At 36.6% G+C, this 115343-nt stretch carries 112 protein-coding genes, 1 tRNA gene and 1 pseudogene (2 of these 114 running past the window's edge); 65 read left to right on the top strand and 49 right to left on the bottom strand.

The window, feature by feature from the left end; translation table 11 throughout:
- The 4 genes in view from LF20184_RS12000 to LF20184_RS11985 are tightly spaced (at most 31 nt apart) and all read left to right on the top strand, a layout consistent with a single transcriptional unit that may run on beyond the window.
- Window positions 1-483 carry the final stretch of a DgaE family pyridoxal phosphate-dependent ammonia lyase gene (locus LF20184_RS12000; protein ID WP_010018120.1) on the top strand. It extends 615 nt beyond the left edge of the window, so the window shows 483 of its 1098 coding nt (coding positions 616-1098); its start codon lies beyond the left edge, outside the window; its stop codon occupies window positions 481-483.
- Between the two features lies 1 nt (window position 484).
- A complete protein-coding gene (dagF, locus tag LF20184_RS11995) occupies window positions 485-1216 on the top strand; it encodes a 2-dehydro-3-deoxy-phosphogluconate aldolase (protein WP_010018122.1) in 732 nt (243 codons plus the stop codon).
- Window positions 1217-1227: 11 nt separating this feature from the next.
- A complete protein-coding gene (locus LF20184_RS11990) occupies window positions 1228-2220 on the top strand; it encodes a sugar kinase (protein ID WP_010018123.1) in 993 nt (330 codons plus the stop codon).
- A gap of 31 nt (window positions 2221-2251) precedes the next feature.
- The gene (locus LF20184_RS11985) at window positions 2252-2530 is read left to right on the top strand and encodes a type II toxin-antitoxin system RelB family anti-toxin (RefSeq protein WP_010018124.1); all 279 of its coding nucleotides are present in this window, start codon (window positions 2252-2254) and stop codon (window positions 2528-2530) included.
- A 97-nt stretch (window positions 2531-2627) separates the two neighbouring features.
- Here LF20184_RS11985 and LF20184_RS11980 read toward each other — a convergent pair whose 3' ends face one another.
- Complete coding sequence (locus LF20184_RS11980) at window positions 2628-4406, bottom strand: glycerophosphodiester phosphodiesterase (protein WP_010018126.1); 1779 nt, start codon at window positions 4404-4406, stop codon at window positions 2628-2630.
- 75 nt (window positions 4407-4481) lie between these two features.
- Window positions 4482-4769, bottom strand: coding sequence for a hypothetical protein (locus tag LF20184_RS11975; RefSeq protein WP_010018127.1), 288 nt, complete (start codon window positions 4767-4769; stop codon window positions 4482-4484).
- Window positions 4770-4944: 175 nt separating this feature from the next.
- On the opposite strand from LF20184_RS11975, the gene LF20184_RS11970 reads away from it, so the two are divergent.
- The 8 genes from LF20184_RS11970 (at window position 4945) to LF20184_RS11935 (ending at window position 11178) form a co-directional block, all read left to right on the top strand.
- A complete protein-coding gene (locus tag LF20184_RS11970) occupies window positions 4945-5574 on the top strand; it encodes a pentapeptide repeat-containing protein (protein ID WP_010018128.1) in 630 nt (209 codons plus the stop codon).
- A gap of 97 nt (window positions 5575-5671) precedes the next feature.
- Window positions 5672-6124 (top strand): LytTR family DNA-binding domain-containing protein, encoded by a 453-nt coding sequence (locus LF20184_RS11965; protein ID WP_010018129.1) that lies wholly within the window; start codon window positions 5672-5674, stop codon window positions 6122-6124.
- Window positions 6125-6126: 2 nt separating this feature from the next.
- Window positions 6127-6864, top strand: coding sequence for a LiaF transmembrane domain-containing protein (locus tag LF20184_RS11960; RefSeq protein ID WP_010018130.1), 738 nt, complete (start codon window positions 6127-6129; stop codon window positions 6862-6864).
- 336 nt (window positions 6865-7200) lie between these two features.
- Window positions 7201-7650: a hypothetical protein gene (locus tag LF20184_RS11955; protein ID WP_010018131.1), complete on the top strand. Its 450-nt coding sequence runs from the start codon at window positions 7201-7203 to the stop codon at window positions 7648-7650.
- A gap of 10 nt (window positions 7651-7660) precedes the next feature.
- The gene (locus tag LF20184_RS11950; RefSeq protein WP_010018132.1) at window positions 7661-8458 is read left to right on the top strand and encodes an N-formylglutamate amidohydrolase; all 798 of its coding nucleotides are present in this window, start codon (window positions 7661-7663) and stop codon (window positions 8456-8458) included.
- A 138-nt stretch (window positions 8459-8596) separates the two neighbouring features.
- Window positions 8597-8968, top strand: a complete 372-nt coding sequence (locus LF20184_RS11945; RefSeq protein WP_010018134.1) for a cupredoxin domain-containing protein — start codon at window positions 8597-8599, stop codon at window positions 8966-8968.
- A 12-nt stretch (window positions 8969-8980) separates the two neighbouring features.
- Window positions 8981-9253, top strand: coding sequence for a cupredoxin domain-containing protein (locus LF20184_RS11940; protein WP_010018135.1), 273 nt, complete (start codon window positions 8981-8983; stop codon window positions 9251-9253).
- Window positions 9253-11178 (top strand): copper-translocating P-type ATPase, encoded by a 1926-nt coding sequence (locus LF20184_RS11935; protein WP_010018136.1) that lies wholly within the window; start codon window positions 9253-9255, stop codon window positions 11176-11178. Before LF20184_RS11940 ends, LF20184_RS11935 begins: the two co-directional genes overlap by 1 nt.
- A gap of 105 nt (window positions 11179-11283) precedes the next feature.
- Here LF20184_RS11935 and LF20184_RS13070 read toward each other — a convergent pair whose 3' ends face one another.
- From LF20184_RS13070 to LF20184_RS11925, 3 genes are all read right to left on the bottom strand, one after another.
- The gene (locus tag LF20184_RS13070; protein WP_010018137.1) at window positions 11284-11418 is read right to left on the bottom strand and encodes a hypothetical protein; all 135 of its coding nucleotides are present in this window, start codon (window positions 11416-11418) and stop codon (window positions 11284-11286) included.
- Between the two features lie 25 nt (window positions 11419-11443).
- Entirely contained in the window at window positions 11444-11944 is a 501-nt protein-coding gene (locus tag LF20184_RS11930; RefSeq protein ID WP_010018138.1) for a GtrA family protein, read from the bottom strand.
- A gap of 246 nt (window positions 11945-12190) precedes the next feature.
- Window positions 12191-13549, bottom strand: a complete 1359-nt coding sequence (locus LF20184_RS11925) for an amino acid permease (protein WP_035181780.1) — start codon at window positions 13547-13549, stop codon at window positions 12191-12193.
- Between the two features lie 156 nt (window positions 13550-13705).
- On the opposite strand from LF20184_RS11925, the gene mmuM reads away from it, so the two are divergent.
- The 3 genes from mmuM (at window position 13706) to LF20184_RS11910 (ending at window position 17304) form a co-directional block, all read left to right on the top strand.
- Window positions 13706-14650 (top strand): homocysteine S-methyltransferase, encoded by a 945-nt coding sequence (mmuM, locus tag LF20184_RS11920; protein ID WP_010018140.1) that lies wholly within the window; start codon window positions 13706-13708, stop codon window positions 14648-14650.
- A 216-nt stretch (window positions 14651-14866) separates the two neighbouring features.
- Window positions 14867-16441: a cation:proton antiporter gene (locus LF20184_RS11915; protein ID WP_010018142.1), complete on the top strand. Its 1575-nt coding sequence runs from the start codon at window positions 14867-14869 to the stop codon at window positions 16439-16441.
- A gap of 119 nt (window positions 16442-16560) precedes the next feature.
- Window positions 16561-17304 carry an SLAP domain-containing protein gene (locus LF20184_RS11910; protein WP_010018144.1) on the top strand — a complete coding sequence of 248 codons (744 nt, stop codon included), beginning with the start codon at window positions 16561-16563 and terminating at the stop codon, window positions 17302-17304.
- Between the two features lie 38 nt (window positions 17305-17342).
- On the opposite strand, the gene LF20184_RS11905 is transcribed toward LF20184_RS11910, so the two are convergent.
- Window positions 17343-17618, bottom strand: a complete 276-nt coding sequence (locus tag LF20184_RS11905; protein ID WP_010018145.1) for a hypothetical protein — start codon at window positions 17616-17618, stop codon at window positions 17343-17345.
- A 168-nt stretch (window positions 17619-17786) separates the two neighbouring features.
- Here LF20184_RS11905 and LF20184_RS11900 point away from each other — a divergent pair, with 168 nt between their 5' ends.
- Both LF20184_RS11900 and LF20184_RS11895 read left to right on the top strand, forming a co-directional pair.
- Window positions 17787-18329, top strand: a complete 543-nt coding sequence (locus LF20184_RS11900) for a 5-formyltetrahydrofolate cyclo-ligase (RefSeq protein WP_050783065.1) — start codon at window positions 17787-17789, stop codon at window positions 18327-18329.
- Window positions 18330-18356: 27 nt separating this feature from the next.
- Window positions 18357-18662 carry a hypothetical protein gene (locus LF20184_RS11895; protein ID WP_010018148.1) on the top strand — a complete coding sequence of 102 codons (306 nt, stop codon included), beginning with the start codon at window positions 18357-18359 and terminating at the stop codon, window positions 18660-18662.
- A gap of 486 nt (window positions 18663-19148) precedes the next feature.
- Here the strand turns inward: LF20184_RS11895 and LF20184_RS11890 are convergent.
- Window positions 19149-19221 (bottom strand) — tRNA-Lys (locus LF20184_RS11890).
- A 177-nt stretch (window positions 19222-19398) separates the two neighbouring features.
- Between LF20184_RS11890 and yycF the strand changes: the two genes are divergently transcribed.
- The 9 genes from yycF (at window position 19399) to rlmH (ending at window position 29270) form a co-directional block, all read left to right on the top strand.
- Entirely contained in the window at window positions 19399-20100 is a 702-nt protein-coding gene (gene yycF, locus LF20184_RS11885) for a cell wall metabolism response regulator VicR (RefSeq protein WP_010018149.1), read from the top strand.
- Window positions 20101-20204: 104 nt separating this feature from the next.
- Window positions 20205-22100 carry a cell wall metabolism sensor histidine kinase WalK gene (gene walK / locus LF20184_RS11880; RefSeq protein WP_010018150.1) on the top strand — a complete coding sequence of 632 codons (1896 nt, stop codon included), beginning with the start codon at window positions 20205-20207 and terminating at the stop codon, window positions 22098-22100.
- The gene (locus LF20184_RS11875; RefSeq protein ID WP_010018151.1) at window positions 22090-23403 is read left to right on the top strand and encodes a YycH family regulatory protein; all 1314 of its coding nucleotides are present in this window, start codon (window positions 22090-22092) and stop codon (window positions 23401-23403) included. Before walK ends, LF20184_RS11875 begins: the two co-directional genes overlap by 11 nt.
- The gene (locus LF20184_RS11870) at window positions 23404-24219 is read left to right on the top strand and encodes a two-component system regulatory protein YycI (RefSeq protein WP_010018152.1); all 816 of its coding nucleotides are present in this window, start codon (window positions 23404-23406) and stop codon (window positions 24217-24219) included. It begins immediately after the preceding gene.
- Entirely contained in the window at window positions 24209-25015 is an 807-nt protein-coding gene (locus tag LF20184_RS11865) for an MBL fold metallo-hydrolase (protein ID WP_010018153.1), read from the top strand. Before LF20184_RS11870 ends, LF20184_RS11865 begins: the two co-directional genes overlap by 11 nt.
- Window positions 25016-25104: 89 nt before the next feature.
- Complete coding sequence (locus LF20184_RS11860; RefSeq protein WP_010018154.1) at window positions 25105-26478, top strand: S1C family serine protease; 1374 nt, start codon at window positions 25105-25107, stop codon at window positions 26476-26478.
- Window positions 26479-26638: 160 nt separating this feature from the next.
- Window positions 26639-27313, top strand: a complete 675-nt coding sequence (locus tag LF20184_RS11855; RefSeq protein WP_082607452.1) for a helix-turn-helix domain-containing protein — start codon at window positions 26639-26641, stop codon at window positions 27311-27313.
- The gene (locus LF20184_RS11850) at window positions 27310-28203 is read left to right on the top strand and encodes an IS3 family transposase (RefSeq protein WP_099240376.1); all 894 of its coding nucleotides are present in this window, start codon (window positions 27310-27312) and stop codon (window positions 28201-28203) included. The genes LF20184_RS11855 and LF20184_RS11850 overlap by 4 nt, the downstream gene beginning before the upstream one ends.
- A 587-nt stretch (window positions 28204-28790) precedes the next feature.
- Entirely contained in the window at window positions 28791-29270 is a 480-nt protein-coding gene (gene rlmH / locus LF20184_RS11845; RefSeq protein ID WP_010018156.1) for a 23S rRNA (pseudouridine(1915)-N(3))-methyltransferase RlmH, read from the top strand.
- Between the two features lie 131 nt (window positions 29271-29401).
- Here the strand turns inward: rlmH and LF20184_RS11840 are convergent, their stop codons facing one another.
- On the bottom strand, window positions 29402-30277 hold the full coding sequence (locus LF20184_RS11840) for a WYL domain-containing protein (protein WP_010018158.1): 876 nt from the start codon (window positions 30275-30277) through the stop codon (window positions 29402-29404).
- A gap of 176 nt (window positions 30278-30453) precedes the next feature.
- Between LF20184_RS11840 and LF20184_RS11835 the strand changes: the two genes are divergently transcribed.
- From LF20184_RS11835 to LF20184_RS11815, 5 genes are all read left to right on the top strand, one after another.
- Entirely contained in the window at window positions 30454-31761 is a 1308-nt protein-coding gene (locus LF20184_RS11835; protein ID WP_010018159.1) for an SLAP domain-containing protein, read from the top strand.
- A gap of 206 nt (window positions 31762-31967) precedes the next feature.
- Window positions 31968-32990 (top strand): N-acetyl-gamma-glutamyl-phosphate reductase, encoded by a 1023-nt coding sequence (gene argC, locus LF20184_RS11830; RefSeq protein WP_010018160.1) that lies wholly within the window; start codon window positions 31968-31970, stop codon window positions 32988-32990.
- A gap of 17 nt (window positions 32991-33007) precedes the next feature.
- Window positions 33008-34231, top strand: coding sequence for a bifunctional glutamate N-acetyltransferase/amino-acid acetyltransferase ArgJ (argJ, locus tag LF20184_RS11825; RefSeq protein WP_010018161.1), 1224 nt, complete (start codon window positions 33008-33010; stop codon window positions 34229-34231).
- Window positions 34232-34246: 15 nt separating this feature from the next.
- Entirely contained in the window at window positions 34247-34990 is a 744-nt protein-coding gene (gene argB / locus LF20184_RS11820; RefSeq protein ID WP_010018165.1) for an acetylglutamate kinase, read from the top strand.
- Window positions 34991-35007: 17 nt separating this feature from the next.
- Window positions 35008-36135, top strand: coding sequence for an acetylornithine transaminase (locus LF20184_RS11815; RefSeq protein ID WP_010018167.1), 1128 nt, complete (start codon window positions 35008-35010; stop codon window positions 36133-36135).
- 39 nt (window positions 36136-36174) lie between these two features.
- On the opposite strand, the gene LF20184_RS11810 is transcribed toward LF20184_RS11815, so the two are convergent.
- From LF20184_RS11810 to LF20184_RS11800, 3 genes are all read right to left on the bottom strand, one after another.
- Window positions 36175-37326, bottom strand: a complete 1152-nt coding sequence (locus LF20184_RS11810) for an MFS transporter (RefSeq protein WP_010018168.1) — start codon at window positions 37324-37326, stop codon at window positions 36175-36177.
- A 131-nt stretch (window positions 37327-37457) separates the two neighbouring features.
- On the bottom strand, window positions 37458-38399 hold the full coding sequence (locus LF20184_RS11805) for a nucleoside hydrolase (RefSeq protein WP_010018169.1): 942 nt from the start codon (window positions 38397-38399) through the stop codon (window positions 37458-37460).
- Window positions 38400-38411: 12 nt separating this feature from the next.
- On the bottom strand, window positions 38412-38834 hold the full coding sequence (locus LF20184_RS11800) for a MarR family winged helix-turn-helix transcriptional regulator (RefSeq protein ID WP_010018170.1): 423 nt from the start codon (window positions 38832-38834) through the stop codon (window positions 38412-38414).
- A gap of 215 nt (window positions 38835-39049) precedes the next feature.
- Between LF20184_RS11800 and LF20184_RS11795 the strand changes: the two genes are divergently transcribed.
- The 9 genes from LF20184_RS11795 (at window position 39050) to LF20184_RS13065 (ending at window position 47488) form a co-directional block, all read left to right on the top strand.
- Window positions 39050-39694 (top strand): SDR family oxidoreductase, encoded by a 645-nt coding sequence (locus LF20184_RS11795; RefSeq protein WP_010018172.1) that lies wholly within the window; start codon window positions 39050-39052, stop codon window positions 39692-39694.
- 85 nt (window positions 39695-39779) lie between these two features.
- Complete coding sequence (locus tag LF20184_RS11790) at window positions 39780-40709, top strand: DUF7916 family protein (protein WP_010018173.1); 930 nt, start codon at window positions 39780-39782, stop codon at window positions 40707-40709.
- 283 nt (window positions 40710-40992) lie between these two features.
- Window positions 40993-42069, top strand: coding sequence for an ABC transporter substrate-binding protein (locus LF20184_RS11785; protein ID WP_010018174.1), 1077 nt, complete (start codon window positions 40993-40995; stop codon window positions 42067-42069).
- A gap of 94 nt (window positions 42070-42163) precedes the next feature.
- On the top strand, window positions 42164-42919 hold the full coding sequence (locus LF20184_RS11780; RefSeq protein ID WP_236906320.1) for an ABC transporter permease: 756 nt from the start codon (window positions 42164-42166) through the stop codon (window positions 42917-42919).
- Complete coding sequence (locus LF20184_RS11775) at window positions 42919-43701, top strand: ABC transporter permease (RefSeq protein WP_010018176.1); 783 nt, start codon at window positions 42919-42921, stop codon at window positions 43699-43701. Before LF20184_RS11780 ends, LF20184_RS11775 begins: the two co-directional genes overlap by 1 nt.
- Window positions 43702-43703: 2 nt before the next feature.
- On the top strand, window positions 43704-44717 hold the full coding sequence (locus LF20184_RS11770) for an ABC transporter ATP-binding protein (RefSeq protein WP_010018178.1): 1014 nt from the start codon (window positions 43704-43706) through the stop codon (window positions 44715-44717).
- Between the two features lie 8 nt (window positions 44718-44725).
- On the top strand, window positions 44726-45610 hold the full coding sequence (locus tag LF20184_RS11765) for a metallophosphoesterase (RefSeq protein WP_010018180.1): 885 nt from the start codon (window positions 44726-44728) through the stop codon (window positions 45608-45610).
- Between the two features lie 95 nt (window positions 45611-45705).
- Window positions 45706-47169: an MFS transporter gene (locus LF20184_RS11760; protein ID WP_010018182.1), complete on the top strand. Its 1464-nt coding sequence runs from the start codon at window positions 45706-45708 to the stop codon at window positions 47167-47169.
- A 184-nt stretch (window positions 47170-47353) separates the two neighbouring features.
- On the top strand, window positions 47354-47488 hold the full coding sequence (locus tag LF20184_RS13065) for a hypothetical protein (protein ID WP_010018183.1): 135 nt from the start codon (window positions 47354-47356) through the stop codon (window positions 47486-47488).
- 44 nt (window positions 47489-47532) lie between these two features.
- On the opposite strand, the gene LF20184_RS11755 is transcribed toward LF20184_RS13065, so the two are convergent.
- From LF20184_RS11755 to LF20184_RS11705, 11 genes and pseudogenes are all read right to left on the bottom strand, one after another.
- Complete coding sequence (locus LF20184_RS11755; RefSeq protein ID WP_010018184.1) at window positions 47533-48669, bottom strand: GGDEF domain-containing protein; 1137 nt, start codon at window positions 48667-48669, stop codon at window positions 47533-47535.
- A 120-nt stretch (window positions 48670-48789) separates the two neighbouring features.
- Window positions 48790-50162, bottom strand: a pseudogene (locus LF20184_RS11750) (DHA2 family efflux MFS transporter permease subunit).
- A gap of 67 nt (window positions 50163-50229) precedes the next feature.
- Entirely contained in the window at window positions 50230-50616 is a 387-nt protein-coding gene (locus tag LF20184_RS11745) for a YxeA family protein (RefSeq protein ID WP_010018185.1), read from the bottom strand.
- 228 nt (window positions 50617-50844) lie between these two features.
- On the bottom strand, window positions 50845-51972 hold the full coding sequence (locus LF20184_RS11740; protein WP_010018186.1) for a 5-methyltetrahydropteroyltriglutamate--homocysteine S-methyltransferase: 1128 nt from the start codon (window positions 51970-51972) through the stop codon (window positions 50845-50847).
- A gap of 569 nt (window positions 51973-52541) precedes the next feature.
- Entirely contained in the window at window positions 52542-55007 is a 2466-nt protein-coding gene (locus LF20184_RS11735) for a hypothetical protein (protein WP_010018187.1), read from the bottom strand.
- Between the two features lie 203 nt (window positions 55008-55210).
- Window positions 55211-56218 (bottom strand): D-2-hydroxyacid dehydrogenase, encoded by a 1008-nt coding sequence (locus LF20184_RS11730; RefSeq protein WP_029606427.1) that lies wholly within the window; start codon window positions 56216-56218, stop codon window positions 55211-55213.
- A gap of 106 nt (window positions 56219-56324) precedes the next feature.
- A complete protein-coding gene (locus tag LF20184_RS11725) occupies window positions 56325-57332 on the bottom strand; it encodes a D-2-hydroxyacid dehydrogenase (protein WP_010018189.1) in 1008 nt (335 codons plus the stop codon).
- A 114-nt stretch (window positions 57333-57446) separates the two neighbouring features.
- On the bottom strand, window positions 57447-58439 hold the full coding sequence (locus LF20184_RS11720; protein ID WP_010018191.1) for a ketopantoate reductase family protein: 993 nt from the start codon (window positions 58437-58439) through the stop codon (window positions 57447-57449).
- A gap of 383 nt (window positions 58440-58822) precedes the next feature.
- Entirely contained in the window at window positions 58823-59740 is a 918-nt protein-coding gene (locus LF20184_RS11715; protein ID WP_010018193.1) for a DMT family transporter, read from the bottom strand.
- Between the two features lie 183 nt (window positions 59741-59923).
- Window positions 59924-60394: a transcription elongation factor GreA gene (gene greA / locus LF20184_RS11710; RefSeq protein ID WP_010018195.1), complete on the bottom strand. Its 471-nt coding sequence runs from the start codon at window positions 60392-60394 to the stop codon at window positions 59924-59926.
- Between the two features lie 83 nt (window positions 60395-60477).
- Entirely contained in the window at window positions 60478-61914 is a 1437-nt protein-coding gene (locus LF20184_RS11705) for a C69 family dipeptidase (protein WP_010018196.1), read from the bottom strand.
- A gap of 124 nt (window positions 61915-62038) precedes the next feature.
- On the opposite strand from LF20184_RS11705, the gene LF20184_RS11700 reads away from it, so the two are divergent.
- From LF20184_RS11700 to LF20184_RS11690, 3 genes are all read left to right on the top strand, one after another.
- Entirely contained in the window at window positions 62039-63331 is a 1293-nt protein-coding gene (locus LF20184_RS11700) for a nucleobase:cation symporter-2 family protein (protein WP_010018198.1), read from the top strand.
- A 350-nt stretch (window positions 63332-63681) separates the two neighbouring features.
- Window positions 63682-64458, top strand: coding sequence for a thiamine biosynthesis membrane-associated lipoprotein (locus tag LF20184_RS11695; RefSeq protein ID WP_010018200.1), 777 nt, complete (start codon window positions 63682-63684; stop codon window positions 64456-64458).
- A gap of 135 nt (window positions 64459-64593) precedes the next feature.
- Entirely contained in the window at window positions 64594-65382 is a 789-nt protein-coding gene (locus LF20184_RS11690) for an FAD:protein FMN transferase (RefSeq protein ID WP_010018201.1), read from the top strand.
- Window positions 65383-65463: 81 nt separating this feature from the next.
- Here the strand turns inward: LF20184_RS11690 and LF20184_RS11685 are convergent, their stop codons facing one another.
- Window positions 65464-66348, bottom strand: a complete 885-nt coding sequence (locus LF20184_RS11685) for an aldo/keto reductase (RefSeq protein WP_010018202.1) — start codon at window positions 66346-66348, stop codon at window positions 65464-65466.
- Between the two features lie 141 nt (window positions 66349-66489).
- On the opposite strand from LF20184_RS11685, the gene LF20184_RS11680 reads away from it, so the two are divergent.
- A complete protein-coding gene (locus tag LF20184_RS11680) occupies window positions 66490-68361 on the top strand; it encodes a fructose-bisphosphatase class III (RefSeq protein ID WP_010018203.1) in 1872 nt (623 codons plus the stop codon).
- Window positions 68362-68420: 59 nt separating this feature from the next.
- On the opposite strand, the gene LF20184_RS11675 is transcribed toward LF20184_RS11680, so the two are convergent.
- Complete coding sequence (locus LF20184_RS11675) at window positions 68421-69770, bottom strand: solute carrier family 23 protein (protein WP_050783066.1); 1350 nt, start codon at window positions 69768-69770, stop codon at window positions 68421-68423.
- Between the two features lie 204 nt (window positions 69771-69974).
- Between LF20184_RS11675 and LF20184_RS11670 the strand changes: the two genes are divergently transcribed.
- The 3 genes from LF20184_RS11670 (at window position 69975) to LF20184_RS11660 (ending at window position 72491) form a co-directional block, all read left to right on the top strand.
- Window positions 69975-70583: a histidine phosphatase family protein gene (locus LF20184_RS11670; protein WP_010018205.1), complete on the top strand. Its 609-nt coding sequence runs from the start codon at window positions 69975-69977 to the stop codon at window positions 70581-70583.
- 10 nt (window positions 70584-70593) lie between these two features.
- On the top strand, window positions 70594-71298 hold the full coding sequence (ubiE, locus tag LF20184_RS11665; RefSeq protein WP_010018206.1) for a bifunctional demethylmenaquinone methyltransferase/2-methoxy-6-polyprenyl-1,4-benzoquinol methylase UbiE: 705 nt from the start codon (window positions 70594-70596) through the stop codon (window positions 71296-71298).
- A gap of 239 nt (window positions 71299-71537) precedes the next feature.
- Window positions 71538-72491, top strand: coding sequence for a LacI family DNA-binding transcriptional regulator (locus tag LF20184_RS11660; RefSeq protein WP_010018208.1), 954 nt, complete (start codon window positions 71538-71540; stop codon window positions 72489-72491).
- 649 nt (window positions 72492-73140) lie between these two features.
- On the opposite strand, the gene LF20184_RS11655 is transcribed toward LF20184_RS11660, so the two are convergent.
- Window positions 73141-73578 carry an Hsp20/alpha crystallin family protein gene (locus LF20184_RS11655; RefSeq protein ID WP_010018210.1) on the bottom strand — a complete coding sequence of 146 codons (438 nt, stop codon included), beginning with the start codon at window positions 73576-73578 and terminating at the stop codon, window positions 73141-73143.
- Window positions 73579-73747: 169 nt separating this feature from the next.
- On the opposite strand from LF20184_RS11655, the gene LF20184_RS11650 reads away from it, so the two are divergent.
- From LF20184_RS11650 to LF20184_RS11635, 4 genes are all read left to right on the top strand, one after another.
- Window positions 73748-74107, top strand: a complete 360-nt coding sequence (locus LF20184_RS11650) for a DUF488 domain-containing protein (RefSeq protein ID WP_010018211.1) — start codon at window positions 73748-73750, stop codon at window positions 74105-74107.
- A gap of 27 nt (window positions 74108-74134) precedes the next feature.
- Window positions 74135-74977, top strand: a complete 843-nt coding sequence (locus LF20184_RS11645) for a helix-turn-helix transcriptional regulator (protein WP_081454065.1) — start codon at window positions 74135-74137, stop codon at window positions 74975-74977.
- Between the two features lie 130 nt (window positions 74978-75107).
- Entirely contained in the window at window positions 75108-76514 is a 1407-nt protein-coding gene (locus LF20184_RS11640; protein ID WP_010018213.1) for an APC family permease, read from the top strand.
- Window positions 76515-76667: 153 nt separating this feature from the next.
- Entirely contained in the window at window positions 76668-78071 is a 1404-nt protein-coding gene (locus LF20184_RS11635) for an APC family permease (RefSeq protein ID WP_010018214.1), read from the top strand.
- Between the two features lie 14 nt (window positions 78072-78085).
- Here LF20184_RS11635 and LF20184_RS11630 read toward each other — a convergent pair whose 3' ends face one another.
- The 3 genes from LF20184_RS11630 to LF20184_RS11620 form a co-directional block, all read right to left on the bottom strand.
- Window positions 78086-78838 carry a MeeY/MeeF family manganese export membrane protein gene (locus tag LF20184_RS11630; RefSeq protein WP_035181790.1) on the bottom strand — a complete coding sequence of 251 codons (753 nt, stop codon included), beginning with the start codon at window positions 78836-78838 and terminating at the stop codon, window positions 78086-78088.
- 281 nt (window positions 78839-79119) lie between these two features.
- Window positions 79120-79266, bottom strand: a complete 147-nt coding sequence (locus LF20184_RS11625) for a hypothetical protein (protein WP_010018216.1) — start codon at window positions 79264-79266, stop codon at window positions 79120-79122.
- Between the two features lie 95 nt (window positions 79267-79361).
- The gene (locus LF20184_RS11620) at window positions 79362-80726 is read right to left on the bottom strand and encodes an Nramp family divalent metal transporter (protein ID WP_010018218.1); all 1365 of its coding nucleotides are present in this window, start codon (window positions 80724-80726) and stop codon (window positions 79362-79364) included.
- A 319-nt stretch (window positions 80727-81045) separates the two neighbouring features.
- Here LF20184_RS11620 and LF20184_RS11615 point away from each other — a divergent pair, with 319 nt between their 5' ends.
- The gene (locus LF20184_RS11615) at window positions 81046-81513 is read left to right on the top strand and encodes a hypothetical protein (RefSeq protein ID WP_010018220.1); all 468 of its coding nucleotides are present in this window, start codon (window positions 81046-81048) and stop codon (window positions 81511-81513) included.
- 58 nt (window positions 81514-81571) lie between these two features.
- Here the strand turns inward: LF20184_RS11615 and LF20184_RS11610 are convergent, their stop codons facing one another.
- The 6 genes from LF20184_RS11610 to LF20184_RS11575 all read right to left on the bottom strand — a co-directional run bounded on the left by LF20184_RS11610 (window position 81572) and on the right by LF20184_RS11575 (window position 86084).
- On the bottom strand, window positions 81572-81907 hold the full coding sequence (locus LF20184_RS11610; protein WP_056945161.1) for a hypothetical protein: 336 nt from the start codon (window positions 81905-81907) through the stop codon (window positions 81572-81574).
- Between the two features lie 20 nt (window positions 81908-81927).
- On the bottom strand, window positions 81928-82221 hold the full coding sequence (locus LF20184_RS11605) for a hypothetical protein (protein WP_010018222.1): 294 nt from the start codon (window positions 82219-82221) through the stop codon (window positions 81928-81930).
- A 175-nt stretch (window positions 82222-82396) separates the two neighbouring features.
- Window positions 82397-83152 carry a response regulator transcription factor gene (locus tag LF20184_RS11600; RefSeq protein WP_010018223.1) on the bottom strand — a complete coding sequence of 252 codons (756 nt, stop codon included), beginning with the start codon at window positions 83150-83152 and terminating at the stop codon, window positions 82397-82399.
- 9 nt (window positions 83153-83161) lie between these two features.
- The gene (locus tag LF20184_RS12805; protein ID WP_157769895.1) at window positions 83162-83965 is read right to left on the bottom strand and encodes a GHKL domain-containing protein; all 804 of its coding nucleotides are present in this window, start codon (window positions 83963-83965) and stop codon (window positions 83162-83164) included.
- Window positions 83966-85389: 1424 nt separating this feature from the next.
- Window positions 85390-85674: a hypothetical protein gene (locus tag LF20184_RS11580; protein WP_010018228.1), complete on the bottom strand. Its 285-nt coding sequence runs from the start codon at window positions 85672-85674 to the stop codon at window positions 85390-85392.
- Window positions 85675-85790: 116 nt separating this feature from the next.
- On the bottom strand, window positions 85791-86084 hold the full coding sequence (locus tag LF20184_RS11575; RefSeq protein WP_010018230.1) for a bacteriocin immunity protein: 294 nt from the start codon (window positions 86082-86084) through the stop codon (window positions 85791-85793).
- Between the two features lie 172 nt (window positions 86085-86256).
- On the opposite strand from LF20184_RS11575, the gene LF20184_RS11570 reads away from it, so the two are divergent.
- The 4 genes from LF20184_RS11570 to LF20184_RS11555 all read left to right on the top strand — a co-directional run bounded on the left by LF20184_RS11570 (window position 86257) and on the right by LF20184_RS11555 (window position 87682).
- Entirely contained in the window at window positions 86257-86592 is a 336-nt protein-coding gene (locus LF20184_RS11570; protein ID WP_010018232.1) for a bacteriocin immunity family protein, read from the top strand.
- A gap of 20 nt (window positions 86593-86612) precedes the next feature.
- Window positions 86613-86954, top strand: coding sequence for a bacteriocin immunity protein (locus LF20184_RS11565; RefSeq protein ID WP_010018233.1), 342 nt, complete (start codon window positions 86613-86615; stop codon window positions 86952-86954).
- A 28-nt stretch (window positions 86955-86982) separates the two neighbouring features.
- Window positions 86983-87252, top strand: a complete 270-nt coding sequence (locus LF20184_RS11560; RefSeq protein WP_010018234.1) for a bacteriocin immunity family protein — start codon at window positions 86983-86985, stop codon at window positions 87250-87252.
- 103 nt (window positions 87253-87355) lie between these two features.
- Window positions 87356-87682 (top strand): hypothetical protein, encoded by a 327-nt coding sequence (locus LF20184_RS11555; RefSeq protein WP_010018236.1) that lies wholly within the window; start codon window positions 87356-87358, stop codon window positions 87680-87682.
- A gap of 295 nt (window positions 87683-87977) precedes the next feature.
- Here LF20184_RS11555 and LF20184_RS11550 read toward each other — a convergent pair whose 3' ends face one another.
- The gene (locus tag LF20184_RS11550) at window positions 87978-89429 is read right to left on the bottom strand and encodes an APC family permease (protein ID WP_010018239.1); all 1452 of its coding nucleotides are present in this window, start codon (window positions 89427-89429) and stop codon (window positions 87978-87980) included.
- Window positions 89430-89679: 250 nt separating this feature from the next.
- On the opposite strand from LF20184_RS11550, the gene LF20184_RS11545 reads away from it, so the two are divergent.
- Together LF20184_RS11545 and LF20184_RS11540 are read left to right on the top strand one after the other, a co-directional pair.
- Window positions 89680-91773 (top strand): putative ornithine decarboxylase, encoded by a 2094-nt coding sequence (locus tag LF20184_RS11545; protein ID WP_010018240.1) that lies wholly within the window; start codon window positions 89680-89682, stop codon window positions 91771-91773.
- A gap of 11 nt (window positions 91774-91784) precedes the next feature.
- A complete protein-coding gene (locus LF20184_RS11540; protein ID WP_010018241.1) occupies window positions 91785-93047 on the top strand; it encodes a methionine gamma-lyase family protein in 1263 nt (420 codons plus the stop codon).
- A gap of 51 nt (window positions 93048-93098) precedes the next feature.
- On the opposite strand, the gene LF20184_RS11535 is transcribed toward LF20184_RS11540, so the two are convergent.
- From LF20184_RS11535 to LF20184_RS11525, 3 genes are all read right to left on the bottom strand, one after another.
- Window positions 93099-94088 carry an aldo/keto reductase gene (locus LF20184_RS11535; protein ID WP_010018243.1) on the bottom strand — a complete coding sequence of 330 codons (990 nt, stop codon included), beginning with the start codon at window positions 94086-94088 and terminating at the stop codon, window positions 93099-93101.
- Between the two features lie 65 nt (window positions 94089-94153).
- Window positions 94154-95770 (bottom strand): ABC transporter permease, encoded by a 1617-nt coding sequence (locus LF20184_RS11530; protein WP_010018244.1) that lies wholly within the window; start codon window positions 95768-95770, stop codon window positions 94154-94156.
- Window positions 95760-96680 (bottom strand): ABC transporter ATP-binding protein, encoded by a 921-nt coding sequence (locus LF20184_RS11525; RefSeq protein ID WP_010018245.1) that lies wholly within the window; start codon window positions 96678-96680, stop codon window positions 95760-95762. Before LF20184_RS11525 ends, LF20184_RS11530 begins: the two co-directional genes overlap by 11 nt.
- Before the next feature lie 194 nt (window positions 96681-96874).
- Between LF20184_RS11525 and LF20184_RS11520 the strand changes: the two genes are divergently transcribed.
- Window positions 96875-97468, top strand: coding sequence for a TetR/AcrR family transcriptional regulator (locus tag LF20184_RS11520; RefSeq protein ID WP_010018246.1), 594 nt, complete (start codon window positions 96875-96877; stop codon window positions 97466-97468).
- Here the strand turns inward: LF20184_RS11520 and LF20184_RS11515 are convergent.
- Window positions 97439-98089, bottom strand: coding sequence for an endonuclease III domain-containing protein (locus LF20184_RS11515; RefSeq protein ID WP_010018247.1), 651 nt, complete (start codon window positions 98087-98089; stop codon window positions 97439-97441). The two genes, LF20184_RS11520 and LF20184_RS11515, sit on opposite strands and share 30 nt — an antisense overlap.
- Before the next feature lie 152 nt (window positions 98090-98241).
- Between LF20184_RS11515 and LF20184_RS11510 the strand changes: the two genes are divergently transcribed.
- Window positions 98242-98505: a hypothetical protein gene (locus LF20184_RS11510; protein WP_010018248.1), complete on the top strand. Its 264-nt coding sequence runs from the start codon at window positions 98242-98244 to the stop codon at window positions 98503-98505.
- Window positions 98506-98567: 62 nt separating this feature from the next.
- Here LF20184_RS11510 and LF20184_RS11505 read toward each other — a convergent pair whose 3' ends face one another.
- The gene (locus LF20184_RS11505; protein ID WP_010018249.1) at window positions 98568-98903 is read right to left on the bottom strand and encodes a hypothetical protein; all 336 of its coding nucleotides are present in this window, start codon (window positions 98901-98903) and stop codon (window positions 98568-98570) included.
- Window positions 98904-98971: 68 nt separating this feature from the next.
- Window positions 98972-99703 (bottom strand): sulfite exporter TauE/SafE family protein, encoded by a 732-nt coding sequence (locus tag LF20184_RS11500; RefSeq protein ID WP_010018250.1) that lies wholly within the window; start codon window positions 99701-99703, stop codon window positions 98972-98974.
- 108 nt (window positions 99704-99811) lie between these two features.
- On the opposite strand from LF20184_RS11500, the gene LF20184_RS11495 reads away from it, so the two are divergent.
- The gene (locus tag LF20184_RS11495; RefSeq protein WP_010018251.1) at window positions 99812-100588 is read left to right on the top strand and encodes a Fic family protein; all 777 of its coding nucleotides are present in this window, start codon (window positions 99812-99814) and stop codon (window positions 100586-100588) included.
- Window positions 100589-100642: 54 nt separating this feature from the next.
- On the opposite strand, the gene cls is transcribed toward LF20184_RS11495, so the two are convergent.
- The 6 genes from cls to LF20184_RS11465 form a co-directional block, all read right to left on the bottom strand.
- On the bottom strand, window positions 100643-102109 hold the full coding sequence (gene cls / locus LF20184_RS11490; protein WP_010018253.1) for a cardiolipin synthase: 1467 nt from the start codon (window positions 102107-102109) through the stop codon (window positions 100643-100645).
- A 132-nt stretch (window positions 102110-102241) separates the two neighbouring features.
- On the bottom strand, window positions 102242-102439 hold the full coding sequence (locus tag LF20184_RS13100; protein WP_010018254.1) for a hypothetical protein: 198 nt from the start codon (window positions 102437-102439) through the stop codon (window positions 102242-102244).
- A gap of 236 nt (window positions 102440-102675) precedes the next feature.
- Window positions 102676-103374 (bottom strand): zinc metallopeptidase, encoded by a 699-nt coding sequence (locus LF20184_RS11480; RefSeq protein WP_010018255.1) that lies wholly within the window; start codon window positions 103372-103374, stop codon window positions 102676-102678.
- 5 nt (window positions 103375-103379) lie between these two features.
- Entirely contained in the window at window positions 103380-103826 is a 447-nt protein-coding gene (locus LF20184_RS11475; protein WP_010018256.1) for a hypothetical protein, read from the bottom strand.
- 20 nt (window positions 103827-103846) lie between these two features.
- Window positions 103847-106606: a YhgE/Pip domain-containing protein gene (locus LF20184_RS11470; RefSeq protein ID WP_029606435.1), complete on the bottom strand. Its 2760-nt coding sequence runs from the start codon at window positions 106604-106606 to the stop codon at window positions 103847-103849.
- 41 nt (window positions 106607-106647) lie between these two features.
- Window positions 106648-107403: an alpha/beta hydrolase gene (locus tag LF20184_RS11465; protein WP_010018260.1), complete on the bottom strand. Its 756-nt coding sequence runs from the start codon at window positions 107401-107403 to the stop codon at window positions 106648-106650.
- 69 nt (window positions 107404-107472) lie between these two features.
- Here LF20184_RS11465 and LF20184_RS11460 point away from each other — a divergent pair, with 69 nt between their 5' ends.
- Entirely contained in the window at window positions 107473-108162 is a 690-nt protein-coding gene (locus tag LF20184_RS11460; RefSeq protein ID WP_010018261.1) for a ribonuclease H family protein, read from the top strand.
- Window positions 108163-108230: 68 nt separating this feature from the next.
- On the opposite strand, the gene LF20184_RS11455 is transcribed toward LF20184_RS11460, so the two are convergent.
- Together LF20184_RS11455 and LF20184_RS11450 are read right to left on the bottom strand one after the other, a co-directional pair.
- On the bottom strand, window positions 108231-110960 hold the full coding sequence (locus LF20184_RS11455; protein ID WP_010018262.1) for an HAD-IC family P-type ATPase: 2730 nt from the start codon (window positions 110958-110960) through the stop codon (window positions 108231-108233).
- A 137-nt stretch (window positions 110961-111097) separates the two neighbouring features.
- A complete protein-coding gene (locus LF20184_RS11450; RefSeq protein WP_010018263.1) occupies window positions 111098-112042 on the bottom strand; it encodes a DUF1002 domain-containing protein in 945 nt (314 codons plus the stop codon).
- A 170-nt stretch (window positions 112043-112212) separates the two neighbouring features.
- Between LF20184_RS11450 and LF20184_RS11445 the strand changes: the two genes are divergently transcribed.
- The 3 genes from LF20184_RS11445 to LF20184_RS11435 form a co-directional block, all read left to right on the top strand.
- Complete coding sequence (locus LF20184_RS11445; protein WP_010018264.1) at window positions 112213-113268, top strand: D-alanine--D-alanine ligase family protein; 1056 nt, start codon at window positions 112213-112215, stop codon at window positions 113266-113268.
- A gap of 445 nt (window positions 113269-113713) precedes the next feature.
- Complete coding sequence (locus LF20184_RS11440; protein WP_010018265.1) at window positions 113714-114625, top strand: L-lactate dehydrogenase; 912 nt, start codon at window positions 113714-113716, stop codon at window positions 114623-114625.
- Window positions 114626-114772: 147 nt separating this feature from the next.
- A protein-coding gene (locus LF20184_RS11435) for an L-lactate dehydrogenase (protein ID WP_010018266.1) crosses the window boundary here: on the top strand, window positions 114773-115343 show its 5' portion. It continues 356 nt past the right edge of the window; only the first 571 of its 927 coding nucleotides appear in the window; its start codon is at window positions 114773-114775; its stop codon lies off the right edge, out of view.

The following is a 115343-nucleotide window of genomic DNA, read 5'->3' as shown; positions in this document are numbered from 1 at the left end:
ATTTACAGTGGTGCTAAAGCAATTGAGGGACCTGCCTCTGGGGTGATTTTCGGTAAAGAAGAGTATATCAAGTGGGCTCGCATGCAAGGATTTGGAATTGGTCGAGCTATGAAGATTGGTAAAGAAAATATCATTGGTTTGACAGCCGCAATCGCTAAATACTTAAAAGAAGGCTCAGAATATGGTGAGTCAATGATTGAAAGGCTCAAACCATTCGTCGATAACTTGGATCAAATACCCAATATGGATGTCAAAATTGTTCAAGATGGTGCAGGGCGTGCAATTTATCGTGCTGAAGTAAAACCGATTGGGGATTTAACTGCTAAAGAAATTTGTGATCAATTACGAAATGGTGAAACAGCTATCTATGCTCGAGAATATCGAGTTAACGAAGGCATCATTGAATTTGATATTCGAGCTGTTAATGAAATTGAGATGTACCAAATCGTTTCACGACTAAAAGAAATTGTTGGAGGAAATTAAGATGAGTTTACAACCAAATTATTTGGAAAATGGAATCTGTTTGAATGTTTTGGCTAATTCAGTTCAAAATGCTAAGGACTGCTATGAAGCCGCTGAAGGCCACGTGGTATTAGGAGTTTTAACTAAAAATTATCCAACTGATGAAGCTGCTATTGCTGACATGAAAGAATATCAAAAGGCTATCGACAATGCAGTTTCAGTAGGTTTAGGTGCAGGTGATCCCAATCAAAGTAGTATGGTAGTCAGAGTTTCAAAGGCCATTCAACCACAACACGTCAATCAAGTATTCACCGGTGTTGGTGCTAGCCGTCAAGCTCTGGGACAAAATGAAACTATCATCAATGGTTTAGTTTCCCCAACAGGCAAAGTCGGTTTCGTCAATTTGGCAACTGGTCCTTTGAGTAGTCAAACAGCTCCAACTGAAGTAAGTATTGAAACAGCTATCGCATTGCTAAAAGATATGGGTGGCTCTTCCATCAAATTTTTCCCAATGAAAGGTTTAACTCACAAGGAAGAATATGAAGCTGTTGCAAAAGCTTGTGCAGAAAGTGATTTTGATCTTGAACCAACTGGTGGTATTGACTTAGATAACTTTGAAGAGATTGTTCAAATTGCCGTTGACGCTGGTGTAAAACGAATCATTCCCCACGTTTACAGCTCAATTATCGATGAAAATGGCGATACTAGACCAGAAGATGTTGCCAAGTTATATCAAATAATCAAAAGATTTTAGAGGATTTTCGGATGAATATTTTAGCCTTTGGCGAAGTTATGCTGCGTTATACCGTCAATGATCATAAAATGCTCGAACAAACTGACGACATGACGGTCACAACTGTGGGGACGGGCGTTAATTTGTTGAGTAGTTTGGCCCATTTTGGCTACGACACATCGATTTTAACTGTATTGCCAGATAATCCTATCGGAAAAAAGGCTGCTGCAGACCTACGAAAACTCGGTATTTCCGATCGAAAAATTATTTATCAAGGTCACAATATCGGTAGTTTCTTCGTAGAATTAGGTTTTGGACCACGACCTCAGCGAGTGACGTATCAAGACCGCCTATCCAGTGCTTTTAGTAGGAGTAAAATTGAGGATTACGATTTTGAAAAAGCTTTAACGGGTGTGGATATTGTTCATATTTGCGGCATTGCCTTGAGTCTAACTGATCAAACGCGAAAAGCCGCCAAAAAATTAGCTCAAGTAGCTCAATCGAGAAATAAAACTGTCTGTTTTGATTTTAATTATCGGATGAGCTTAAATTCAGAAATTGACCATGAGACCATGAAGAAACGATACCAGGAAATTTTGCCATACGTTGATATCGTCTTTGGTAGTAAGAGGGATTTGACTGATTTGTTGGATTACCAAATTGATGATGAGACTGAATTGTACAAAAAATTCTGTGTCGAATATCAAATCAATTTCTTTGCTGGCAGTCGTCGCAGTATTGTTGATGGTGAGAAGTATTTTGAGGGTTTCTTGTTCCATCATGACAAAATCTATCGTTCTAGTAAGCATAAATTAAATATCATCGATCGAATCGGTAGTGGAGATGCCTTTGCTAGTGGAATAATCTGTGGGCTGCTAGAAAAATGGACTTTCGAAGATATCCTAGAGTTTGCCGTCGCAAATTCAGTTTTAGCCCAAGCATCGATGAATGATACACCAATCTTTACTAAGGAAGATGTCTTTGGTTATATTGATAGTGATGGATCGAATGATTTGATTAGATAAGAAAAAACTTACTATTTAATGGAGATTGGATATGGAGAGAGAAATTAGTATTGATTCCATTTTAAAAGAGGAATTAAAAGATCCAGAATTCAGACGCGGATTTGAAATTGAAAATATTAAGTTAAAGATTGCAGTTGAAGTTTTTGGAATTCGCGAGAGATTGGGATGGACACAAAGTAAATTAGCCCAGGAAGCAGATGTCTCTAAATCGACAGTAATGGAAATAGAAAGTGGAAATAATATTAATATTGAAACATTAAGCAAACTAGCTACTGCAATGGGAAAAAAGTTGACGATAAATATTGAATAACGACATTAAAATAAGACCTTGATAGAATTCATTAACTGAGTTCTATCGAGGTCTTATTATTTGTTATGCATAGTAATTGATATAAAACTAAAAAGCACTATTCAAACGGATCTTGCATCTGCGTTACGTAAACGGTCATACGTTCAGAATAACTAGAATCTTTAAATAATGAGGCGATTTCTTCATGTAAATCACTGAGATTGTCAGTAATCACACCATCAGCACCCATAAAAATCATTCGATCCATGTTGGAAGTATCGTTAACAGTCCAAGCAAAGACTTTCTTTTGTTGAATGTGCGCTTGGTCAATGAAGGAATCATTTAGAGTCGTGTATTCCATCGTGAAAGCATTGGAATTAGTGTAAGGAACTCCGAAGAGATTAAATGGTAAGACGTAACTAGTCTGAATCTTAGGTAAAAGACGCTTGGTATCTTCGATGTATTGATAATCCAAAGAGTGTACCATCGCTTTGTTTTCTTGCAATTTCTTGCCATACTTCTTTGCAAAAAGACTGACGAAATCGGACTTGTTACCAGAAACATCCTTTAATTCGACTAATAGTTTTTGATGCAATTTTGTAGCGGTGGCTAAATACTCATCAAAACTTGCTATGCGAGTAGTTTTGCCATTTTCGTGAACTTGAATTTGAGTTAATTCATCTAAGGTCAACTGACTCGGAGTTTTGTTGATGCCAGCTAAACCTTTTAGCGTGTTGTCATGGTAAACGACAAACTTGTGATCTTTAGTTTCTTGAATATCCATTTCGATGTAATCAGGTTTTTCTTTGGCGGTGGCTTTTAGTGATTCAATAGTGTTTTGAACACCATTGCCGTTGTCAACACCTCGATGAGAAATGGTCAAAGGTGGTTCTAGTAACCAGTTGTTGAAGTAGGTAATGTCGTAAGTGACAAAACTGACGATGACAGCTGTTCCTAGGATACCCCAGAACCATTTGTGATAGCGGTGATTACGTTTAGGATAAAAGTAATTCGTATGTGTATTACTCAAGATGATCAAGATAGCCATCCCAGTAGTATAAATTCCCGTAATGTAATTAATCAGTTGAATAGCAGTCATATTGACGACAGCCATTGGAAAATCTAGAGCTTTTAAGGCACCAACATGATCAATTAAATATTGGAAGGCAATCAAGATACTTGTTGAAACAGTGATGAAGATTGCGACGACAGCTAACAAAATTAAGAAAATACCTAAATAGTAAAGTTCTTGGTGTCTAGTCTTATTCCAACTGTGACGAATTGAAGTTTTGATAGATTTATTTTCGAAAATCATCGAAGGAAGTACTAAAATCCAACGAATTCCGACATACAAAACTACTAAATAAGCCACAATCAACAACAAACCTAGTGGTAAGTGTTCTTGAAAGAGCCAATCGAGAATGAATTGAGGAATCTTGACCTTGCTTAAAAGAGTCGAAGATAACCCAAAGCTGCCGAATGGTGTGATGATCAAAAAATACAATAAAAAGAATCCGAAAGCTTTGAATGGCAATCCAAAGAGATTTTTACTGACGCTCTTGAGATAGTCCCACCAACTTAGGTTGGCGTGTGATTTGATAGCTTGAAAACTGACTAATAATAAAGTGAACTGCGCAAAAACCAGTAATAATAGTAGAAACAGGACCAATATTAGTCCGATTACCACTAGTGGCTTGTGCATGATCAACTCCAAAGCATTGGTATATGAAACGTAGTTGACGTTACCCAAAAAGTTGATGCCGTTAGCTAAAAAGCTCAAAACGGGAATCAAGATAAAATGAATAATCAACTGAATTAAGATGATAATTTGACTGTATTTCCAAAAATAACGCCAAAAGTTGCTGTTTTGACGTCGGAATTCTGCGAGTATCCCCATAATTTTCCCCCTGTTTTCTACTACTAATAATACAATAATAATTCTGAAAACGAGGGCAAAAATCAAGTTTTGTGATTAAGCCATAATTTCAGTCATCAAATGTTCCTTTAAGTAATCGAATTCGCCATAACCACTGTATAAGAAGGAGTAAGTTTTATCTGCGAATTTAAATGAAATCCGATTCCAACCATAATAAGTATCTTCTTTAACATCAGTAATTTCTTTGATTGGAATATTTTGGGTCGATGTACCTAACATCCCTTTGATTGGTCTAACTGAAAGGACTCCATTAGAAAATGAGAAATTTGAATATCCATATGAAACCTTTTCTTCTAAATCAATAATTTCAACATAAGCAAACATGATTTTCATCCACCTTTCTGATTTCAAAACCAGTATAAACTGTCGAACGCGTTTCATAGCAAGTTCTAAATGATAGTTTTGATAACTGATGAAGAGTTGAATGAAAAATATAAGAATTAACTTTAGCTTTTATTTATTTGTTATTATTCTATTATTGAATAAATTGGAGGACATTATGAACCAACCCAAAATTGATGAAGATTATTTAACGAAAGGGTCCTTTTTTGATATTTACAATGAAGAAGATTATTTTTTGAGCAACTATTTGATTAAGGATGAGTTAGTGGAGAAACAGATGATTTCCCATCCGATGATTGAACAGACTTTATTTCAACATGTGACCTTTAGTGAGTGCGATTTTGATAAGAGTGATTTGACCGATATTATTTTTAAAAATTGTGACCTCTCGAATTGTCACTTCACTGATTCCAGTTTGTTTCGAGTTAAATTCCAGAACTGTAAAATGCTGGGAACTGATTTCAACGGTTCTTACTTCAACAATATTCAATTCGATAATTGTATTTTAGATTTGGCTAATTTGAATCAGCTGAATTGCAAAGGAGTCAATTTTACAAATAGTAGTTTAAAAGATGTCAGTTTTAATGATAATAAACTAAGTAAAGTTATTTTTGATAACTGTGATCTCAATGAAATGATTGTGATGAACACCAAGTTAAAAGGTATTGACTGGAGTAATTGTCGTTTTGAAACGATTGAAGTGGACCAAAATTATTTGCGAGGATTGAAATTGAATCGTGAACAGGCTGCCTTTTTTGCTCAGAATTTTTTGGGAGTGAAGTTATAGAAAACCACTTAATGGTATATTTTGACCACTCAAGCAAATACCCTATACACTGACGATTTAAAATGGTGTAATACTTCTAACGAAAGGGTTGTTGGTCGTGAAAATAAGGTTAGATATTTCATCAGAGTATCGAGAAAAAGAAATCGTTATCCGAGCTAATAAAAAAGATGAAGAAGTGGCTGAAATATTGCGTAATCTCCAAGAAATTGATACTAAATTACACAATATCAATGGTTATTTGGATAATACGGTCTATTCTTTGTCGACACAGGATATTCTATTCTTTGAAACTAATGATCGAAATGTTTACGCTCATACTAAAGACAACGCCTTTTTGATCCATTACCGGTTGTATGAGTTAGAGGAAAATTTACCAGATAATTTTTTGCGAGTTTCTAAATCGTCAATTTTAAATGTTGATGAAGTAAAATCTCTGACTCAATCCGTTATGGGAAATCTAATTCAGTTTCGCGATAGTTATAAACAAATTTATGTTTCTCGTCGCTTTCTAAAAAAACTAAAGCTGAAATTGAATCAAAGGAAGGTCTAATTATGAGAAATAGAATCTTTTGGGGCTTGTTTTTATTGCTGAGTGCTGCGTTATTGATTGTCAGTCAGTTACATTTGATAACATATACGTTTAATTTTTGGACAATTGTCGCAACGATATTCTTGGTGTTCTTTTTGATTAAGAGTTTAGTTTACTATTCTATTTCGGGAACAGTTTTTACATTGGCGTTTTTAGCAATTTTATACGCTAAACCTTTAGGAATTGCGGCTCTATCTGCTTGGACAATTTTGGGTGCCGCTTTGTTGGTAAGTATTGGATTGTCGGTGATATTGAATCCATTTTTAGCTAAACATCGTCCATGGATGCGTTATAAAAGCCAAGTAAAGTGGGAAAAAAAGCCATTTGGTAGTTACTATGAATACAACGATGATATGAAAACCGTCGATAGTCCTGATGTAGATGTTTTTGTAAAAATGGGCAATAGTGTAAGATACGTTCGCTCTAATGATTTTCATACAGCCAACGTTCAGGCCAATTTGGGTAGTGTAAAAGTTTATTTTGACCACGTAACCGTTAATGATACAGCGACTATCAAAGTAAATGTGTCATTAGGCAATATTGAGTTATTTATCCCCCGTAACTGGAATATTGTCAAAGGAATCAATAATAATATGGGAAATATTTCAGAAGCTGGAGTGCAAAATATCTCTTCTGATAGTCCTACCGTTACAATAACGGGATTGGTTTCAATGGGAAATTTGAAAATACAATATATATAGAAATAGAGCTGCCATTTGGTAGTTCTATTTTTGTAAAATGGCAAAATATTAAAATAAGATAGAGAAAATAGAGTTCTATTTCCACAAAACGGCAAAATATTAAAATAGAACAGGGAAAATAGAGTTCTATTTTCGCAAAACGGCAAAATATTGAAATAGGACAGGAAAAACAGAGTTCTATTTTCGCAAAACGGCAAAATATTAAAATAGGATAAGGAAAATGGAGTTCTATTTCCTCAAAATGCCAAAATAATAAAATAGAATAATGAACAATATTGGTTGCGCCCTATTGAATATTTGATTAATATTTAAAGCAAGAATTCGGAGGGGATAAAAATGGGTGAAATTCACGATTTGCACTGCACTAAATGTGGTTATGGAATCAAAGCCAATACAGGAATCGGTATGTTGTACTCTCCAGAAAATGTTTTTAAAGATAAGCAATTCTTATTGGATTTAGTTGATGATACGAAGATTGCTGATCAAACAATGGATTTATTAACAAAAGGCTATGAAATAAATGAAGATTACGGTCATGCAATTTATGCTTGTCCCAATGATTTTTACTTATTTGATAAGTTTTACTTTCAGTTAAAGGGATCAAGTAAATTTGAACCACAATATCCTTGTCCATATTGTCAGACCACTTTAAAACGACTAACTTTTGCTAAAGGAAGCCCTAGAGCAACCAGATTACGATTTGTTAAAGAGCCAGAGAAGTATTGGCATTGTCCTAAATGTGGCAATGATGAATTGAACGAGATGGCTTTTGGAAACTGGGATTAGAGGAGAAGATATGGAAAATTTTACCGTCTATAATGAAAAAATCGATGAATTGCCAGTTATTATTGATTTACCACACAGTGGAACGCTTATTCCGGAAGACATCAAATCAAAAATGGTGCCAGGTTTAATTTGTCCTAATGTCGACTGGTTTCTGCCAGAGCTTTATGATTTTTTGCTGCAGAGCGGATTTACTGTACTTCAAAATAATCTTCATCGTTACATTGCTGATCCTAATCGTGATTTGTCGATGATTGATGTAAATGGTGATTATCGTTACGAAATAGTTTATAGTCAGACGACTTTTGGAAAATCAATTTATCAAACTAAGTTGACTGATGAAGAAATTAAACAACGAATTAATCAATTTTATCGACCATATCACGCTAAGTTGCAGGAACTAATTGATCATAAATTAGAAAAATTCGACAAAGTTTATTTATTCGATTTGCATAGTTTTGCTGAATATCCACATGAAGATGTAAAAACTGAAGATGTCGTTTTGGGTAATCATTTTGATACTACCTCAAGTGCAGATTTTAGAGAGTTTTTAACCAAGCAACTCAATCAAAAAGGTTATACCGTTTCAAATAATCATCCCTTTTCTGGAGGGTTCATCACGCCACATTATGGAGATAACAAGCGAGTCGAGTCGATTCAAATTGGGTTAGCTTATCATATGTATATCGAGAACCGATATTTTGGTGAGGAAGAATTATCCGGAGTAGATGTAGGAACCTTTACCACATCTAAAAACAGTTTGCAGAGTATATTTATGGAAGTTTTGAATTATATTTTGTCAGGAAAATAGCAGTATCTATTTAGAAATTTCACACTAAATGGATACTGCTTTTTAATTTCTCAGATTATCTAGTTGACAAATGTAAACTTAGAGATTAGTATAATAACCGTAGATTACAAATGTAAACAAGTGAGAGGGATAAGGATAATGACAAAAATATTAGTTTTGATTGTAGGTTTAGCAATTATTGGTTTCATTCTTTGGTGGTTCTTTGGCAATCACGAAGTTGCCAGCCAAACAGCAGATATCGCTGATAACAAACAAAGTGTTGATGTAGAGGTCAGCGGTGGTTATTCACCAGAGGTCATCACTTTGAAGAAAGGCGTTCCAGCAACGTTGAATTTCACTAGAAAAGATGCTTCCAGTTGTTTGGATCGAGTAGTCTTTTCTGATTTCGGAATTAATCAAGAACTACCACAAAATCAAAAAGAGGCTATCGACATTGATACTTCTAAACCCGGAGAATTCCAATGGGCTTGCGGTATGGATATGTTCCACGGCAAATTAATTATTAAATAGGAGATAACAATTATGGTTGAGAAGGTACAAAAAGTTAACGTTACAGTAGCAGGCGGTTATTCACCAGAAGTAGTCAATTTGAAAAAAGGTGTTCCCGCTGAAATTTCATTTACGAGAACGAACGCTCAAGGATGTTTGGATGTCGTTCACTCAAAAGATTTAGATTTTGAAAAACAACTACCACTAAATGAAACTCAAACCGTTACAGTCGATACTGATAAGAGCGGGGAATATACATTTAGTTGCGGTATGGATATGTTCAAAGGAAAGGTCGTGATTTCATAATGACAATTACAAAGAGATTTTGGATTGCATTGGTATTTTCTATTCCAATGTTGATCGGGATGATTTTGATGCCTTTTGGAATCATGGTTCCGGGCAGTGAATGGATTCAATTCGTTCTAACAACTATCGTTATGGCAGTCGCTGCTAGACCTTTCATCCAAAGTGCTTGGGCTTCATTTAAAAAGCACCATTCAAACATGGATACATTGGTAGCGATTGGTACAGCCGTAGCCTATGTTTACAGTATTTATGCTATGTTTACTGGTCAAGCAGTCTTCTTTGAAAGTGCAGCTTTTGTAATAACTTTCGTCTTGTTAGGCCAAGTATTTGAAGAAAGAATGCGTAACAATGCTTCAAATGCCATCGAAAAATTAGTCGACTTACAAGCTAAAGAAGCTGAAGTCATGTGTGATGGCAAATTAGTTAAGATTCCTTTGGACCAAGTAGTTAAGGGTGATTTGATCAGAGTTAAACCTGGTCAAAAAATTGCCGTTGATGGTGTGATCACCGAAGGTAGCTCAACAGTTGATGAGTCAATGGTTACCGGTGAAAGTATGCCTGTTACTAAGAAGATTGGTGACAAAGTTATCGGTTCAACTATTAATAGTAACGGAACTTTCATGTTCAAAGCCGAAAAAGTTGGTAGCGACACAATGCTTTCTCAGATCGTTGAGTTAGTTAAAAAAGCTCAAAATAGTCACGCCCCAATTCAAAATTTAACCGATAAAGTATCGGAAATTTTTGTACCAGCAGTTTTGATTTTATCCATTTTAACGTTCTTAGTTTGGTACGTCTTCTTAGGAGCTACGATTGCTAAAGCTTTGATTTTCGCAGTTTCTGTAGTAGTTATCGCTTGTCCTTGTGCCTTAGGTTTAGCTACACCAACAGCCTTAATGGTTGGAACTGGTCGTGGTGCTAAGATGGGTATCTTGATCAAGAATGGTGAAGTTCTTGAAGAAGTTAACGATGTAAAGACTGTCGTTATGGATAAAACTGGTACTATCACAAATGGTAAGCCAGAAGTTACTGACATTGTTGGTAACGAAAAGCAAGTCTTGACAATTGCTGCTAGTTTGGAAGAATCTTCTGAACATCCTCTAGCTACAGCCATCATGGACAAAGCTAAAACTGAAAACATTCAAGCTAATGCCGCAAGTGATTTTTCAGCGGTTGAAGGTAAGGGTGTTACAGCTTTGGTCGATGATCAAAAAGCCTTTGTTGGTAACGATAAGATGTTATCTGATGTAGAAATTGATTCAAAATTACAAGCTAAAATGATTCAACTTCAAAATGAAGCCAAGACAGTTGTCTTCGTTGGTGTTGATAATAAGATTATTGGTTTAATTGCTATCCAAGATGCTCCAAAGGCTACTTCTAAAGAAGCAATCGCCACTTTGAAAGCTCGTGGATTGAGAACTGTAATGTTGACGGGTGACAACCAACGAGTTGCTGAAGCAATCGCTAAAGAAGTGGGTATCGATGAAGTTATCGCTGACGTTTTGCCAGGTGACAAAGCTGATCACGTTCAAACACTTCAAAAGAATGGTAAAGTTGCCTTCGTTGGTGACGGAATCAATGATGCTCCTGCTTTGACAATGGCTGATGTCGGAATTGCCATGGGTTCAGGTACAGATATTGCCATTGAATCTGGTGGTATCGTCTTGATGAAGAATGACTTACGTGACGTCGCTAAAGCTCTAGAATTGAGCCGTAAGACTTTCAATCGTATCAAGTTAAATCTCTTCTGGGCCTTCATTTACAACGTCTTAGGAATTCCAGTCGCTGCAGGATTATTCTTCGCCGTAGGCTTGAGTTTGAGCCCTGAATTAGCGGGTCTAGCAATGGCCTTCAGTTCATTGTCAGTTGTAACTAGTTCTGTATTATTGAATAAGAGTAAGATTGAACCTAAAGTTGCATTGGATTAATTTTTTGATTTAGATAGTAGGTTTTAAACTTAATTTGATTACTTAGAAGATAAATAGCCCTGATAGAATTCAATAGATGAGTTCTATCAGGGCTTTATTTGTATCTCATTGGTTTTTTTCTTCGTCTTGTAAACTGGCAATTAATTCGTCAATATTTTCAAAAGTTTTTAATGTACCACTTTCAGCTTCTTGACGTGCTAAAGAATTGGTTGAATTATTTGTATTTGAGTTATAATCCATAATCTCCACCTATGCTTTTCTTGAATTAATGTCTGTTTTTAAAAATAAAGAACTTAGATAATACGTAATTTCCAACGATGGCTAAAAATTGTCCGACTAGTTTAGATCCGGTTCCGTTGGCGCTGAGGACGGAAATACCGATCCAGAGTGTAGCTGTTTCAATTAGGAAAGTTAAAATTCTAGTTGCGTAAAAGGCCAACATTTCTTGAAAAGCTGAGTTAGATTTGTGATGGAAGACGATAACACGATCGACCCAAAATCCGACTTGTACTCCTAAGAACCAAGCAATAAGATTAGCGACTTGATAGTTCATATGAATAGTATGGTACAAAATATAGAAGGTTCCAAAATTGACGACAACGGAAAGCAATCCCCACAGTAAGTATCTAACTAATTGCTTACTGTTACTTTCTAACGGTTCAGTTTCAGTTGAGAAGACTGTACCAGCATCATTAATACCTTCTTCGACATCATCAATAATCTTTTTTGTTGGAGTTTCTTGATCCAAGTTAGTTTTCTTATTCATAAATATCTTTTCTCCCAGATTGGGTTCTTTCTAAATCTCGGTTAATGTAGCTATTCCAGACTAGATAGTTGTTCTATTCTTTATCCTCTAATTATTTGAAATAAATAAAACAAAACATCATCTAGTCGGTAGTGACAGCAATTTATCACTAATTAACCTAATTTAATAAAGAACCCAAATTTTACATATACCTTTATATTAAACCTTTTTCCAGTAACTTAGACAATTTTGGTGACTATTGAAGTTTTAATTATCATTTACAACTCGACGTTTTTTTAAATATTCCTTACCATAATAAACACCGTAACAGAGAATTAAAAACGGAATCATGTAGAAGAGAGCTGATCTTTGGTTGGGGTCAAAGACAATCAAGACACAAGATAACAAACTCATGATAAAGGCAGCCCAAGGTACGACTGGATACCAAGGAGTTTTGAATTTCAGTTCACTTAATTTGTGACCATCTTTGAGAAATTGTTTGCGGAAATTGATTTCAGATAAAGCAATTGCCATCCAGACGATAACTACCGCTAGACCAGAAATTGAAACGAGGACTAAATAAACTGTAGAAGCAGCGACAACACTGGAAACTAAAGCCAAAATTCCACCAAGCATACTCAAGCAAAGAGCTAGCATCGGAACGTTTCGGGAGTTAGTTTTGGCATATTTGATGGGAATCATCCCTTCGTGAGCTAGTGACCAAAGCATTCTCGTTGAAGCATACAATCCTGAATTAGCAGCCGACAAGATTGCTGTCAAGACGACGAAATTCATCAAATCTCCAGCAAAAGGCAAGCCAATACTATTGAAAACTAGAACAAATGGACTTTGATCAACGCCAGCTTTTTGCCAGGGAATTAAAGCTGACATGACGACGATACTACCGATGAAGAAAATTACTAAACGCAATAAAGTAGTATGAATTGCTCTAGGAATGTTTTTCCCAGGGTCTTTAGTTTCACCAGCAGTAACACCAATTAGTTCCGTTCCTGAGAAGGCAAAGTTTACCGTTAGCATAGTAGTGAAAACAGCTTTAAAACCTCGAGGGAATAAGCCATCTTTGACTAGATTAGTAAATAATGGGGCATGAGTGGTCCCTTTAATGGGAATGACGCCAAAGATTGCCAAAAAGCCGACGACGATGAATAAAACAATGGCGATAACTTTGATACTAGAGAACCAAAATTCCGTTTCAGCAAAGAATTTAACTGAGAGAGCATTGGAAATAAAAATTACCGCCATAAACAATGCACTCCACAGCCAAGTGGGAGATCCGGGGAACCACTGTTGCATGATCAATCCAGCAGCGGTGAATTCAGAACCTAATGCGACCGTCCAAGTTAACCAATATAAAATTGCGACTGTAAAACCAGTTCCTGGGCCGATATATCTGTCAGCGTAAACGTGAAATGAACCAGTTTCTGGCATAGCGACTGATAATTCACCCAGACAGAGCATGACTAAATAAACGACGATAGCGCCAATTCCGTAGGCTAAAATCGTTCCGATCGGACCGGCTTCATGAATCGTATAACCAGAGCTTAAAAATAGTCCCGTTCCGATAACGCCGCCAAGAGAAATCATAAACAGGTGACGTGACTCCATGTTTCGCTTTAGTTTGATGTGGGTATCTTCTTCATTTTTCAAGAGTAATCACCTTGTATAATAGTTTAAATTAGAATAAAATTAAAAAAGTTTAATTTTTATGATAGACTAGATGATTTTCAATATCAAGTTGACAAAAGCCATGGAGGAATGAGAATGAGTGATTTAATAGCGAAAAATTTAGAACATAGAACTGGATTAGTCGTTGATGGAGCCATGGCAACAGAATTAGAAAAGCATGGTGTCAAGACTGATAGTGACTTGTGGTCAGCAACAGCAATGATTGAAAAGCCGGAAGCTATTACTGCCGTTCACAAAAGTTATTTTGAACAAGGTGCTGACTTTGCGACAACCAATACTTATCAAGCTAACGTAGGTAAATTTATGGAATTGGGTTTAAGTGAAAAAGACAGCAAGAACTTAATTACCCAAGCAGTTGATTTAGCCAAAAAAGCTCGAGACCAATATTTCGATTCATTGACTGAAGAAGAACGTGCCCAAAAAGTATATCCCTTGGTAGCTGGGAGTGTTGGTCCTTATGGAGCTTATTTAGCCGACGGAAGCGAGTATACCGGTGCCTATAATTTGACGAAGAAAGAATATCAGGATTTTCACGTCCAACGTATGGATTTGTTGGACAAAGCCGGAGTTGATCTCTTCGCTTTTGAAACTCAACCTAATTTTGATGAGACGGTAGCGTTAGTCGATTTATTGCAAACAAAATTTCCAGATCAACGAGCTTGGTTGAGCTTTAGCATTCAGGATAGCGAAACCCTTTGTGATGGAACTTCATTGTATGAAGCAGTGAAGTACTTCGAAGACGTTGATCAAGTTTCAGCAATCGGAGTTAATTGTACAAATTTGGAAAATATACAAGATGTTGTGCGTAATATTAATCAAGTAACGGATAAACCGATTATTGTATACCCTAATAATGGTGATATTTATGATCCAGAGACGAAAACTTGGCAAAAAAATCCTCAAGCTGACACCTTCACTGACTTAGTCCCAGAGTGGATTGAGGCTGGAGCAAAATTGATTGGCGGTTGTTGTCGGACTACTCCTGAAGACATCAAACAAATCGCTGATTATTTAGCATGATTTTTTGAATACCATATATAGTGATGGTTACTCATAAAAACACAAGATGTTCCATGTGAAACATTTTCATGCCAAATATCTGAAAAATAAAAAAAGATTCGTCTCATTTTGTATTGTTGATCAAAAAGAGATGAATCTTTTTTGCTATGCGTATCGAAAGGCTTTTAAAACTTATTATGCTATATTTATTTTGGAAAAATAGATAGGGGAACAATCATGGGATTAATGATATCGAGTTTCGTGCTAGTTTTGGCGGCCATTGTAAGTATTTTCTTAGGACAATTGTTCACCAAAATATCGGTGAGTTATATCAGTATGATAATTGGTGGAATTATCGCTTTTACGCCATTTATCAGTGGTCAAATTGACAACTTCAATTCGGAAATATTCATTGGTTTAGTTGTAGCACCGTTGTTATTTTTTGAGGGTCAGGCAACAAGGTTAAATTTGGTCGGAAAAGAAATTAAACACATTATTCAAACAGCAGTTATTTTGGTTGTTTTATGCTTAATAATTGCTGGATTTGGCGTCTGGGAAATTGCTGGGATTAGTTTGCCTTTAGCTTTTATTTTGGCTGCTATCAGCACGCCAACGGACGCTACGGCGATGGAATCTGTCACGAATGGCTTGAAGGTGCCGAAAAAGGAAGGCATCTTTTTGAAGATGGAGTCGTTATTCAACGATGCTTCAGGGATAATCTTATTGAATATGACGATTCTTTGGTATGTGAACGGCTATATCAACTATGGACAGACAATGATCGATTTTCTAATTTCAGCTGTTGGTGGCCTGGTTTTTGGTTTTTTGGCAGCGTGGGTTGTAGTGTTGTTTCGACAGGTTTTATTACGTTCTTCATTTAATTCCTTGAATGCTCAAAACTTACTTTATCTAATCACACCATTCGTTCTCTATTATTTAGCAGAAGAATTGCATGTTTCAGGGATTATCGCGGTCGTTTGTGCCGGGTTAGTGCATAATGCAGAAGCTCAGCGGAGTAAATTATTGAACGCACCACAAGTCCATATGGGCTTTGACTTAGTATCAATGGTTACAGAAACGCTCAACAGTGTAGTTTTTATTATCTTGGGATTTATGTTTGTCAAAATTGTCGGTCAAGAGAAATTTTCTAGCAAATCATTCATTTGGTTATTGATTGGTGTCACGATTTATATGATTGGCGTGTTGACAAGATACATTTATGGACGGCTGCGCTTGAAGTTCAACAATAGATCAGCTTGGATCTTTTCATTAGGAGGAGTTCACGGAGCTGTAACTTTGGCCTTGGCGTATACATTGGCAGAATTTCACGTTAATAAAGCTGATTTCAATTTAGTTTTGATGTCGGAAAGTGTCCTGATAATCTTGAGTTTAGTAGTGCCAACGATTGCCTTTAGATTCATTTTGGAGAAAGATGTCGACGATGAAGATATTGCTAGCGAGATGGATGAAATTAGAATCACCATGGTTCATAAAGCAATCGCCGCTGTTGATAAAATGTATCTGCCGGATAACGTTAAGAATTCAGTTATCTTTGATTTGATGGCTCAGAAGCAAAAAACAAGAACGAGAGATTTTGTTAAACAGTGGCTAGGCGTAGTGCAGCACCCAGAATTTACCGGAGCGGAAAAAGAACTCGAGATGCGTGCTTTTATGAATGCACTAGCTAAAGAACGTGAGTATTTGGATATGATCTCGCAAAGTGAAGTTAAGTATCAAGATTACGTCTTTGAATTGTACAAGGAAGTTTTACTAGCTGAAACTCTAGTGATAGGACCGACGATATCAGAATAATTATGCTGTACTAGATGGCTATTCTTAATTTGGTATCAATTCATCAATAGGTTTTATTATGTACTGATGACAGAGGTTAATTCATCTATCGAAAATGTTTTTTGATCGAGGTCTCAGTTATGAAAAAAATGAATAAGATTTTTTTATATGCATCAATGTTAATATTAACTTCAGGTATTGCGGCCGTTCCTACCGTGGCAAAAGCTGACATCAATTATGGTTTGACTAGCGTTGGGACAGCCATTGTTACGACAAAGGATAGCGCTCAATTGTACAATGATAGTGGTCAACCATTAGGCCGCTATTTACCAGCTGGTTCGGAATGGAAGACTAGTTTGGAAAATACTTTGGATAGTGGTTCTTATTATGGCGTTGGAGCTGATGAATTTCTCAAGAGTTCAGACGTTGATTTCGAATCTTTGGATGGTCAGGCTACTTATTCAGAGGGACAAACTAGTGCCGCAAATTATGATGGCATCGAGGTAACTTCAGCAGCTGGAGCTCCATTGTACGATGAGAGTGGCAATCCTTTAGGCAGAAGCTTACCCGAAGGCAGCGATTGGAAAGTTGATTTGCAAGATAATAATGCTAAAGGAACCTTCTATCGTGTTGCCACAAATGAGTATGTCAGTGCAGTAGACGTTCGTCCTTATCAAAATTCTCCAGTTTATTCTGAAAGCAAAGTCGTTACAACGCCGAGTGGCAATCCAACACGTTTGTATGATGAACATGGACAATTAATTACTGATCGTGCTTTGGCAGCCAATACTAGTTGGTATACAGATCAATTTACCGATATCGGAGGAATTGGTTTTTATCGTGTAGCAACTAATGAATATGTAATAGCTTCTGAAGTTGACTAATTTAAAATTAAAAAAGTCCTGCTAGTTTGTAGAAAAACCTACATTCTAACAGGACTTATTTTTGCTCTAGTTCCGATGGTTACTTTTTGATAATCGTTGCGGTTGATAACAAAGGTTAAAATATCATTTTCGTCAGGAATACCTTTAGATTCTAAAGCATGATAACCTCTCAATCCACCAAAGGAAATATTGTAACTATCTTTATCGTTGGGAATATGAGATAAATTGTGTAATTTAACTGAGATTTGATTATTTTGGAAGTCGATGTTTTTATTTTCGATGACGACACCGTTTATTTTGTGGGAAAAAATCATTTGGAAATCCTCCGTTTTTTCTGATTAATTAATTGTTAAAGTAATAATAACTGAATTAATTGAATATAAAACAAATTTTGTTTGAATATTTTGCGAAGAAATCATCATAATATGTTTTAGTACTAAATTGGATTACAATAATATAGCAAAAAAGTTACGGAGGGGATTATTATCGACAAGAAAGCCTTGCGCCAACAACAGATCAAAAGATTAAGTGAAAACCAAGCTCAAACAAAAACCGAGGGATTAGAACTCTTAAAGAAGTTAATTGAATTACCTGAGTGGAAAAATGCTCAATCGATTGCAACAACAGCTAGCAGTCCCATAGAAGTACCAACTGAACCAATCATTCAAGCTGCTCAAGAAGCAGGAAAGAAGGTTTATTTACCAAAAACAATGCCACACCGTCAAATGGCCTTTCTACCATTTACAAGTAGCAACGATTTGGTTGTCAGTAAATTTGGCATCCCAGAACCAGAATATAAGGAAGAGTTGGTTAACCAAGCACCGGATCTAGTTATCGTTCCGGGACTAGCTTTTGCTAAAGATTCCAATTATCGAGTTGGCTTTGGTGGCGGATATTACGATCGCTTCTTAGCAAAATACCCTGGTAAAACCGTAACCTTAGTTCCTTCAGCGATGCTTTTTGAAACAGCTGATTGGGAAATTGATGAATTTGATATTAAGATTCAAAGATTATTAACCGTTTAGATAAATTTAAATTATAGGAGGAAAAATATGTTTGCTAACTTAGTAAATGAAAGAACACAAACTTATAAGGGCGTTAAAGTCGGCTTTTCATGGACAGAAATGTTCTTTGGCTTTTGGACTCCTGTGTTTCGTGGCGATTTCAAGTGGGCAAGTGTCCTAGTTTTGGCAGAAATCATTTTTGGCTCTTTCACTTGGGGTGGTGGAGCCTTTCTAGTTACGTTTATTTTTGCCTTTTTCTACAATAGTCTTTACGTTAAAGATATGGTCGCTCAAGGGTATAAACCAGCTGATACTACTTCCTTTAATGTATTGAAGAATGCAGGTTATCTTTAAAAAGAAGTCACTTAAATCAAAAATGGCATCTGTATTGGAATAGTTTTTCTATTTCAATACAGATGCCATTTGTTTTTCCTGAGAAATAAAAGTAAAATCGTAGGATTTAGTCCGGAATAGCGAAGAAAATTGGCTCAAATGTGAAATTTCTCTTGGCAATTTATTGCCTAGTGAAAGGTCGAGCTTGAAGACTTTGCCCGCACTTGGGCTTAGCAAAGGCTCCAAGTCGTGCCCACATTGTTCCAGCCAAATTTTCTTTGCTATGGAGGACGGAATATTACATCGCTTTTTTTTCTCATAAACTAAAATTTTTGCTAAATAAGTGATAAATGTTAGAATAACCAATCAGGCTAGGAAAAGTAATTTTAACAATTTGCTTCTATTAACAAATACCACTAACATTAAATGTAGGGATTTCTTATGGAACTGAAAAAGCAGTTATATCAAGGATAACTCCTTAACATAACTGCTTAAGCGATAAATTTATGGGTGGTCGGGGGATCGAACCCCGGACCCACGGATTAAGAGTCCGTTGCTCTGCCAGCTGAGCTAACCACCCATGTGTCTTGCGTTGATTGCTTATCTCTCTCAACCAACGAGATATATAATACCATAAGCTCAAAATTAATAGCAAGTACTTTTTTAAAAAAAATTCAAAAAAGTTAAGTTGCCTTTATGGTGGCTTTGTTTTAATGAAAAATAACTAGTATAATATTCACGTCAAGGAGATAAATATATGGCTAAAAAAATTCTAGTAGTAGATGATGAAAAACCAATTTCCGATATTGTTAAATATAATTTGGAAAACGAAGGCTACGAAGTCATAACTGCTTTTGATGGACAAGAAGCATTGGACAAAGTTGAAGAGGATGATCCCGATTTGATTTTGCTTGATTTGATGCTTCCAGTTATTGACGGTCTTGAAGTAGCTAGAACTATCAGAAAAACTAAAGATACTCCAATCATTATGTTAACGGCTAAAGATACCGAAATTGATAAGGTTATTGGCCTAGAACTTGGGGCAGATGATTATGTCACTAAACCTTTCTCCAATCGAGAGTTAGTCGCTCGTGTAAAAGCTCGTTTAAGAACTCAAACACATGCACATAGCGAAGAAGCTAAGAGTAGTGAGATTAAAATTGGTGACTTGACCATTCTCCCCGATGCATATACCGTAACAAAAAATGGTAAAGAAATTGAATTAACACACCGTGAATTTGAATTGTTGCACTATTTGGCCCAACACATTGGTCAAGTAATGAAACGTGAGCATTTGCTCCAAACAGTTTGGGGCTATGACTATTTCGGTGATGTTAGAACAGTTGACGTTACCGTTAGACGTTTGCGCGAAAAAATTGAAAATAATCCTAGTCAACCAGAATGGCTCATGACTAGACGTGGTGTGGGGTACTACCTAAGAGACCCTGATGCCGAATAAAAAATTAAAAAACTGATTCGTTTTTATAAGAAGCGAGTCAGTTTTTTTGTTATCCTCATAGCTGTATAATGTAAATAAGTCTGTATTGTTTAGGTGGAAATAAATTGAAAAATAGATTTGTCTTTTTACATTCGATCAATTTTAAAATCGGATTATCGTTTATTTTAATTTTGATAGTCACAATTGAAATCATTGGGGCTTATTTTGTGCGTCAACTAGAGGATCAAAATGTTTCTAATTTTGAAAACTCCGTTGTCGTACCGGCTTATACGCTCAATCAAATTTCAGAAAATTTAACTGATAATGATCAACATACACGTGAAAATATTGGGAATGCGATTCAAGACTATACGCGTGTCAGCACTGATATTACTAATGTACAAGTGGTTGACCGTTCGGGGATCATTGTCGGGGCCAAGGATTCTGAAGGTAATAATATTATCGGAACGCAGACTTTAAAGGATAACATCAAACAAAGTATTAAGACCGATAAGAAGATTACCCAAATTTACTATGAAAAAGATACCGGAAGTTCTTATGAATCGATTGAACCGGTAACTTCGCCAGATAACAGTACAGTAGTTGGTGCAATTTACGTTCGAGCATCAATGGAGTCAGTTTATACAGGTATTAATAATATTATTTTAATTTTCCTAACAGCTTCATTAGTGGCGGGCTTGTTAGGAGCTGTGATTGCTATTTTCATTTCTCGTGCGATTACCCGTCCGATTGATGAAATGAAGCAACAGGCCGTCAGAATGGCTGAGGGAGACTATTCTGGACAAGTTCGTGTCTATTCTCCTGATGAGTTAGGACAACTGGCTATGGCGGTCAATGATTTGTCTGTCAAAGTTGAAGAAGCAACTGAAAACTCGGAGTCTGAGCGAAGGCGACTGGATAGTGTCCTCACGCAGATGTCTGATGGTGTTATTGCAACGAACCGTTTGGGAAATATAACTGTCATCAATGAAATGGCCCAGGAATTCTTGGATAAAGATGAAGATGCGGCTATCGGGCAACCGTTAGTTGAAGTTTTGGGCATTTCTGATCAGACGAGTTTTGACGACTTGTTAGAAAATCCGGATCCAATGGTTATCGAAACCAACGACAATAGTGAAGATTACGATACTGGCGATGATAATTCGTTGATCTTAAATGCTGATTTTTCTTTGATTCAAAGAAACAGTGGCTTTATCAGTGGTATGGTTTGTGTTCTACACGATGTCACTGAACAACAAAAAATCGATAGTGAACGTCGTCAATTCGTTTCTAACGTTTCACACGAGTTGAGAACGCCATTGACTAGTATCAGTAGTTACATCGATGCTTTGAACAACGGTGCTTGGAAAGATCAAAAACTTGCTCCACAATTCTTAGGCGTTACCGCTGAAGAGACCGATCGGATGATTCGAATGATCAAAGATCTGTTGAGTTTGTCGAGAATGGATCAAGGTCGTTCGAAACTTGAAAAAGAACTAGTCAACTTCAATGAATTTTTCTCATATATCTTGGATCGTTTTGATATGATGTTGAAAAAAGAAAAAGCTGATGCTAAAGAAGACGATACTAAAGTTGTCAAAAATTATCGGATCAAGCGAATCTTTACTAGCAAGGATTTGTGGGTCGAAATTGATACCGATAAAATGACGCAAGTGATCGATAATATCATGAACAATGCTATTAAGTATTCACCCGATGGTGGTGTGATCACTTGTCGTTTGTTGGAGACTAATAAGCACATCATTATTAGTATTTCCGATGAAGGATTAGGTATCCCTAGAAAAGATATTAAGAAAGTCTTCGATCGTTTCTATCGTGTTGATAAAGCACGTTCTAGAAAACAAGGTGGTACTGGATTGGGACTATCTATTTCTAAGGAAATCGTTGAGCAGCACAAAGGAAGAATTTGGGTAAATAGTGCTGAAGGTAAGGGATCTACGTTCTACATCTCCTTGCCATTTGACCCTAACGAAACAGGAGGAGAATGGGATGAAATTTAGTCGTTTAATTGTCCAAGTGTTATTAGTTATCGCCGTAATTACTAGTATTGTCCTGTCCTTCTTTATTTGGACCAATACTGCCCGCTATCAACGTGGGAGAAATATCGACGTAACTGACGCTGAGTCGAATAAAAACGAAATACCAATGAATCAAGTTATCAGTCCAACATCAGTCATGTGGCATGATGAAGACGACCAACACTTGATTTACAACAGTAATGAAAATATTTCTTTGAGTATTCAAAAGATAATGCAAGATTGGAAGATTGGTGATCCTAAACTAGTTACTAAAAAAGATGGTGCCTACTATCAAAAGGTGATTCAAGCTAAAAATACGATTCAAATGGTTTATCTAACCGCTATAACGGCTAATGTTTTGGGATATTTGTTGAATAATGACAGTCTCAAAGACGAAAATGGCAAGCAATTCAATCGAATTTTAATCAACTTGAAGGATAAAAAGGATCAAAATATTTATTTAGCCAACGATGACAATTATGCTGTTTACAAAGCTAAAGTAAGAAATGCTTCTGCAACGCCGATTACTAAATTAGTAAAGAAAGCCAATATTAATTTGAAGATAAGATTGGATATTATGAAGCACGGCGTCTTTACTTCATATACTAGTCCGATTAAATTGCAGTCGTATTCATACGTAGTCAATGGTAAAAAAGACGGTGAATATACGACTGCTCTGTTTGATTCGAATACGAGTGGCTTAGTAACGTCAGAAGATAATGGTGTTTATAGCTACAATTATGGTGAATCGAAGCGCTTAGTCTCAGATCACAACACTGACGAATTAACGTTCACTGACTTTACTGATACATCAGTGCCTAAGAATCAATTAGCTTTCTTGCAACGTGGATATCAAAAAGTTATCAATCTGCAAGATTCCATCTCTAACTTGCGTCTGTACAATGCAAATTGGAAAAATCGCGATCTAACTTTTAGAGAATACGTTGAAGGTTTCCCAATCTTTAAGAAGAGTCAATTTGGTTCGATTCAAATTAAATTCAGTCGCCAAGGTAGTACGGAACATTTTGTTAACACGGTCTTAGAAGTACCGGTTCCTTCTAATCAAGCAGCAACTAAGTTGAAGTCTACCAACGATATCTTCAAAGGTCTTCAAGATGTAGGATTTTCTCTCAATGATATTGAAGGACTAGAAGTTGGTTATCAATGGGAGACAGAGTCTGATAATGAAAAAGTCGTCGACTTGAAACCAACGTATTATGTCAAAATCGATGGTCACTGGAAGGCTTATGAAGATTGGACAAATCAAACTGCGGAGGAAGAGTAAATGGATTTTAAAAGAATTGAAGTTATATTCTTAATAGTATTTTTCTCGTTAGATATCTTTTTATTCTTGTCTTTTCGCAATAGTCAACAGTTGGTCAGCAGTACTAGAACCAATACTTCTACTGTCACTGAAATGCGTAAGCGTAATATTAGTTTTGGCAGTTTGGATTCGAAGAGTGGCTACGCCTATTATTTAGGAACGCAACCTAATGATGATTTGGAAGAAAATTCCAGTAAACTCCAAGATCAAAAAGTACAGTATGAAGAAGTTAACCACACTCTAGCTAGTACTTTAGACAGCCCTATTCCAGTTACTACAAGTAACCGTAAGAAGATTATGGATAAGTTTATCAAGAAGGAAAGCAACATTTTGTATGGCAAAAATTACAAGTATGCTCCGCAATTGTCGACTCATTCACAGATGGTTTACGTTACAACTAGTAATTTAGGGGATGTTTATGACAAAACAGCTCAGCTTATCTTTACAATTTCTGACGGTGAAGTGTTAGGTTATACTCAGACGTATGTGAGATCGATGATAATTTTGCACGAAAGACAATCGATCAAGAGTGAAAAAGATGTTATCACGAACCTTTATGCTAATTCGGAAATTCCTAACAATTCAAAGATTGCCTATGCTAATTTGGCTTATACGAAATTGTTAGAGGCCAAGGGTAGTACGATTTACATACCAGTTTGGTTCGTGACGATTAAGAATAAAGATAGTAAAGTTTCAACTACTAAGAAGGTCAATGCCTTTACTGGTAACATAATCAAGAGTTCAACAAATGGAGATAGTAGTTACAATGCCCAATGATGATAGTTTAAAAATCAGTGTTCTGGCTAGCAGCAGCTCTGGAAATGCCACTTATATAGAAACGCCCAAGCACCGCGTGTTAGTCGATGCCGGTCTGTCAGGAATCAAAATCAAGCGTGCCATGGAGAGTATTGGAAAAGATATCAATACTGTTGATTCACTGTTTGTGACCCATGAACACACTGACCATATCAAAGGCGTTGGGGTCTTAGCTAGACGCTATAATCTCAATGTTTATGCCAATCAAAAGACTTGGGAAGCAATGTTGCCTAAGATTGGCAAAATTTCTGAAGATGAGATCAATGTCTTTAATCACAACAAAGTTTTATCGTTAGATGATTTAGATGTTGAAAACTTTTCAGTTTCGCACGATGCAGTTGATCCGCAATTTTATAAGTTTTATCACAATGGTAAAGAGTTTGTTATTTTGACTGATACAGGATACGTTTCTGAGCGAGTTCAAAAGACGATCGAAAATGCCGATGGTTATTTGATGGAATGCAATCACGATGTTGAAATGTTGCGTGAAGGGATGTATCCATGGCCTTTGAAGCAACGTATCTTGAGTGAAAAAGGTCATTTATCTAATGAAGATGGCGCACATACTTTGATGGATGTTATCGGCAATAATACTAAGCAGATTTTCTTAGGCCATTTGAGCCATGAGAATAATACTAAAGCTGTTGCTCGAACAGAAGTCACCCAAGTTTTGGAGGATCATGATTTTGGCGTTGGACGTGATTTTAAGATTCACGATACTGACCCAGCCGTGGCTGATCCTCTGATTGCTTTGTAAAATAAACATTTTAGTCATAAGACGTTCATAGTTTTTTCATAATTCAACGATATATTAGAATTAATAAATGTGTGGGGAAGTGAAATTGTATGAATAACGATAATCAAGACAAACCTGAATCAAGAGTAAATGATAAGAAACGTGGGAATAACAATAATAATCAATCCCATAATTCATTGCTCAAGATGGGAATCGTTGCCTTTATTTCAGCCGCTTTAGGTGTTGTTGTTGCCTTCGCTGGTTTTACATACTTTGGTAACAACAGTTCTGATACCGCCTCAGTTGGAAATACTGCCGGCACAACGCAAGTAAGTAACACCAAGGTAAATACATCCAGTTCGATGTCTGGAGCTTATAAGAAGGTCAATGGCGCTGTTGTTTCGGTTATTAATCTTCAAAAGCAAAAGGAACAATCTAGTGACGGAGACATTTCATCAATTTTTGGTGATTTGTTTGGCGACAGTGGATCGTCTGACAGTACTCAAGGTCAAGCAGATGAGAATGGTAGTAGCGACAGTAACTCTAACTCCAATTCTGATTCTTCAAGTTCTAGTTCCAATAGCAATTTACAAGAATACAGTGAAGGTTCTGGTGTAATTTATGCTAAACAAAATGGCAAAGGCTACATCGTAACGAATAATCACGTTGTTTCTGGTTCTGACTCATTGGAAGTCATCTTGGAAGACGGAACAAAAGTTTCTGCTAAATTAGTTGGTACTGATGCTACAACCGATTTGGCCGTTTTGGAAATCGATGGAAGTAAGGTACCTGCTACAGCCTCATTTGGTAATTCCGACAACGTATCGCCAGGGGACCCAGTAATCGCCATCGGTTCTCCATTGGGTAGTGAATATGCCACAACTGTTACTCAAGGTATTATCTCTGCTACAAATAGAACCGTGACAACTCAAGACCAAAATACTGGTCAAGCTACTGGTGAAGCAACGGTCTTACAAACAGATGCCGCTATCAACCCTGGTAATTCTGGTGGTCCGTTAGTTAACGCTGCTGGTCAAATTGTCGGTATCAACTCAATGAAACTAGCTTCAAATACTGACGGTACTTCAGTTGAAGGTATGGGCTTTGCCATTCCAAGTAATGAAGTAGTTAAGATCATCAATCAATTAGTTGCTAATGGTAAAGTTGAAAGACCATCACTTGGTATTAGAGTCTTGGATCTAGATCAAATTACAGATGCATCGCAATCTAGTTTGAAGTTGCCTGACGATGTAACTAAAGGTGTTGTAGTTTATAGCACAACTTCAGGATCAGTTGCTAAAGCTGCTGGTATGAAGAAATACGACGTTATCGTTAAACTTGGCGACAAGAAGGTAACATCAGTTGCAGACTTACATACAGCCTTATATTCACATTCAGTCGGCGATACAGTTAATATTCAATACTATCGTAATGGTAAGTTGAATACAGCTAAGGTTCACTTGACGAAACAAACTAGTGAATAAAGATTATCTTTAATAAGAAACTCGACTCAAAAATGAGTTCTGTCTTAAATTAATTTGAAATCACAAATAGCATCTACTCAGATATAGTCTGCGATAATCCTTTTATGGTTGTCAGATGAAATAATATAAATTCATCTGATATTCATGAAAGGATTTTTCTATGCCTAGAAGTAAACACTCACTTCAAGAAAAGCTAGATTTAGTGCTAGGATTCAAAGAGTCAACTTATCCACTCAGAACATTTGCCAGAAAAAATAATATTGTTCATAAAACTTTTCGTAGATGGGTCCATCTCTTCGATCAATATGGAATCGACGGCCTGAAGGAAATAACAAAGCGTACAAAATATTCATATAAATTTAAATTACAAGTCGTGACAGACTATCTTGAAGGTAAAGGTTCTTTAGAAACCATTGCCTATAAATATGGTTTAAGAAATACTTTTCAAGTATCGGACTGGGTGTTCAAGTATAATAATGGAAAACTGTTGAAGGATGGCTCACCAAGAAAGAAGAATTCCATTATGAAAAAAAAGATAACCTTTGAAGAACGTATCGAAATCGTAGAGTATGTCGTTAAGGGCAAACATACTTATAAGGAAGCTGCAGAAAAGTATTCCATATCTTATCAACAAGTTCGTTCTTGGGTTTTAAAATCCAAGGACGGCGGTTATAAAGCTTTGATCGATGGCCGGGGCCATCACAAAGCAAAAGATGACTTAACAGAATTAGATAAAGCGCATTTAAAAATCAGAGAATTGGAATCCCAATTAAAAGACCAAAAATTAATTGAGGAATTCGCAAAAAAATTGCAAGAAATTCAGCACAGGGGGTGAAACAACAACATAGATTGGCTTACCAGGCAATAAAGGAAGTCAGTCAAAATAATCATGGAGCCATAACCGTTTTACTGCGCGTTGTCGGTGTTAGCCGACAAGCATATAGCAAATACTGGACTCGTACAGAAACGGAAAAGGAACTTCAAGATAAGCTATTAAAAGAACGTATTATGTACTGGTACGAATTAAATACTAAGACTATTGGTGCAGGCAAGATATTGATTAACCTATTAGCGGATAATCAAATCACATTTAAGGTTTCACTTAAACAAGTGAAACGTTTAATGAGAGAATTAGACATTAAATGTCAGTCTAGAATCAAGAAACACAATCGTTCTAAACAAAAAGAGATTTATATACAAGATAATGTACTGAATCAAAATTTCGAGGTAACGGGACCTAATCAAGTCTGGTTATGTGACTCAACAGAAATTCCTTACGGCTTAAACGGCGAATATAAAGTCCGTTTGAGTGGAGTTTTAGACCTCTACGGTCGTTATTTAATTTCAAGTAATATCAGCCTTACAGAAACTTCAGCAGCTGAAATAATTGTATTTCAACGTGCATTTACAAAAGCTGGTAATGTGTGTCCGATGGTCCATACGGACCGCGGATCAGCGTTTACGTCATTATCATTTGGAAATTTTTTAGATGAACATGGCGTTATTAGAAGTATGTCAAGACCAGGTACACCGTACGATAATTCACCAATGGAACGTTGGTGGAGTGAATTCAAATTACGTTGGATGAATCGCCATCCAATGCCTAAGACTTACAAAGAACTAGTCAAACTTGTCAACGAAGGAATTCACTATTTCAATCATATAAACAGATCACAAACAATAAATGGCCATACCCCAGCAGAACACTGGGATATGGCCATCTAAAAAAATATTCAATTTTTATATTATTTCAAATATCAACTTGACAGGTGCCAACGCAAGTCTCTTTGAGTAGATGCTATTTTGTTTAGAGATTAAAAATATAAAACCACTATCCAGTCCGGAATAGCAAAGGCTCCAAGTCGTTCCAGCCAAATTTTCTTTGCTATGGAGGACGGAATACTTGGTATCCGTTTGGCATGAAAGTTGTGAAAATCCTAAAATAGTGGTTTCACGGCTTTTTTTGAACGTTTATGAATGTTTTTGAAATTTATTTCGACTTTTCAGAAAACTAATAATATTTAGTTATCCACAAGTTACCAAAAAATGTGAATAACTATGTAAAAATCCGATTAAATCAGTATATAAAAGTTATCCACAGGGTTACCCACAGCTGTGGATAGTTTTTTAATCTAAAGTAGACACAACGTATATAATGCCTATGATACTGGGAATAATAAGTGTTACACAAAATTAGACAAACTTTTATTTTTTTGTGCACAATGTAATAGTCATGATAATTCGTTATTTTAAATAAATTTGGCAATATTAGAATATTTTCGTATCATAAGAAGTAAGGAGATTTTTTTACTATGAATATTAAAATGGTTACAGTTGGAAAGCTAAAAGAGAAGTATTTTAAGGCCGGTATTGCTGAATATGCTAAGCGTTTGGGCGCTTTTTGCAAGTTTCAAATAGTTGAGTGCCAAGATGAAAAAGCACCTGAAAGTTTGAGTGAAGCCCAAGATCTCAAAGTGAAACAAATTGAAGGAGAACGAATATTAAGTAAAATCAAGGATAAGGAATTTGTCATTTTGCTTGATTTGAGAGGTAAGGAGCTTACTTCTGAACAACTTGCCAAAAAGATCGATGATTTATCCACATATGGAACTTCTGACATTACTTTTGTCATCGGTGGATCATTAGGTGTCAGTCCAGAAGTTGTCAAAAGGGCTGATATGAGCATCTGTTTTGGTAAATTTACTTTGCCACATCAATTGATGCGTTTAGTTCTGACTGAACAAATTTACCGTTCATTCATGATTATTAATCATCGAACTTATCACAAATAGAAACTACGAAAAAACAGCCAATTTTGGCTGTTTTTTTTACTCTAAATATCTTTCGTATCCTTCACGTAAAGTGTCACGAATATCGTCTGCGATAGATTTGGGTGATAAAACTCTTAAAATTGTTGTTTCGCCTAATAACCATAACTTGATTCCATCAGAGTAGTTAACTTCATTTCCAAAACTTTAACTGAAAATGGAAAACGATTTGGTTTATCGATGGTTTTAATAACTTTACAACTAGGGAAGATATCTTGAATGTATTCCATATAGCCATAATATTCGAATTGAATACGGGTCTTTTTTCCTTGATAACCAAAGGCTTCATAGCGAGTTTCTCGGCCATGATCGTGATATTTGCTGTGCTCCATAGGTATCTTTAAATGGATTGGTTCAATTTTGTCCATCCAGTCTATTCGAAAAGTCCGGTATTCCTGCGTATCTTTAACTAGACCGATGATGAAGAAGTAAAGATTATCAAAAAAAGTGTGGATCGGTAGCATCTCGATGGTTTCAATATTGGGAATTTCAGAAGGATAGCGGTCAGTATAAACGAAACGAATTTTTTGCTTGTGATAGATGTATTGCTCCAGTTGACCCATTTTTTCGATTCGAAAACTTTCATCAGTTAAATAATTATCGGTAATGCGTTCAGTCATAACGGATTCGCTGACGACGTCACGTTCTTGTAGTGTCAACATGTCTAACATTTTGTTAGTCAATCGTGGTAATTCGGTGCTATTTAGTGAACGGCTTGCAATTAAAATTTTGATTAGAATCAACACTTGATTTTGGTCCAATAAATATTTTTGGTCGATAGAATAAGCGTGACCGATTTTTTTCAATTGAAAATATTGGTTGAGAACGACGCTTTTATCAAAAGCAACTTTAATTTCTTTGATTGCACGTTGAGCTGTTCGAATAGTGATATCTTGCTTTGCAGCAATATCTTTAGTCTGACACTTCTCGTTTGCCAGTAACTGTAAGAATACTTCGATTGATAAGTTCATAAATATCGGACCCCCTGCAAAATAGATTATCATAATTGTTCAATAATAGTACGCAATTTTTTAACACTATAAGTGTAAAGTTTTTGTAACGATTGCTTAAACTTGTTGCTATAAAAATTGATTATTCATAGAATGAAATTGTAATAAGAAGAGAGTCTAAAATGGAGATAGGGAAAATGAAAAATAGAACTAGAAAAGTTATCGCAGCTTCAGCTGTAGCTATTATGTTAGCTCCAGCAGCACTCAGCGCTCTGCCACAAAATGTTGATGCCGCAGCTGTCGGAACTGTTTCAAATACTACGCCAGTCTATGATGCTAATGGGAAAGCCACCGGACAAACTTTACCAAGTGGTAGTAGTTGGCAATTAGGTCAACAAGTAACTATCAATGGTGTCGCTCATTATCAAGTCGCAACTAATGAGTATATTCCAGCCTCCGTAGTTAAAAATGTCACTGGTTCAGCTAATTCAGTTGACAGTTCTCAATCACAAAGCCGTTGGGTAGAAGACAATCCTGATGCCGGTAAAATTGCGACAGCTAATACTACTTTAAACGTCGTTGATGCTTATGGAAATTCTACTGGTGCTACTTTGCCTGCTGGTAGTCAATGGAAGATTGGCAATATCCTACATGCTAACAAGATGATCTATTATCAAGTCAGCACCAATCAATATATCAATGCTCAAAATGTAACAGTTGCTGGACAAACTACCACAACCACAACTAACAATCCATACATCACCACTGACGCTCAATATGGTAAGACAGTAACCATCACTAATACTGCTAATATCGTGGACAGTAACGGGAATTCTACTGGTATGACTTTACCCGTCGGTAGCAAGTGGAGAATTGCCGACATGCTATTTGTTAATGGCAAAAACTATTATCAAGTGGCCACTAACGAATGGATTCAAGATACTGATTTCACTGTTTCTGGACCAGCTACTGGTGATAATGGCAGTTATATTACTGACGGATCAGGTGCTGCTGGTTCTGTTGGTATCACGACAAACAACGTTCAAGTAGTCAATGGCAGTGGAACTCCAACTGGTGCTACTTTGCCAAAGGGTACTCAATGGAAGATTGGGTCACAAACATTGCATTACGACAAGCAAACATTCTATCAAGTCGCTACTAATGAATTTGTTTCAGTCGCATATATGAATATCGTTGATCAAACTTCAACTACTCCAAATACAAATACTAATTCATCAGTTCCTACACCAAGTAACGGATTGATTGCTACAACTAATAAACAAATTAGAACTTACAATACTTCAACTAACAGTTATGATTTAACTCTACCTGCAAACTCAGCTTGGAAGATTTCTAAGTTGGTCGTTAACAAGTATGGTTCATACTGGGGTCAAGTTGCTACTAACCAATGGGTTTGGATTACTGACGTAACTTTGAACAGCAGTCTTAACTTGAAAGCAAACTCATATTACGAACCAGAATTTGCTACAAGTATTAATAAATAAGTAAAAAAATATCCTTCAATTTTTAAGAGATTGAAGGGTATTTTTTTGCCTAAATTTAGCTAATGAAAGCGTTTAACACGTATTTCCTTAAATTAGAAAAATGATAAGTTTATTAGAAAAGTACTTGTATTTTTTAATCTTCAAGAGTATTCTAGCTATTAATTTCTACCGAGTAGAAAAAACTAGATTCAGGAAGGATGATAAGTATGAATGTTGGTCTTGTCGGTGTCACCGGCTATGGCGGCAGTGTTTTGTATGAATTGTTGTTACGGCATCCCAATGTCGACAAAGTTAATTTGTATGGGCACTCCCAGAAAGTAGCACAAGCTTTAGAAGAGGTTTTACCACAACTACGACGACGAGATAGCATTTTACCTTATGATTCTGCTGATATCATGAAGAATAATGACATGGTGTTTTTCGCCACCTCAGCTGGGGTTACGACGAAGTTGGCTCAACCATTTATCGAAAACGATTTTCCGGTAATTGATTTAGCAGGTGACTTTCGACTCAAAGCTGATGTATATGAGAAGTGGTACAAAAAGCCCGCTCCTCAAAGCGATTATCTCGCCAAAGCACATTATGGATTAGCTGATTTTACTAGTTCCAAGGGTTCTAAATATGTTGCCAACCCTGGCTGCTATGCCACTGCAACGATTTTGGCCTTAGCTCCACTAGTTAAAAATCATCTGATCGATCCATCTTCAATCGTCGTGGATGCCAAATCTGGTACTTCCGGCGCCGGTAAGAAATTGAGTCAATCAACTCATTTCAGCCAAACAAATGAAAATCTGCAACTGTATAAGGTAAATCAACACCAACACATTCCAGAAATTGTTCAGGAATTACAAAAATGGGACAAAGATCTACCTTATATTCAGTTCACAACAACACTTTTACCACTGACACGTGGAATTATGGCCAGTTGCTATGCGAAGGCTAAGTCAGATGTAACTGAAGAAAAGGTTCAAGAAGCTTTTTCCCAAACTTATTCAGACGACACCTTTGTAAATGCTACTGAAGGAATTTTTCCCAATCTTAAACAAGTGATTGGAACTAACTTCTGTGACATAGGTTATCAACTAAACCCTGTTACCCATCAAATCGTAATAGTCAGTGTAATTGATAACCTCCTGAAAGGTGCAGCTGGACAAGCAATTCAAAACTTTAACCAAATGTTTGAATTTCAACCAGATGCAGGATTGGATTTAATTCCAGTTCTACCTTAAATTAGGAGGATTTTTTTATGCAATCATTTTTAGAAGAAACAAAGACTTATCAAGAAGTACCTTTTACTTGGCCTAAGGGCTATAAAGCTGATGGCGTTCACGTGGGATTGCGGAAGAATCCTAACAAAAAAGATATGGGCTGGTTGTATTCAGAAGTTCCTGCTCAAGCTGCTGGTACTTATACGACTAACCAATTCCAAGCTGCTCCTACTAAATTAACGAAGCAAACTATCAATCAAGATCATCTCTTACAAGGAATGGTCATGAATACAGCCGTTGCCAATTCTGTTACTGGTGAACAAGGGATGATCGATGCTAAAAAGATGCAAAAATTAGCAGCTGACAAAATGGGAATTGATGCAAATCTTGTCGGAGTAGCCTCAACTGGTGTGATTGGTGAAAATTTACCAATGGATTTGATTCAAAAAGGAGTCTCACAATTAGAGTTACTCGACAACGATTTAGTTACCGAAGCAATTTTGACAACTGATACGCATCCCAAAACTATTTCCACCCAAATTGAAATTGATGGCAAGACTGTTACGATCAGTGGTTTTTGTAAAGGTTCAGGGATGATTCATCCGAAAATGGCCACGATGCTAGGTTTTGTCGTTACTGATGCTAAGATTGCTGACGGTCAACTCCAACCGATGCTCAGCCAACAAGTTGATAAAACTTTTAACCAAATTACCGTCGATGGCGATACTTCAACTAATGACATGGTCGTCACGCTTGCTAACGGAATGGCTGACAACACGTCGATTTCTATCGATGATGGTGATAATTTTGAAAAATTCACGGATGCTTATAACGCCGTTTTAACTAAATTGGCTCAAGATATTGCTGAAGATGGTGAAGGTTCAACTAAGCTAGTTGAGGTCAATGTTGAAAATGCAGCTACTCACGCTGATGCTCAAAAAGTTGCTAAAGCTATCGTCGGTTCCAATTTGGTCAAAGCTGCCATCTTTGGTGAAGATGCTAACTGGGGGCGTATTATTGCGGCTATTGGTCAAACCGATGCTGTAGTCGATATTGATCACACCAGTGTCTGGTTGAATGATTTACCTTTAGTCGATAACAGTCACAGTGCTGATTTTGATGAAACGGTAATGAAAGAAGCTCTAACTGATAAAAAGATTACCGTGCTAGTTGATTTAAATTCTGGAACTGCTACAGGGCAGGCTTGGGGCTGTGATTTGACTTACAATTACGTCCGCATTAATGCCACATACAGAAGCTAATATGGGGTGAAGATGATGAAAGAGACGATAGTTGTAAAAATAGGTGGCAATGCCAGTGAAAATTTACCGTCGACCTTCTTTGAACAAATTAAAACCTGGTGGTCGATGGGTAAACGAGTCTTAATCATTCACGGCGGTGGTCCACAAATCTCTGAATGGAGCGAAAAACTACATCTGAATGTTGAGAAAATAAACGGCGTTCGGGTGACTGATTCGGAAACCTTGGATGTTACCAAAGCTGTTTTATTGGGATTAGTTCAACCCAAACTTTGTCAATTCTTGGCTAATTCAGGTTTGCCAGTAATTGGACTTAATTCTAGCGACAATCACTTGTTGGAAGGTAAGTATTTAAATCAAGCTCAATACGGTGAAGTTGGACAAGTGACTCACATCAACAGTGAATGGCTTTCACAAGAATTAGAGAATCAAATTGGCGTGTTGGCACCATTAGCGCAGACTAAAGATGGCCACTGGCTCAATGTCAATGCCGATACCGCTGCAGCTAAGATAGCTAGTCAGTTGCAAGCCGAGGAGTTAGTCTTGTTGACCGACGTTCCGGGAGTTTTGAACTCTGGCAAAGTCGTGCCACAATTAACAGAAACTTTTGCCAATGAATTATTCCAGCAACACGTTATTAAATCGGGGATGATGCCCAAAATCAAAGCTTCATTTGCGGCTTTGAAAAATGGAGTTCATCAAACCTTTATTACTAATGATCTAGGACGACCAGGAACACAGTTCCAATACGTCGAAAAATAACTATGGAGGAAAGATTTATGGAACACGTATTCCCAACTTATGCACGTTTTCCTTTTGATTTGGTAGAAGGAAAAGATATTTATTTAACTGATAATAATGGCAAAACTTATTTGGACTTCACTAGTGGCATCGGAGTTTGCAGCTTTGGCTATAGTAACGAAATCATTCAAAAAAATGTTCAAGCGCAATTACAAAAGGTTTGGCACATTTCTAATTTGTATGAGAGCCAAATTCAAGACGATGTAGCGAACCTTTTGTGTAACGATGATCAATTAGCTTTCTTCTGTAACTCTGGGACTGAAGCTAACGAAGCCGCCTTTAAATTGGCACGTAAGTATACTGGTAAATCAACCGTTTTAGCTTTCAATAATGGCTTTCACGGTCGAACTTATGGCTCAATGTCGTTGACTGGTAACCCAGATATTAGAAAGGGTTTTGATCCATTGGTGCCAGACGTAAAATTTGCTGACTATAACGATAACAAAGCGCTAGAATTGATTGACAATAATTTGGCAGCAGTCATTTTGGAAGTTATTCAAGGTGAGGGCGGCGTTTTCGTAGCTGATAAGAAGTGGTTGACCGATATTCAACAAGCTTGTCATGATAACGGCGTTTTGTTGATTATTGATGAAGTTCAAACCGGAATTGGCCGGACAGGCTCTAAATTTGCCTTTGAACAATTTGGATTAAAGCCTGATATTATTACTTCTGCCAAAGCTCTAGGTAACGGAATGCCAATTGGAGCGATGATTGGTAATAAGAAGTTAGCAACTGCTTTTGGACCGGGTAGTCATGGAACTACTTTTGGTGGTAATAAAATGTCTATGGCCTCTGCTAAAGGGGTTCTAACGCAACTAACACCAGAATTTTTGGCTTCAGTTCAGAAGAAATCAGAACATCTTTGGGCTAAATTGAATTCTGAAATCAAGCCTTTGGACAAGGTAACTGATGTAACTGGATTGGGTTTCATGATTGGTATTCATTTGGATGAAAGTTTGCCAGTCACTGATGCCATTACAAAATTGCACGAAAAAGGTTTATTGACACTTTCAGCTAAGCACAATACCTTGAGATTGTTGCCACCACTAGTGATGAGTGAAGAAAAATTAGATGAAGGACTTGAAACCATTAAGTCCATATTATAGAAAAAACTCTAGTAATCATTTAACGGTTACTAGAGTTTTTTAGGCTAATAAATTTCGATTCATCCAATAGACAATCACAATCAAAGGTAAGGTAATCATCATCATTGGGTAGAACCACGAAATTGGCAAGAAATTACTGATCAGACCACCAGTAATTGGACCTAGTGACATTCCTAAGTCGACGCCGATGTAAAAAGTACTGTTGGCAATCCCGTGTTCGTGAGGTGAAACGACCATCAAAGCTTTAGCTTGGCAAATTGAAAACATTAAGCCATAGCCGACAGCTAAGCCTAGGGTACTGATGATAAGGAAGAACCAATTAGTTAAATGTGTTAGGCCTAACAGTCCAACTAAATTTCCAATCAAACTGATTTTGATAAAGGTTTTGAAAGGAACTCTATCAAAGAGGTCACGCATTGATAATCGTAAAACTAACAAAATAATTGCGTAAATTGGAAAGAATATCCCTGCCGAGACAGAGAAATGTCTTTGGGCAATGTAACTAACTAGGTAAGTTTGGGTGGCAAAATATGGTAATGAAAATAATAACAAGATTATTGCAATTGGAACAACTTTAGGCTGAACAATCTGTAAATGACGTTTGGTTGTAGGCTTAGTAGATTTTGTTGGTAAACCACGATTGCTGACGAATTGAATAATTATTATCAGCAATAGACTACAGAAGGCAGCTAACCAAAATGAGGATTGGTGACTGACGTGTTTGTATAAGGAAATACTAATAGCAGGACCGCAGGCCATTCCTAAAGCGTTGGCTAAACCGTAGATTCCCATACCAGCACCGACACGATTAGGTGGCAGTAAATCAGCAATCCAAGTCGACATACAAACGGAACAAAGCGTGTAACCTAGACCGTTGATGATTCTTAAGGCAGTAATGATAACTAAATTGGTAGTTAAACCGTAGCCAAGATTAGCTAGTAGTAAAAAAGAGGCACCAATCATAGTTAGTTTGTATTTGGAAATTCGATCAGTTAGATTACCAGCAATTGGCCGTAATAACAATGAAGTAATATTCATAATACCGGCAATCAATCCAGCAATAGCACTAGTGGCACCAATATTTTGGGTGAATTCCGCAATGATTGGCGTAATAAGCATCGAAGACATCATATAGAAGAAACTAGCAATTAAAACTAGAGTGACATTCGGGGTGTACAATTTTGTTTTCATAAAAATCCGTCGCTTTCAAAATAAATAACCTATAAACTATACAACCATGAATCACTTTTTGTAAAATTGAGTTTAATTTTCAGAAATTAAAAACCTCACTAGAAATCATCCAGTGAGGTTAATTGCTTTATTTATTTTTTGTCGTAACTAGCGATTGAATCGAAGATGAACTTAACAAAGGCTTCACGGTCAACATCTTCAAGAACTTTGATACTGTTCTTCTTTTCTGAGTCAACACGACGGTCTGGGTAAGTCATACCACGATATTGGTCGTTTGTTAGAGAAACGTCCATTGAATAGTTAGTGCTCTTTGTAAATAGCTCTGGAGCAATCAAACTGATAACAGCACAAGCATCGTGGATTGGAATCTTAGTCATACCGATTGAACTTTCGTGGCCAGCATAAATATCAAGAATGGCACTGGCCATAACGCCGACATGTCCAAGGTCTTTGATCTTAGAAATTTCATCCATTGTCACATAAGCCTTGTTTTCAGTTAGGTTCAAGCCAGATAGAGTAATTGGCAAACCAGAATTGAAGACGATGTCCATAGCTTCAGGATCAACGTAAGCATTGAATTCAGCAGCTAAAGTGATGTTACCTTGAAGTGTTGAGCCACCCATGATGTAAATGTGTTCGATGTTTTCTTTAACGTCTGGGAAAGTCTTCAAAAGCAATGCTACGTTAGTCAATGGGGCTGTAGCGACAAGATTGATTTTTTCATCGCTGTTGATGATCTTGTCATACATGTATGTAACGGCGTTATGACTCTTGATAGGATAGTCAAGACTGTTTTCTGGGAAGTCATATCCATCCATGCCAGTCTTACCGTGAACGTGGCTAGCTGTTTGAATTTCCTTAACTAGTGGAGTAGCTTGACCAGCTGCAAGTTCAGCGTGAGAACCTAAGAAGGTCAATAGTTTTTGAGCATTTTGAGTAACGTAGTCTAGTTGAACGTTACCACCAACGGTAGTTACACCAATCAAATCAGCTTTTTCGGGATGTGCAAGTAAAACTGTTAGAGCAATCGCATCATCAATACCAGGATCACAATCCATAATTACTTTTGTCATTAAATCCTTACCTCACTTTTTTAATTTTTGGGGGATTTTTTTCAAGGCGTGTACGAAACTGTGTCTCTCCAAAGCACCTAAAGTCGAAAGAATCATTTGATCATTTTGATCCATGAAATTCTCGATCGAATCTTGCATAGATTTAGATTTATCGGACAAAACAATTCGTTTTAAGCGTGAGTCATTTTGGACAGTGCGGCGTAATATTAAACCATTTTTTTCCATAGTTTTTAAAATATTAGTCGCTGTCGAGCGCCGAATGTTGAATTCATGTTCGATATTCTTTTGATAAATATCATCTTGATGGTTATTAGCTAAATAATGAATTATTTGAACTTGTGTCCCAGTCAAACCGTATTTATGGGCAAAAGAGTTGATTTCACGTGAAATTTCATTCGATGCAACTTTTAACAAATGAGCCACATCACCTGTCATAAAACATCCTCCTTAGAGCATTGTGTTACGAAATAATTATAACATCATGTAACGGATTCTGAGAGTTAGCTTGTAGAATAATTCACAAAAATTTACTTATCGTCATTTTATTTTATATTTTGTAAAAATCGCTAGGATTACGAGAAACATTCTTTGTATTAATCGAAAAACTCTCCTATATTGGATTATAGAAACTAACACAGGGGGAAAAATAAATGTCTAAAGTTTTGATTTTAGGTGCTAACGGAAAAATTGCCCGTTTAGCAGAACACATTTTTGTCGACACGACTGATTCAGATTTGAAATTGTATTTGAGAAATGCAGATCGTTTAAAAGATTTTGCTGATTCTCATACTTTGGCTGAAGCTGTCGAAGGTGATGCTACCGATACTACTAACTTGGCCGATGCAATGAAAGACGTCGACTTAGTTTATGCTAATTTGGCTGGTAACAATATTGAAAGCCAAGCTCGTGCAGTCATTGAAGCAATGCATGCTGAAAATAAGACTCGTCTAGTTTGGATTTCAACACTAGGTATTTATGATGAAGTACCCGGCAAATTCGGTGAATGGAACAAGAAAGTTTTGGGTGATTACATTACTAATTATGCTGCTGCCGCTAAGGTTATCGAAGATTCAGATTTGGATTATACAATCATCCGTCCTGCTTGGTTGACTGATAAGCCAGAAGTTGATTATGAAGTTACCCAAAAGGGTGAGACATTCAAAGGAACAGAAGTTTCTAGAAGATCAATCGCCCAAATCGTCGTTGATATTGCCCAAGATCCTGACAAATACAGTCGTGAATCAATTGGTGTCAATAAACCTAACACTGATGGTGACAAACCTGCTTGGTATTAATGATTAAGAAGTTTTGTTTTAGAGCAAAGCTTCTTTTTTTATGCTAAAGTTTAATTTGAAATCGGTTGCAAGAAGGAGAAAATAAATGGTTAAGAGACTAATTAGTGCTAATTCGAGCGAAATGTTGAAAATGAACGGAAAAGAACTCAAACAAAGCATCAAAGCCAGTGAAGGGCGAGTCGTCTTGAGTGAAAATGTCGTTGTCCATGAGCCTTTGGATGGTATCACAACATCAGAAATGGCAGCAGCTTTTGGAGCAGATATGATCTTATTAAATGTCTTTGATGTCTTTAATCCGTTAGTTTTAGGACTATATGAGGGCGAAGGGACTTTAGCCACAGCAAAAGTTCATAACGATGGCAAAACGATAAAACGACTACAAGAATTAGTCGGTCGACCAATCGGTGTTAACCTTGAACCGGTTGATCCAGATGCCGAAATGTTAGAAGATCGTCTAACGATACCAGAAGGAAGAATGGCGAGTGAAAAGACTCTCCAAGAGGCCGAGAAATTAGGCTTTAACTTCGTTGTTTTGACGGGAAATCCAGGTACCGGCGTTACGAACGAACAAATTGCTAAGAACATCGTTACAGCCAAAAAAGTCTTCTCTGGTTTAGTCATTGCTGGAAAAATGCACGGCGCTGGGGTTGATGAAGCAGTTGTCAGTGAAACGGCTGTTAAGCAATTTCTCAATGCTGGAGCAGATGTGATTCTAGTTCCGGCAGTAGGGACTGTTCCCGGTTTTGATGAAACTGAACTAAAGAAAATCGTAAAATTAGTTCATCAATCAGGCGCTCTAGTAATGAGTACGATTGGAACTAGTCAAGAAGGTTCTGGTAGCAGTTTTATTGAAAATATTGCTATTAAGAATAAAATCTGTGGCGTTGATATTCAACACATCGGTGATGCCGCTTGGGGTATTCAATCACCAGTTGAAAATATTTTTGCTTTGAGTAAAGCTATCCGAGGTGAACGTCATGCTATTGTGAGAATGTCACGTTCTATTAATCGTTAAAAAGAAACGTTCGTTTTCTGAAAAACGGACGTTTTTTTATGCTCTTTTTTGATTTGTTGTTAAAAATAAAAAAATATTTGATATTTTTCTAAACAAAACTTGTACTTGGACAGATGATTTTAAAAAATCCATTAGTTAAATAAATCTGTTCATCTTTTTGAGAACAAAATTATAAAAATATTAATTGTTGCAATAAATACGCAAAATAGGTCAAAAAATATTCGAAAACCTATACAAAAAATATATAACCATTTGATAATTTTTTCCTCGGAGGGATATGAACATGAAAAACAAATTAATCGCAACGGGTCTATTAACATTATTGTCAATCACTACTTTAGCTGGGTGTACAAGTAGTCAATCTGCTTCAATTTCGAGTGATCCTAAGGTGGTCGCTAAGGAAGCCAAAAAAGAAGGTAAAGTTGTTTCACTAGGAATGCCAGATCCATGGGCTAATTGGGGAGGCTCATGGAAAGATTTGAAGACAAAATACAATATTTCACACACAGATACTGATATGAATAGTGCGGAAGCGATTCACAAATTTGAAAGTGAAGGTAAAAAAGCCAGTGCCGATATTACTGATATTGGAATGAACGTTTCACCTACAGCTCAAAAGAAAGGAATTTTGGCCAAGTACAAGGGTGAACATTGGGACCAAATCCCTAATTGGGCTAAGGATAAAGATGGTTATTGGATGAATGCCTATAAGGGAACAATTGCTTTTATCACCGATAAGAAGAATGTGTCCGAAAAGGATGTACCAAAGTCTTGGTCTGATATCAAGAAGGGTAAATACAAAGTCACAGTCGGTGCCAATCCAGCATCTGCAGCACAATCGCAATATGCCATTTTAGCAGCTGCTCATGCTTTTGGCGGAGATGAAAGTAATATCAAACCAGCTCTAAATTTCTTCAGTCAATTGCAAAAGGAAAATCGTTTATCTTCAGTTGATACAAGCGTTCAGAATTTGAAGAAAGGTGAAATTGATGTTGGGGTGCTTTGGGACTTTAATGCATTAACTGATCGTCATTTGATTGATGAGTCAAGATACGAAGTAACTATTCCACAAGATGCCAGTGTGATGAGTGGGGATTCACAGGTTATCAATAAGAATGCTAAGCATCCGTATGCCGCTAGATTTGCCCGTGATTATTTCCTTTCCGATGCCGGTCAAATTAATATTGCCAAAGGTTATGCTCGTCCAATTAGAGACGATGTGAAATTACCAGCAGATGTTAAAGCCAAGTTATTGCCAGCCAGTGCATATAAGAAAGTTTATACAATCAAAGATAACGATGTTTGGAATAAAACAACTTTGAAACTTGGCCAACAATGGCAAACAGAAGTAACTAAGTAGCGGAGGCCTAACAATGAAAGTAGGCATTAAAAATCGATTTCTCTTACTTTTTATATTACTCATCTGTCTAGTTTTAATATTCCCAATTGGAATTATGATTATTTCAAGTTTCAATTCACAAGATGGTTCTTGGGGAATAATGAATTATCAAGAAATATTCACTAATCGCTACTATCTAAATGCAATTGGGCACAGTTTTACTCTGTCTTTGTCAGCTTCATTATTCAGTGAAGTTATTGCCATACTTGGAGCTTGGGCTTTGACGAAAATGTCGAGTACGGTCAAAGAATCTCTAGTTACGATTTTTAATTTGGCATCTAGTTTTGCCGGGGTTCCACTAGCGTTCTCGTTGATTATTTTGTTGGGTAATTCGGGTGTCGTGCACGTTATTTCAAAATCGATGAATGTTAATTTCTTAAGTTCAATCAATATTTATTCATGGTTTGGTTTAGTGATTGCTTATTCTTTCTTTGAAATTCCAATGGGAATTTTGTTTCTTTATCCAACCTTTGAAGAGATTGATCACGGGTGGAAGGAAGCTTCAGAGACGCTTGGTGCTAACAATTGGTTCTTCTTAAAAAAAGTTATTTATCCAGTTTTAATTCCAGGGTTAGTTGAGACCTTAATAATTTTATTTGCTAATTCAATGGGAACTTACGAAACCGTGTTTGCTTTGACGGGGAATAATATCACTTTAATTTCAACTATTATTGGAACTTTGATTGGTGGAGAATTATCCAGCAATATTCCATTGGCTTGTGCCTTGTCCGTTATTTTTGGATTAATGATGGTGGCTTTAGTCATTTTGGGAAATTTACTAGTCAAAAAAAGACAATTGGAGAGTAAATAATGGCAAAAGAGAGTACACGACTACCGAAAGTAATTTTAACAATCATTTTCATTTATTTATTGTTGCCAATATTAGCAACATTTCTGTATTCAATAGCTACTTCGTGGGTCAACACCGTTGTTCCAGAAGGTTTGACTTTGAAATGGTATGAGCAATTAGTTTTGAATCCAGACTTCTTGAGTGTTGTAGTTAGATCTTTAATTTTATCAACTTTTACAACTATTTTAGGTTTGGTTGTATTCGTACCCGTAATTTTTTATATGAATATTTACAATCAAAATTTAAAATCCAAGATGCGTTTCATTACGATGTTGCCATTTATAATTCCGGGAATCATCTTGGTAACGGGCTTGATCCAACTGTACAAAGAGGTGCCAGTTCCTAAGATCATTATTTTAGTCATGGTATTGTCAGTCATGAGTTTACCGTTGGTTTATCAAAGTCTGACGAATGTTTTTATCTCTAAAGATTTCAAGTCTATGTATGAACAATCGCAATTATTAGGATATGGGCCAGTTAAGTCATTTTTATTAGTGATTATTCCTAATATCAAAACCGGTTTGATTGTAGCAACTTTGTTACTGTTCACTTCAGGATTTGGTGATTACGTGATGACTAATTTGTTCTTAGGTGGAAATTATGTAACTTTGAAAATTTATATGTATCGCTTAATGTCTACGAATGGAAATGCCGGTAGTGTTTTGACAATTATCTACTTTATTATGTTGAGTATTTTATCGGTCATTTTGATCAAAACAACTAGTAAAGCAAGGAAAGGTTAGTCATGAATGATTTTTTAAAAATTGAAAATTTAAATGTAACTTTTGGCAAAGATACCGTTATAAAAGATTTTAATCTGACGATTCCTGAAAATGCCATTACTGTCTTTTTGGGACCCAGTGGTAGTGGAAAAACAACTGTTTTACGTTCCATTTCAGGGTTAAATCGTTACGCTAAAGGACGTATTTTTCTAGATGGTCAAGATATTTCTGAATTGCCAGTTCATAAGAGAAATATCGGTGTTATTTTTCAGTCGTATGCACTATTTCCTAATATGACGGTTTTTGATAACGTTGCTTATGGTTTGAGAGCACAAAAATTGTCGAAAGACGAAATTTATCAAGAAGTGACAACGATGCTTCAATTGGTGAACTTAGAAAGTAAAGCCAATAATTATCCTGATGATCTTTCTGGTGGTCAAAAACAACGTGTAGCCATTGCCCGTTCAATGGTTATGAAGCCTAAACTGCTTTTGTTGGATGAACCCTTGAGTGCTTTAGATGCCAAAATTCGCGTGGAATTACGTGAACAAATCAGAGAGTATCAACAAAAATTGGGCATCACGATGATTTTTGTTACTCATGATCAAGGGGAAGCTATGGCGATTGCAGATAATGTCGTAGTAATTTCTGATGGTAAGATTCAACAACAAGGTAGTCCTTGGGATATTTATACTAAACCGGTCAATGAATTCATGGCGACTTTTATTGGTGAACACAATATTCTTTCGGGTCAGGAACTAGCAAATTTAGGAATTAATGAGTTATCAAAGGAAGAAAAATATTTAATTAGACCTGAATCGATTACTTTGAAAAAGATTTCTGAATTATCTGATCAGGAAGTAGCATGTTTAGGGAAAATTGATAGTGTAGTAAATTATGGCAATCGCGTTCAATATACTATTTCTAAGAATAATTTATCCCTTAAAATGGAAGCTTTGAATCATACTTTGCCATTAGTTCCAGAAACTGAAATAGAATTTTTTATTGATAAATCAAAAATTTTACCACTAAGTTAGGGGAAAAAATGAAATTATACGTTGAAAAAGGGCATCCTTTTAGAATCGCGCAATTGACTGATATCCATCTCGGAGATTTGCCGCTCGAAAGTGACGAACGTTCATTGGAAAATATCAATCAAGAAACTTTGTCAAAACTAGAGAAAACGTTAGATACTCATGAATTTGATTTGTTTATGATTACAGGCGACTTAGTTTGGGGTAAAGATAATGAGCACCCACGTCGTGATTTGAAACCACTATATACGTTGTTAAATAAATACGATACTCCAGTGGCAATCACTTATGGCAATCATGATACCGAAGGTCCCTTTGGTCGGGATTACATTAGAGATTATGAAAATGAATTACACCATTTAGCTAAGAAGACCAATGTTTTCATGTCCGGTGAAAAAGAGAACTATACTTTGGAAATTTTAGATCAAGCGACTGGCGAAATCGTTAATAAATTATTTGTTTGGGATAGTGGTATGTATTATCGTGATCCTCGAATCAGTCAATATGAAGCTATTGATCATGATCAAATAGATTGGTATGTCGATACATCTAAATCGTATGCTGCACCTACTTTTGATGTAGGCTTTATGCATATTCCGTTGCCGGAATATAAAAAAGTGGACTCTGAAAAAATAACAGGTAGTTTTGGTGAACCCGTTTGTTCAGCTGATATTAATTCAGGTTTATTTTATGAAATCTTGAATCAAGATAATATCAAAGCATTGGTTGCAGGACATGACCATTTCAATAATTTCAGTGGCAATTATGCTGGCATTCAGTTGAATTATGGAAATGTGACAGGATACAATTGTAAGAGCGATTTGAAACGCGGAATTACTCAATATGATTTGTATAGTGATGGCATTCAGAGAAAAAATATTTTATTTGAGGATTAATTTGTTGAAAAAAGCATAAAAATTTCAGAAAAAACTTACGAAAATAATTATTTTCTGGTATATTAACCTACTGTTGTAACTAAACGGAGGTAATTATGAGTAAAACTCAACAAATTAATACAAAACCTCTTCATCCGTTACTTGCATTGATGGGTGTTCTAATCGGTGGATTCGTAGGAATGTTCAGTGAAACTTCGCTAAATATTGCTCTTCCATCAATCATGAAAGCTTTTAATATTGAAACAGGTACAGCACAATGGTTAGTTACTGGTTACATGCTAGTAATTGCGATCGTCTTGCCACTTTCAAGTTTATTGACTAAACACTTCTCAACTAGGGGATTAGTTAGATTTGGTCTTTGGGATTTCATTATCGGTTCAATTATTTCAGCTATTGCCGTAAGTTTCCCAATGCTTTTAGTCGGTAGAATGATTCAAGGTATCGCTACTGGTATCATTTTGCCACTTATGTTCTCAATTGCTATGAGAATTTTCCCACCTAATAAATTGGGTGGGGCCCTTGGTATGGCAGCTTTAGTTATTATGTTTGCCCCAGCCATCGGACCTACAATTTCTGGTATTATTTTAGGCGCTTTGTCATGGAGATTTATTTTCTGGTCATTTATCATCTTCTTGTTAATTGGATGGGCCATTATGGAAAAGAATCTAACTAATGTCTTTGAAGTAACTAAACCAAGTGTTGACTGGTTAGCAATTATTCTTTCAACAATTAGTTTTGGTTTGATTGTCTTTGGTATTAGCTTCCTAAGTTCAAATATGGCAGTCGCTTTGATTGCTTTAGTAGTCGGTTTGATTTTCTTGGTTGTTTATATCAGACAACAACTTCATGCAAATGTTCCAACGCTAGACTTTACAGTTTTAAAGAAGCCTGAATTCGTTACTGGTTCTGTACTAGTAATGATCAACTTTGGTATCACACTTTCAGCAATGTACCTATTGCCAATGTATCTTCAAAATGGTTTAGGTGTCGCCGTTGCTTTGACAGGTATCATTATGTTGCCAGGTGGAGTTATCAACGCGGTTGTCTCATTTGGCGCTGGTCGTGCTTACGATAAGATTGGTGCTAAGATGATGTCACGTCTTGGTTTCTTGATTTCTATCGTGGGTTCAGCAATGTTCTTGTTCAGTAATCAAAGCAGTTCAATTGGTTACATTATTGCAGCTCACATTGTCTTGATGATTGGTGTTCCACTAGCTATGTCACCATCACAAACTTATGGTTTAAATTCACTAGATGCCTATCAGTCAGCTGATGGTTCAGCCATTATCAATACTTTCCAACAAGTTATTGGTGCGGTTGCTACAGGTATCGCCACAATTCTTTTGAGCACTGGTCAAAGTACTTACTTTGCAAATGGCGGACATTCTGCAAAATTAGCATTTACTAATGGCGCTCATTACGGATTTGTGTTTACATTAATATTAGCTGTCTTTGGATTCTTGTTGGCATTCCGTGTGCACAATAAGAGTAAAGAAACAGTAAGTTCCAAACAAGCAGAAACTTCTCCTGAAAAAGGTGAAAATGCTGTAACTGAATAGACTAGTCGCGAAGTTTTTCAGTAAAAAACAATTGATACAAAAAAAGACTAATCAAGATGGTAATTGATTAGTTTTTTTTATGCCATGAATGTAAATTTTAGGTTGAAAAATATAACCGATTCTCTTATAATAATAGGGTTAATAAAATAAGTTAAATGTAATAACGGGAAGGAGGGTTTTTTAGATGTCACAAAATACACATAAAGGTATGACTGGCCACCGCCGTCCTGTAAACCAAAAAAATGGTGCAGAAAAACGCGCTAACACACAAGCTGTTCTTGACTTCTTGAAGAGCCGCGACACAAAAGAATCAAAATAATTAGTAATAAATAAGAGCTGACGGAAAATCCGTTAGCTCTTTTTTTATACAGTCGTAATCGTATTGCGACCATTTCGTTTTGAATGATATAAAGCTTTGTCGACACGTGAATAAAAATCGGTTATCGAAACATCGTGAGGACTGATTTCTGAGACACCGAATGAAGCAGTGATGTGGATGTCTTTTTCTTTGAGGTGAATTGGCGTTGAATTGATAGCTGAAAAAATCCGTTTAACAATGTCAGTTGTTTCTTCGACTTGATAATTTTGGAAGATGACGTTAAACTCTTCGCCACCAGTTCGATATAATTTGATCTTTGGGTCGCTTTGTTTGAGGACATTTTGCACGATGTGAACTACTTCTTTTAGAACTTCGTCACCAGCTAAATGACCGTAAGTATCATTGATATTCTTGAAGTGATCGATATCAAACATCATCATTGTAAATTTAGCATCAGGGTGATTGTCCTCTTTGAAAATAGCTCGCAGATCGATGTCAAAGGCATCATAGTTGAAGGCTTTTGTTAATCTGTCGTGCGTGGCATCTCGGAATAAAGAAGCCCGTGATTCCAAATCGGAGAACAAGACAGCAATGTATCCGATTGTAAATAATTCCATGACGAATAGTGAAATTATTTGATGGATGAAGATAGGATTACTGATATTGAATTTGATTTTGGCAAAGAGCCAGTAGAGGAATCCAAAGATGATGCTGACTAGTAAATATTTAAAGAACGGAAACGTATTTTTGGTATGATTCTTGATGTAATTCAGAGCTTGATAAAAAATAATCAAATCAAATGATAAACACCAAGACTCCCAACTCGTCAAAGCTGAATTTAAAACCATGAATGCTAATAATATTAGAGGAAAGAAATAGTAATAGTAACGTTTGTTAGCACTGAGAATTACCGTATAGAAAATAACTGAAATCAATTCAAAGTTGATGTAGATCCAGGATTGTTGTACGTGGGTAGCTGTTATTTCCATATAAAACAGAAGCGACATGATATAAATAACTCCTAAGGCGGCTCTTAAGGAGTAGGGATCGTAATGAATAGCCATTTTATTGAGAAGAACCTTAATACCGGAGAATAGTACTTGGAAAACTAAAAAGGCTCCTAGAATATAAAACAAACTCGGTAATAATGTGGATGCATCTAAAAATGAGCTAGTTAACAAATATTTATCCCTCCTTTGTGTACATATAACAATTATAATTGTATTTAGGTAGAAAATTAACAGCTAAACTAAACAAAATATCCTATAAAGAGAAAATAATTCACTCTTTATAGGATATTTTTAATCGACAGTTTCTGGACGGTGCAATTTAAATGTCAAAACTAAAGCTACAATCAAGAATCCTAAACAAGCTAGAAATCCTGCTTGAATACCGACGGATTGATTGGTAGTGCTACCAGTAATGATTTTGTCGGCCATCGTAATAACGGCAATGATAATCGCTGTTCCAAAGGATGCGGCAATTTGTCTAAGCGTGTTGAAAGTTGCCACACCATCAGAAAGATATTTTTTGGGCAAAGCACTTAGAGCTTGAGTTTGAATAGGAATCAATATCAAAACTAATCCCAATTGACGAATCATCTGTCCTAGAGTCAGCATTAAGACTGAGGCGTTGACATCGATCACAGCTTGCATAAAGGTACCAAAGCAGTCAATCAAGACACCAGTAACGACGATACGTTTGATAGGGTATTTGTCGAATAATCTACCACTGACTGGGGACATGAAACCAGTTAAAATGGCTCCCGGTAGTAATGCCAGACCAGAAATTAGTGGACTCTTGTGTAAGATATTCTGAATCATTAATGGTAGTAAAATCGTGTTGCCGTACATGGTCAAAACAATCAACATATTGATAGTTGTGCGACTGAAAATTGTGAATGTTTAAAAATCTCAAAATTGATGATTGGACTGTCGGCTCTATTTTCCATAATTGAGAAAATAACGATTAGAATCAGACCGATAACTGTGAATCCTAAAACGTTGAAAGATAGGAATTGAGATTGACCAATGTTTGAAAAACCAGTCAACAGGAAGAGTAATCCTAAACTGATAGTAATCAAACTTGGCACGTCGAATTTAGGATTTTCACTCGTTTCAACTTGTGGCAATTGAAAAATCGACAACAAGACGACGGCAATGATGAATGGCAGAATCAAGATGAATAAGTATTGCCAAGGGAAGTACTGTAAAATTACACCTGACAAGGTTGGACCAATGATAGGGGAAAAGTTAAAGGCTAGGCCAATAATCCCCATAACGGCACCTTGTTTGTCTCTAGTCGTGTATTGCATGGCTAAGACGTTAACTAAAGGCATCATCATTCCGGTACCGATAGCTTGAATCATTCTCCCGATAATAACGAGCATAAAGGTGTTCGCAATCGCACCGAGGATTGTTCCAACTAAGAATATCGAACTAAAGGCGATAAATAAGTGGCGAAAAGAAAATTTCTTAATAAAGTAGGCACTCGTTGGAATCATAATTGCATTGACCAACGTGTAACCATTCGTCAACCACTGAACAGTAGATGAGTTGACATTGAAGACGTGCATGAAAGTAGGTAAAGCTGTGTTCATTAAAGTAGAGCACAAAACACCGAAGAAGGTCCCAAAGACCATGATGAATAGTGATTTCTTAATTTGTTTTGACATTTTGGTGCTCCTAATCTAAAAGTAGTAACTTATTTATTTTAGTTATTTAGATTAGGCTGGTCAAATGCTATTGGTTGTTTAACTTTTCATAAACATTGTGAGGAATATCTTGTTCAAAGGCTTCCTTATAAGTGATGACATAAGTTCCCTTAGTAGTTAATTTCAAGTAGTGACCTTCCTTTAATTTGCCCATACCAGTGAATTTGATAGGGTGTTTTTGGCCTTTTTGATCGTAGCTAGTTAAAGTGTAGTCATAATTGCCATAGCCATCTTCATCGACCGCTTTAGAATTATCGATTTTGACGTAACGTGGCTCTTCTTTGACCAATACGTTGAATTTGTTGAGAGCTTGTCCCATCTCGCTTGTACTATCCTTGAGACCTACGCAAGCCCCGAAATACCCGATTACTAATAGAAAAATACCTAACAAAAAAACTCTTAAAAAACTTCTCATTTGAATTACCTCCTGAAAAGTATCTTAAGAGTTTTTTGCTTTTTAAGACATTTGATTCACTTACATTACTCTTACAGATTTGTAAGCTTTACCACCAATCGAAGTTAAGGGTGTAGTCTACAATCCTGTTGAATAATTTGGCAATTAATTCCATCATAGTCAAACACCTCCAGTAACATATCTTTCTACCTATATTATAGTTGCTAATGAAAGCGTTATCAATGATTATTAACCCCAAATTTCGTCTTGAATCGATTTAACGAGTTTTAATTTGGCCCATTCTTGGTCTTCAGTCAAAACGTTGCCTTCTTCAGTTGATGCAAAGCCACATTGAGTTGATAACCAGAGGCGATCTAGTGGCAAATATTGACTAGCTTCTTTGATACGATCGATGATGTCTTGACGATCTTCTAGTTCACCAGATTTAGTAGTCAAAAGTCCTAGAACAACTTTCTTGTCGCCAGAAACTTTAGCTAGAGGTTCAAAGCCGCCAGCACGTTTTGAGTCATATTCGAGGAAGTAAGTGTCGACATTTTCTTTAGCAAAGAGTGTATCGGCAACCGGACCATAACCGCCGGAGAAAGCAAAATCTGAATGATAGTTACCACGACAAACGTGTGTGTTGATAGTCAAATCTTCAGGCAAGTTTTCGATAGCTTTGTTGTTAAGGTTCAACAAGATATCTTGAATACCGGAGTTAGCATAAGCTTGTCCGTCTGGAGTTGAAAGGAAATTATCGTCTAAGAATAGTCCCCATGAGCAGTCGTCTAATTGGATTACTCGAGCACCTTCATCGTAAAAAGCCAAGATAGCGTCGTGATAAGCTTGTTCGATGTCTGAATAAAGATCTTCAATATTAGGATAAAATTCTTTGATCTTATCATCATTAGTACCACGAATTAGTTCGATATAAAGTTGTGATGGAGCGGGAATAGTTTGTTTAGGTTCGATATCCAAGTTGTCAGTCAATGACTTCAAATAGTCGAAGTGTTTGATGAATGGGTGAGTATCTTTGTTAAATTTGATTTTTCCGGAAAGAATGGCTGTGTCGTCACGAGTTTCTTCATGGGCAAAATGATAACCTTCGCCGTAATGAATGTGGTCGATACCTTCAAAGCCCCAGAAGAAGTCGAGGTGCCAATATGAACGACGGAATTCACCATCAGTAGCGTAATCCAAGCCAACTTTTACTTCTTTATCGACTAAATCTTTGATTGCTTTATCTTCAACGGCTGTAAGTTCTGCTTGAGAAATCTTGTTGTTGCTGAAATCTTTACGTGCTTGTTTTAATTCTTCTGGTCTAAGAAAACTTCCTACGTGTTGGAATCCGATTTTATTTGTTGTTTTTACTGTCATATTGTTTTTCCTCCTGAATTTACTTATTTAATTTTTAGTTGGTGGTAGTGAAAAGAGTTGGGAGTGTAAAGAATAAGGAATACGGAAACAGAAGCTTCCCCATAACTGTCTCTAAGTGGCAAAGCCACAAGATTAAGGAATACGGAAGCAAAAGCTTCCCCATAACTGTTTCTAAGCAGCAAAGCTGCAAAGAAACAGTAAAAAAAAAATCGTCCCTACAAAACAGACCTAAATCTGAATTGTAGGGACGATTTCCCGTGATACCACCCTAATTTATATTTTGCTTACACAAAATACCTCAACGACACTAACATGTCCGGGATGATATCGCATCCTTGCGTACCTTTGGCTTGCACCTAGGTAAGACTCCAAGCTCATCTTCAGTTAAACTTTCGTTCCGCCTTTTCACCATCTAGCGGTCACTCTTCAAACTACTCGTCAACTTACTCTTCTCTTCAACGTCTAATAAAATTAAATAAGTTTTAATTATCTGATTGGTGATTAATTTACACCTTGATTTTTAGTTTGTCAAATAAGTTTTGGAAAAAATATATCGTTATAACGCCAAATTAAATATTTTCAGCAATATCACTGGCCGTCCAAGTCACGGTGGCGTGGTATTTACCAGCTTTAGAATTCCCGTTTTGTTTTAATAAAATTCCTGAATTATTGTCCCATTTTTGTGAAATGTCATCGACTTTTATTGGATCATGAAGAGTTCTGTCATCAGTAACGAAGGTAGGGGCGTCAGTTAGTGGATGCATTGAATTTTGTTGATCAATAAAAACTAATGAACCGTTGAAGGGAGTTTCGCCATCTTCTAATGGGGTGGCAGAAACGCTCAAGGACCAAGGTTCACGGAAGCTGGTTATTTCGAGAATGAAGTTTGTTTTTCGATGTAAAATTTTGTTTTTGTTAAAAATGGTAGTGTCAGAGAATTCGATATTTTTTGAGGTTCTAATTTGTAAGATCTTATTTTGTAGGACGTGAACGGTAAAGGTTTGTGTAGGGGTCTTAATACCATCTTTGTCAGTAGCAAAAACTGATACGGAAACATCGGTCTGATTGGGAAAGAGCGACCAAAAATCAATTTTTGAGGGATCGTTATCAATTAGTTCACGTAAATCAATTGTATTGGATGAAGTATCAGAATTGGAATCTGATGGTAAAGTTTTTGAAAAGGTATGATTGCCAACTTCAAAAGTGTATTTGATATTATCAGAATCATAGAAATCGTGTTTATCGCTGTAAGTTAATTGTGGGTTGATATCGAGTGTGGCATTTTCCTGTTTGTATAATAAATTTTTATCTGTCAGTGGTTTCATAGACATCGACCAATTAGGATTATATTTGATAGTAAAGCCAGGCGTTTCAGCCGAACTGATATTAGTATCACCGACGAATTTGGCTGGTTGTTTAGTAACCTCTAAATCTTTACCAGTCGTGTTGTTGACAGTTCCGTTAAAAGTGATTTTGGCGGTACTGTTATTGGAATTTAAGGGAGAGCGCAGTGTGTACGAAACATAAGTTTTGTCAGTTGCTAAGGAACTTGCAGGGATGCCTTCAATAATGCCATTAGCGTAATAGATAGTTCCAATATTATTTTGAGCATCAGGTGTTAATTTGAAGTGTTTTGGTAAATTAAAATGTGCTTTGATGTCGTTCCAATCGGCGTTTCCGGTATCGTAATTTAATTGGTAATTAAGAGATACTTTGTCACCACCCAAGACGGTTTTATCGGTTGAATCATCGGTAATAGTCTTGTTTAGATCTTGATCAAAGATTGAACTGGTGGCGTGAGCTTCTACTAGAGATGGAATGGATTCAAAGTCGACCAATTTGCTAGCTACTTTTGAATTGCTGCTATTAGAACCGGTAAAGCCCCATAAAACAGTGTGTTGGCCTGATTGCAAATTAAAGATTTTAGTGTCGACCTGAGTTGATTTGGAAATACTTTTGTTGAGGACATTTCCGCTACCGACGGGGTTTAATGTACCATCCATATCTTTGTCATTAAAATAATAAGTGGCTGTACCAATAGTGCTACCAGTCTCTGGTGGTGTCCACTTAAAGGTCAAATGGTGCCAAGGCGTAGTTTTCCCATAGGAATCAGTTCCATCGACTAAGTAAGCCGTAGTATTTTCAGTATGAAAGAGAGAGTAACTACTTTTAAAAGGGCTGAATTTGCTTGCGTTTGCTGAGGAGCTAACCATGTTGGTGTTGTAATATGAATTTGGATTGGAAGGGAACGTAAATGAAATATGGCCGAATCCACCAGTTGAAGCACCTAAGGATGTATTAGCTGGAAAACCACTAGGTACGGATACTCGAGAATCTCTGGTATCATATGAATTTAATGAATAATTCCAATTAGTATAGGCATTCAAAAATCCTGAATTGTACTGACTAAACAATGTTGGACCAGGTGAATCAGTACTAGTAGCATCATTTCTTTGAGTATCAAATTCAAGAGCTAAGCTGTTTTGTATTGCGGTACTAGCAACCTCTTGTGGACTATCAAAAGCCGTTGTAGTGGTTAAGCCCGCGGTCAATTTGACATCAGTCTTTATAGATCGATCATATCCATCAACTCCTAAGCCTTCACCGCCAGCACCCAAAGCAGCTTCTTTTCGAGAATCATTTTGTAAGACTAAAGCCATGCCTTGACCGTTGAAAGTTTCATCATTATCGCCCGAGCCAAAATAAAGCCAAGCTGAGATTGTTTGTGGATAACGTAAATCAATATAATTTTTTATACTAGCGTCTCCCCAGAGAGCACCGTAATTGCTGGGACCGTCCGCTAGATCGAGGATGTAATTGTTTTTTATTGAAGCAAAATTAACATTGAAGGGATTGTGTGCCCCGACTACAGTTGGCTTAGTAACGGGATAGAAGTATTTATCAATATCAATTCCTTCAGGAGCAGAGGCGATAGCACTGTTAGTATCTGCAAAACTAACGGAATAATTATTTGAAATATAAATAAAGCCTGTCAGAATAGTTAAGATAAAAAATAACACATACTTTCTCATCATAAATAACACTTCCTTTAAGGGATTCTTAAGAAGGCGATATATATATATATACGGTATGAGTATAGTCCATTTGTACACAAATAAACCATTTATGGGTATTATTTATACAATTTAAATATAAATAAATTATCGATAAGATATATTGTTTATAGAATTAAATTTATTGTATAAAAAAACACATCCTCCAAGATGTGTTTACAAATCTATTTATTAGTATTGACGATATTGTCGGGTTTCAAGCCTTCAATCAATGATTTATTAGAATCAAATGATGTTGTAATCATATTGTGAATAGCTGTTTCCGTGTAGAAAGCGCTGTGTGGAGTAACGATAACATTCAAACGTTTAGCTAGATTTCTGATTTTTTCGTTAGGGATATTGTCGATGCTAGACCACTTCTTACCAAAAACAGAGTTTTCATTATCGATAACATCTAGTCCAGCTCCAGCGACCTTGCCACTGTCTAAGCCCTTAATTAAAGCATCAGTATCGATCAATTCACCACGGGCACAATTAATGATGTAGACACCGTCTTTCATTTGTTCGATAGCTTTGTCATTGATCATATGTTTGTTACTGTCGAATAATGGAACGTGGAGAGTGATAATGTCAGCTTGCTTGTACAATTCTTCTAAGGTATCAACGTATAAACCTTGCTTTTCGATTTCAGGATTATGGTAAACGTCGTAAGCGACAATCTTGCAGCCAAAGCCTTTTAAAATTTGCATAGTTACGCGACCGATGTGGCCAGTACCGATGACACCGACCGTTTGTTCACGATATTCTTTACCAATTGTAGGTGCCCAAGTGAAGTTGCCGTCTTCAATTTTTTGAGCAAATTCAGGAGTACGACGGAGCAATCTTCCCATTAATAGCACTGCATGTTCGGCAATAGCATTAGGTGAGTAGACTGGTACGTTTGTCAAAGTAAAACCAAAATCATTGAGATCTTGGAAATTGAAGTTATCAAATCCAACATTACGGATAGAAATATATTTAATGCCTAAATTGTGAAGTACTTCTAGAGCTTCTCTAGTGTAATCAGAAGTTTGAAGAGTAACGACACCATCAGAACCTTCAGCCATACGAGCTGAGTCAGCCGTTAGAGTGTTGTTTGTAAAACCAACTTCGACATCTGGGTTTGCTTGTTCCCATTTTTTCAAAGATGGTTCTTCATCTTCACGAATTCCATAAGCAAATATTTTCATCAAAAAATCCTCCTTTAAACTATAAGTTTATTAAAGCAGAATTTGTAATTTGATTCAAAAAAATAGCCAATCAAAATGTTTATAACACTTTGAATGGCTATTAGTATTTTTAGTCCTCAGAAATATCGACTGGGAATTTCGGAGTTTGATTATTTAACATTTTTAGATTGTCATTTAAGGAATCGAAGACCATGTTGTGAACGGCTGTTGTTGTGTAAAAGGCCGTATGTGGTGTCATGATGACATTCTTGCGGTTAAGTAGAGCTTGGAATTGTGGGTCTTTGACGTCTTCAATCTTGTCGAATTTCTTTTGGAAGACATCATTTTCACTTTCCAAGACATCCAAACCGGCACCACCGACTTTGCCACTGTCCAAAGCTTCGATTAAGGCGTCAGTATCAACCAAGCCACCACGAGCAGCATTGATGAAGATGACACCGTCTTTCATTTTGGCAAAGGCTGCCTTGTCGATCATGTGGATATCACGTTTTGCTAGAGGTGTGTGTAGCGTTACAATATCGGCTTGTTTTAAGACTTCGTCCAAAGAATCGACGTAGATTCCTAAGTTTTCCAAGTATGGATCAGGCTTAATATCGTAAGCGACTACTTTAGCACCAAAGGCGAGCATCAATCTAGCAACAACTGAACCGATATGACCAGTTCCTACAATACCAACGGTTTTGCCATTGATTTCCTCCCCGATTGTAGGGAACCAGCGGAAGTCAGCGTTATTGAATTTCTCGTCGAATTCTGGTACTCGTCTTAACAAACGTAGCATCAAACTAGTTGTGTGTTCAGCGATAGCGTTAGGTGAGTAAACGGGAACACTCGTCAATGAAAATCCGAAGTCACGGAGATCCTTGAAATCAAAGCCGTCCAAACCAACATTACGAACTGAGATTTTACTAATGCCAAAGTCATGCAACTTTTGCAAGGCCAAGCGAGTATAGGGTTGTGTTTGCAACATTACAACGCCGTTATAACCCTTTGCCAAATCAACTGTCTCTTCAGTAACGATTTTGTCGGTATAGTCAATTTCAACATCTGGATTAGCGTTTTCCCATTCCTTTAGGTAAACTGCCTCGTCTGGTCGAACTCCGTATAGAAAAATTTTCATAGCGATCCCTCTTTCTTATGATTAGAAAATATATATTAAATTAGTAAAATTCTAATAATTTAATTGTTATTAAGTTTAACGCAATTTTTGATAAATGAAAGAGGAAATTTGGATTTATTTAGATAATTCTAAGGCTTGAACCTTTTTTTCGAGTGCTTCAACGTCAAAATCTCGTGAAAATTCAGCTAGATGAACTAAATTACGCAAGAAATCGTGAGTTTTAGCTTCGTAGTGATATTTCAAGCCTAAATCATAAATGTAGCCGTTGATGTAGTCGACTTCGGTGTTGCGACCTTTGGACATATCTTGATACATCGAAGGGTAGTGCAAAGGATTGCTGACGCTACTTACGAATTGAACGGATTCCCACTCTTCTTCACGAGTATTGAGCAAAGTAATTCCGGCGCGCTCGCAAACATCAAAAGCCTCATCGATCAACTGTCGACTGAGCTTTTCAGCAACTGGCGATTGAATGAATTCACCCATTTGAATTTCAAACATCGTACAAAGGGTATTAACGACTGAATTGAAAATAACTTTTGCCATCAAGGTTCCCATGAAGTTAGTCGTCAAGTTAGGATTGAGATTAGCTTGTGTGAACTCATCTTGAATTTTCTTAGTCATTTTGTCTGGTTTTTCAGTTTCGTTTGCCATGTTCATACTACCAGCACCTTTAGCACCGATAAAATCAACATCACCAGGGCCATTCAAAACTGTACCGATCAAAGCTGTGGCACCAATGACATTTTGTTTGTCGAAGTATTGATTCAACTTGTCGATATGTCCCATACCATTCATTGGTGAAACCACGTATTGGGATGGTTTAAAGGCATGTGCTGTCCGTTTCAAAGCATCTGCCAATTGCATTTGTTTAGTGAATACGACCCAAACATCAGGGTCACCAGTGTATTCTTCGGGGGAGTAAATATTGACGGGCACCAAGTGCTTATTCTTGTGATCACGTGAAACGAAAACACCGTTTTGTTCACGAATCTTGTCAATTTGCGGTTGCCAAATTTCGACAAAGTCGACATCGAATCCAGCTTCCTGTAGAAGAACTCCATAACGCAAACCCATAGCACCTGCACCTAATACTGCATATTTCATAAATACCGCCTCCAAAATTTTTTGTGACTGTATTATTAGGCGAATATTAGAGAATGTCAAACTAAAATTAATCATTTTTAATGAATTTGCGGTGCATTTTTTGAATGCATTATATAGTGTGTTTTATCAACAAAAATTATTAAAATAAAAAATATTATTTAAGCAATTGACAATTGATTGAACAAATATTATTCTAAATACAATTTAATTTTATTCTAATTTGAAAAGAGGCCTTCGCTATGTATACTATTTTGATTATTGTCGTCGTGATTATTTTGCATATCAACTTGGGTCAAGCGTTGCCTCTGGTGAAAAACTAAGGGACACAAAAAGGGCTGCCAAGTTGATCTATTTCGACTTGGCAGCCCTTTTTTATTCAAATATTATTCAGTATCATAGCGATTCAGTACGTAGATTGCTAATACAACAATAACTGCACCAATAATTTCGGGTAGGTTTACAGCATAGTGTAGGAAAATCACGCTTAAAACTAAAGTCGTGAATGGTTGTACAGCATCAGTGATACTAATGATTGCGGCAGTTGTGTACTTAGTACTCAAAACCATCAACAAGAATGCGGAGACAGTTCCTAACAAGATAACTGTTCCAATTCCTAGAATACTAGCAGTACTCATCTTAGGTGGATTGACCCAAATGGGGCTGAAGAAATTAGAGATAATTCCTGCAATCAACATACCCCAACCGGTAATCAAAATTCCGTGATATTTAGCGATAAGGGATTGTGGAATAACAACGTATAAAGCGGCTGTAATACCACTTCCAACTCCCCAAAGTACTGAAACAAACGGAATAGATAAGTGACCGATATCACCACGAGTAATCATCAAAACCACACCGATCAATGCCAAAACAAAGGAGATGACATCGACTCGAGAAGTTTTCTTTTTCGTGAAAAGAATCAAACCAATCATGATGAATAGAGGTGATAAATACTGCAAGATGGTTGCAGTAGAAGAATTACCAGTTTTAATGGCATGGAAGAAGGTGAACATATTAGCTAACAAACCGAAAACGGCAAATGAAACTAACGTCAAAAGATCTTTCCAATTCTTAAAAACAGCAAAGAACTCTTTGCTTGGTAAAACTATTAAGCCAACGGCTAGTAAAATAATTCCGGCTACGGTAGTTCTAGTTGCAATGAACCACATAGCTGGGATGTTCAAATTCTTAGCAACGACTTGCAAGACAGTTCCGGACACACCCCAAAGAGCAGACGCACAAAATGCTAACCAAAATCCTCGGTTAAGAGTTTTCTTGGCCAGTTTTTTCCCTTCGTCCATGAAAAAATTCCTCCTAAAAAAAGCTAATAGCAATATTATACCTGTGAATAAACGTTTTTGACTATTGTTTTTTTTATATCATGACGTTTGGCACGTAAAGGTATGGAAGAATTTGTTGCTATCAATGAATCCACTTAAAATGGTATATACCGTATTTAATTTTTAGTGGTAGCGTTGACTTAATTATTCCAATGAAATTTTGATGATTTTTACATCATATGAGCCTTCAGGAGCACTGACAGAAACTGTGTCACCGACTTTATGATTTTCCAATGCGCTGCCGATCGGTGAAGCAAAAGAAATTTTGTTTTGGGTTAGATAGGCTTCTTGTTTTCCAACTAATTGATAAGTAATTTGGTCGTGATCATCCAAAAATTCAATCGTAACGAATTTGCCGATATCTAAGAGGTCATTGTCAGCGGGCAAAACCACATTGGCATACTGTAATTGTTTATGCAAATAACGTAGACGGCTCTCAAGATGTCCTAGGTCACGTTTGGCACTGGAATACTCAGTGTTTTCAGAGCGGTCACCTAAAGCTGCAGCGGCAGCCAAAATTTTGATTTTTTCGGGACGGCTGGCTTTTAAGTCTTTTATTTCTTGTTCGATAGCCTTGTAGCCGGCCGGCGTCATCTTATTAAAAGTTGGTTCCATTTTTAAAACCTCGATTTAGTTGTTTAAATCAAATGTAACACAAAAAAGGCACCTTCCAAAGAAGATACCTTTTAGTAGACTGATTATAGATTTGCGTCCATGTTAAATGTAAGTTTTGAAAGATTGATTCCTTTAGTATAAAGTTCACCAAAGAATTTGTGAGTCTTTTCTTGCATTTGTTTAACAACTTTTTGGTTACGGTCAGTTAAGAATTCAACTAATTCATCACCAGAGTAGTTAGCAGCCAATTTATCAGTTTCAGCCACAGCTTCACGTAGTTCTTGACGAATTTCTGTTAAGTAGTCTATATCGTCTTGAATGAATTCTGTGTAGTTTGATTCAACTAGAACTGACAAAGCTTTATACATCCAATATGCATCCTTGAAGTTGAACTCAAGTGAAGCATCATTATATGAAGGATCTGTTTCGTTCATATTAGTATAGAAAGGAATGTATGGTGAGAATGTTGGGTAACCGATACATAGCCACATGATAGCAGCGTATTCTTCAGGAACGTCATTTCTGATTTGAAGAACGTGTGAGTTTTGAGTTCTGTTCAAACCGATTGGACGGTAACGGTGTTTGTCATCTTCACTAGCGTATGGGCTGAATGGATCGAATGGTGTTTCGTTGTAGTGTGAACCTAAAACGTATTCGATATCATCAACGGAAATCTTGTGATCTGTCTTCATGATGAAAGGTAATTCGCCATCTTCTGGATCTTGTTGGATTTCTGGATTGAAGTACTTTTGACCAAACCAAACACGTGGTGTGTTGTAGTGACGGTCTTTAAGGTTGTCTGTACCGAAGATATGTCTGAAGTTCCAGCCAGTTTTGTCAGTGTTCAAGTGGTTCTTTTCAACAAATTCTTGGATTCCTTCTGACCACATGAATTCGTCAGTATTATTGAAATCTACTTGTTGAATTGAAACACGGTTAGCACAAACAGCATAACTGTCATCAGGAATTCTTTGAGCTACCCAGTGGTGACCAGTAACGATTTCCATATACCAAACGTCATCTTTATCACTGAATAGAACAGAGTTACCAGCAGGTGAACCGAATTTCTTGATCAATTCACCAGTACGTTGTACAGCACCCTTGGCTGAGTCAACATAAGGTAGGACCATACGAACGATAACATCTTCGTCCATACCATCTTTAACTAGTGGATCAAAAGCTAAGGCGCGTTCGTTACCATAAGTACTTTCTGTGGCAGACATAGCAACGTTCTTACCATTAATACCACTTTCGTCGTAGTAACCAAACTTCTTGTAATCAACGTTTGGAACGGCAGGCCATTTGTAGCCATTTTCAGGAACTTCTGATTCGAAGCCATTTAACCATGACTTAACTTTGCGTCCTTTTTCACCGTTAACGGCAGGATTCAATACGAAGCTGTGTGGAGCTACCGCAAAGAAAGTGTCGTCGTTTCTAGCAATCATTGTTGATCCATCTAAACTGGCGTTTTTACCAACTAAAATAGTGGTACAAGCGTCATCCAAATGATTTTTCTTCATCTTTTCGAATTCCTCCTATTTGTACTGGTTACATTCTATCATATAAATGTAAGCAGTATCTTCAAACTTATTTATATTGTAATCACGAATATATGGTATAATTTTGATAAATTAGGAGGGTGTAATGGATATAAACACGAACGATAAGGAAGAATCATTCCTTAAAAATCTGTTATTAGGCTTTCAACATTTGCTAGCAATGTATTCTGGAGATATTTTGATTCCAATTTTAATTGGTGCATCATTAGGATTCAGTGCTAAAGAAATGACTTACCTAATTTCAGTTGATATTTTTATGTGTGGGGTTGCTACACTCTTACAGATTAAACGAACACCATTGACGGGTATTGGTTTGCCAGTTGTTTTGGGTTCAGCTGTCGAATATGTAACGCCGTTACAAAACATTGGGCATCACTTTGGAATTGCCTATATGTATGGTGCCATTATTGCTGCTGGGGTTTTCATCATGTTGATTTCCAAGTTATTCGCTAACTTGAAAGACTTCTTCCCAACAGTAGTTACAGGTTCTTTGATTACTTTGATTGGATTCACCTTGATTCCAGTTGCGTTCCAAAATATTGGTGGTGGAAACGTCGCTGCTAAGGATTTCGGTAGTCCAACGAATTTGATCTTGGGATTTGTAACAGCTTTGATCATCGTGGTCGTAAGTATTTGGGGTCGCGGATTCATCAAGCAAATTGCTGTTTTAATTGGTATTGTTGCTGGTTACTTACTAGGAATTGGAATGGGAGAAATTGGTTTCAAGACCGTGGGTACTGCTCACTGGTTCCAAATTCCTCAACCATTTTACTTTGCAACACCTAAATTTGAATGGTCATCAATCGTAGTCATGCTTTTAGCTGCTTTAACTTGTATGATCGAATCTACCGGAGTTTATTACGCTTTGGCAGAATTGACTGGCGATGATTTGGATAAGGATGATTTACAAAGAGGATATGCTTCAGAAGGTTTAGCTGCCATCTTGGGTGGTATTTTCAATACATTCCCATATTCGACTTTCTCACAAAATGTGGCGGTCGTTCAATTGTCAGGAATTAAGAAGAATAAACCAGTTTACTTCTCAGCTTTTCTATTGATTATCTTAGGTTTGATTCCTAAGGTTGGAGCAGTGGCTGAATTGATTCCTAATGCCGTCTTGGGTGGTGCCATGTTGATTATGTTTGGTACCGTAGGTATTGAAGGAATCAAAATGTTGTCACGTGTTGAAATGAACAATAACAACATTATGATTATGGCCGTTTCAATCAGTTTAGGTTTGGGTGTAACAGTTCAACCAACTTTACTCCACTTCTTACCATCAACTGTTCAAACTATTTTGAATAATGGTTTAGTAGTCGGAAGTTTTTCAGCAATTATTTTGAATTTATTGCTAAATCCGAACAAAAAGACAAATTAGCAAGTTTTGAAACTTTCAAAGCATAAGCAAAGTTTGGTCATATTTTCATCACATTTGGTACGTATACTTGTCGATAAATAAGATAAGTATACGTATTTTTTTAATATAATTTTCCGTCCTCCATAGCAAAGAAAATTTGGCTGGAACAATGTGGGCACGACTTGGAGCCTTTGCTAAAATCAAAACCGGGCAAAGTCTTCAAGATCGACCTTTCACTAGGCAATAAATTGCCAAGAGAAATTTCACATTTGAGCCAATTTTCTTTGCTATTCCGGACTGGATAGTGGTTCTACTCTTTATTTTTAAGTGCTTTTAGGATAGAACCTTTTTTAGCCAAAGGAGTGAAAAATATGAATGAATATAAATATATAAGCATTGTTATTAATAAGTTTGATCTGCCATTTGAAGTTAAATTGGCCACCTTGAATGAGGGTGCTATTAATAAAGAATTAGTCGATGAGACTATTGGTAAAATTTCTGAAAATATTCAAGAATATGATAGCCTGTTTTCATTAGAGAATCATGATTCGTTGTTAGCACGTTTCCAAGATGGAGAAGAGACGGCCTTGATGACTTCAAAGACTTTTCGTGAAGTTTATGAACAGACGATTACAGCTGAACAAATGACCCATCATTACTTTAGTTCTTATTATAATGGGAAGTACGATCCAATTGGTTTGTTGAATGGTTGGATGATTGATCAAATCTTTAACCGTTATTTATTATCACTATTGAGCGATGAAGGTATCGATGGTGTGTCACTACGTTGTGGTGAAGATGTTCGCTTGGCAAGTCGCCCTAATATTGATTTCAGATGGAGAATTGCAATCAAGGATCCGAAGAATCTCGATATTTTGTTAGCAACGTATTTCTTGAAGAATGGTGCTGTTTCAACTGCTAATGAGTTGCGTAGTTTGCGGAATGAAAAGAGCAACGTTGAACAAGTGACTATCGTTGGCAATAATGCCTTGGATACTAATATTTGGTCGTCAGCCGGATTGTCAGCGGGAGCCAAATTTTCTGAGTTTATTACCAAGTATCATTTAACTGGGATGATTGTTGATAAGTATGCCGGTTTAGAAAACTTCCGTGACGGTTTTTCAGATAAGATTCCTTTACGGAAATGAACTGTGTAACGTCGTTATGCGGTTCTTTTTTTGTTTAAAAATTCTATCTTTAGTCATAAATAATTCATATCTCATTTTTATAATTTTATATATAGTTAAAGAAGATTTGACTATATATAAATGAGGTACGTTAATATGAAAATTAAAAAATACTTTTTCCCTAATATGATAATCAATCAAATGAATACGCAATTTAAACTTGAAATAGCAACAACTAAAAACAATCAAATTTTAATGGAACAAATGAAACTAGCTCATCAAAATGTGGAACAGTTCCTGATGGATGTTAATCGACAATTCTCGCCATTTGCCTATGATTCTTTGGTATCAAGGTTTCAAAGAGGAGATAAAACGCCGCTACAAGAATCGAGTGACTTTGCCATGATCTATAATTCAACTGTTTTGGCAGAGCAGATGACTGATGGAATTTATACGCCATATTTTGCTGGCAAGTACGATCCAACTAATTTAGTTCAAGCATGGGCTTTGGAACAGGCTTTTAATAAATATGTAACGCCGTTATTAAAGAATTCTGATATTGAAGGAATCTGGTTGAGTAACGATAAACAAATTAAAGTTGCCACTAGACCGGATTCAGACTTTAAATGGGCAATTGATATCAATGATTCTACTAAAGAAGAACCTGTAACAACTTATTACTTGCAAAATGGTATTATCGCCATGTCTGAGAACGGTTTTGAGTCAGTCCATATGAATCTTAGCGATATCAAACAAACGATTGTCGTCGGCCAAAATATCGTTGAAGCAAGCGTTTGGGCGGAAGTTGGTCTGTTGACAACAGTGACTAAATTTGAAGATTTCGTAGAAGCTTATGATTTGTCAGGTTTGGTAATGGATAAGGAAGAAATCCCACTAATTTTTAGTGACGGTGAAATCAAAACTAATGAAAAGAAAATATCTTAACATCAAAAAAGGAGCCTCTTAATATGTAATCTTTCTACATTAAAGAGGTTCCTTTTTTTGTCTTATTAAAATGAGATTATTTTAGTCGTCCCATTGTTCAACTTCGTCTTTATAACCATCAGGGTTGCCACTCCAGAAGAAGCCACCATACCAAAGACTTCTTTTATCTGTGTCAAAGCCATTGATTTCTTTCATGTCGGCGTCACTTAGTTCGAAATCGTAAACATCAGCGTTTTGGACGATTCTTTCTTCGTGAACTGACTTAGGAATGGTAATAATGCCATTTTGTAAGTCCCAACGTAAAATAACTTGAGCGACTGACTTGTTGTATTTGTCAGCAATCTTCTTGAGTCTAGGATCACCTAGAACTGAGCCACCGCCAAGTGGAGACCATGCTTCAAGATGAATGTTGTTTTCATCACAGAAGTTCTTGATATCAACTTCTTGGCAAAGTGGGTGATATTCCATTTGGTTAACTGCTGGTTTGATTGAGCAGTGTTGAAGAATATCCTTTAATCTTTCAATATTGAAGTTAGAAACACCAATAGCACGGGCTTTGCCTTCTTTATAAATGGTTTCCAAAGCACGCCATGTTTCTAGGTAAGTTCCATCAACTGGCCAGTGAATCAAGAGTAGATCTACATAATCAGTTTGTAGTCTCTTTAATTGACCTTCGAAGTTGTCGAGTGTTGATTGATAACCTTGGTCACCGTTGAAGATCTTAGTTGTTAGGAAAATATCTTCACGTTTGAGACCATTGTCTGCAAAACCTTTTTGTAATCCTTCGCCCACACCAGCTTCGTTACCATATTGTTTAGCAGTATCAATTGCTTTATAGCCATGTTTTAATGCCCATTGGACGGCTTGAGAAGCGCCAGAGTTGTTGACCTTCCAAACACCCATACCTAATTGGGGCATTTTAACACCATTATTCAAAGTTACAGTAGAATCTAATTTTAAATTCATGTCTAACTAACCTCCTATAACTATAATTTTAACTCAAATATTAGTTTGATACTTGGAAATAGACTGTGCATTTGGTATAGTTCAATTGTATACGCTGTCATAACGACGTTTTATATATTGCGGGAGAAGGTCCTTTTCTAAATGGAAGATAAATTTACAGATATTAATGAAATAAAAACGAAGATCATTAATTTATCGGCGACTCTGAACTTACCTAAAGGTACAGAGGCGTTTATTAGTGATGTCCACGGGAATGACGATAAATATTTGAATATCATTCGCAGTGGTGCCGGCAATATTAGTCGTAAAGTTGGCGAGTTATTCAATGGTCGCTTAACAATTCCTAATCAGCAAAAATTGGTCTGCTTAATTTATTATCCCGAAGATATTTTGAAAAAAATCACTCCCGACTTGGAAGGCAATGATTTGGAACAGTGGTATATGGACACAACGAATCAAATGATTGAGGTCTTACGATACGTTGCTGAAAAGTATCCTCAAAATGTAATCGATCAGTCGCTTGATACGAAATTTCTAGATATTTCTGAAGAGTTAGTCTTTGGTAATTTGAGAGCGGAAGATAAGCGTCAGTACTATCGTGAAATGGTCAAACAATTGGTTAAATTAGGTTTAGCGGATGAATTTATTATTTCTCTTTGTCACGCTATCCAGAAGTTAGCTATCGAGAGAATCCACATTATTGGCGATTTGTACGATCGAGGTCCTAATCCTAATAAAATTATTAATCATTTAACCGAAACGTGGCAAAACTTTGACTTTGAGTGGGGCAATCATGATATTTTGTGGTTGGGAAGTATGGCTGGTTCCAAGCTGTGTATGATAAATCTGATTAGAATCAGCGCCCGTTATCATAATTTGAAATTGTTAGAAGACGTCTATGGAATCGACCTAACTTCAATGGTCAAGTTTGCAACGAATCGTTACGTGCCATTGCCTAATTTTGAACCTAAAGTTGCTTGGGCGGGAATGACTGATGAGGAAAAAGATATTGATAACTGTATTCAACAAGCTGCAGCCATCATGGAATTTAAATTGGAAGGTCAGGCAATTAAGCGTCGTCCAGAATTTGGGATGGATGATCGACTATTGTTGGATAAATTAGGTTTGGACAAAACCACCGTTACGATAGATGGGAAAAAGTATCATATCGAAAATGGCTGTTTTCAATCAGTTAATCCAGGCGACCCTTATCAAATTACGCACAGTGAGCGAGTAGTTTTGATTGATCTGATCAACCAATTTATTCAATCAAATAAGTTAAACGAAGACATGTGGTTCGTAGCTGATAATGGTGGAATGTACCTTGAGCATAACGGCAACTTATTATTTCACGGCTGCATTCCAGTCGATCAAAAAGGGAATTTTTTGTCAATGAAGATTGGTGGCAAAGAATACGCTGGTAAGGAATTCCTAGATTACAGTGAATATATTGTCAAAGATGCTATGAGACACCCAACGACAGCCGATTGCTTTAATTCAGATTTTCTTTGGTACTTGTGGGAAGGCAGCAATTCACCTTTATTTGGCAAAGATAAGATGACAACTTTCGAACGCTATTTTGTTGATGATGAAAAACTTCAAGAGGAAACGCCCAATCCTTTCTTTGATTTGTGCAACGAAGAATGGTTTGCCAATAGGATTCTTAGAGAATTTGAATTAAGTACTCGAGGACATATCGTTAACGGTCATACGCCGGCTAATGAGAATGCTAATCCAATCATGGCTGATAAGAAGGTTATCGTAGTCAATGGAATGTTCGATGCTAAGCATAATTCTAAAATTGGTGGACATACTTTGCTATACGATTCTTATGGGATGCGTCTAGAAACTTTGAAACCATTCGCTAATAAGAATAAGTCGATTGCGGAAATGTCTGATGTGGTAATCGATAAAGAAATCGTTGAACATTCTTCTGAACGTCGTACGATTAAAGATACTGATTACGGTAAAAATATTCAGAAACAAATTAAACATTTACGTGAATTTTGTTAAAAAAAAAAAGCGATTCATATCTTATAAAATAGATATGAGTCGCTTTTTAGTAATGGGAATTAAGCATTTCCTTTTGCCTTTTGATCCTTTTTCCAATTGTCTTTGTCATCGTCCCAGTGTTCTGACAAGGCGTGCTTTGGCAAGATTAAGTTCAAAACAATACCAACAACTGTAGCTACACCAACACCGGTAAATTGGAAACTACCGATTTGTAAATAGGCATTACCAATACCGATAACTAAGATAACTGAAGCAATCATCAAATTACGTTTTTCGTTGAAGTCGACTTTGTTGTCAACTAAGATTCTCAAACCACTTGATGAAATAACTCCGAATAAGACGAAACTGATACCACCGATAACTGGTCCAGGGATAGTTTGGATCAAGGCACTCAATTTACCAACGAATCCAAACAAAGCAGCGAAGACGGCAGCACCGATAACAACGTAAACACTGAAAATCTTATTAACGGCCATGACACCAATGTTTTCACCGTATGATGTCACAGGGGGACCACCTAGAAAGGCAGCAACGATTGAAGCTGTACCATCACCAGCTAGAGTTTTGTGAAGACCGGGATCTTTGAAGAAGTCACGACCAGTCAATTCGTCTAGCACCATGATGTGTCCCAAGTGTTCCGCCATCGTTACGAAAGCAATTGGTGCAAAACTCAAGATAGCGCCCCAATAAATTTTCTTAGGCATGTAGTTAGCAAACATAATATCAAAGGCAGGTAATTTGAACCAAGGTGTAGAAATAACTTTTGAAAAATCAACGATACCTAAAGCAACGGCTAGAATGTAGCCCCCAACGATACCTAAAAGAATAGCAATATTACTCCAAAATCCTCGTAAAACCATGTTCAAAATAACAGTTAAGAATAAAGTGAACATAGCGACACCAAAGTAAGTTAAATCGTAGTGAGAACCGTTCATCATGGCGTTGTTAGCAGCACTTCCAGCAACTGACATACCAATGACGATAACGATTGGTCCAACGACGATAGGTGGCAAAGCTTTGTCGATCCAATCGGAACCAACGAAACCGACGATCAATGAAACAATCAAGTAAACCATACCAACGGCGATAGTACCTTGAGCGACACCGGCATAACCAACTGTCTTCATTAAGGAAACCATCGGCACAATGAATGAGAAACTAGAACTCATGTAAGCTGGAATCTTGCGATGAGTAATCAAAATATGAATAATTGTTCCGACACCAGAACTAAAGAGGGCAATACTAGGATCTAGTCCAACTAGTAACGGTACCAAAACGGTGGCACCGAACATTGAGAATAAGTGCTGTAAAGATAAAAAGGCCCAACTGCTTAGTGGTGGCTTTTCGTAGACGTCTAAGACTGCGTCTGGATTGCGGTACTGCTGATCATTTGTAGCCAAAAGAAACATCTCCCCTAAATGTATTTTTGCAAAAAAATAGCCCTCTATCCCGTGTATGCGAAATAAAAGACTGAACGTGTTTCCTTATTAGCCTCACGGGACCAATATTTAAAGGACTATATTTGATTGCTTTCACTATAATTGAGTTGCAAAGCAAAGTCAATAATGAAATACTAAAAGAAGAATTTTAAGCGCTACCAAGAAGGAGATATTATGGTCGAATTATACATTGTAAGACATGGAGAAACAGATACTAATTATGAAAATCGTATCAACGGGATGTCTACTGATAAACCCTTGAATGCCAATGGTATCAAGCAGGTTGAAACTTTAGAAAAAAATATCGATATTAATGATTTTGATGAAATTTATTCAAGTCCTCTAAAACGTGCCGCTCAAACTGCCGAAATTTTGAACCAAGGCGTTCACGAAATCAAATTGGATAAGCGTCTTTGTGAAGGTGATTACGGTTCATGGGATGGTGTTAAAGCAACTGAATTGGAGCCCAAATATCCTGATGCGTTTGATGAAAACCATTATTTAGCACCTAAATATGCTGATTATGCTGAAAATTGCGAACCATTTGAACACGTTTATAAGCGAGTAGATGACTTTTTGAATGATATGGCCAAAAAAGGCGACGAGAAAATCATGGTCGTTTGTCATGGATTCGTTAGTCGTGCTATCATGAAAGAAATTACTGGAATCGAAGATATTTCACAAATCATCCAACCAGCTAATGCCGGAGTTTCCAAATACATGATTTCCAACAGTGGCAAGCGTTATCTCATGTATTATGGACGTGCTAATAATCTTGATTAAGAGGTAAATTATGAGTCTGACTAATAAAGTTCCCCAAAAAGATGTTCAAAAGACTTTCAATAATATAGCCGGCAACTATGACAAACTAAATTCCATTATGAGTTTAGGGACTCATCAAAAATGGCGTAAAATCGCTACAGCAAAGATCGATAATGGACCAGATATGATTCTTGATCTCTGTTGTGGGACAGCCGATTGGACGATAATGTTGGCCCAAAAATATCCACATGCCAAGGTAGTCGGTTTAGACTTTAGTTCCGAAATGTTAAAGATTGCCCAAACAAAAGTTGCGGCTTCGAATTTAACTAATATTGAATTAATGTCAGGCAACGCCATGGATTTGAATTTTTCTGATAAGAGTTTTGATGTGGTGACGATTGGATTTGGTTTGCGTAATGTACCGGATGCTGATCAAGTGTTGCATGAGATCTTTCGTGTTTTGAAACCAAATGGACAATTGATCTGTTTGGAAGCTTTTAAGGTTCAAACGCCAGTCGTCAAATTAGGTTGGCAAGTTTATTTCAATCACTTGATGCCTTTAATGGGAAAGGTTTTTGCTAAAAGTAAGTCGGAATATCAGTATTTGGACGACTCAGTTAATAAATTCGTTAGTATCAAACAGCTAGCGCAGATGATGCAAGATACAGGTTTTGACGATATTGAAGTCTCTGACTTAATGTTGAAGGCTGCCGCGATTCATTCCGCAAGAAAATAGACACGAAAAAAGAACACCCGGGGAAGGTGTTCTTTTAATTTTTAGGGGATTAAATATATATGTTATAGGGGGGATGAGATGAGATTTCGTATCTCTCATCTACAATTAATACTATACTTAATAAGTGTGAACCAAATATTTTGAAATTGTGAAGAAAATGTGAAGATTAGTTTTTTTATAAAAAAAGCTGCATTTATCATGATGTAGCAAGCTAACAATCCAAATCAGGAGTGATCTTTATGTCAAATATTAGAGATGTTGCCAAACTTTCCAAGCATTCTGTTTCGACAGTTTCTCGAGTTATCAATGATCGAGGTTATGTTGCTGCCAAAACTAGAGCTGAGATTATTGATGCTATGGAAGAATTAGATTATCACCCTAACGATGTTGCCCGTGCTTTAAGTACTGGTCAAACGCATACGGTTGGGGTTGTTTTGCCATACATTAATATCCCATATTTTCAAAAACTAGTCGCTGCGATCACTCGAGTAGCATTCAAGGAAGACTATCAAGTGATTTTATTGCCATCTGATTATAACGAAGAAAATGAGATTAAATATTTGGAAATGCTAAAGCACCACGCTTTTGATGGGATTATTTTTACTTCCCGAGCTATTTCTTTTGAAAAAATTCTCGAATACAAACAGTATGGACCTATCACTTGTTGTGAAGATACCTTTGATTACCCAATTTCTTGCGCTTATACGAATCGGGGCCAGTCATTTATTGATGTTTTCGAAGTTTTGCAACAACATAATTTTGACCATATCGGCGTTACAGTCAGTCGTAAAGAATCTTCAAGCCAGTCGACTAAATTAATTAAACACGCTTACCACCAAGTTTTTGATAAGAAAATCGATCAAGACCACGTCTACAATAAAGCCAAAGATTTCAAAGGCGGCAATCTCGGTGCCCAATATTTATTAGAGCAAGATCCTGACTTACAAGTGATTTTTGCTAATAGCGATCAAGTTGCAGCTGGAGTAATTCAACAATTAATTAAGATGAAGAAAAGAATTCCAGTTATCGGTCAAGAAGATTTGGATTACAGTCGTTTGATGGATTTTTCAACAGTTGATCATAAATTGACTGAAATTGGTGAATATGCTTTTTGGTCTATCTTTGAAAAAGATGTTGTGAAGAAGATGATTCCTTCAGAATTGATTTTACGTGGATCATTAAAAGAAAAATAAACAAGCAAAAAGGGCATCCTTAATCAGAAAGGATGCCCTTTTTAGGGGATTTTTTTGTTATAGGGGGGAAGATAAAAGTATAGTCATCTTTTATCAATTTTTGATTTGTTACAGGCTTATCAGAAAATAGTTTAAATATTCTTTATTACGTAAATCATGGATAGCCCTGTTTATAGATAAGTCTCTTTTAATTTTATAAATTCTTAAGTCCTTTTGTAGTAAATGAATACTACATCCCATGAGAGTAGAAAAATACCACTCTGCATATATCAGTATAGCTTATTTTATGTATAACTACTACTAGCAGATACCTAAAATACATAAAAAAACACCTCGGGGAAAGGTGTTTTTTAAATTAGGGGATTAAATATATATATGTTATAGGGGGTGAGAAAAGGGATTTATTACATCTCTCATCTACAAGTTATATAGTACTTTATTAATATGAAAAATGTATTTATAAAATGTGAAGAAATTGTGAAGGTATAATTGAAATTGTGCTCCAGACTAGATCCTGGTTTTATTCTTTATTTCTTTGCTATGGAGGACGGAATGCTACAATAAAAAAAGAAGTCCGACCGTGCCGAACCAAACTCGGTAAGTCAGACTCCACTGAAAAGTCGAAGTTAAATTGATATTTTAGAAAACATTAGTCAATATCAATGTGATGTCCTGATTCAACTTTCTTTTCCAATTTTGGAAGGTCAACTTCTAGAACACCCTTGTCATAAGTAGCTTTGATACTCTTTGAATCAACTGCTGGCAAGTGATATTGTCTCATGTAACGGCCACTTGAACGTTCACTCATAATCATGTCGCCGTTCTTATCGTTGTGGTCGTTAAAGCTATCACGATGACCACTGATTGTTAGTACGTCATTTTCATAATTGATGTCGATATCTTTCTTATCAAAATCAGGCATATCTACATGAACCTCGTAGTTTTTATCGGTTTCTTTAATATCAGTCTTCAATGTTGAATCTTCTGGGAAATTGTTGTCAAATATGGATGGAAAATTGTTCATCCAAGAATCATTGTTGAACCAATTTCTCATTAAATTGTTACGATCCATAATTTCATTTGTCATACTGTGTTACTTCCTTTCCCTTCATTACAAATACATTGTAAGACCGATTTAGGTGAAGATTCAAGAATTTAGCACTCTAGATTGCCGAGTGCTAAAATTAGAAAAAGTTCTATAAATAATAAATTATTTTATGTGATATAATTAACATGAAAAAAAGAGGGTTAGTTAAATGACTAAACTAATTTTGAAACGTATCTACGACAAGGAATTACCAGAAGGCTATCGAATTTTAATTGATCGTCTATGGCCACGTGGAATGTCTAAGGTCAGAGCCAAACTTGATCTTTGGGCAAAGCAGATTGCCCCGTCAGCAGAATTGAGAAAATGGTTTGGACACGATCCTGAAAAATATACTGAATTCAAGAAAAGATACTTGGAGGAAATTGATCAGAATCCCTATACACCTGAATTCCTAGCGGAAATCAAGTCAGCTTTGCAAAAACAAGATGTTTTGATTCTATACAGTGCTAAAGACGAAGAACATAATAATGCGGTAGTTCTCATGGAATATCTAAATAAAAAAATTTAAATATTGTAAATGAGGGTAGCTAACGAAATGGAAGAGTTCGATTTACAGTCTTTATTATCTAGCAATGAAAAATTAATAATACGCCTGCTGCAGTCATATGCTCAAACTAATGACATAGCGGTTTTTGTTCTGGGGAATGATGACCACTTGCAAGCAGGCATTTTTGGCGAGCTTTCAGAAAGCGCTTTATTGATCCGAAAAGATAAAAAAGCGGATTTATCCAAATTAAGTGTTAATAAATACAAGTATCATATTGAATACGCTGATTCGCCAATTCGGATTTCACAATTAAACCAAAGAGTCGGCAAGATTTGCGTGGCTAAGGATACACCTGAAGCTAGTCCCAAGCGATTGGATTTAATGCAGAAATTGAATGATCAGGTGGTCTACTTGCGTTGTATGGTTGAAGGAATATCCAAGCTAATTATTGAAAATCGTGGCATCGATGACTTTATTATTAAATATGCTTTAGATGTCAATGATGCTATAGATGATTTAGACGACAGCGACGGCAAAGCTTTGCAACAAATCAAGACGATGTCGACGTCAAATGCTTCCATTATTTCTGCAATAGAGTATATTGATAGTAACTTAGATAAAAGATTAACGTTGGATCAAGTTTCAAGTAAGGTTTATCTATCAGATTATTATTTTAGTAAACTGTTTAAGCGAGAGACGGGATTGAGCTTTTCAGTCTACTTGAATGCACGTAAGATTCAAAAAGCTATGCTCTTATTAAAAGAATCCGATAAGAGTATCAATGATATTTCCGATTCCTTAGGTTTCACTAGATTGAGCTATTTTAGTCAAACCTTTAAGAAATATACTGGGGTGGCACCAACGAAATATCGTACCGAGGGTAATAATTAGAATAATTATTAAAAAAAATTGAGGTAATCTTCTTAAATACAAGAGAAGATTGCCTTTTTTTATTAAAAATATTGTAGTAAGATTTAAGCTTAGTGTAATTCATTTTACGCAAATTAAGGGGTAAATTTTCATGAAAAATGTCTTTAAAAAGGAATCGGTAGCAACATATTTAAAAGCTGATTCTAGACTTACCAAGACTCTTGGTGCAAGGGATTTATTGTCACTCGGTATCGGAGCGGTTATTGGTACAGGTATCTTTATTTTGCCGGGACATGAAGCGGCGTTACACGCTGGACCGGCAGTTACAGTTGCGTTTTTGATTGCGGCGATTGTTTCCGGGTTCGTCGGGATGGCGTATGCGGAATTTTCATCAGCTATGCCAGTAGCCGGATCAGCGTATTCGTTTGGAGCGGTCATTTATGGCGAAATTATTGGCTGGATTCTTGGCTGGGCTTTGATTTTGGAGTATTTCTTGACAGTTTCTGCTGAAGCAGTTGGATTTGCTTCGTATTTCAACAACAATATCTTAGGAGCCTTTGGGGTTCACATGCCAAAGTTCTTAGCGGCTGGACCTTTGGAAGGTGGAGTTATTAATATTTCAGCGACTTTGATTGTTTTGTTGATAGCGTTCATTATCCTGCAAGGTGCTAGTTTGTCGAAAAAAGTCGAGAACGTGGCGGTATTGATCAAAGTAGCGATTATTATTTTGTTCATCATCGTTGGAGCTTTTTATATCAATACTAAGAATTACGTACCATTCTATCCTAAACAGTTCCACACTGAACCATTTGGAATGGGTGGAATTTCCACTGCTACAGCGACAGTCTTCTTTGCCTTCGTTGGTTTCGATGCTTTAGCAGCCAATTCTGCAGAAACTATCAATCCCAAAAAAGATGTCGTTCGTGGGGTTTTAGGTACCGTGGTCGTGGCAGTTATTTTGTACGTTGGTTTCTCCTTTGTCTTAACTGGAGTGGTCAATTATAAAGAATTAAACGTTGATGATCCGGCTGCCTATGCTTTGAAAGTAGTTCACTTGGATACTTGGAATAAATTGATTACTATTGGCGCTTTAGTGGGAATTTTCACGTCATTATTAACGATGTTCTTTGGTGGCTCACGTTTGGTTTATGCCTTAGGACGTGACGGTTTGTTGCCAGAAAAGATGGGTGAAGTTGATGAAAAATTCTCTGTGCCTAGAAATGCTGTTCTATTGGCAATGGTCGTTCAGGCTTTCTTTGCTGGATTAGTACCATTGACGGAGTTGACTTCCTTGATCAATGCCGGAACTTTGTTGGCCTTTGTCTTCATATCGTTTGGAATAATCCCCTTGCGAAGAAGAAAAGATATTCCCAATGACGGGTTCAAGATGCCTTGGTATCCAGTCTTGCCAATCTTTGCCGGACTTGCCAGTATCTATTTCTTATTCATGTTGCCAACGATTTCTAAAATCAGTGTTGGTCTTTGGATCACTATTGGAATTATTGTCTATTTCGTTTACGGATTAAAACATTCAAAATTACAAAATAAATCACATTAATTAGAAGATAACCGATAGAAGCTTATTCTATCGGTTATTTTTTGAAAATGAATATTAGAGAAATACACTTTTTATTAGAAAAACTCTTTTTTTAACAAAAACATTGTAGTAGAATTTTTACTTAATTAGTTGCTTTCGAGAGGAAGAATTTTTGTGAAGGATATTTTTAAAAAACAATCAGTAGATAATTATTTAAAAGTAGATGCTAGACTGACCAAAAGTTTAACAGCGAAAGACTTATTAGCATTAGGAATTGGGGCCATTATCGGAACTGGTATTTTTATTTTGCCAGGACACGAAGCAGCATTACATGCGGGACCGGCAGTTGCCATTGCTTTCTTGATTTCAGGTATCGTAGCCGGAGTTGTCGGGATGGCTTATGCAGAATTTGCGGCCGCTATGCCAGTGGCTGGATCAGCGTATTCGTATGGTTCCGTCATTTATGGTGAAGGAATCGGTTGGATTCTCGGTTGGGCCTTGATTTTGGAGTATTTCTTGTCGGTATCCGCTCAATCAGTCGGATTTGCATCGTATTTTAATAACAATATCCTCGGAGCTTTCGGAATTCATCTGCCTAAGTTTTTATCCGCAGGTCCACTAGAAGGTGGGGGAATCAACCTCTCAGCCGTTTTGATCGTTTTGATAATTGCCTTTGTGATTGCTCACGGAACTAGTCTCTCGAAAAAAGTCGAAAATGTTGCGGTTGTTATCAAAGTCACAATTATTGTTTTATTTATTTTGGTTGGAGCGTTGTACATCAAAACTAAAAATTACGTTCCATTCTATCCACAAGAATTTCGTACTTCTCCCTTTGGATTAGGTGGCCTATCAACTTCAGCAGCGACGGTTTTCTTTGCTTTCATCGGATTTGATGCTTTAGCTTCTAATTCAGCAGAAACCATCAATCCTAAAAAAGACGTTGCCAAAGGAATCTTAGGTACAGTCTTTATCGCCATTATTTTGTACGTGGCATTCTCATTAGTTTTGACCGGAATCGTTAACTATAAACAACTAAACGTCGATGATCCGGCAGCGTATGCGTTGAAAGTTATTCATCTAAATACTTGGAATAAATTGATAACTATAGGCGCTCTGGTCGGAATCTTTACCGCTTTAGTGACTCTGTTCTTCGGTGGGTCTAGATTAGTTTATGCTCTAGGACGTGACGGTTTATTGCCAAGCAAGATGGGCGAAGTCGATATGAAATACGCCGTGCCAAAGAATGCGATTATCGTTGCTACAGTCGTGCAAGCCTTTTTCGCTGGTTTAGTACCATTGACTGAATTGACTTCGTTGATCAATGCCGGAACCTTGTTGGCTTTTACCTTCATATCATTTGGAATTATTCCTTTGCGCCATCGTAAAGATATCCCTAACAAAGATGGCTATAAGATGCCACTTTATCCTGTTTTGCCAGTTCTAGCCGGATTAGCTAGTTTGTATTTCTTGATAATGTTGCCAAAGTTATCAAAAATCACTGTAGTTATTTGGCTGATAATTGGTGTGATAGTGTACCTTACTTATGGTTTGAAACATTCTAAATTGCAAAAAAAATAACCTCCGATTGGAAGTTATTTTTTCTTACTCTTAGGAGCCTTTTGATTGTTGATCATGTGAATTATCAAGGTAACAATGATGGCACCGACTAAGACACCAACGAAGACTAAGTTTGGAACCTCAATGTCGATAGCGGGAATTGATAAGAACAACTTGATAGAAATAAACAAGATCAAGAAGTAGGCCATACCGTTTAATTCTGGAATCTTACTCATCAAGCCCATAATCAATTCGGCGATACCTCTCATGGCTAAGATACCAATCATACCACCAATCAAGACGATAACTGGGTTGCTAGAAACAGCTAGTGAAGCCAAAACTGAGTCAATTGAGAAGACGATATCCATTAATTCAATTGAGATAACAACTTGCCAGAATCTAGAGATGTGGAGATGCTTCTCGAGTTTGTTTTTCTTTTTGGGTTCTGTCGGAGCTTCAACTTTCTTTTTATTAGTGAAGAAGAAGTGCTTTAAGAACAAGTAGAATAGGTAAGCAGCACCGAAAACTTTGATCCACCAGAAGTTAATTAAGTAGACACCGACACCGATAACTAAAAATCTAAAAATGTAGGCACCGAATAATCCGTAGAAAAGGGATTTTTCTTGTTCAACTTTATTTGGCAGCGATTGAGTTTGGGCAGCTAAAACTACCGCATTATCAACGGATAAGATACATTCCATCACTACTAGTGAGAGGATAATTAACCAGTCTTCACCTGATTCGATCACAGTTGCCCAGTTGTGAAGATCGAAGAATGGGCCGTACATATTAACTAGTGCATTCAATCAATATTCCTTGCTTTCATATTGTTTTTGTTGTGTAAAGCATACCAGATATTTACTGTAAATAACAAATTAATAATTGGGGGGAGGATGAAATATGCCGTCGTCCGCAAAATTTCTGTGATTGGCTGGAACGCTGGCGACGCCACTTTGAACTACTGCATAAACCAAGTGCGCAGCATTTCAAAGCTGGGTCTTATTCTAAGCGATAAATCGCTAAGAATTTGCCGGCTGAGCCATCACAGAGATTTTGCTCCCGACTAGATTCAGCTTTTATTTTTTTCATTATTTTTTGGTTTAAAGCTATTCCAGTAGTCATCAGTAGGCTTGACAATGGGATTATCAGGCAAAATATGCATTTCGATTAATTTATCATGGATGATTGCATAATCTAGTGAGGTTTTCTTTGGCATAGAAAGACTCCCTTCTTATTTACGTATCAGGTATAAATATAAATAAAAAGCCCTAACAGAACTCATCGAAGTGAATTCTATCGGGACTTATAAAATTAAGTTGCAGGTACGAATGTAGTGTAGATCAACCAAATATTTAAAATAGTCAATACTACAGCGATAAAGTAACCGATGTACTCGATTAGTTTGTTATTAGCGAATTCGCCCATCAATTCTTTGTTACTTGTAAATTTGATCAATGGGAAAATTGAGAATGGTAATGCGACACTCAAGAATACTTGTGAGAATGTCAAAAGTGATTCGATTTTTGCTTCGTTACCGTTATAAATAATAGCAAAAGTAATAACTGGGATGATTGACATCAAACGAGTAATTACACGTCTTGCCCAAAGTTTCATCTTCATGTGGACGAAACCTTCCATAACGATTTGACCAGACAAAGTACCAGTAATTGTTGAGTTTTGACCTGATGCCAATAGGGCAATTGCGAACAAAATACTCAAGACAGGACTAGCAACAGCGCCGGCAACTTTTGGATCTTGCAAGGCATTGAACAAGTCAACGAAACGTCCAAGGTCACTGTTTGTACCATAGAACAAAGCAGCACCTAGAAGTAATAGTAAAGTATTAACGATGAAAGCCAAAGTTAATTGAATATTTGAATCCCAAGTTGAGAAACGAACGGCTTGATGAACACTCTTAGGGTCTTCACGGTCGTATTTTCTCGCTTGTGAAATTGAAGAATGCAAGTACAAATTATGTGGCATAACTGTCGCACCAACGATACCAAGAGAAATGTAAAGCATACTTTGATTTTGTAGAATTTGTGGGTTGGGAACGAATCCGACTACCATTTGTCCCATATCTGGACGTGCCAAGATAACTTCGTATAGGAAAACGAATAGAATAACCATAATTAAAGCTGCAACGATAGCTTCGATCTTTCTAAAGCCAAGTTTCATCAAGACTAATAGAAGTAAAACATCGAATGCGGTAATAATAACACCCCAGAGCACAGGTATGTTGAAAAGCAATTTCAGCGCGATGGCCGAACCGATAATTTCAGCGATATCAGTCGCCATGATAGCTAATTCAGTGATGATCCAAAGAATAAAACCACCAACTTTAGAAGTTCTATCTCTAGTTAATTGAGCCAAATCTCTTCCGGTCACAATGCCTAGTTTAGCCGCCATGTATTGCAGAAGCATCGCAATCAAACTAGAAATCAAGATAACAGATAGTAATTTGTACTTAAATTGAGCACCACCAGCAATAGATGTTACCCAGTTACCTGGATCCATGTAACCCACGGCAACTAAGGCACCAGGACCACTGTATGCTAATAGGGTTTTAAAGAAACCCGCATCAGTTGGAACCTCAACGGTGTCATTAATTTCTTCCAAGGAAGGGCCGTTAGCATAATGAATTAGGCTTTCGTGTTTTTTATTTTTTTCACTCAAGCGTATATCCCCCTTTTTCAATCTCAAGATATAATATCATGTTAGAGAGCAACATTAAAGGGTCTAAATAAAATAATTAAGTATCCCTAAAAATAATCGCCAAAAAGCCGTCATAATTGCATTTTTTTGATAAATTGGCATGAATATTTTTATGCCAGATTGGTTATTTTAACAAATAAATCAATGCAAATGATTACATTTTTCTGAAACTATCAATTCATCTTCATGTATTTAATGACTGAGTACGATACAATATAAGTGATAGATTTTGAAAATAAAATATACTTGATTATAATTACTAGAAAAGGGATAAATTTAAATGAGTGTAATACTACTAATAGTTGATGTGATCTTTTTCGTCGGTGCCGTTTTCAATGTTTATTGGCAGTCACAGATTGAAATTAGATCAATTTATAAAATTTCATCATTGATTTTCGCAGCCTTTATCGGTGCATGGTTACTAGTTTCACCAACTGGTCAATTATCTTACATCATCATGGTTGCCTTGTTCATGTTGTTGAATATTATGAATGGTGTCGGTGGAGTCGGAGAAAAGAAAATTGTTCTCAATGGCTTTTATTCAGGTGTGCTCGATTATGCTTCCGTCGTTCACGTAACTTTGATTCCAATTGAGATTCAAGGTCGTAAACCTAAAGTAGCAGTGATTTTCAATACAAAAAGACCCCAACAAGTGGAAATGAACTTTAATATTTCCTATAAAGAAATGCAAAAGTATCTTGATAAAAAGTTGTCTAATGAAGTTTCTGTGGAAGTTGGACAAATATAAGCAAAATGAAAATGAGATGACGATTCCGATTACTGGAGTTTGTCATCTCATTTTTTTGTTAAGGATATTTAATGGTACTTCCAAATTTCAAAGGGATAAATCCATATTGATAGTATTTATCCAATATTTTTGCATCAATTTTTTTTAATTTTGAATCTATAAAATGAAACAGATTACGATATTCAAGTGGTAATCCGGAAATGCGATTTTTTAGATTCAACGATGGATCAGCTTGTAATAATGATTTTCTCAGTTCAAACATAATTTTGTTGCTATCTTCACCATCATTTAATTCTTTGTGAAGATGCGATAATTCTATTCTGGTTTCATTATATTTTGGGTTTGTTACTTGTCGATAAGCTATTTCTACCATATTAGAAAGTTCTTCACGCATGTTATTCCTCCTATAGTTGATTAAAGACCCATTCCAAAGAAAAAGTCGTTTCCTAAGTTTTTCAAAGCAGACATTTTGTGCCACAATTTTGATTCAGTATCGTTAAGGCTGACATTTTCAGAGGTTCTTAACATTGAAGCCTTAGTAAGAAAGTAAAGAAATGCACCAGTGAATGCTTTTCCATCTTTTTTCTTCAGTTCTGTTAAAGTCATTTCGACATAGTTACAGGTTTCAGTATTAGGATGATATTTCTTTAGGGCAGTACTCAAGTTAGTAACGGCATTAATAATTTTTGCTTTGTCATCGTCTTTCATAATTGATACCTCCAAGAGATTATGTTGAATGGCTATAAGTATATAAGTTAATTTAAACATAATTGAATAGATGGTAAGTGAAAATATCCTGAATGGCAGTTCTTATAGTCTTGGAGATTGAAAAACATTTTACTTTTGGCCCTCTAAATTAATTGCAAAAGTAACTTTAAACCGCTTAGTGTTGAAGGATTTTCTTGATTTCAGATTTAAGTTTTCTTGATTTACCTATTGGAAACTTTTTGGCTGAATCGTTTTTGAATGTAATGAGTCTAGTAGTGAAGTTGGCATTTCTGATATTGTTAGGATTTATTAGGCATGATCTGTTGAGCTTTAAAAGAAAAGGATATTCTTTTTCTAAATCACTTATTTTGTTGTAAAACTCATAATTGCCATTGATTGTTTCTAACGTTAATCGATGGGGAACACTTGAGGTCTCGATGAGGACAATTTCAGATTGATCAAAGTTATATATCTGATTACCGATTTCAAAAGTAAAATTAGAATTCTCTTTTTCCATAGTTTTGTTTGTTATATTTTCTGCATATTTTAGAGCATCGTATAATTTATCCCGATAATCTTCAATGCTTTGGTCCTTTTCAATAAAATCTATAGCTCCAACTTTATTTTTTAGAGTAACTGGTGCCATTTCGTCATGGGTTGTAGTAAAAATAATATTGGCTTGAACATCCATTTTTCTTATCTTTTTAGCTAAGTCAATTCCATTTATATTTGTTCCTAAATCAATGTCGAGAAAATAAATCCCATGGGATAATGGCTTTTCGGATAAGTAATTAATTACTTCATTAGGATTTAAAGCAGCTAATTTCAGTTCTAAAGGATCGTCATGAAACATAATATAACTTTCAAGTATTATTTTGATATTTTTGAGTTGAGTGGGATTGTCCTCACATATAACTATTGGATAACTCATAATAATCTCCTAATTTTTAGTAAGGACAATTTGAATATTAAATATTTTTTCATCCTTATGATAATTAATAAATAAATTTGGATATTTTTTGCTTATATCTTGAATATTTATCATGCCAAGCCCGGCATGATTTTTTTTGGTGGAAAATCCTGCCTTGCGCATATTTTGGATAGTGGGTGACTTAGAGTGTACAAGAGTATTCTCGATGGAAAATAAAGTGGTTTTATCATCATTAATTATTGCTATTTTGATATTTCCATTTGGATTATCCTCGACTTCTTCTATGGCATTATCGATTGAAATACCTAATAATCTTATGAAATCAAATATGTTCATGCCGATATTTTTGATAATCGATTTGCATTCAAAACTATATTTGATATCAAGTGTTTTCATTGTTTTGAATTTACTGATCAATAGACTCTTTATATAAGAATTAGAGACGTACTCCAAATCTTTATAGAAGTTCATAGGTGTGTTTTCAAAATAAATGTTTGAATAGCCATTTAATTCGTCAAGTGATTTTTTCAATTCGTTATTATTTTCAGATTTGGCCAATTCTTCAAGACTCAAAAGTATATTTTTATAATCGTGTTTGAACTTATGCATGTTTTTTTGATCAGTATCTAATTGGCTGGTATATAACTTTAGATTATCGATTTGCTTAATCAGTGATTCTTTCTCTAAGTTCTCTTTTTGTTTTTTTATCTCAGCCGATGAATATAAAATTGTTAATAGTGTCTGTATTATTAAAAACAATATTACACCGACAATTAATTTCTTATATGCTCTAAAATGTTGAATTAAGTTCATGAATAAAAATAATGATATGTATAAATATGACAATAAAAAGGTTAATTGAGGTGATTTCTGTTTTTTAACTAAAGTACTAAAGCCAAAATACCTGTAGAGTAATATGGCTAATGTTGATAGTAAAAAGCAGGTTACGGAGTCTATTAGAACAAGTAAGAGACTGTTTATAGTAAATATGTTATTAAAATACACTATCAATGAAGAACTGATTATTGAAAACGAGAGTTCTAATATGGCTCCTAGAAGAATTGAATTTATTAAGTAATAATTTGTCTGGTGATTCTCATTGAGTAAGAAATACATGGCTATAAAAAGAGTGAAAATCATCCAATTAGGTAGAAAATAATCCAAGATAAGAGAATACACAAATAGCAAAAATATTTTCAATCCATTTTTTGTATTTATCTTACGTTTCAAATAATAAATATTGATGAAGACATAAAAGAATATTAATTCTGTAAAAAAATCATCAATTATGGTTCCAATGATGCTGATTTCTATCATGAGTTTGATCTCCATAAAATATGCTAAATAATATTTTACCTACAATTTATGAAAAATAAAAAAATACCTTCTTCTGATGATTTTCTTCAAATCTCATAATGGCTAAAGTATTGCAGATTTTGAATGTTTTTTTGAATGAATATCACAAAAATGGTGAATGGAATCCTAAATCGAAAATTCATATTTTTAGGCAATTCATGATATCAAAAGCACTTATTCAGGACATATGTCGTATCAAATATTTGCCCCTATGTAAAATATAAAGACAGGATCACTAACACTTATTTGTTAGCAATCCTGTCTTTATACGTTTTGGTTAGTGTTGACTTGCTTCTCATCATTTTCCGTTAAGGCCGTGTAAATAGCACCCAAGCCTAATACCAAACATATGATGTCTAATAATCCAGTTATTGAAAAAAGTTGATCATGATGAAATAATCCGAATGTCTCGTATAGTAAGGATAATCCAACCCAGAATCCCAGTTTTTTATAGAACTTTTTGTTTATATTTAATGATTTAAGTTTGAACATATTAACCCCTTGTTACATATTGTTTTTTTGATTGGATTCACTCTGTGTAAATAAATGCAGGATCAATTATATCATTTTTGAATAATGATTAAAAAATCCCTCTAAAGATATCAAATGAATTATATTATTCACCTAACACCCATAGAAGGATTATCATATTCAAAAAATTAGATTAAATGGAATACTGCAGAGATCCCTATGATTAAGAAAGCAACACCTATGAATAGGGAGAAGTAGATGGCTAGTGGAGAAAATCCTGATGTGGTCTTATTTCCAACTGTTTTCAGAACGTTTAAATATTTGATACTGATGAAGAATTGCCAAATGCCGATAAGTACAAATAGAACGCCAAAGATACTTTCCATGATTCCTGACCTCCATATTATTAATTATAGACTGGCTCCCCAAAGATTGTTCCCTAAAGAATTAAAAGCAAACAGCTTACGCCAAAGTGTTTTTTCCTCCTTATTAAGTTGGATATTGTCTGATATTTTTACGATATTAGCTTGATTAAAGAAGAGTTGTAAACTTCCGGTAAAGGCTACTCCATCGCTTTTTTTAAGTTTTTGTAGTGTCTCACTGACATAAGAAGTTGTTTCTGACTGTGCGTGATTCTTCTGCAATTCTGAAACTAAGGCCTGCATAGTATTGACAACTTCTGTTTTGTTTACCATCGTATGTTGTTCCTTTCTAGATTGAGAGCTATAAATATTTCTATAAGATTAGTATAGCATCAAGAAAGTAAGCGGTAACAAAATATCCTGAGTAGTGGATTTTTTTGTCTTGAATTTTAGTACCCATAATAAATACTTGATAATTGAGTTAATTGTTGCAACTTTTCTTGTTGATCTTTAGGTAAAGTGATGCCGTTTTTGTGCATGGTTGTTGAGATTGTTAGATTCATGCGGCTGAGGATATAGGGAACGGCGGACTCCCTTTTTTCTAATTCAATTTTGAAATCAGTTAATACTTCTTGGAGTGGTTTAGTTGTGTCATCATCCAAATTATCTAGTAGATCGTCAATAATTGAGATTGCCACCTCGCTGCGGTCTTTACCGCCAACAAACCATTTTAATTTCTTCATATTGTGCCCTCCAAAGTGGAAATTTAATATTTGTTATAATTGTATTAGTAGATATCATTACATCCGACAAGGATGATACGCGGGGAATAAAAATATAGCAACTGTTATAACACCTTTGATAACGTAAAATGAGTTTAACTTTTAAATCACGGATGGTCTGCGGTTATCGTCTATGATGGTTGTTGGTAGTACTTTTAACAGTATGTCCAACAATAAAGAGGAAGAATTAGTATTAAGTGATCTGTATGATTTTGTCTTGAATCCTAATATTTCTACCAGCGAAAGAAAAATAGGACTTATGGCAAAAAAGGATTTGGAAAAAGGTAGATATATTGTGGCAGTTCTAAATCAAATCGTGGTTAGTTTTCAGCAGTTAGCCTTGAGAAATAAGGGATTAACAACTGAAGCATCACAATTTTACGATACTATTTACCCAATTCTCATAAAATTAAAACCTATTGGAACTAATCTTGGATATATCGGAATCAATAATAGTTATTTAGAGTAAATATTTAAAGGAGATAGTTAATGTTAGATATAGATACAACCAAAAAAGTAATTCATGAATTGTACAATTCGTTACATTCGCATCCTGATCAATCACCTTATTTGTTGAATATAACGGATGTTTTGAGTCAAGTTTATATGAAATTAGATGTGGTGAAGAATCCTGAAGCATGGCTTAGTAGATTAGTGAATTATATTTATATGGAAGCTTTTAGTAGAGTTCCATTTTCCAGAGAAGAAGATAAGTTGTTGATCCGATTAGGTGACTTGTCTAAAAAATCGGGACTTAATGGTCGGAATCGAGCTAGCTTTGACGATAAATCTCAGTTTTACGGGTTGTTTGAAAAAATGCCTCGACGCTAAATAGCATTTTTAAAAAGAAGGACTAATTATGGATAAAAAAGAATTAATTTGGTCAAGAATGGATGAATTGATCATGTCCGATAACGTATCAGATTCGGAAAGAAAGATATTTGTAGAAGCTAAACAAAAGATTTCCAAAGGTCAAGATAGTGAAGCTGTGGCTGGAAAACTTAAAATACAATTGTCACTATTGTCATTAAAAAAGCAGCTATCACCTGATGTTGTACCGTTTTTTACTGAATTATCCAGAGTGTACTTAGGATATGGAGGACGCGATAACATTTCAATCATCTCTTAGTACAAAAAAGCAGAACCACTAACGCAGTTGTTAGCAGTCCTGCTTTTTGATTTTAAATGTTGCCAATAAAATCTGGTTTGGAAAGGTAATTGGGGTGTGAAGGATGAAGTATAATCAGCAACAGAAAATGTTAAAACTATTGATTGAGTTTCAGCAAGATCTTTTACTAAACATTAACAATGAAACGAATCAACAAATAATAAAACTATTAAACGATGGGATATTCAAATTATCAAGGGAAAAATGTCAGGGTTTAGTGTTTGATAACTTGGTTCATGATTTAGTCCAACAGATTAGTTTAAAGATCGCTAATGGAAATGTTTCTTTTAATACAGAAACGAGAAAAAACTGGTCCGCAATTGTTAATATGAAAAAGGGACCATCTGATAATTCTCTAGCTTATACGCTTTTGAATCTATTCCATAGGTAAATCAAAAAGGCAGAGCCACTAACACAATTGTTAGCAGTTCTGCCCTTTTGATTCTGTCTATAATGAATACCTGGTAATCGAACTAGGTATTATAATTGTTCCAATCTTTTCAAGACATTTTTGTTTTCTTTGATTAGTTCATTAACAATTTTTAAAAGTTCTTTATCCGAACTAGTCATGCCATTTTTATCAGTCATAAGTGAACCTCTCTATTAATACATTGTACACATGGACAATAATATCTCAATTGTTTTGTATCCAAGTAAAGAAAGAACGTAGGATCTAGTCCGGAATATTAACTTAATTCCATACCTTCACGACGTTGCTCGCGTTTTCGTAACCATGGCATAACGAAGCCTAGTCCGAATAAGACGATAACAGTAATGAAGTTTAGTAGAAGTTGATGATTGAAAGCACCAGTACCGAACTTAGCTTCTTGAGGGATGAATCCTAAAGTAGCACAGATGAAGGTAAAGGCTAGACACCAACCACCGACGATCAAAGCGCCAGTTTTATTTTTGATGAAAGTATAATCTGAATGGAACTTGTCTTGGTGCATTCTCATAGCAACGAAGGCGAAGAAAACCCAACAAGTTTTATATGGTGAAATGATTCCGTTGATATTTAACAACCAGTTATAAATAGTGTTGATATTTGGCAAAGTACCTGTTAGCAATAATAGGAACAAACTCAAACCAGTTGTCATCGTGTAACTGTGAACAGGACGACCATTCTTATTTTTCTTAGTCAACCACTTAGGCATGAACTTGTCAGCGACATCACCGGCAAAGACACGACTGGAAGCATCGAGCAAGACAGCTAATTGAGCCATCATGAAGATTGCTTGAACGACCGCAAAGATGTACATCAATAATTTACCGACACCCAAACTGTTACCCAATAATTGGAAGGCATAGTAAGGACCGTTCATCTTGAAATCATGTGGAATGTGGTTGGCGTTGAAGAACATTGCTAAGGCCAAAGTACCAAAGATAGTCAAGAATCCAGTCATGATAGCAAGTAGCCACATAGCTTTGGGAAATTCGTGTTTAGGATCACGCATTTGAACGACGTATGGCGCAGCTAGTTCAGCCCCGGACATGGCAAAAATCAATAATCCAGTTGTTGAGAAGTATTTCAGACTAAAGTTAGGCTTGAAAGCTCCCCAGTTGAAAGGTTGTGTAGCGATATGGTGGCCGTGTAAAACAGCGTAGCCAGCTAATAGAACGAACAAAGCTGACATGATGAACATGGCACCTCCACCAATTAGTGAAAGGATTTCTAGTGAGTTTTTGATAACATTTTCTAATAAGATAAAGATCAAAATGATAGCAAAAGTTAGGATTCCAAACCAGAAAGTTGACATTCTTTTATCTAAAGTATTGTTACCTAAGAACATCCAACTGAATGAAACGATAACCGAGTTAGAAACATCGACGATGTAGGGCACACTTTGAACCCAATACATCCAAGAAGTCCAATAACCTAGAGTGTTATTACTGGAATGACGAACCCATGAAGCTAAACCTCCGGCTTGATTGTCCAACGTTAAACTCATTTGACTGGAAATCAAAGCGTAAGGAATAACGTAGGCGAAGAGTAGGAAAATCCATGAGATGACCACAGATAGTCCTTGGTTTTGAAATGGATAAAAGATGTTTTCAAAACTGATGATAGTAACGAAGTCGATCAAGGCAATGACCGGCCAACTTAAATAGTGCTTTTTATTTGGTTCTAAAGATTCCAATTTTATTTTCCCCCGAATTCGTGTAAAAGTCTTGTGTTAGTAGACTCCAACGATTTGGGGGCTTTAATGTAAGTAAAGAACTGTTGAATTTCACTTGTTATGACTCCAATGTGTAGATATAATCAATGCCGTAATAAATTTTCATAAATAATATTGCTAAAATGAAAAAAACATACCCAGAAAATTATAAGTATTTATATATCATTTGCAATACTTTTTTGAAAAAACATTAAAATAATAGGAGGAAATTATGAATTTTCTGAAAATTGCCATCGGAAATGATGTGATAATCAGCGATTCGACTGATTTTGAGATAGTTTCATTTACAGAAAACGCCACTGCTTCAGAATTAGCAGCAATCGTCTTGAATGAACACGATCAAAAGAATTTGTCAGTCGCCAAAAATCTACAAGAAACATCAGGTCTAGGCATTCCTATTATTACAACTGATGGGAAGACTGACGTTACGGTTAAGGCGCTACAACTAGCAAATGACTATCAAACTAAGATGGTACCAGGCTTTTTGAGCGACTTGATCAACTTTGCGGAAGACAAACCAATCAGTTTTACAACTCCGGGACACCATAACGGTCAATACTATGAAAAACATCCAGCTGGTGTAGTCTTCAATCGTTTCTTCGGTAAGAATTTAATGTTCGCCGATACGTCCGATACTGTCGCTGAATTGGGCGATACGATGACTCACGAAGGAACTCCACTGACGGCTGAACAAAAGGCCGCGCAAACGTATAACGCCGATAAAGTTTATTTTTGTACTAATGGGACAACCAGCTCTAATTCGATTTGTGCCAGTGCCTTGTTATCTGAAGATGATTTAGTTTTATTTGACCGCAATAATCACAAGTCGCTTTACAACAGTGCTTTGGTGATGAGTGGGGCCAAGCCAGTCTATGTGCCAACTGATCGTAATCCTTTGGGTTTGATTGGAGAAATGAATCCTGAAGCCTTAGACGAAGATAAATTACGTAAAGAAATCAGTAAAGTTGATCCTAAAAGAGCTCAAGCCAAGCGTCCTTTTAGATTAGCAATCTTACAATTAGAAACATACGATGGTGTTTTCTACGATGCACAATGGATAATTGATAAAATCGGCCATCTCTGCGATTACATTTTGTTCGACTGCGCATGGGGTGGATTTGAACAATTCGTGCCTATCATGAAACATCTCTCACCATTATCGTTGGAATACGGACCAGATGATCCAGGAATCTTAGTAACGCAATCATTACACAAACAACAGGCAGGACTTGCGCAAACTTCACAGATTTTGAAAAAAGATGCCCATCTGAAAGGCCAAGCTCGTTATGTCGACCATAAACATTTCAACAACGCTTATTTGAAATTCGTCACATCTAGTTATTCTTATCCAATTTACGCTTCTTTGACAGTCAACGCCTATTTGACAGCTGGTCAAGGTAATAAGAATTGGTGGGATGAAACTTTACGTTTGGGTATTGAATGGCGTAAGCAGTTGTTACAGAAGTCTAAATTATTTAAACCTTTAGTTCCCGATAACTTCTTGCAGATCAGTACCGATGATTTAGCTACTCACAGTGAGTATTGGAATTTGAAGAGTAGCGATAATTGGCATGGTTTCAAAAAAATTGCTGACGGACAAGCAATGATCGACCCACTGAAAATTACCGTTATAACGCCGGGGGTCGATATCAAAAATGCTCAATATCAAGATTCAGGGATTCCTGGTCCAGTAGTAGCGGAATTTTTGATGGAGAAACGAATTATCCGTGCCAAAGATGATTTGAATTCATTATTATTCCTACTAACTCCTGGCGATTCAAGGGAAGAATTAGATATACTATTAGAGGCCTTTTTGGAATTTGAGCGTTTGTATTTGGCCGATGCTCCATTAACAGAAGTTTTGCCAAGATTAGCGCAACAATATCCAAAACGTTATCAAGGTTATACTTTGAAACAGTTGTGCCAAGAGATGCATGACTACTATCGTCAAAACAAGACTTTTACTCTTCAAAAGGAATTGTTTGCCAAAAAGGACATGCAAAATTACGAGATGACACCGGCTCAAGCAGATAGATTGTTCATGAAAAATCAGAGTGAATTGGTTGATTTGAAGGATATCAAAGGTCGAATTGCAGTCGAAGGGGCATTGCCATACCCTCCCGGAGTCTTCATTGTGGCACCTGGTGAAAAATGGCAAGATGTCGATTTGAAGTATTTTGAAGATCTCGTTGGAGCTATCGAACGTTTTCCTGGTTTTGTGCCAGAAATTCAAGGTGTATATTGGGATAAGAATGCGGACGGAACAATTTCTGTACAAGCGGAAGTTTTAAAAAATAATTATTGAGGGAGTTTATTATGTCATTATCATGGACAGATGATTTACCAGAAGATTTAAAGAACAAAGTTGCTAAAGTAGAAAGGTTGATTCAACCACGTCTAGAGGAGATTGACCAACAAGTTTTGTACAATCAACAACGAGTTTTGAACTTATTTAGAAAGCACCGTGTTGGGGAAGAGGATTTAGTACCATCAACTGGTTATGGTTACGATGATATCGGCCGTGACAAAATTGAAGCAATTTACGCTGACTATTTCAAAGTTGACGACGCCTTAGTTCGTCCTCAATTTGCTTCAGGAACACACGCTATTTCAACAGCTTTGTTCAGTATGTTGCGTCCCGGCAATACGCTTTATTATTTAACAGGAACTCCTTACGATACGATCCAAGAAGTTATCGGTTTAGCTGGAAACAAGCGCGGCAACATGAAGGAATACGGGATTGATTTCAAAGCGACTGGATTACTAGATGATGGTTCAGTTGACTATGATCAAGCCAAAAAAGACTTACAAGATGAATCCATCAAAGTGGTTGCTATTCAACGTTCTCGTGGTTACGCCGTTCGAGATAGTTTCACAGTTGAAAAAATTGCCAAGATGATCAAATTCGTTAAATCAATTCGTCCTGACGTCAACGTCTTCATCGATAATTGTTACGGTGAATTTTCAGAAAAAGAAGAACCAACTTTCTACGGTGCTGATATCATGGCTGGTTCACTTTACAAGAATGCTGGAGCTGGTTTAGTTAAGAGTGGTGCTTACATCGTTGGTCGTGAAGACTTAGTTGACGGTGCCGGTTCACGTTTGACAGTTCCTGGTGCTGGTAAAGGTGAAGGTGCTACTTGGGGTTACTTGCGTGACTTCTATCAAGGATTCTTCATGGCCGCTCATACGACTGGTGAAGCCTTGAAAGGTATGATCTTCACTTCAGCTTTGTGCGAAGAAATGGGCATGAATGTTTCACCTAAGTGGGATGCTCCAAGAACAGATATCGTTCAAACAGTTTCCTTCGGTGATCCAGATCCAATGGTTAAGTTCTGTGCTGCCATTCAACACTATTCACCAATGAATTCTTTCGTTGATCCAATTCCTAGTCACCAAGATGGCTATGAAGATGACGTCGTTATGGCTTCAGGTAGTTTCGTTGAAGGTTCAACTATCGAGTTATCATCTGATGGACCAATCAGACCACCATATTCACTATATATTCAAGGTGGTTTGTCATATGCACACGTTCAAATCGCAATTACACAAGCAGTTAGAGAAACATTTTATAAATAGATAAAATAAAGCCCCGATAGAATTCAGTAATTGAGTTCCGTCGGGGTTTTGTTATTTCTTAATGATTTTTTCGATAGCTGCAACTTCATCATCAGTGAAATCTAGCTTGTTGATGGTATCTAAATTGTCGTCTAAGTGTTTTACGCTAGTAGTTCCGATAATTACACTTGATACGACAGGATCTCTTAAAAGCCATGCTAGTGACATTTGACTCAAGGTTTGATTACGGTTTTGGGCGATGTCATTTAACTCATTTAGTTTAGCAACTAAGGCATCTTTACCATTGGCTAATAGGGCTTTGTTAGTTGGATGAATCTTGAAGTCATCAGTTAATCCATCTAAATAGCGGTCGGATAATAGTCCTTCACATAGTGGCCCGTAGGCAATAGCACCAACGCCGCCGTTTTTTAGAACATCTCTTAAACCGCTAGTATCAACGTGGTCATTTAACAAATTCATACTCATTTGGTTCAAGACGACTGGTGTGCCGAGTTCTTTGAATAGTTTGAGTGCTTCTTTCATCTGGGGAACTTCAAAATTTGAAACTCCAACGTACAATGCCTTACCAGATTTGACGATATCATCAAGGGCACGAACAGTTTCATAGATTGGTGTTTGGTCGTCATAACGGTGAGCGTAAAGTACATCGACATAATCCAAGTTAAGGCGTTCTAGAGAAGAGTCGATTCCTTGAAGGAGAGCTTTTCTAGAAGTACCGGTACCAAAAGGTCCATCGTGAATTTCATAGCCAATTTTGGTAGAAATTACTAATTCGTCACGATATGGTTTTAAATCAGTGTTCAAAACTTGTCCGAGCAATCTTTCTGAACTACCGAAGTCGCCGTCACCATAGTGGTTAGCAACATCGAAGTGGAAGACACCACGGTCAAAAGCATGTAGCAAAACTTTCTTGCGGTCGGCTAGTGGATCGGCACTGCCATAATGGCGCCACAATCCTAGAGAAATTGGTGGTAAAACTAGACCAGAGTTTCCAGCATGGCGCACTGGTCCTTGGTAACGATTATCTGAAGCTGTATACATCTAATCATCCTTTCAACTACTGAATTAACTAAATGATAAATCACTGCAAACGGTTACGCAATTAACTAGCCACTAATTAAGTCGCGTCTTCTGTAACCGAGATAACCGACAACGATTAAAATAACGGCGATGAGCAATTGCCACCCAAAAGTTGCCACGTCGAAATTGTGAACGGGGACCTTATCGATGAAGCCAAAAGGTGTGATTTTTTCAGTCCAATCAGGTAGTTTTAACAGCTTGCCGAAGTATTTTACAAAGAATCCGACGATTAAATAACCATAATTTAAACTGACTAATTTAGGTATCCAGCCTAGTAGACAGGTTGAAATACCAAGCATGATTAGAGTTGGAGACAAGTAGCCGATGAAACAATTCCAGAAGAGATCAAATTTCAAAGGTTGATCCATAACGGCGTTACCACCAAGGTATAATCCCAAAATACCAGCGAATAGGACCGCAATACTAGTAATGAATGCGACCAAAGTTACAGAAGAAAATAGTCTGAATCGACTAGTAGGTTTTGAATGAATGATTTCTAAGTAACCTTTATTTTCACCTGTTTTTAAATAATTGATTAGGGAAATGCCAGGAATCAAGGCTAAAACGGCAAAGACGATAATCAAAACGCCAATAAACTGTTTGATTAACAACAAATTAGCGGTGTCAATGGCTTTGGTATCTAATAATTGACTAAACATCGGATTGGTTTTGAGAATATCTCCGATAGTGTTAAAAATTGAGCCATAAGTCATGCCTAAAATCATAATTCCGAAGAACCAAACTAAAATGCTGATTCGATTGAGGCGCCACAATAATGAAATTGGTCCACGTAAGAAGAAACTGGCGCTTTTTCGTCCCGGTCTAGTAGCAATCAAGCCAGAACCGATGTCACGATGTCCATTGAGATAAAAGGCTAGGATTATCAAAATCGTTGAAACTACGAGCATAAAAAGGACTGGCAACCAGTTGTTATCTTGATAAGTGGAGAACTTTTCGACCCAACCTAAAGGAACAAACCAAGTGTATTTGGGATGCGTAACGTCGGTAATCATTCTAGCAATGTACATTACCGCAAAAATTAAATAAGCGAGTATCGTTGCGGAACGTGAATTGTCACTCAACTGAGCTACCACGGCGGCCACAGTAGCGAACATGAAACCAGTTGCACCTAATCCGATACCCAATAAGAAATTACCGTTAGTATCAGTTCCAGATAAACCAGCGAATTGTAGTCCGATAGCGTAAATCAGACCAATGCCAAAATTTAAAACGAAGCTTTCGATCAAAACCGCTGCTAAATGTGACATCCGACCGACTGCGTGTGCTTGAATCAATTCTAAAACGCCGGATTCTTCTTCACCACGGGTATTTTTGATTACGAAGTAGTAGTTCATAATGATGGCAAAGATAGCCATAAAGACGGTCATTTCAGCTGCAAAGACGTCAGCACTAGTGTAAGGACCTTGAGGCATTTTCCCAAAGAGGGAGACCATTGCTGGAGTTTTGAGGGTTTTAACTATTTGGTCGATGCCAGCTTTTGAACCATAAAGACTAGTGAATTTACCAGCAACGCCAACGAATAGAGCTATCAAGACTAAAGCCCAGAGTGATAGTTTGAACCAGTCACGTTTGAAATTAAATTTGGTTAAGAAAAGAATTTTTTGGAATCTTTTAGTTTGCATGTTGATCCACCTCGTTGGAATCATAATAACGAAGGAATAAATCTTCTAGAGTTGGTGGTGTAGCTTGGATAGAGAGGATTTGCTTCTTAGATAAGTAATCCATTACAGCATCCAAATGGTCGGAATCGACGGCTAGAGTTTGGCTACCATTGTTTTCCATAACGACGTTATGAACACCAATTAAAGTTGGCAGTTCAGGGGTAGGTTCGGCAGTCTGGACTTTGATGACAGTCCTAGTCAGATGTCTCATTTGTTCCAATGTGCCAGTTTCGACGATTTCACCGTTACGAATAATGCCGATTCGGTCACACATTTTTTCTACTTCGGATAAGATGTGACTCGACAGTAAAACAGCTTTGCCAGCTTGTTTGAGCTTGAGCACTTCTTGTTGGAAAACTTCTTCATTCAAAGGATCTAATCCGGAAGTAGGTTCATCGAAAATATACAACTGAGCTTCTGTCGATAAGGCCGCAATCAAGGCGACTTTTTGACGATTACCTTTGGAGTAAGTACGAGCTTTCTTAGTAGGGTCGAGTTGGAATCTTTTAATTAACTCGTCAGTTTTTTGAGTGTGACTATTGTGGCTGAGTTTTAAAAACAGGTCGATGATTTCACCACCGGTCAGATTAGGCCACAAGTAAACATCACCGGGAACGTAGGCTAGATGCTGATGAATTTTGACGGCATCCTTGAAAACATCACGTCCAAAGATTGTTGCTCTACCGCCAGATGCCCGCAAGATTCCGAGAAGAGTCCGAATCGTGGTTGATTTCCCAGCACCATTGGGTCCGATAAATCCAAAGACTTCCCCGGGATAAATATCAAAAGTAATATTTTTTAAGGCTTGAAATTTGCCGAATCTCTTTTGAAGGTGATTGACATGTAAAGTTGGTTTTGGTTGATTAAACATAATAATTTACCTCTAAAAATGAAATATAATTCTTGAATAGTTCACTATTTACCGAGTATATTAAAACTGGGTATTATGCTTGTCAATCGCGGAATAATGGGCTTTTGAACTATTTTGGGAGTCGATTTTAGAAAGATTGATAGATTAAGCCAAAAACTGAAATATTTAATAAAAAATTTTTCGAGGAATTTATTATGACTAATAATTTAAAACGTAAAAAAGATAAAAGACAGACAATTTTAAATGCAGCAACCAAAGTATTTTTGGAAAAAGGCTATAAAAAAACCTCCATAGCAAATATTGCTAAAGAGGCACAGTCTTCTCAAGTGACGTTGTATAAGTATTTTCCTAGTAAAGTAGCTTTAGGACGAGAAGTTATTATTAAATTAATTGTTGACGGTTATTCAGAATATGACAAATTGTTGGATGATGACTCACTGTCATTTGTCGAAAAGATGAAAACAATGATGAATAGTGGTTCGAGTTTAGCTGATGACATCAATGATGATTTTGCGATGTTTTTACAGCGAGAATTCAGTAGTCAAAATGGTGATAACAGTGTTGTAAAAGTCTATAACCAATACAAACGTAATTTCTGGTTTAAGTTGTTGGATCAAGGACGCCAAGAAGGGATTTTGAGTGACGAGGTAACTAATGAGGGTGCAATGATTTTCTTGGATCTGTTTGTTAATTATTCAATGAATGCTGGTGAAAATGCTGTCGTAGCCTTAAAAAATCACGAAAAGGACATCATCCACCTATTCTTTTACGGAATTATAGGTCGTTAAACCTGGCAATAATAGTTGATAATCACGAAAATAGTCACTCTTGAGTTTGCCGAATTCATCGATTAAAGCGTGCAATTCTTCAGCTTGTTTAGAATCCATTTTGAAGTCCTTTTGAACGGCATTTTTAAGCTGCATGTAAGTGGGCCGTTTTGTAAAAGTATGCAGTTGAGTGAAGAGTTTCATGGCGTAGTTGTCGGCTACAAAGACAGGGCGATGGAAGTAGTAGAGCAGTAACACGTCAGCTGTTTCGTTGCCGATACCTTTGAGAGCGAGTAGTTTTTTGCGAAGAAGATTGGTGGGAAGTTTTTCCCATTCGTCGAAATCATTCACGTAGGCAGTTAAGAGTGAACGTAAGTAGATAGCCTTATTGTGGAAGAACCCACTAGGTTGAATTAATTGTTCTAAGTCAGCAGCGGATAATTGCAAAATTTTGTCAGCTTCAAAGTCAGTTGCTTTTTTGAGGTTATCTAATGATTTAGCGACGTTCTTTGAGTTAGTATTTTGGATCAAAATCATTCCCGAAAGCATTTCTTCAGTTTTTTCAGCTGGCCACCAGTTTTGTGGTCCGAGCTTTTTAGTCAGTAAGTTTAGTAGTTCATAAATATCAATTTGTGTGTACAAAGTTATTTCCCCCAGAAGTTAATTATCCAATATGTCGGTTAAAAAAGGGTACATTTTCACTTGGATACGTTTTCATGAGCTTTTGCGATTATTTCAGAAAAATAATTGTGATACGATAATATACGCTGATTAATTATGGGGGTGTAATTATTATGGGTATTATTTTTGTTATAGGTTCTATTACGTCTCTAATCCTTGAGAAATATGTTTTAGCAAATAATTCACACGTTTGGTTGGGAGCTATCGAACCAGTAATTTCAATTATTTTCATAATTAGTTTAATGTTAACTAATTACATGAAATTTGATGTTTTAAACGTCATTTTAGCGGTCGTATACGTTTCACTAAGCTTTATTTTCTGGGGACAGGGAAACGATTTATACCATCAAAAAGTCGTTAATCGAATATATGAATAGAATTTATTCTATCAAAAAAGGACTTCACTAGAGTGTAATACATTCTGGCGAAGTCCTTTTTGTTAATAATCAGATAAAAGTGAACCAATCATTGCCGCAAAGATGAAGAAGTAAAGAAGTACTACTAATACGGCAAGGGCGAATTGGAATATTCCGGCACGATTCCAAGTTGCTTGAACCGCTTTAAAAGTTTCCACATCGCTATAGTTGCCTTTTTGCCAAGCCCAAGTGTTACCCTTAAATCCAACGACGAAGATCCAAAAAATGTTAAAAATTGGAATCAAGCAGAGTAGTGGTAAATAGGTTTTGTTACCAATTCCCCAGATAAAATTAAACATAAAGGCTCCCCAGTTCCAACCTTTGATTTCATTTGGTACGGCTCTTCCAGTTTCGTTCATAGATTTCCCCTTTTGTAATAATTTGTGCAGTAAGTATAACGTAAAGAGAAATTTCTAACTACAAAAAATCAACGTTTTAGCAATAAAATTAATCCAAAAATAATCAAGACCATGTAAACGTACTTAGTAAAATGCTGGCTGTCGATTTTTGAATTGATCCAATTTCCTAGTGGTATCACGATTAACAATAAAGGGATGACCATTGCGAGCAATTTGACAACTTCAATATTCCACATACCAGAAGCTAATTGACTCAAAACGACCAAACTACCGACGCAGACGAAATGCCCTTGTAAGATGCCACGTAATTTGTCAGCGTCCCATTTTTTAGCTGTACCGTAGACAACGATGGGAACGCCGTGGCTGTTAAATGAAGCACCCAAAATTCCCGAAACGATTCCAGCTAGATAATCGTATTTATCATTAATTTTTAAATTAGAAGTCTTTTGACGTTTTAAAGCATAGAGATTGTATACACCATAAATTACGATAAAACTCCCTAATACTTTCATGATGATTTGTGGAGAACCGAGCTTGATAATCAAAATACCAACGGGAATTCCCAAAATTGAACCGATAACTAGTCGTTTGAGAGTTGCTAAATCGATGTGTTGGCGATATTTCAAAGCTACTGGAACTGCTACGATCAAACCTAAGGCTCCAATCAAAGCAGTTGAAGTTTGTAAGTCAAAGGCTATCAAAGCTAGTAACGGCATGGTAACTAGAGCTTCACCGAATCCAAAAACAGTCCGCATCAAAGCTCCAAATAAGGCGATTAAAACTACGATAAAGTAAGTCATTAAATTTATCCTTTCTTAATAGATGATGTCTATAATATTGTTATAGAAAAATTCTCTTTGATATAATGGCTCCAAGATAAGTAAAAATAGCAGAAGGGAGATAACAAAATGGATAACACTAGATTGGCAAGATTCATCACTTCTTTAGGAAGCTTGAATGGTTATGGCAGTACAGTTGCACAAACTAAACGAGCCTTGGACATTGGTTCTAGTAAACCCTTGAATCAAAATAATGATGATGTGGCAATCTTTGAGGATGCGTTGTCTGGCATCAAGGCTATCAAAAAAATAGGTTTTAACGTTGATGGAATCATTGCCATTAATAAAAGTTTTGATTCACCCTCTGAAGAAGAACCTGATTTGCCCGGTCATTTAAGAAATGAATACTACAATTCAGACGATGCCATTGCGATTGCGACTGCCCCTAATTCTTCAGTAAACGATTATTACAGACCACCAGCAGTAGTTACTCGTCAAGATCTACAAGAAATCGTGGAGATTTTTAATAAATCTAATAAATCAGAAAAAGATGCTTGGAAAGTATTTGCTAGTTTAGCTAAATTGCAACCCTTCCAGGATGGTAATAAGAGAACGGCTTTAATTGCAGCAAATGCTGCCTTTGATACTTGGGAAGACGAGAATTATTTGACTTTGCCATTCAACGATTTGGATCGAGCTGAATTTACAATTTCTTTGATGAGATATTATAAGGCTGACGATTCTACTCAAGAAGAAAGAGCTTTTGAACATATGCTTAGTTTGTTACCTACTGATAAAGAAAGAACTGCGCATTTGAAAGCACCATTAACAGATGCTGAAAAGCAAGCCCAATCTATATCTCCAACTATCAAAGTTAAAGAAGAATTTAGATCTGATAAAAAATAGAATTCTCAAAAATAAGAGGGCCAAGTTAGACTTGGTCCTCTTTTGTGATATTCTCTACAGAATTGGTGATAAGAGTCGTGAAAATCTTTGTTTAAAGTGGAGCCACATACCTTGTTCTTTGATAATTTCTGGTGTCAAAAGAATTGAGTCATCCATATCTTTTTTGATGGAACGAGTAATTTGATGTGCGACTTTGGCATCGTAAATAAAGGCGTTAGCTTCAAAGTTCAGTGAGTAACTTCTGAAGTCGTGATTCATTGAACCTACAGAACATATTTTATCATCAAAGACAGATGTTTTGGCATGTAAGAAACCTTTTTGATAACTATAAATTTTGATTCCGTAAGTCGTTAGTAAATTAGCATAATATTGAGTTGCACGATAGATAAATGGGTGATCAGGCATACATGGAATCATGATCCTGACGTCGACCCCAGACCTTGCAGCAATCGTTAGGGCAGTGAACATAGCATCGTCAGGTACTAAGTAAGGTGATTGAATCCAGACACTCTTCTTGGCACTGACAATCATATCGATGAAACCATCTTTTAGGATTTCTTCACGGTTATCTGGCCCGTCAGAAATGATTTGGATAGGTAAGTTAGCATCGGTATTGAATTTATCAGATGGGAAGTATTTTTCCAAGAACTCTAACGGTTCAGCACTGCGGTCTAGAGAAGCATTCCAGTCACGGAAGAAACGCTCTTGTAACAACAATGTAGCGGCACCGAAGATTCTTGAATGGGTATCACGCCAATAACCGAATTTCTCAGTAGTGTTGACGTATTGATCACCAACGTTGAATCCACCGATCCAACCAATTGTACCATCGATAACAACGATTTTTCTGTGCAAGTGATAGTTCAAACGAGTTTTAGCAATCACATTTTTAGAGGTGATAAATGGTAAAACTTCACCACCAGCGGCTTGGAATTTCTTGAAGTATTTAGGCTTAGTTCCACCAGAACCCCATGGATCATAAAGGATTCTGACTTCGAGACCTTCTTTGGCTTTTTGAGTTAATAAGTCTAAGAACTGATCACCGATATTACTCTTGATAAAAGCGTAGTATTCCACGTGAACAGTTTCTTTGGCTTTTTTGATATCTTCAAACATGTTTTTGAACTTTTCTTGCCCATCAAAGAATAGCTCAATCTCATTGTGACGCGTTAGTGGCGCTTCTTCGGTCTCATTGAAGAAGCTTATTATATGGTCGGCATAACGCGTCTCATCGTAACGAGAGGCGTTTTGAGGACGCTTTTGAGCAGCTATGGCCATTTTCTTTAGTTGGCTTAAACTGTAATGTTCTTGTCGGCTAATATTGAAGATTTTTTCTTGAGCAATCCCACGACCCAAGAAAGCATATATAAGGAATCCGACAATTGGTAATAACACGAGAACTAAAATCCAAGCCCAAGTAGTAACGATATTACGAGGCCTGTGGAAGACAGTGATCAGTGCTGAAATTGTATTGACTAGTAAGATAATGAGAATTAGCCAAATGATCCAAATATCAATCATAAAATAAATTCCCCTCTATTATTCTTACTAGAAAGTTTACTTCAAAATGCTCATAAAATCTAATTTTTAGAGTTTTAAAATAAAATAAAAAAAGCCCAATTTATGGGCTTTTTTTGATAATAAGAATTTGAGCTATTTTTTCAAGAAAGCAAGTACTTTCTTCTCATTTGGTTTCATTCTGCCAGCTAAAAATGCAACTATGATCGCAATAATAGATAATGAGAATTCCCATACCGACCATTTAAAAATCAATGTTAAAACTAGCATAATGATAACCGAAATCAACATTACTCCATCTCTGGGGCCTAATTTCAAATACGAATGGAACATAGAAGTCACTCCTTCATTATTTGATATACATTGAATAAGCTCAACCAGGACGTCGTGTATGTGGAATTTTTAGGTAGGTTCGTCTATATCTCGTAGAAAGAAGTCTAGGAATAATTCGAGCATGCATTTAAATCCTAAGAATATTATAACACCGCTTTCATCCCACTTCTATCAAGCAAAATCAAAAAAGAGGAATCACGATATCGAATCATGATTCCTCATAAATGTTAATTTATTTAATTACGGTTATCACCGAAGATAATAATTAAACGTAGTAGTTGTAGAGCAGTTGAAATAGCAGCGGCGACATAAGTTAAAGCAGCTGAGAAAAGTACTTGTTTAACCATGGGAACTTCATCGCTGTCGAGCATTTCACCTGAGCTCAAAATCTTAATAGCACGACCAGAAGCATTGAATTCAACTGGCAAGGTAACTACTTGGAATAAAACAACTAAGGCGAATAACCAAATACCGATTGTAATCAAAGTATGGTTCATACCTAGCAAGGCACCGACGATGATCAAAGGAATCGAAGCGTTAGAACCAAGATTAACAGCGGGAACTAAGGCAGCTCTCACACGCATAGGCACGTAACTAGTTTGATCTTGAATCGCATGTCCACATTCGTGAGCAGCAACCCCAATCGCCGCAACTGAAGTAGAGTCATAAGTTGATTCAGAAAGATTCAATGTTTTATTGCCAGGATTGTAATTATCGGTCAAATTACCACTGACTTTGTTGATTTGAATATTTTGTAACCCAGCATTGTCCAAAATGAACCTTGCAGCATCAGCACCACTGATTCCGTGATGACTGGTGAATTGATCATATTTTTTGAAATTATGATTGACGTACCATGATGCCCACAAACTGATAACTAAACCAATGATTATCAATAAATAGCTGGGACCAAAACCGTAACCATATCCGTACATATAAGTTAACTCCTCTTTAATGTATTATTTATTACATTATATCCATTATTTGTGAAGTTTTCTTGAACAATACGATCTAATTGATTGATTTCAATAGTTTGAAGAGAAATTTGGTCTTTCAAAAATACTAACAGTCTTTGGGAAATTTCTTGTTTTTCGGCATCTGTGACATCTTTAAAAGTGACCATTAAGGCTGCTTTTTGATTGTCTAGATCCAAGTCGCTTAGAGAAATTAAAGCACTGATTTTTTCAGTATGCTTTCTTTGTAATAACCAATAAATCCCGTCGTTACGCATGATAGTTTTGGCACTATCAGAAATATACTTAGTCGTTGGATCGATCTCTAAGTCTAGAAAATGACTGACTTCTTTAAGATTAAAATGTGTTGGAAAATCCCAGAAGAAACTTTTCGTAATGAAAGGTCGATAGGATTTCATTTTTATATCTGACATTTATTTCCCTCTAATCAAAATTATTCGATGATCATACTCTTCTTGGCACTCTTGTGAAGCTTGTGCATGAATGGCTTCAATTTTTCTGTCGTTAGAAGACCTAACAAGTAGAAACCAATTCCGAATGCCAACAATATAATAATATCTTTTGTGGCGTTAGGCCAATAAATTCCACCGACGGCTTCACGAATCAGGTCGACCGCATAGGTAAATGGCAAGTATGGGTTGATAACTCTGAAGAATCCATCGGAAAGGACAACAGGGAAGTTACCGCCGGCACCAGAAATTGATAGCACCAGTATGATAATACCTAATCCTTTACCAACTGTTCCAAACATCTGAACTAGCGAATAAAGAATTGAAATGAAGACAAAACTTACCAGCATACAGAATAGTATTAACCAGATTTTTTGTTTCGTGTAGGCGTGCAAGATGAAGATGTTACCTAGAGCAGCTGAGATAGCTTGTAGTTGATTTAAGAATCCGAAGGTCAAATAACGACCATTGAATCTTTGCTTGAAGCTATAACGGTATTTTTGACGGTCATTCAACTTGAAATGAACTGTGAAGACACTGGATAGCAACAAAGCACCAACCCAGATACACAAGGCAAGGTAGAATGGAGCACTGGCAGAACCATAATTTGGCACGTCGTAAAGGTTATCTTGTTTCAATTTAACTGGGTTAGCGAAGAAATCAGATTCCTTTTCGGCGTCAGACTTCATTAATTTGATAATAGCGCCTAAATCAACATCCTTTTCACCCTTCTTGAGCATAGTTGCAGAATGGTGAACGTCTTTCTTCAACTGTGGCCAATCGTTTTGAGCGAAGTCGTTAGCAGCAGATAGAGCTTGTTCTAGTTGAGGAGTCTTAGAATTGACTAGGTTTAAAGTAGTCGTTAATTCGTTCTCGATTTGTGGTAATTGATATTGCACGAAGAAGGTAGCTGTAGAAAGTTTCTTCTTCAAAGTAGGATAGTCGTTATTATAAAAATCATTGACTAAATTAATACCAGTTACAATATTTCCCATGTTACCGTTTAACAATTGGTTGGCGTCATGAATCTCGTTACCAACGGCTGGCAATTGTTTTTGATACTTTTGAAGGTAAGTCAAAGCTGTTTGTAAGACACCTTGAGTATTGTTCAAAAGTCCTGGAATAGCAGGGATGATATTGTTGTTGACGTCATCAAGTGCTGAACCAGCGTCTTTTAAGAAGGTACTGATGTTAGTAACGGTATCAGAGACGCTATCGATAATATTAAGATCTTTGATTTCGGCGACACCACTGGCAATCTTGTCGGATTGTGATTGCAATTCAGAAAGTTTATCTTGAAGTTGGGTCGTATCGAGATCTTGATAGTTATTGACGATGTCGTTAGCTTTGTCAGCAAGCGTTTCATTGAGAGCGGCTAAATCGTTTAGGTGCTTGATAGGTTTGTCAAAAATAGTAATTTGATCATGCCCTAAGTCTTGAGCCAAACGATTGAACAAGTCTTGTAAATCACTCAATGATGAAGCAATTTGGCGACTGACTTGAGCTAGTTGTGTAGCATCACTGGCAACATTTTCAAGAACTGTCTTGAGTTGTTCTTTTAATTGTTCATTAGTTGGATCATTTTTGATTTTATCGATCAAAGTATTGGCGTTTTCCAAGGAATTGCTGATTTGCTTAGCAATGTTGTAAACCATGGATAAACCAGTATCGACAGTTGATTTGATAACAGGTAAAGCCTTTTGAATCTTTGGAATCAATTCGTTATTGACTTTGTTAGTAGCATTTTGGGCATCTTCACCAAGTTGTTGAATGTCTGGGATGACGTTTTGAACTTTGGTAAGAACTTGAATACCATTTTCTACTTGATTGATACTAGTAGCCATTAAGTTAGAAATTTGACCGAAGTCACCATCGATTTCATTGATCTGTGAACCGGCACTTTGAATTTCAGGGATTTTAGTTTGCAAGTCTTTGGCCGCAGTACCACCAGCATCAGCTAATGGTAAGAAGTTGTTGATGTTGGTTAGTTTTTGCGCATCCTGATTGAGCAGTGGCAAATAACCGTACATGTCGTTGACTTGTTGTAGTTTATTATTTAAATTTGGCACCATGGTATTGGCGTATTGCACTTTATCCATGATGTTTTGTAATTCAGGCAAATTATCGTCAGTTGTGACTAATAAGGAAGACAGACGTCTTAACATTGGTAAATTGTGCTGAATATCGACTCCAGATTTATTCAGAACTTTCGTAATGGTTTTACTAATAGTCCCCATGAATTCGCTGGAGATAGTCGTTTGTAAGGTCGTCGCCCCGGTTTCTGTCAATTTCGGGGCAATCGCATTGATTTTCTGGTTGACCGAGAAGACCAAAGTTGGCTTCTTAATGTGTCCTGACAAGAAACTAATGATGTCACGTGAGAACTTTTTAGGCACATAAATACCGGCGTAATAAGAACCATCTTTAACACCTTGGTCGAGTTCTTTCTTAGAATCAACGAAAGTCCAACCTAATTTGTGGTTTTTCTTCAAGTTGTCGATTAATTGATCACCGATTTCAATCTTTTGTCCCTCAACTTTGACGGCTTGATCATCGGAATAAACAGCAACTTTTAGTCCACTGGTGTTTGAATATGGGTCCCATAACGCCCAAACGTTAAACCAACAGTACAAACATGGCAAAATAATCATAGCCAACATCAGTAAAGTGGCGGGTTTTGAGTGTAAAGTCCTCTTTATATCTAGTCTAAATAGCTCCCAAGCTTTGATAGAAATCCCCTCCAAATCTCTCTAAAAACTAAACGGCGCAATGCCATTATATAACGTTACGATAACGGATTATAGTAAATGAAACCGTTGACCGTATTTAAAATTTCAGAATCATCGTGAAGCATTGAATGTTCTGCATTAGTACCTTTAATTAAATATTCGTTATATTCTTTTACTCGAGGCTTGAGAATATATGAGATGGATTTGGCTGAAGTGACCGAAATGTATTTATCGCTATTCGAGTGGTCACCGACGTTTCCAAAAATATTTAAAACTCGTAGGTCATCTGAAATGTTGTTTTTATTCATAAATATTCTAAAATATGTAGGACTCATGAAAGCAGGGCGACCATTAGGACGAACTCGATTGACGTTGGGAAGATCACCTAGTCCAAGAATTCCATTGAAAGGTCCTGCAATGAGTACTAATTTTTTGAGTCGTGGCATATAAGGACGCAACTTTTCCCTTAGATTGACTAAAACTAAGGCGACAGCTCCAAGTGAGTGCCCGATTGCGTCATATGTAGTAAATTCGTGTTTTAAGCGTAAATCAAATAAGAGTTTCACTAACCAATATTCCATTTGGTTACTGCCAACCCACTTGTTTTGGAAGACAACCTGCACGATTGGATGTTCGTCGTCAGTCCAAGTTCCTTCATATGTAACTTTACCACGCCAGTTAATAATAGCTTTGAGAAACTGGTCTGATTTTTTTCCGTTGCATTTCAAAGCTGATTCAATCATTTTTTGAGTCGTATAGTCTCCACCACGAAATCCGTGAATGTAGAGTATCGGCCATTGTCCCTTTTTCATAAATTCACCCCAACAAGATATTATTATATAATTATTATTGAGAAATTTTAACCAAATGAGGTATGACAATTGCAAAAATATTATGCAGTAAGAAAAGGAAAAAAGCCAGGCATCTATTTAACATGGCCTGAGTGTAAGAAACAAGTCGATGGATTTGCCAATGCCAGATACAAAAGTTTCACGAGTCGAGCAGAGGCAGAAAAATTTTTAACGGGAACAGATTCCTACAATAATAAGAAGAGTTCTCCCAAAAAGGTAACCAAAGCATCAAATATTGATGACTTTGACGTGGTGATCTACACCGATGGCGGATCACGAAATCACGGCAATGTTAAAGGCGGTCATGTCAGAACTGATGATAAAGCTGCTTGGGCTTATCACATCAGTAATAATGGTCAAACATATGAAGGAACCGCGGGTGAATTTGGAGCAACTAATAACCGCATGGAGATAATGGCCCTAATTCAGAGTATTATTCGATTAAATGACCTGAAAATCAACCAACAAAATGCGATATTTGTCTTAGATTCTCAATATGTCCTAAATGCCATTACTAAAAATTGGTTAAATGGTTGGAAAAGAAGAGGCTTCAAAAAGGCCGACGGCAGTGCTTTGGCAAATGTTGAATTGTGGAAACAGCTAGACCAGTTATTACCAACCGTTCCGAAAAAAACTTTCGAGTGGACTAAAGGACATGCAACTAATGTTGGAAATAATCGAGTTGATGAATTGCTGAACGAAACCATGGATAAAATGTAAAAATAGCCTTGTTAGAATGTAGTTTTACAATCTAACAAGGCTATTTATTTTGATTAATTGAGATAGAACTAAGCTTTTCTCAAAACACGTACACGGATAAATTTACCGATTTCAGTTACGATCAGAACAATAAATCCGGCGATAATTGGAATTCCCCAACCATACCAGAAGTTGATATTAGTTGTGTGGAAGATGTCTTGCATGAATGGTAGATAAATAATTCCCATTTGCAACAAGATCAAGATTCCAATGATGTAAAAGGCCATCTTGTTTTGGAAGAAGTATTTAGAAATAACTGGATAATTATTTCTTAGATTAAAGAGATAGAAAATTTTACCGAAGATAATGATGTTAAGAGCCATCGTACTACCGATAACTTCAGGCAATCCTTGGCGAGTCAACATATCAAAAGCCCAAATTCCCAATCCAGAGATCAACGCTGAAACGTAGACGATTTCGAAGGTATCTAATTTCGTCAGCAAACCAGCTTTAACATTTCTAGGACCACGAGCCATGATTCCAGATTCTGGTGGTTCGAAAATAAAGGCAAATTGGATCGTTAAGGCAGAAACCATGTTGATCCAAAGCAATTGAGCAGGATAAAGTGGCAAGTCTTGACCAAGCAAAATACTGATTACCACGATCAAACCTTCAGCAAAACTAGTAGGTAGTAGGAAACGAATGGTCTTACGGATATTATCGAAGACGTGTCGACCTTCACGAACAGCCACTACGATATCAGCAAAGTCATCATCAGCTAAAACCATATTGGCAGATTCTTTGGCAACTTCGGTACCCTTGATACCCATAGCGACACCAATGTCAGCTTGTTTCAAGGCAGGAGCATCGTTGACACCATCACCAGTCATTGAAACAACGTGTCCATTAGCTTGTTGAGCACGAACGATTCTTAATTTGTTAGCTGGTGTAGTTCTGGCAAAAACATTGTAATTATCGATTTTAGCAGTCAATTCATCGTCAGACATAGCATCGATTTCAGGACCTGTAATAGCTCGGACGACTGAATCCAAATCTAGTTTGTTGGCAATCGCCATCGCTGTATCGGGGTGGTCACCAGTAATCATTTTGACCTTGATACCAGCCATACGTAATTCGTGAATTGATTTTCTGGCTTCTTCACGAGGTGGATCGATGATACCGACTAAACCAACTAGATTTAAGTCTTTAATCTTATCTTTGTCGATTTCTTCTAAGTTATCATCAACGACTTGATAAGCTAAAGCAACCACACGCAAACCATCGGAAGCTAAGTTCTTCATTTGGTCGTTCCAATAGTCTTTGTCAGTGTCTGATTTAGAAAGGTTCATGATAGTTGAAGGAGAACCTTTGACCATTAAAACTCTGTTTCCTGCAAAATCTGCCAAACGAGCAGAGAATCTAAAGGCTGAGTCAAATGGTAGTGAGTCGATTTCGTCAACTTCAGGATCTTCACCAGTCATTTTACGATAAAGTGTCGTTAAGGCACCATCAGTTGGTTCACCGTTTAATTCCCAACGATTATTTTCAAAATGCAATTGAGCATCAGTCGTTTGACCAGCAATGTGAACTAGTTTTTTCATGTGTTCATCTTTTTGCCAATCGTAAGTTTGACCACCGAGTTTTAAGTCACCAGCAAAATCAACACCACCGTCAGCGTCATAACCGACACCAGTAACATCGAAGACGTGATTTGGGGTAACGACTTTTTGAACGGTCATTTCATTTTTAGTTAAAGTACCAGTTTTATCAGTATTAACGATATCAACGGCACCCAAAGTTTCAACAGCGGGAAGGGATTTGACGATAACGTTACGCTTAGTCATTTTACGAGTACCCATGGCTAAAACAACTGAGGTACTAGCAGGCAACCCTTCAGGCATTGAACCTACGACCATGGTAATTACAGAAATTAACAAAGTAGGTAGGGTATAAGTATCGATAAAGTAACCGATGATGAATAGGACTACCGCAGCAATCACAATAGCAACAGATAAGCCAAAACCAAGTGAATTCAAGTTTTGCATCAATGGAGTTGGTTTTTCTTTGACGTTTTCTACGGAATCTTGAGTTTGACCAATTTCAGTATCACCAGCTGTAGCGACAACGATACCGAGTCCAGAACCCTTGGTAACAGCAGTTGAAGCGTAAACCATGTTCTTTCTTTCAGCTAAAGGAAGTTTGTCATCAGAGATGGCTTCTTCGATTTTTTCAACTGGATTAGTTTCACCAGTCAAAACAGATTCTTGAACACTCAAGTTATCAGCGGAAATCAAACGCATATCAGCAGGGACAGCGTCACCAGCTTCTAGGTTGACTAAATCACCTACAGCTAGATCACGAGCGTCAATTTCCAATTTTTCATCATCACGGAAGACGAAGTTCTTAGACACTAGTAATTCACGGATTTTTTCCAAAGCATTACCAGCTTGGCGTTCTTGAATGTATCCAATGATGGCATTAGCGATAATTACTAAACCAATAACGATTGAATCAGAATAGCGATGCATTAAGAAAGTCATAATGGCAGCAGCCGCTAAAATATAGATGATACTGTTGTTGAACTGCTTAATGAATTGCATGAATTTGGAAGTTTTCTTGGTTTCTAGTTCGTTTTTACCATCACGATCTAGGCGCCGCTTGACTTCGGCACTGGTTAAACCTTTTTCCAAATCTGTTTGGTATTTTGAAGCCAGTTGTTCACTGGTTAATTGCCAAGTTTTTGTAGAATTTTGTATCGGGACATGATCCGAATCGGAATTTTCGGATGAAGTAGAATCAAAGACAGTTTCGTCTTTCATGTAGTCATTCCTCCTAGTTGTTTAGATATGATCTATCTCTCAAGTTAATAAGATGATATTAACTTGATTATATATGGTAGAGACTAAAAAAAACAACACCTTCACTGATTATTGTGAAAGTGCTGATTGTTTTTAGTTTAATTGAACAAACCACTGAAGAAGGAAACGATGCTGTCCCAGATTCTTTGTAGGAAATTACGGTTTTCTTCAGTATTGAGATTGTTGAAAACATTCTTGGCTTTGCTCATGATGTCGCTACTTAATTTAGAAGCTTGCTCTTTGAAGTTTGAATTTTTCAAAGCACCAGAATTTCTAATTTGAACCATCAAGTTGATGATTTGTTGTTTTTGGTTGTCATTGATGATGTTTTGAAGGTTATTCTTTTGCAAGTTGTTATTTACGATCGTAGTAATTTGGTTGACCGTGATGTTGTCGCCTTTTTGGGCCATATCAGATTTGATTCCGGCAACGGCATTGTTTAGTTGCTTATCGGAATATCCGTCAGTTCCTTTATTAGCATCAGTAATACCACTTAAAACATTCATTTCTTTTTGAGCAGCGTTAACTTGGCTTTGATTTAAGTTATCACCACTGTTAGCATAAGCGGCGTAAATACCAGCTAAAGCACCAGAACCGTCGATTGGAGTGGCTGAAGTTACGTAGATATTGGCATCACTGATACCGGCAGTAACAGCAGCATTACGATATTGGTCGGCGGTAATAGTAGTGATGTTGTTCTTACCATTGTAGTCGACAATTTTGACGTTGATACCAGAACCTGATGAAGTTTTTTGAATCAAGGCTGAAGACCAAACGCCTGAACTACTAGTAAAAGTACTACCACTTGGATTCAAGTATTTAACTAAAGTATCGCCATTGACAGTAATTGTCTTGTAATTACTGTCGCTGATCTGTGAAGATAAAGCGTTGATAGTACCTTGACGTTGGTCATCAGTTAAAGATGTTCCCAAAGTCATTACCGGTTGATCATTTAAACTATCAGCCTTAACACTCTGAGCAGTGAAGATTCCCAAAGTAATTACAGATACTAAACTCAATAAAATAATATTTAACTTTTTCACAGTAAAATCCTCCTTAATCCCAATTAAACCAAATATATGTGAAAAATTCGAGAAGATGGTCAATTTTTTTAAAAACTTGTATTTTGAAATGGTTTTTTAAAATAAATTGTGCTATTCTGTAGGTTCTAGGATTACGCTTAAATAAATATATAAGGATTAGGTGAAACACAATGAAAATTGTCGTTCTTTCAGGCGGAAGAAGTACAGAAAGAAATGTTTCTTTATCTTCCGGAGTTAAAATCACCAACGCACTACGTAGCAAGGGTTATGAAGTCGCATACGTTGATTCATTTTTAGGTAAGGATATCGAAGAAGATAAAATCGATGATCTTTTCACGACTGAACCAGAAAGTGAAAGCAAATTGATCATTGACGATGAAGTCTTAACTGACGAAAAGATCAATGCACTTCGTACCGATGGAACTCGCGGTCTTCTAGGTAGAAACGTCTTGAAGATTTGTCAACACGCCGATATTGTCTACATGGGACTTCACGGTGAAGATGGAGAAAACGGTAAGATGCAAGCTGTTTTCGATGTCTTTGATATTAGATATACCGGAAGTGGTACTTTAGCTTCTGGTCTAGCTATGGATAAGAAATATTCTAAAGAAATTTTTGTTCAAGACAATATTCCAACAGCCAAGTATGTAACTACTAAGACTGCTAAGATCTTGTCAGAAGATATTCCATTCAACTATCCAATGGTTGTTAAACCTTCTAACGGTGGTTCAAGTGTTGGTACACACATCGTTAAAAATGCGACTGAATTGAGAGAATCAGTTGCGGATGCTTTGAGATTCGATACCGAAGTTTTGATTGAAGAATACATTCAAGGTCGTGAATTCTCAGTTGCTATCGTTGACGGTTTAGTTCTACCAGCGGTTGAAATTACAGTCGATACAGGTTGGTACGATTTCCAACACAAATTCCAAGAAAACAATGTAACACATTTCATCACACCACCAAATAACTTGGATGATGAAACACATGCCAAGATGCAAGCTTTGACTAAGAAGACTTTTGAAGCCTTAGGAATGAGCAACTACGGTCGTGTTGACTTCTTATTACGTGATGGTGAATTGTACGTCATGGAAGCTAATACTTTACCAGGTATGACGCCATTGTCATTGATGCCAAGAGAAGCAGAAGCAGCTGGAATTTCATACGCTGACCTTTGCGAAAGAATCATTAAGAGCAAAATGAAGTATTACGAAAATAAGAAATAATTTCTAAAAAAGCCATTTTCTTCTAAGAAAGTGGCTTTTTTTCTAATCAAAATGGACTTTAGGAACAGTTATAATAAAAGCGTAACCATTGAAAATGTGGTTCTATTTGAATTTTAGTCAAAATTATTCCGTCGTCCACAAAGCTGTCATCACCGACTAGATAACGTTTCTTACTATTTATTTCGAATAATTAAGAAATTAAAAAATAGAATCTCTATCTAGTCCGGAATGGCAAAGCAAATTGGCTCAAATGTGAAATTATTCTTAGCAATTTATTGCTTAGAATAAGGTCGAGCTTGAAGACTTTGCCCGGTTCTGAACTTAGCAAAGGCTCCAAGTCGTGCCCACATTGTTCCAGCCAAATTTGCTTTGCCATGGAGGACGGAATACTACACTAACCGAGATTCAGAAAGAACTAAAATATTGACTGTGAGGAATGTTTTTTATGACAAGAAAAATTGGAATCATTGGAATGGGTAACGTTGGTGCAGCTTGTGCTCACTATATCGTTGCCGGTGGATTTGTGGATGATTTGGTTTTGATCGACAAAAACGAAAAGAAGGTCAAAGCTGACGCCTTGGATTTTGAAGATGCGATGGCAAATCTTCCTTACCACACGAATATTTTTGTAAACGACTATTCACAATTGGACGATGCTGATGTAATTATTTCAGCTGTAGGTCACATTAAATTGATTGGTGGCGACCATCCTAACCGCTTTGGTGAATTGAAGCCAACTGGTGATGATGTCAAAGAAGTCGCTGCCAAAATCAAACAAACTAAGTTCCACGGGATTATGGTCGTAATTAGTAACCCTAACGATGTTATGACTTCAATGTATCAACAAGTTCTAGGTTTTCCAAAAGAACGTGTTATTGGAACTGGTACCTTGTTAGATTCAGCTCGTATGAAGCGTGCTGTTGGTAAAGCCTTCAAAGTCGACCCAAGATCAGTTTCTGGCCATAACTTAGGCGAACACGGTAATTCTCAATTTACTGCTTGGTCAACTGTTAAGGTGATGGATCAACCAATTTTGAAACTTGCTAAAGACGATGGCCTTGATTTAGATAAGATCAATGAAGATGTTCGTATGGGTGGTTTCACGGTCTTTGATGGCAAGGGCTATACTAATTATGGTATTTCAACTGCAGCAGTGAGATTATCATTGGCTATCTTGAATGATGCTCGAATTGAATTACCAGTATCTAACTTCCGTGAAGAATACGGAGTTTACCTATCATATCCAGCAATTGTAGGACGTGAAGGTATTTTGAAACAATTACAATTAGACTTGCCACAAGAAGAATTGGACAAGTTGCAGTATTCAGCTGACTACATCAAGAAAAATCTTAAGTAAGCTTCTCAAACTAGTCATTCTCGCAAGGGAGTGGCTTTTTTTGTGCCAAAATTTAATTATTTTAAATTATTAATTATATTTTAATGAAATTAGAGTATAATGGCAGTCACAAACAGAAATTCTTTAATAGATTGAGAGGCTGATTTTATGACTAGAAAAGTAGCAATCATCGGAACAGGTAATGTAGGAGCCGCTTGTGCACATTATATTGTGGCTAGTGGTTTTGTCGATGATCTAGTTTTGATTGATAAAAATGAAAAGAAAGTGAAATCCGATGCGTTGGATTTTGAAGATGCGATGGCCAATTTGCCATACCACACTAATATTTTCGTAAACGACTACTCTCAATTGGATGATACAGATGTAATTATCTCAGCAGTAGGTAATATTAAATTGCAAGACCGCGTAGAGCCGGATCGTTTTGCAGAACTAGGATTCACTAGTGACGCTGTTACTGATGTGGCAAAGAAGATTCAACAGACCAAATTCCATGGCTGCATTGTCGTAATTAGCAATCCTAATGACGTCATGGTTTCGATTTATCAAAAGATTACTGGTTTACCTAAGAATCAAGTTATGGGAACTGGTACATTACTGGATTCAGCTCGTATGAAACGTGCTGTTGGAGCAGCTTTAGACGTTGATCCTAGATCGGTTGAAGGCTACAACTTGGGTGAACATGGTAATTCTCAATTCACGGCTTGGTCAACAGTTAAAG

The organism is Companilactobacillus farciminis KCTC 3681 = DSM 20184, from assembly GCF_002706745.1.
Classification (GTDB): Bacteria; Bacillota; Bacilli; order Lactobacillales; family Lactobacillaceae; genus Companilactobacillus; species Companilactobacillus farciminis.
Note: the sequence above shows the minus strand (reverse complement) of the source record. Positions and strands in the feature narration are given on the sequence as shown.

What these genes read in the sequence shown, in the direction of transcription:
- dagF (WP_010018122.1), top strand. Translation starts at nt 485, where the DNA reads ATGAGTTTACAACCAAATTATTTGGAAAATGGAATCTGTTTGAATGTT.
- LF20184_RS11990 (WP_010018123.1), top strand. Translation starts at nt 1,228, where the DNA reads ATGAATATTTTAGCCTTTGGCGAAGTTATGCTGCGTTATACCGTCAAT.
- LF20184_RS11985 (WP_010018124.1), top strand. Translation starts at nt 2,252, where the DNA reads ATGGAGAGAGAAATTAGTATTGATTCCATTTTAAAAGAGGAATTAAAA.
- LF20184_RS11980 (WP_010018126.1), bottom strand. Translation starts at nt 4,406, where the DNA reads ATGGGGATACTCGCAGAATTCCGACGTCAAAACAGCAACTTTTGGCGT.
- LF20184_RS11975 (WP_010018127.1), bottom strand. Translation starts at nt 4,769, where the DNA reads ATGTTTGCTTATGTTGAAATTATTGATTTAGAAGAAAAGGTTTCATAT.
- LF20184_RS11970 (WP_010018128.1), top strand. Translation starts at nt 4,945, where the DNA reads ATGAACCAACCCAAAATTGATGAAGATTATTTAACGAAAGGGTCCTTT.
- LF20184_RS11960 (WP_010018130.1), top strand. Translation starts at nt 6,127, where the DNA reads ATGAGAAATAGAATCTTTTGGGGCTTGTTTTTATTGCTGAGTGCTGCG.
- LF20184_RS11955 (WP_010018131.1), top strand. Translation starts at nt 7,201, where the DNA reads ATGGGTGAAATTCACGATTTGCACTGCACTAAATGTGGTTATGGAATC.
- LF20184_RS11950 (WP_010018132.1), top strand. Translation starts at nt 7,661, where the DNA reads ATGGAAAATTTTACCGTCTATAATGAAAAAATCGATGAATTGCCAGTT.
- LF20184_RS11945 (WP_010018134.1), top strand. Translation starts at nt 8,597, where the DNA reads ATGACAAAAATATTAGTTTTGATTGTAGGTTTAGCAATTATTGGTTTC.
- LF20184_RS11940 (WP_010018135.1), top strand. Translation starts at nt 8,981, where the DNA reads ATGGTTGAGAAGGTACAAAAAGTTAACGTTACAGTAGCAGGCGGTTAT.
- LF20184_RS11935 (WP_010018136.1), top strand. Translation starts at nt 9,253, where the DNA reads ATGACAATTACAAAGAGATTTTGGATTGCATTGGTATTTTCTATTCCA.
- LF20184_RS13070 (WP_010018137.1), bottom strand. Translation starts at nt 11,418, where the DNA reads ATGGATTATAACTCAAATACAAATAATTCAACCAATTCTTTAGCACGT.
- LF20184_RS11930 (WP_010018138.1), bottom strand. Translation starts at nt 11,944, where the DNA reads ATGAATAAGAAAACTAACTTGGATCAAGAAACTCCAACAAAAAAGATT.
- LF20184_RS11925 (WP_035181780.1), bottom strand. Translation starts at nt 13,549, where the DNA reads ATGGAGTCACGTCACCTGTTTATGATTTCTCTTGGCGGCGTTATCGGA.
- mmuM (WP_010018140.1), top strand. Translation starts at nt 13,706, where the DNA reads ATGAGTGATTTAATAGCGAAAAATTTAGAACATAGAACTGGATTAGTC.
- LF20184_RS11915 (WP_010018142.1), top strand. Translation starts at nt 14,867, where the DNA reads ATGGGATTAATGATATCGAGTTTCGTGCTAGTTTTGGCGGCCATTGTA.
- LF20184_RS11910 (WP_010018144.1), top strand. Translation starts at nt 16,561, where the DNA reads ATGAAAAAAATGAATAAGATTTTTTTATATGCATCAATGTTAATATTA.
- LF20184_RS11905 (WP_010018145.1), bottom strand. Translation starts at nt 17,618, where the DNA reads ATGATTTTTTCCCACAAAATAAACGGTGTCGTCATCGAAAATAAAAAC.
- LF20184_RS11895 (WP_010018148.1), top strand. Translation starts at nt 18,357, where the DNA reads ATGTTTGCTAACTTAGTAAATGAAAGAACACAAACTTATAAGGGCGTT.
- yycF (WP_010018149.1), top strand. Translation starts at nt 19,399, where the DNA reads ATGGCTAAAAAAATTCTAGTAGTAGATGATGAAAAACCAATTTCCGAT.
- LF20184_RS11875 (WP_010018151.1), top strand. Translation starts at nt 22,090, where the DNA reads ATGAAATTTAGTCGTTTAATTGTCCAAGTGTTATTAGTTATCGCCGTA.
- LF20184_RS11870 (WP_010018152.1), top strand. Translation starts at nt 23,404, where the DNA reads ATGGATTTTAAAAGAATTGAAGTTATATTCTTAATAGTATTTTTCTCG.
- LF20184_RS11865 (WP_010018153.1), top strand. Translation starts at nt 24,209, where the DNA reads ATGCCCAATGATGATAGTTTAAAAATCAGTGTTCTGGCTAGCAGCAGC.
- LF20184_RS11860 (WP_010018154.1), top strand. Translation starts at nt 25,105, where the DNA reads ATGAATAACGATAATCAAGACAAACCTGAATCAAGAGTAAATGATAAG.
- LF20184_RS11855 (WP_082607452.1), top strand. Translation starts at nt 26,639, where the DNA reads ATGCCTAGAAGTAAACACTCACTTCAAGAAAAGCTAGATTTAGTGCTA.
- rlmH (WP_010018156.1), top strand. Translation starts at nt 28,791, where the DNA reads ATGAATATTAAAATGGTTACAGTTGGAAAGCTAAAAGAGAAGTATTTT.
- LF20184_RS11840 (WP_010018158.1), bottom strand. Translation starts at nt 30,277, where the DNA reads ATGAACTTATCAATCGAAGTATTCTTACAGTTACTGGCAAACGAGAAG.
- LF20184_RS11835 (WP_010018159.1), top strand. Translation starts at nt 30,454, where the DNA reads ATGAAAAATAGAACTAGAAAAGTTATCGCAGCTTCAGCTGTAGCTATT.
- argC (WP_010018160.1), top strand. Translation starts at nt 31,968, where the DNA reads ATGAATGTTGGTCTTGTCGGTGTCACCGGCTATGGCGGCAGTGTTTTG.
- argJ (WP_010018161.1), top strand. Translation starts at nt 33,008, where the DNA reads ATGCAATCATTTTTAGAAGAAACAAAGACTTATCAAGAAGTACCTTTT.
- argB (WP_010018165.1), top strand. Translation starts at nt 34,247, where the DNA reads ATGAAAGAGACGATAGTTGTAAAAATAGGTGGCAATGCCAGTGAAAAT.
- LF20184_RS11815 (WP_010018167.1), top strand. Translation starts at nt 35,008, where the DNA reads ATGGAACACGTATTCCCAACTTATGCACGTTTTCCTTTTGATTTGGTA.
- LF20184_RS11810 (WP_010018168.1), bottom strand. Translation starts at nt 37,326, where the DNA reads ATGAAAACAAAATTGTACACCCCGAATGTCACTCTAGTTTTAATTGCT.
- LF20184_RS11805 (WP_010018169.1), bottom strand. Translation starts at nt 38,399, where the DNA reads ATGACAAAAGTAATTATGGATTGTGATCCTGGTATTGATGATGCGATT.
- LF20184_RS11800 (WP_010018170.1), bottom strand. Translation starts at nt 38,834, where the DNA reads ATGACAGGTGATGTGGCTCATTTGTTAAAAGTTGCATCGAATGAAATT.
- LF20184_RS11795 (WP_010018172.1), top strand. Translation starts at nt 39,050, where the DNA reads ATGTCTAAAGTTTTGATTTTAGGTGCTAACGGAAAAATTGCCCGTTTA.
- LF20184_RS11790 (WP_010018173.1), top strand. Translation starts at nt 39,780, where the DNA reads ATGGTTAAGAGACTAATTAGTGCTAATTCGAGCGAAATGTTGAAAATG.
- LF20184_RS11785 (WP_010018174.1), top strand. Translation starts at nt 40,993, where the DNA reads ATGAAAAACAAATTAATCGCAACGGGTCTATTAACATTATTGTCAATC.
- LF20184_RS11780 (WP_236906320.1), top strand. Translation starts at nt 42,164, where the DNA reads ATGATTATTTCAAGTTTCAATTCACAAGATGGTTCTTGGGGAATAATG.
- LF20184_RS11775 (WP_010018176.1), top strand. Translation starts at nt 42,919, where the DNA reads ATGGCAAAAGAGAGTACACGACTACCGAAAGTAATTTTAACAATCATT.
- LF20184_RS11770 (WP_010018178.1), top strand. Translation starts at nt 43,704, where the DNA reads ATGAATGATTTTTTAAAAATTGAAAATTTAAATGTAACTTTTGGCAAA.
- LF20184_RS11765 (WP_010018180.1), top strand. Translation starts at nt 44,726, where the DNA reads ATGAAATTATACGTTGAAAAAGGGCATCCTTTTAGAATCGCGCAATTG.
- LF20184_RS11760 (WP_010018182.1), top strand. Translation starts at nt 45,706, where the DNA reads ATGAGTAAAACTCAACAAATTAATACAAAACCTCTTCATCCGTTACTT.
- LF20184_RS13065 (WP_010018183.1), top strand. Translation starts at nt 47,354, where the DNA reads ATGTCACAAAATACACATAAAGGTATGACTGGCCACCGCCGTCCTGTA.
- LF20184_RS11745 (WP_010018185.1), bottom strand. Translation starts at nt 50,616, where the DNA reads ATGAGAAGTTTTTTAAGAGTTTTTTTGTTAGGTATTTTTCTATTAGTA.
- LF20184_RS11740 (WP_010018186.1), bottom strand. Translation starts at nt 51,972, where the DNA reads ATGACAGTAAAAACAACAAATAAAATCGGATTCCAACACGTAGGAAGT.
- LF20184_RS11735 (WP_010018187.1), bottom strand. Translation starts at nt 55,007, where the DNA reads ATGATGAGAAAGTATGTGTTATTTTTTATCTTAACTATTCTGACAGGC.
- LF20184_RS11725 (WP_010018189.1), bottom strand. Translation starts at nt 57,332, where the DNA reads ATGAAAATTTTTCTATACGGAGTTCGACCAGACGAGGCAGTTTACCTA.
- LF20184_RS11720 (WP_010018191.1), bottom strand. Translation starts at nt 58,439, where the DNA reads ATGAAATATGCAGTATTAGGTGCAGGTGCTATGGGTTTGCGTTATGGA.
- LF20184_RS11715 (WP_010018193.1), bottom strand. Translation starts at nt 59,740, where the DNA reads ATGGACGAAGGGAAAAAACTGGCCAAGAAAACTCTTAACCGAGGATTT.
- greA (WP_010018195.1), bottom strand. Translation starts at nt 60,394, where the DNA reads ATGGAACCAACTTTTAATAAGATGACGCCGGCCGGCTACAAGGCTATC.
- LF20184_RS11705 (WP_010018196.1), bottom strand. Translation starts at nt 61,914, where the DNA reads ATGAAGAAAAATCATTTGGATGACGCTTGTACCACTATTTTAGTTGGT.
- LF20184_RS11700 (WP_010018198.1), top strand. Translation starts at nt 62,039, where the DNA reads ATGGATATAAACACGAACGATAAGGAAGAATCATTCCTTAAAAATCTG.
- LF20184_RS11695 (WP_010018200.1), top strand. Translation starts at nt 63,682, where the DNA reads ATGAATGAATATAAATATATAAGCATTGTTATTAATAAGTTTGATCTG.
- LF20184_RS11690 (WP_010018201.1), top strand. Translation starts at nt 64,594, where the DNA reads ATGAAAATTAAAAAATACTTTTTCCCTAATATGATAATCAATCAAATG.
- LF20184_RS11685 (WP_010018202.1), bottom strand. Translation starts at nt 66,348, where the DNA reads ATGAATTTAAAATTAGATTCTACTGTAACTTTGAATAATGGTGTTAAA.
- LF20184_RS11680 (WP_010018203.1), top strand. Translation starts at nt 66,490, where the DNA reads ATGGAAGATAAATTTACAGATATTAATGAAATAAAAACGAAGATCATT.
- LF20184_RS11675 (WP_050783066.1), bottom strand. Translation starts at nt 69,770, where the DNA reads ATGTTTCTTTTGGCTACAAATGATCAGCAGTACCGCAATCCAGACGCA.
- LF20184_RS11670 (WP_010018205.1), top strand. Translation starts at nt 69,975, where the DNA reads ATGGTCGAATTATACATTGTAAGACATGGAGAAACAGATACTAATTAT.
- ubiE (WP_010018206.1), top strand. Translation starts at nt 70,594, where the DNA reads ATGAGTCTGACTAATAAAGTTCCCCAAAAAGATGTTCAAAAGACTTTC.
- LF20184_RS11660 (WP_010018208.1), top strand. Translation starts at nt 71,538, where the DNA reads ATGTCAAATATTAGAGATGTTGCCAAACTTTCCAAGCATTCTGTTTCG.
- LF20184_RS11655 (WP_010018210.1), bottom strand. Translation starts at nt 73,578, where the DNA reads ATGACAAATGAAATTATGGATCGTAACAATTTAATGAGAAATTGGTTC.
- LF20184_RS11650 (WP_010018211.1), top strand. Translation starts at nt 73,748, where the DNA reads ATGACTAAACTAATTTTGAAACGTATCTACGACAAGGAATTACCAGAA.
- LF20184_RS11645 (WP_081454065.1), top strand. Translation starts at nt 74,135, where the DNA reads ATGGAAGAGTTCGATTTACAGTCTTTATTATCTAGCAATGAAAAATTA.
- LF20184_RS11640 (WP_010018213.1), top strand. Translation starts at nt 75,108, where the DNA reads ATGAAAAATGTCTTTAAAAAGGAATCGGTAGCAACATATTTAAAAGCT.
- LF20184_RS11630 (WP_035181790.1), bottom strand. Translation starts at nt 78,838, where the DNA reads ATGTACGGCCCATTCTTCGATCTTCACAACTGGGCAACTGTGATCGAA.
- LF20184_RS11625 (WP_010018216.1), bottom strand. Translation starts at nt 79,266, where the DNA reads ATGCCAAAGAAAACCTCACTAGATTATGCAATCATCCATGATAAATTA.
- LF20184_RS11615 (WP_010018220.1), top strand. Translation starts at nt 81,046, where the DNA reads ATGAGTGTAATACTACTAATAGTTGATGTGATCTTTTTCGTCGGTGCC.
- LF20184_RS11610 (WP_056945161.1), bottom strand. Translation starts at nt 81,907, where the DNA reads ATGCGTGAAGAACTTTCTAATATGGTAGAAATAGCTTATCGACAAGTA.
- LF20184_RS11605 (WP_010018222.1), bottom strand. Translation starts at nt 82,221, where the DNA reads ATGAAAGACGATGACAAAGCAAAAATTATTAATGCCGTTACTAACTTG.
- LF20184_RS11600 (WP_010018223.1), bottom strand. Translation starts at nt 83,152, where the DNA reads ATGAGTTATCCAATAGTTATATGTGAGGACAATCCCACTCAACTCAAA.
- LF20184_RS12805 (WP_157769895.1), bottom strand. Translation starts at nt 83,965, where the DNA reads ATGAACTTAATTCAACATTTTAGAGCATATAAGAAATTAATTGTCGGT.
- LF20184_RS11580 (WP_010018228.1), bottom strand. Translation starts at nt 85,674, where the DNA reads ATGGTAAACAAAACAGAAGTTGTCAATACTATGCAGGCCTTAGTTTCA.
- LF20184_RS11575 (WP_010018230.1), bottom strand. Translation starts at nt 86,084, where the DNA reads ATGAAGAAATTAAAATGGTTTGTTGGCGGTAAAGACCGCAGCGAGGTG.
- LF20184_RS11570 (WP_010018232.1), top strand. Translation starts at nt 86,257, where the DNA reads ATGATGGTTGTTGGTAGTACTTTTAACAGTATGTCCAACAATAAAGAG.
- LF20184_RS11565 (WP_010018233.1), top strand. Translation starts at nt 86,613, where the DNA reads ATGTTAGATATAGATACAACCAAAAAAGTAATTCATGAATTGTACAAT.
- LF20184_RS11560 (WP_010018234.1), top strand. Translation starts at nt 86,983, where the DNA reads ATGGATAAAAAAGAATTAATTTGGTCAAGAATGGATGAATTGATCATG.
- LF20184_RS11555 (WP_010018236.1), top strand. Translation starts at nt 87,356, where the DNA reads ATGAAGTATAATCAGCAACAGAAAATGTTAAAACTATTGATTGAGTTT.
- LF20184_RS11545 (WP_010018240.1), top strand. Translation starts at nt 89,680, where the DNA reads ATGAATTTTCTGAAAATTGCCATCGGAAATGATGTGATAATCAGCGAT.
- LF20184_RS11540 (WP_010018241.1), top strand. Translation starts at nt 91,785, where the DNA reads ATGTCATTATCATGGACAGATGATTTACCAGAAGATTTAAAGAACAAA.
- LF20184_RS11535 (WP_010018243.1), bottom strand. Translation starts at nt 94,088, where the DNA reads ATGTATACAGCTTCAGATAATCGTTACCAAGGACCAGTGCGCCATGCT.
- LF20184_RS11530 (WP_010018244.1), bottom strand. Translation starts at nt 95,770, where the DNA reads ATGCAAACTAAAAGATTCCAAAAAATTCTTTTCTTAACCAAATTTAAT.
- LF20184_RS11525 (WP_010018245.1), bottom strand. Translation starts at nt 96,680, where the DNA reads ATGTTTAATCAACCAAAACCAACTTTACATGTCAATCACCTTCAAAAG.
- LF20184_RS11520 (WP_010018246.1), top strand. Translation starts at nt 96,875, where the DNA reads ATGACTAATAATTTAAAACGTAAAAAAGATAAAAGACAGACAATTTTA.
- LF20184_RS11510 (WP_010018248.1), top strand. Translation starts at nt 98,242, where the DNA reads ATGGGTATTATTTTTGTTATAGGTTCTATTACGTCTCTAATCCTTGAG.
- LF20184_RS11505 (WP_010018249.1), bottom strand. Translation starts at nt 98,903, where the DNA reads ATGAACGAAACTGGAAGAGCCGTACCAAATGAAATCAAAGGTTGGAAC.
- LF20184_RS11500 (WP_010018250.1), bottom strand. Translation starts at nt 99,703, where the DNA reads ATGACTTACTTTATCGTAGTTTTAATCGCCTTATTTGGAGCTTTGATG.
- LF20184_RS11495 (WP_010018251.1), top strand. Translation starts at nt 99,812, where the DNA reads ATGGATAACACTAGATTGGCAAGATTCATCACTTCTTTAGGAAGCTTG.
- cls (WP_010018253.1), bottom strand. Translation starts at nt 102,109, where the DNA reads ATGATTGATATTTGGATCATTTGGCTAATTCTCATTATCTTACTAGTC.
- LF20184_RS13100 (WP_010018254.1), bottom strand. Translation starts at nt 102,439, where the DNA reads ATGTTCCATTCGTATTTGAAATTAGGCCCCAGAGATGGAGTAATGTTG.
- LF20184_RS11480 (WP_010018255.1), bottom strand. Translation starts at nt 103,374, where the DNA reads ATGTACGGATATGGTTACGGTTTTGGTCCCAGCTATTTATTGATAATC.
- LF20184_RS11475 (WP_010018256.1), bottom strand. Translation starts at nt 103,826, where the DNA reads ATGTCAGATATAAAAATGAAATCCTATCGACCTTTCATTACGAAAAGT.
- LF20184_RS11465 (WP_010018260.1), bottom strand. Translation starts at nt 107,403, where the DNA reads ATGAAAAAGGGACAATGGCCGATACTCTACATTCACGGATTTCGTGGT.
- LF20184_RS11455 (WP_010018262.1), bottom strand. Translation starts at nt 110,960, where the DNA reads ATGAAAGACGAAACTGTCTTTGATTCTACTTCATCCGAAAATTCCGAT.
- LF20184_RS11445 (WP_010018264.1), top strand. Translation starts at nt 112,213, where the DNA reads ATGAAAATTGTCGTTCTTTCAGGCGGAAGAAGTACAGAAAGAAATGTT.
- LF20184_RS11440 (WP_010018265.1), top strand. Translation starts at nt 113,714, where the DNA reads ATGACAAGAAAAATTGGAATCATTGGAATGGGTAACGTTGGTGCAGCT.